A 115,343-nucleotide genomic window follows, 5' to 3' on the forward strand; every position below is an offset into this window, starting at 1 on the left:
TAACCTCGCGGCCCATCCCTCCGCAGCCCCAAATGACAAGCTTGCTATCCTTCATGTAAAAGCCCTCGCAAAATCTTTTGTACATGTCCTTGATCCATGTCTTCCCACAACGGCAAATTGATGATCCGCCTTCCAATTTGTTCGGTTATATGAAGAGATGTTCGAGGATAAGACTGAAAAGCAGTCTGTTTATGACAGGATGGGGTAAAATAAGTACGGGCTTGAATGCCATGTTTGGCTAGCTTTTCAACGAAATAGGTATTGCTTCTTTTTTCAGGGCATAACAAAGAAAAGAATGAATAAGCAACGCTCCCTCTCACTTCTTGCAGTTGCCAGCCAAGATCAAGGAGCCCCGTTTGCTCAAGCTCCTCTATATACCAGTCAAAAATTTGCTCGCGCTTTTGCTTTTTCTGATGAAATACATGGAGTGTGGCGAGTCCGATTGCAGCTGCGTATTCCGACACTTTCCCATTAAGACCCCTTTGCATAGATTCTCGATCTTCGTTAAACCCGAAGTTAGACGCTTGTCGTACCCTATTGATTATCTCTTTATCACTACTGTATATGAGACCGCCTTCCCCAATCCCAAAGCCCTTCGTTGCATGAAAGCTAAATACAACAGCACCTGAAAAGCCTTGACCAAAATGCTGATTCGTCCTAGAACCTATGCTTGCCGCAGCATCAATAACTACGGGGATATTACGTTCTTGCAGGGCTTCATAAAAGCTTGTATCCATATTCGTTCCAAAGGTCGCATAGGGGATCACAACAGCAACCTCATCCCCTAATTGTTGGATCACTTGCTGCAGCAGCTCTTCATTCATGCACCAATCTCGTTCGTTTACATCTATAAAGTAAGGCTCCAAGCCGCACCACATTGCTGCTAATGGTGTTGCTGCGAACGTGAAACTAGGCATCAGCGCATACTTACCTGGGCGTTTGATCTGGGAGATAGCTAGGATAAGTCCTGTTGTTGCGTTATTGACAGTTACGGCATACCCTTCGCCTTGAAATAAATCTTGAATTAATTGCTGTTCAAAGCTTGTATTCAAGGCTCCATAATTGGTATAGGATCTAGAATCATCAATCTGCTTCAAATAGTCCATATACTCTTCTTTCACTACAAGCTTGGGTCTTAGAAAAGGGATATCAAACATGAAGGTTCCCACCTTCCTTATAATGGTTGGTCAGGTACCAGGATTTCGATTTCGATTCAGCCAAATGATATTGATCATCCAAAATGGTCACTCTCCTTCAGGGTGGCTGGAAAACATACTGACTGCGTATCGACTGAATAATTTACATGGGATTATTATATGAAATATACAATTTCCAAGTATCAGCAGGTGTACTATGTATTACAAAAACCTCTACGATTGGATTTTTCTGGATTTTCTGACACAAGAAAGCCCCACCCCGAATTTTTTCAAACCAGTACATCAATGGGAGAAATAATAAAAGGGATATTCCAGATTTATCTAGAATAAATATTAATTTAACAAAAAAGAATCTGCTATGTGAGGAGAATGGTGAAGTGATCTATTTATACATAGTGATTCTAATAATCTTCTTCTTTTATATTAATTTTATCTTACCTACTCAATGGCTAAAAATTGAACGGGTTACATATCCTCTGGATTTAAATTTAAAAATTCTTCAGATTAGTGATTTGCATGTAGAGCGATTAAGAATAAGTCCTACAAAACTAACTACTATTATCAACATTGAAAAACCAAACCTTATATGTATTACAGGTGATTTTACCAAACATCGTAATAGTCTCTTCAAACTAGAGAAGTATCTAAGAGCTATGACTATTGGACATGTACCCATTTATTGTGTACTCGGCAACCATGATTATCAGCAAAAAAATGTCATGGATCTAATAAAACTATTAAGGAAATATGGCTTACATGTATTACGAAATGAATCGGTACATATAGATCAAATTGAACTTATTGGCATTGATGATTTTGATTCAGGCAAGAGCAACATAGAAAAATCCTTTCAAAATGTTGATCAAACTAGAACTAAAGTCATTATTACGCACGATCCAAACATCGTTCTAGATTTAAATAAGTCATACGACTATTTAATGGCTGGACATCTACATGGCAAACAGTTTAATCTTCCATTTTTCTTTAGAATAAAAGACGCAGGTAAATTGCCTCGCATGGGTATATATAAGGGTCTACATACAAATCAATATGGGGCTTACTACATATCTAAGGGAATTGGGCAGACAGGTATTAATGCAAGATTTTTAGTCAGAAGTGAGGTAACGATGCATTATTTATAGGGTGGAAGCGGGATGGAATAGAGATCACATAGAACACGATGTATGAGTCCACAAGTAAATGTCGAATGCCGCTAACTGCCAATCGTTCATCACGAACTAAAGGGCTCACCCCCATGATCCATACAAAAAAACACGATCCCAAAGGATCGTGTTTTCTATTACACACCTGACGGAAGAAATCTCTGGAAAAGACATATCCAAAATTGTTGGCCTATCTGATTATCATTTTAAAAGAAAGTTTTCATATATGGCTAGAATGTCGTTGAATGAGTACATCAAAAATAGGAGATTATCCGTTGCAAATGTTGAATTAATTAACGGAGAAAAAGTGACAGATATTTCCTATAAATATGGTTATCAGGCGCATAACCTCAAGGTTTACTCCTTCCAACACACAGCCGTCGCCGAAAGCTTTGAAATTGAATCCTTTTGTGAAAGAGTTTCAGCTCCCGCCGATTTTTCTCATGTTCACGCGCATCTTTTTAAATACATCGCCATTTTAGGGCTCGATAGCTACAAAAACACAGTGCTTCATGCGGTTTCAAGCGGCACGTAATGTGCTCCAAATTTCCGCTACACACCCGCGAAAAATGCCCTGCTCACAATCTATGATTCTAGCATCTACTATACTATTCCATTAAGAAAGGAGAATGCTATATGATCAGCAAAAAAGCTCTTGCAGTGATTAAAAGAGCACAACTCAAAACCGGCAAAAAATACACTGCCGCACGTACAGTTAACTACAGCATCAAAAACGCAATCAAAGCAACCGATTTAGGTAATGGATTCGGACGCTTCGTCATTTCAACTACAACCTTACCGCCAAACACTTTTCGGAGAATAGAAGTCTTCGGAAACAGCTTCAACATCATCAGTGGATCTTGGGTGTTTAGTGGCGACGAGCAAGGATACATGCTCGATAGCTACTCCAGTGCCGAAGACCATTGGTTCTTTACAGCGTGGAACCCAACTAACTCCACTCGTTTGGTAACAGTTACTGTTATTGCCAAACGTAAACCATAATACTGACAAGCCTATGTGCCCTCAGTGGCGCATTTTTTTTGTCGACGCAGAAACACTCGCGTGTTGCTTGCAGATTTTATGCTAGATAAAATAGCGGTAATTTCCCCGAAAAGAATCCAGAGTGTTTTCTGCGCGTCCCTCCGCCATCTTCGCACGATAAGAAATCTCGAATAAGGTATCGAGTTTATACGCGTTTCCTACTTCTATACCTCTCGCTGAGTTAATCGATTTTCCTTTACGCTTGTCCAATACAAAAACGCTCCTTTACCGCCTGAATTGAACGGAAGAGAAGCGTAGGATTCGAGATATCGGAATAAACGGGATGCACATCGCTGAAATGCGGTGGAGCGCATAACTGCGAAGTAGTCATCGTAACAGTCAACGTCTTGTCAACGAAAAAAGTCCGCTAAGATAGCGGACTTTTGAAAGCCCTTTTTATTAGCGCAAGGATTGCAGGGTTACATTACGCGATGAATCTTAATGAATATTGAAATACATGAGGAGGAAAAACATTGGGGGATTATTTTGAATGCCAATTGAAAATTCACAATGAAGCAGAGACTTCGGTGACTACTGTATGGTTGCGACTGTTCCCCCAGGCCAAGTTCATACTAGCACGTATCAAAATATCATCTTTTCAAATTCATTTGTATGTAACTGTTATTGTGGAGGTGCTCCTGGTGGATAGTAATATGGAGGGATTTTAATCCAACCACGCTCTCGCATCATAAATTTCATATTCGCTCCAAGCACCATTTTTTCTGCTTGAAATTGTGTGAATAATAGTGCAACATCAGTTCTTACTGATTGTGCTGAAGCCGTAGCAGCACTAATAATAAGTGATACTATCTTTACAGACAACATGTTAACTAGCTCATCATCTGTAAATTTAGCTCCAAGTGGTACAGCGTTAGCATCCGACTTGGGTTTTGATTCTGGAGCTGCTGGTAAGGGTACCCCCTCATTCAACATAAACGTTTGAAGTCGTTGAATTTGGGAGAGTCCAAGCTGATGATCTTCTTCAAGCGCATGTCTTAATTGGTTATCTACAGTTGTATTTAAAGCAGATTGGACAAAAGATTTTGCTTCTTGAAGTCCTCCTAAGTAAATCCAACAAGACATCACCTCTCCAACATGAAGCGGATCTTTGGGTTCATCAACGAATATCGATTTAATTGTATTAATAGCTGCTTCAATTACATTTTCCATTTTTTCAAATCCTCTATAATAGAATATTTTGGCTTTATTGTTTGTAGTTGCTTTATAGAGTATTCATGGAGTAGATCAGCACCAACTGAATATTGAGGAACGTGAGGTGAAAAAATGCCAATGTATGAGAGTCTTTATTCGTCAGAATCTTTACGGACGACTGTAATAAGTACTGAGGTTCGGTTATCCTCCTCCATCTGCTGAATAATCTCAAGTAAATAAATGGCAGAACTATAGTTTGCCCGATCAATGCATTCGCGGATGAGTTCAATAACGTCTTGCTTGGATGCTAAATAATATAGCTGCAAATGATCACTTCCTTGAATGAGTACTTGCATAATAATTTATGCAAAGCATTCATTACAAGTGAACACTGAGGATCTTAACTGAAAATTATTACCTCATATCTTCAATTAGTTGCTTGATTTCCTTTAATTCTCGCATAAATTTTCTGTAGGTCAGGTAGCCGATCAGTGATTTGCAAGCAAAGAATATAATTGCTGCAACAATAATTAGTATGTAATTATGGCTGATGATTCTAATCCAATTGTTGAGTTTTTCAAGGTGATCTATTTTATCCATCTCGGGCTCCTCGTTGTATAAAGCTTGGATTTTAGAATGCCCTGATTATTTCCAAATTATCTAAATGGAGGGGGAATATGATCGAAGTAATTCTGAACAGTAACCGAATACTACAGCATTGAGAAAGAAGCAGTTATCGAGATTGACGAATATACAACGATTATTACGCCAATCGGGAGGCAGTAGAGCGATATTTAGCGGAATATCGAATGTACCAAGCACATTGATTTTGAAGTTCGAGAGGCGACCATTACAGCATCGTACACGGCAACGGACAAACACTATAAGTGATCAAACCGCCAATATCGCGATTTACAATGTCGATGAACCGGCAAAGAGAAAGAAGCACTGTGAGAGGCTAGAAGCTGCTGTTCGTAAGTTGCCGAGGTTGGAAAGGCTCTTACTGGCTGACGAAGCGTAATCGACGAAGACTTTTAGCGGTGGATTCAGATGCCGTTTTCTTACCCCACAAAGTGAAGATAAGCGTTGAAGCAAATTCCGATTACTTTGCGGGGGCCCCTTATTACGCCTCCGGCTACATCCGCGCGGGCGAACCCTGAGGGGTTCTCACCCCATGATCCATACAAAAAACCACGATCCCAAGGATCGTGGTTTCTATTGTATGGAGCCTAGGGGGATCGAACCCCTGACCTCATCGCTGCCAGCGATGCGCTCTCCCAGCTGAGCTAAGGCCCCGTGATGTCACTTACAAACGTCGACTTTTTGTATTATACATGAATATATCGCGGCAGGCAATACCTGTCATTCAGGATTTTTCTAGCGAATGTGCATCTTAGATGCTGTATGTCGATTCTGTTGCAAAGCGGGGCCGAACGTTGTTTTCGTGCGTATGTTCATGCTAACCTAGTAATATAAACTAGTTGAACGTTTGGGAGTTGACGTAGAAGTGTCAAACGCAGTATTGTATTGGATTTACTTGGGTATCGCTTTCGTTGTGCCGTTTGTGATTGGTGTTCTTTTGATGCGAAAAACGAACCGTTTAGGATTCTCCTTTTGGATCACGACGGCGTTAAATATTGTGCTGACGGGTCTAGCAGCTTTGTGGTGGAAATCTGTCACGACTGATCAGTTTCAGGTGATGTTTGGGATGGCGTTTTATGGTGTATCCGCAGTAAATTTAATGGTTATTGAATTCTTCGCTTTATTCAGTATTCGCAAGAAAATGAATCCGTGAGTGAGAAAGGGGCCGTTATGCCGAAGTTAACACGATCGAAGACGGTATTCTACGTGTTCCTAGTAGCAGCCATTCTATGGATGGCTTTCATCTATATGAAGTCTGCCGAGCCATACCAGCAGCAGAGCTTGAAGCCATACTTGGAATCGAAATTTTCCACTGAAAAGTTGAAAGAACATATCCCCAAAGTGAAGTTTACCTATGATCAGCAAGTGATTTCATGGCAAGATCCCATTAATTTGATTGAATTCTTCATAAGAAAAGCAGGGCACGTTAGCGAATACGCTGTGCTTGCCCTGCTTTGGTCAATAGCTTTACTTGCAAAACCTGTCAGAATGAACATAGCTTTGATCAGCTCCTTCCTAATCTCATTGCTCTACGCAATGTCGGATGAATGGCATCAATCGTTCGTGAAGGACCGAACGGGGCACGGCATCGATGTAGTCGTCGACGGAGTTGGTATTCTGTGTGCGCTCATTCTGATTGTGTTGGTAGTTACGATACGGAATCGAATTAAATCCAGAAGAATAAGCTAGTTAGAAGCACGTAGACTTTTCTTTTTCTACCGGCTTGCCATTTCCAATGCTCACGGGACTGGCTTTCCAAATCGTGCTGTTGCCACTCCATTAATTTCTCTGATACATATAGGTCTGTTGGTTGCATACGAGGGTCACTTTCCTTTCTTTTCCTGATACGCTTAGTTTACGCTAGAATAAGGGGAACAAAAAGAGTATAATTCACTTCAATGATTTCCCCTTTTACCGAAAGGACGTTGAAGATGCAGTTACTTACTCATTTTCTGGAGCTACGCGCGGGTTTTGAACATGGTGTTGAGCATAAACCGCAGCCCATTACATTAGAAGAATTAGCGGAAAGATTATATTGCTCGACACGGAATGTAAAGATTTTATTGAAAAAGATGAGTGATCAGAATTGGATTTCCTGGAAACCCGGTCGGGGTAGAGGGAACATCTCAGAGCTTACTTTTTTGGTCTCATCGGAAGACATGATCTCGAAACAAGCGATGGCGCTTGCAAATCGAGGTGATTATTTAGGCACGATTGAGCTGATTCATCAACTAGGCAAGGGAGAAGCACTTCAGGACTCCTTTATCGAGTGGTTGTTCAGCTTTTTTGGCTACCGGACGGTTCAGCTTGAGGAGCGGTTTAAGGATACATTGCGTGTACCTGTTTACAAATGGTTGGTGACGCTAGATCCTGCGCACACTTTTTTTGCGTTTGATTTCCATCTAGTGAGTCAAATTTTCGATACCCTCATACGATATAATCCGCAGACAAGGGTGATCGAGCCGCACTTGGCCCATTACTGGGAAATCAGCGAGGATGGTTTGCATTATACGTTTTATTTGCGAAAAGGCGTGCTGTTCCATCATGGCAGAGAGATGACAGCGCATGATGTAAGTTACTCTTTGGCGCGACTAAAGAAGCTTGGCCAGGCTGCCACGCAAGGATGGATAACCGAAAGCATTGAGACGATTACAGTGTTGAATCGAAGTTCGATTGCAATTGAATTAAGCCAGCCGAATGTGCTGTTTCTTCAACAACTGGCACATACGTCTATGGCGATTGTCCCCGAGGAAATTTGCCGGGATAATGAATCGATTTTTGGGCGAATGCCCATTGGGACGGGGCCGTTCAGGCTAGAGCGGAACGATGATTATATTTGCAAGCTGCGAGCGTTTGATAGTTATTTCGGTGTGAGGCCGCATATGGATCTCATCGAATTTTGGCTGCTGCCCTCGGATCTGCAGGAATCAACACCAAGCTGGGATAAGATCCAAGTGTATCGTGGGCAATCGAATTCGAGTAAGCCGGTAGGCGTGATTGATAAAGATTCAGAATGGCATCAAATTGAACAAACCATTATGGGGTGCAGTTTATTAACATTTAATCGCAATAAGAGAGGGCCGCAGTGCCATCGTAACTTTCGTAAAGCGGTTGATTTGGTCATAGATCGTGAGCGTATGATTGGCGAGCTGGGTGGTTTTCGAGAAGCACCGGCAAGCAGTTTTATCCCGACAATGGAGCCGCTAGTGAGGTCAAGAACGGATTTTGCAGAAGCAAAGCGTTTGCTAAATGAAATGGGCTACAACGGCGAGACGTTACATATGTATGTCTATCGGAATAACAATGAGGATGCCATGTGGATTTGCCAGCAGTGTGCGCAGATTGGAATTCCGATCGAGATCACGATTCGGAGTGAGTCCGACATGACGCAGATGGACACCATTGATGAAGCCGATCTTATTTTTTATCACATTTGCATGGAAAGCAATTATGACCTTCATATCATCCAAACATTGAAACAAAGCAACAGTTATGTACGTGCACATTTGAATGAAGATCGGTTGGTGTGGGTGGATTCGAAAATGGAGGGGATTCTGAGTAATCCTAACCTGGATGAGCGTATTTGTGGATTACATCAATTGATTGCCGAGCTTCAAGAGGAGAAATCGTTTCTTTTCGTCCTGCATCGATCCCAACAAACGACGTATCATGACTCGATTAAAGGGGTAACAATCAACGATTTGGGCTGGATTGATTTCCGGGAAATTTGGTTTACACCAAGCGTTTGATAAACAAAAAAAACGACCTTACGGTCGTCTAGGAGCAGGTGGCTCAAAGTGGTGTTCCATCGCTACCCAGCGTCCATTTGCAACGAAGAACCCGATGAATGCGAATACGATTAGTCGAATAGGAATCCAAGCGGAATTAATGGATTGAAAGCTAATATATTCAAGCAAGGTCGTGAGGATCGCAGCGCAGATTCCCCAAGGTACAATCCCGAACATAATTAAATATCTAGAGCGGCCTAGTTTCTTTCTCTTAAGCCATATAGCCTTATGCGAATCTTTCATGTCAAAGCTCCCTTTTTTCTTTCTAGTATAGCACTGCTGGCGAAAAATCTCGAATGATAGAAGCTCCTTGCCTCTACGACTTTTTTTTCTTAGGGGAGGGGTAAACATAATCAGTATAATATGGTAGTATAAGGAAGTTGAAAAAGGGGGAGTACACCATGCTAATCAAAATATTACTATTTGGATTACTCTGGCGGATCGTTGGTAATCCGTTTCTAGCATTACTCATTTTACTCGTCATTCTGTATGTGCTGGACAGAAGGTACGTTGGGATCCTGCCAAATATTTGGAGGCCATTTCAGTTAAATCGAAGAGCATCACGTCTGCGAATTGACCTCCATGCGAACCCGCACAATACATCAGCAAAGCTAGAATTGGCGCGCATTCTGATTGAACGCAAAAAATTTCAAGAAGCGCTGCCCTACTTGGAACAAACACTACCGATTATGCAGGAATCTGCCGACGTTCATTACGAAATTGGACTGTGTCAATTGAAACTTGGCCGAATCGCCGAGGGCGAATCCTTTATGCTGAAAGCGATCGAACTCAATCCTCGTGTAAAATATGGCGAAGCCTACCTGCGCCTCGGTGAGGCTCTGGCTCCCCAGCTACCTAAGCGTGCGGCGCAGTTTATTGAACAATTCCGCGACCTGCACTCTTCCTCGGTCGAGGCTTACTACCGACTCGGCCAGCTGTATCAGCAGCTCGGCCGCCAGGAAGATGCCAAGCGCGCGTATCGCGAAGCGCTGGACATTTACCGCGGCTTGCCTCGCTACAGCCGCAGACAGCAGCGGCGCTGGGCATGGCTAGCGCGCATGAAATAGAAAGGTTCCGCTCATCTGCGAGCGGAACCTTTTTGGACTGCGCGAGCGTAGCCGCGCGTGAGCAGCAAAGCGCCCAGCAGCCCGATAAGTACGGCTGCTGCGGTGTGCACATCATAGAGCCATAGGCGCCCAGGCGCTGGCTCTGGCCTAACGCGATCCCACAGGGTGAGAATCGCGGGATGCACGAGATAGATGCCGAAGGAGGCTGCGCCTAAGGCAGATAAGAAGGCGCTGAAGCGTGAGCCGAACGCTAGCTGGTTGCGCGCCCACGGCACACAGACGAGTGGGATGGTCAGGCAGTAAACGAGCAGAGCTAGCTCGAACCAAGTATTTTCGATTACAGCAAGACCATATTGCTGAAGCAGGAGCATGCCGACATAAGCGCCACCGGCCACATAGACGGCGATCCATATCCACCTTTTGAAACGAATCACCCAAGTCACTAGCGTTGGATAATATATGCCCATAAAGGCACCGAAGCAGAACGTAGCCATATAGCTTAAGCACAAAGAGGCATATTCAGGCAGCGGGATTACCCAATGATGAAAGGTATAGGAAGCCGCTTGAATGCCGATACCTAGAGGAATCAGGCCGCGACGCAACCATGCGTAACGCTTGATCGCAGCCATCATCAAGGGGAACAGCACATAGAACTGAACGATAATGATAATGTAATAGAGATGATAGCTCGCATTGCCCGATAAGAGCAATTTAAATAGATGAAACGCATCGAGCTGTATCGTGCCATGAAACATGATTTGATTATACAAATAATAGAATATGGACCAAATGACATAGGGAATTAATATCTTTTGTAGTCTTTTTGTCCAAAAAACACGTGCCATCCCTGGCTCCCAACGGTCATAATACGAATAAAACAAGACGAGACCGCTAATCCAGATGAATAAAGGAACGGTAAACAAGCTAGCTTTGTTCAGGATGAAAAAGAAAGTCTGGGAGCCTGTTCCAACAGGCAGTTGAGTGGCGCCAGAGGTACCATGAATGAGTACAACGGCAAAGATAGCAAGCGCGCGTACGATGTCGATTTCTGACAGCTTGGGCTTAGATAACATCAGGCAAATTCTCCTTTTTTCTCTCGTTTCACTGTAACATGATCGCCATAGGAGGACAATGGTTATAGGAATGAAAGCCCGAGTAGCTTGACGCTCTCACCTACCCGAGATAAACTGTTGATAGCATGTAAAGAGATCAATCAAGAGGGTGAATGAACGTGAGTTATGAATATTTGATGCAGGCGGTTTTGCTCATATTTTTGGTTATTATCACTTTTTTTGCGATGTTAGTATGGACGAAATGGCGAAAAAGAGGACGGAGATAGACCATGTATTTTATTAACCATGATCAAATTGATGGGCGCATTCAGTTTTTATCGGTACTCGCTGAGGCGAGTCAGCAATTAGAGACAAAATGGGCAGAAGGTAAGAAGGATCTGACTTGGCAGCTTTCGCAAGAAAGAGTACTTCATTTGGCGATAGAAACCGTGACGGATATTGGGAGCTTGCTCATTGATGCTTTTATATTAAGAGATGCAAGCAGCTACGAAGACATTGTAGAAATCGTGCATGGAGAAGGGGCTTATTCAGAGTCTTTGACGGAGACGCTGCTGCAATTAGTGAAGCTGCGCAAGCCGCTAGTACAGGACTTTGTAGAATGGCAACGACAAGACTTGCATCCATTAATACCGAAACTCCCAGCGGCTTTTGAGGAATTCGCGGCATCGGTTCGTGCATTTATCAAAAGCGAATTGGCATAACATACATAAGTGTTTCATAATTTACTTATTGCCTGTGATGCTGTAAAATGAGACCTAAACGAGTTCCGAGGGCAGGTGAGAGCGTGAATCAAACACTAGAAACATCGACGCGTAAAGTGATTCTTTCTATGCTCAAAACGCAGGGACCGTTAAGTGTACAAGATATGGCTAAACAACTTGGGATTACAGAGATGGCCGTTAGACGACATATTCATTCGATGGAGAAGGATGATTTGCTTGAGGCTAAGCTCGTAAGGCAAGCTATGGGACGTCCTACAAGTGTGTATACCTTAGCACCAGAGGCTGACGAGTTATTTCCCAAGAAATATTCGCAGTTAACTTTGGATTTATTAGACGAATTATTAGAAGACGAAGGTCAAGATAAAATCGAACGGCTCTTTGAAGGTAGGCAGGGGAAGCTCGAAGCTCGCTATCAGTCAAGGATGCAAGCCAAAAGCTTAGAAGAGCGCGTGGCTGAACTAGCACACATTCAGAATGAGAATGGCTACATGGTTGACTGGTCCGCGCAAGGTGATGATGCTTATATCTTTAATGAGCATAACTGCCCCATTGCGAAGGTGGCCAATACCTTTCAGCAGGCATGTCAGTGTGAATTAGCACTGTTTCGCAATTTGCTTGATGCCCAAGTAGAACGTACAGAATGTCTCGCCAAAGGTGCTAATAAATGTGTGTATATCATACGTCAAAATAAATAGCTTTAAAGGAGATAAGCAGACAGTGTCTGCTTATCTTTTTTTTTGGAAATTTGAGTTCACGGTTTCTATACTCTATTTCAATCCACCGGACGTTCATAATCTATTATTTTCATATATTCGGTTTCATAGATTCAGGATTTGTTTATAAATACATATACAGGGAATATTTTGGTACAAATTTCCAAGATACGGACTGAAATGGAACCTAATCTATCGAAGTCTATACTACACAGGTAGTAGAGGAGGTGAATCAATAGATGATGACAAATAATCAGTTCGATTCAAGATCAAGTCAAATAGAGAGAAAAAGGAGTGCATTCAGAGTGAAATCAATGATGGGGAAAATATCTCATGCTTTGGCTCTATTCATGATCGTTTCTATTCTAGTACCCGTGATTGCCTTCGGGGCGACGCTGGGTATAAAGTCGTACACATACGACAAGACGACTGGCAATGTGACAGCAACTGTTTATAGCGACGTTTATGACAATGTATCTGGCGCCGTGTATCTGAATGTGTATGCTCCTGATAACAGTCTGTTGAAGAAAGCTTACATGTCTAATTACACGAACACGGAGACAGTAAATGGCATTACATACTACAATTTCACGTTCAATACAGGGATAACAGCTAATGTATATGACGCCGTATATTTAGCAGGCCAATATAATTCTACAGTATCTAGCCGCGTGTACGCGACTGATGCCAATCCTGATGTGCCAGGATGCACGAGTTACTGTGGCGGGGGGTATGGTGGAGGAGGTAGTTGGATACCACCAGTAACTGGGACTAGTATTAATGTTCCTACTAACGGTGAAGTTAACGAAGATAGCCTGAAAAATGCACTAGCTTCATATGCGTATATAGAACTCAAATTATCCGGTGACATCGCCCTTATTCCAGCTTCTGCTTTAGTTGATGCTGTAGGTAAAGCGGGCTCCACGATTACTGTACGTTCAGACAATGGAACTTATATACTTCCTCTTTCAATATTAGATCTGAATGCTCTAGCCAAATCGCTAGGTATTTCCATTAAGGATCTGAAGATCAAAATAAGTATTACGAAGCTAAGTGGTGATTCCGCTGCTGCGGTTACTTCTGCAGCCACTGCAATTGGTGCTAAAGCCATCACTGATGCCGTAGACTTTAATGTCATTGCGCTAGGTCCTGGAGACAAAACAACTTCGATTGATTTTGGCAAAACGTACGTTTCACGTTCGATTAACATCTCAAATGTTGTAGATACCAAGATGGTTACTGGCGTTCTCTACAATGAAACAACGAAGAAGTTAAGCTTTGTTCCTGCAATCTTTGAAGTTAAAGATGGCAAAACAGTTGCTACACTGAAACGTAACGGCAATAGCATCTACACGGTTGTCGAAATGAACAAAAACTTTACAGATACGATTTCCCACTGGTCTAAGGATGATGTAAGTCTCCTTGCCAATAAGCTCGTGATTGATGGCATGACAGATACAACATTCGCTCCTGACCTTCAAATTACACGTGCGGAATTTGCTGCTTTGGCTGTTCGTTCCTTAGGGTTAAACCTGGAAACAACACTATCGACATTCAGCGATGTCCAAGCTTCCGATTGGTACGCAGCGACAGTTGCAACTGCAGCTAAAGCAGGCATTATCGATGGATATGAAGACGGCACATTTAGGCCAAATGCTCAGATCACTCGAGAAGAGCTTGCGGCTATGATTGTACGAACAATGAACTATGCAGGATTGAAATCCAATCTTTCTGATGCTCAGCAACTCGCGTTATTAAGCAATTTCAGCGATTCTAACAAGATCGTGTGGGCACAGCAAGAAATTGCTAGGGCTATCGATGCTGGTATTATCAATGGTTTGACGGATACAACCATCGGCTCTAGCAACCAAGCAACTCGTGCAGAGGCTGCTACGATGCTGAAACGATTCCTAAGTAAAGCTGGATTCATTAATTAATATGTTTTGAAAAAAGACCTGATTCTGTGGACTAATATGTCCAGGATCAGGTTTTTTTATCCTTCCAACCCTTCAGCATACTTTCAGCTAGCATTCATACAGCTATCAGCCCAGTTTAAGTCTCACTTCAGGTTAGCGTTCTATACTTGTTCTATCAGCAAGACAACAAAATGATAGCAATCGAGAGGCGGTAATCGTATGAATGAAGATATGAACAATAAAGTAAACTTGAATGATATAAAAGTGGAGCGCAAACCAAACAACTCGAGAGTGAAGCCAATCTTTGCAGCTTTTATGGCGGGTGCGGTTGTCGTTGGCGGTTTGATGTTTACTTCGGACAAATTGAACCTTTTTGGCTATAATACGCAAACGGTGCAGTCCAGCGCAACCGCGGCAGCAGCAGCTAACTCAGCTGTAGCTGGTGTTCAAACGGCATCGTTGAACAATTTGGGAACCAATAGTATTTCGCAAATTACGAAAGCGTCGAGTCCAGCCATTGTCAAAATTGAAACGAAAGTCAAGCAAACAAGCACATCAGGCACACGCAGAAATTCGCAGCAGCAAGGAACGCAAAGTGGCGATACGATCGAGAATGGGATCGGCTCTGGCTTCATTTTTGAAGATAGCGGTTATATCTTAACGAACGAGCATGTCATTGACGGAGCAGATGAAATCGATGTTTACGTACAAGGTTATGATACCCCATTTAAGGCAACGCTACTTGGCAGCAGCTATGATTTAGACTTAGCTGTACTCAAAATTCAAGGAGACAAAGCTTTTCCAGCGCTGAAAATCGGAGATTCGGATGCAGCCGAAGTAGGCGAGTGGGTTGTTGCGATTGGGAACCCGTATGACTTCGATTATTCCGTTACAACAGGCGTGTTAAGCGCCAAAGAACGCGAAATCAGCATTGATGATGAGCAGGGGACACGTAATTACAAGCATTTGTTACAAACGGATACAGCTATAAACCCAGGCAACTCCGGTGGTCCATTATTGAATTTGAATGGTGAAGTCATTGGGATTAATACGGCTGTCAACGCCGAAGCACAGGGAATGGGCTTTGCCATTCCGGCAAGCACGATTAGCTCGGTTGTAGATAAATTGAAAAACAACGAAAGCATCCCGAAAGATCCAGCCCCTTACATTGGTGTAGCTTTGCAAAATATTACCGATGACATGCTGCAGGATTTGAAAATAAGCAGCACTAACGGAGTGGTGGTTGCTGAGGTACAGCAAGGTTCACCAGCTTTTAGAGCGGGAATTCGCCAGTTTGATGTCATAACAGAAGTGAATGGGAAAGGTATTGCGAATACAGAAGAATTGACCAAAGCGGTTCAATCCGCGGCAGTTGGTGATGCTTTGAAGGTGAAAATTTCGCGTGATGGTCAAACGAAGGACGTTTCCGTAGAAGTTGGAGATAAAAACGCAGTTGCCGCCTATCAGAGTTAAATAGTCCACGAAGATGCAAAAAACGGAGCAGCGATCATTCGCGTGCTCCGTTTTCTTATGCATCACAGTATTATGCACGCGACGCCGCGAGCAATTGAACTGCCTTATCCGTTATCCAGCCGAAATTGCCAGCTTCAATTTCCTTCAGGTTGATGAGTGAGCCGCCAATGCCTAGTCCATAGCAGCCGATGCTCAAAAATTGCTTGATATTGCCTTCGGTTACGCCTCCGACAGCCATCATTGGGATGTTATCCAAGGGTCCCATTAATTCCTTGATGTAGGGCAAGCCTAAGCTTGCACTTGGGAATATTTTAACGGCCGTAGCACCGGCTTTCCATGCTTTCACAACTTCGGTCGGCGTCATCGCACCAGGGAAGATCGGAATGCCCTCTTTCTTCGACCAGCGGATGACCTCCTCATCCAAATTCGGAGTGACCAGGAAAGCAGCTCCGGCAGCAACAGCTTGTTTAGCATCCTCCAGATCCAGCACAGTGCCGGCTCCGATGAACATGTGATCTCCCCATTGCTTTTGAAGGTTAGTGATCATGGTGAGCGCACCAGGAGTGTTTAGCGTTACTTCCATAACGGTGACCCCACCTTGGTGAAGTGCTTCAGCAACAGACAGTATGTGTGCCTCCTGCACGCCTCGGACGATTGCCACGATACGCGTACGCTCAATTTCTTGTAGGCCTTGTTCTCGGTTCATTTCTCGATCCCCCAACTCAAATACGACGCATTTGCTATTTATTATGACAGGTTCCAGAAATTTTTCCAATCCGTTTGTGTCAAAACAAGCCCTACCTACCTATACTGTAGTAATTCATAGGCATTCGTCTAGAAGCCTCATCAATCCTCACAGCTTTCAGCCAACAGGAGGTGACCTACATGACATGGAGTGAGATCAGTATCGTCAGCTTGGTAGCTGCGTGTTTAGTGCTCATTGTCTTTACAGTTCGCATGTTCATTACCGCTACGCGAACGCTTCGCTTGTTAGGGGATACGGTTATTGAAGTTAAGCAGCAAGTTGTCCACACAACAGAGCATGCGGAGAATCTAATGAAGCAATTAGGGCAGCTTACGGAAGAGGTACATTTGCAAGTCCTTGCCTTAGAACCAAGTATGCAATCGGTTGAAAAGGCAGGGAAGGCAGTTGGGGAAGTCGCTTCCACGCTGCGCAATGCCTCACGCATGATGAATGATTCCTTACTAGGTGCGGAAAAGGTCGTACATACGCACCAGAAGCGTATTCACGACATCATGGAATGGGCAACCACAGGGTATGAGCTATGGCAGAGATGGCAGGCGCAGCGGAGTGCGAAATCAGATCATTAAGGAGTGGATATCACATGTCCAATGGAAAAAAAGGAAAAGATCTTCTCATCGGTGCAGTCGTAGGCGGTTTAGTTGGGGCTGCAGCAGCGCTGCTGTTCGCACCGAAATCTGGTCGTGAACTACGAAGTGATATTGCAGAGGGAGCTACCGTAGTTAGCGACAAAACCGTGCAACTAGCCAGTACAGTTAGTCAAAAAACGCAAGCAGCTGCCAAAACAGTGAGTACGACAACTACGGATCTCGTGGGTAAAGCGAAGGAAACAGCAGCAAGTGTAGTCGAGACAGTTCGCTCGTGGAAGGATTCGCAATCTGAGGATGACATTCAAGACGAGATCGCGGCATCGGAAGCCGCTGAAGATTTGGTCATCGTAGGCCGATAGAATTCTAATGAAAGAAGCAGAGCGCTCCTTCTAGGAGTACTCTGCTTCTTTGTTGTTACCATTTGGAAGGATCAATTTTACTAATATCCAGCCCTTCCCAAACATTCTTGATATCAGCGGTTTCAGGATGATCGAAAAGCAACCATGCAGTAGGGAGATAGCGTTCTCCGTATTCACTAGAAGGTTTATTAATAATAGCATTATTGTGAACCAGCACGGTTGATGCGCCACCATCCAGGTTCGCCGCGGTAATTGCGCCATGCGCTAAGAAAATTTCCTGCACATCATAGAGCGTTGCACCTATACTGTGCGTTTGTCTGCCATCAATAATGGCGAATAGAATCGCTCCGTCCTTCGTTTGAGCCATGCACGTTCGCGGTGCGATACCCCAGCCATCTGCTTGACTTTTGACTTGGCCAACACCATTGACGATGAACCGAGGGCTGAAGGAGACGGCTTCTTGCACGCCCATTTCGAGCAGCTCAGATACTTTGTATTTTCCTGAAATCATTCGGCCTTGCTTATCAATCCCAACGATCTGTACAGTACCGTTCATACCCTTGTCATTGTAGAAGATTTTACCTCCTGAGATGACAACGCCTTCGGGTTGAAAGCCATTGCCTTCCCAGTTCGGGTCAATAAATCCACCGCCATTCACACCGAGGATCGCCCCGGTACGTTTGACCATGGAGGATACTTTCTCCCCTTTACCTGCTTTCTCTGGCACTGCTATGCGAAGCTTGGTAGGGTCTGAAATGGTTACAAGCTTACCTTTGAAATTGGGACCCGAAATATTCTCGATGGTGACTAAATCTTTTTTTACTGGGGCTACTACTTCGGTAGGTGTGTAGGATGGCAAAGGTGCGATTTCTACAAGTCCTAAATCCTTCTCTGTACCCATTTCGTCAAAGCTTTTCGTATATGCGGCTACACGTTTCTGCAACTCGGATGTGCCAATTAAATATTTGGCCCAATCCCGATGCTGTGTGGTGATGATGGTATCGGCCATCATGAAACGCAGGCTCGACCCTGAAGCAGTCAGGAAAAACCAGCTTAAACCTAATATTGCTAGAACGGTAATCGTAAGGACTGTATACGACAAAAAGCGTATTCCAGCAGAACGTTTGCGCTTTACGCGGGCTTGCAAAGTAGTCTGGGTGGTTGTTTGTTGAACAGCCATGCTTAGGCATCTATCCTCTCTAACACAAATCAAGTCCACACTGTCAACTAATAAGACGAAAAGAAAGGAGAATAAGTTTCAGAATTCCCTGAAATTATCTCCTTTTTTTGTAAAATGCTTAATTTTGTCGTTGAAGTGAAGCCAGTAGAGAGTCTTTACCCGTGCTTTTTTCAAATTGATATTCAAGATCGTTCCCTGCATGATAGGCGACACTGCGTAAAATAAGATCATGGTATTTCTTCTGGCGCAGGGCAGCAATCGTCACGCTCAGACTCACACCTAGCGGATCGAAATATAGTTTACCTGCTTGTGCATCATATTTCTTAACGTGAGATAAATTGACGAATAGATCCGTATCCATTTTCTTAAACCCTTGATCTTCTAGTTGGTCTAAGAAATGACTGAAATCTAATAGTGACTGCATGGGAATCGTGCGATTACCGATCCGTGTATGATACGTCATTTCGGTAGATCCAATTTCTATAAAAAGGATGTCTGCTAGGGGCAGTGTCAACGGTGCCGATTGACTATCTGGGATACCTTTTTCAAGATATCCAGCTTTCTCCATAAGATCTGTATACGAAAACTTATAGGCATCCGACAGTTTCTTTAATGTGACAGGGGATGGCTTAATCTTTTCATTCGTCGAACGGTTACGTTCTAATTCTAAATCTCGAATATAGGCATGGGACAGGCCACTCTTGTTGGCAGCTTCACGTAAGGACATCTTTCCACGTAAGCTCTCCAAAAATTTACCGAATCCTTCAAATTGCTTCATCATAGGAATCCCTCCATATGTTAATTGTAATTGAATTAGCTCAAAATAGAAACGTTTATAGCACTTATTGGTACTAATTACCTGAGTAGAATGTGAACATCTTATATGATTCGTAAGTAAATTGCGAATTTGGTAGGTCGCGAGAATCAATCCCGTGACTTCTTACTTCTATTTTTTTATAATAGGGGAGTAGAAAGGGGACGATTTCATTATGTTTAAAAAATGGTTGAGAGACAACGGCATGCATATATCATGGCTAGTTGCCTTAGTTGCGACACTAGGAAGCTTATATTTTTCGGAAATCTTGCATTTTGCACCATGCAAACTTTGCTGGTATCAGCGAATTCTTATGTATCCATTGGTCGTAATTCTTGGCATTGCAGCTGTTCGTAGAGATTACAAATTAACTATCTACGTGTTGCCGTTAACGATTTGGGGAGCATGCATCTCCATCTATCATGTTTTATTACAAATGGGTGTTTTCAAAGAAACGGGTACAGGTTGCGGTCCCATTGCTTGTGATACCGATTATTTAAACTGGCTTGGATTTATTACGATTCCGATGCTGGCAGGAACAGCGTTTATCCTACTTACCGTTCTACAATACTTGACTTATCGCGCTACAAAATAACCCCGAAAATCAATCGTTAGGCAGGTAATTTGTCATTCACTGTCGAATAGGGTGGAAGAAGAATCCATTCCCATCTCGAGGTGTATCTCATGATTAAACATACCCATAAAGCTGCACTGCTGATCGTACTGAGTGTTTCGTTGGTCGGTTGTGCAGATATAAGCCTAACTGCTCCTGTCGGCACGGAAGCGGCTTCCAAAGCCAGTCCAGTTATTTCTCCTAGATTTTCGCCAACACCTTCTCCCACACAAACCGTTAAACCATCACCAACAACGACACCTGCACCAACTCCACAGCCAACGACTGTGCCGAGTGCGTCACCAGCTACACCGACACCTAGTGCAACGCCTAAAGCCACAGCTGATCCTGCTAAAACGAAACCTTTGCCAGCAGATCGAACACCTTATTCCTGGTACTATATGAAGAAAAAAACAGGGCAAGTTCCTGATTTTCCGCATGAAACCAAATCCTTTACGAGTGACCAGAAAGCGGTCTGGGTTGGGACAGGGAAAAAGGTCTATTTAACCATTGATGCAGGAGGACCGCTCATTGAGGTTGATCTCATGCTGAAATCACTCAAAGAGAACAATGTGAAAGCGAACTTTTTTATCACAGGAAACAACATCAAGAAGAACCCGGACTATTTGAAAAGGATTGTGGCAGATGGTCATTATGTAGCGAACCACACCATGACACATACGGATTTTAATGACTTGACGGATGATCAGATACGCAAGGAAATTAAGGATTTTGAAGTCGTCTATAAGCAAATCACCGGTAAAGAGGTCGGGAACTATTTCCGTTTCCCTTACGGGCACTATAATGCTCATAATTTAAGTTTGGTTTCTGACATGGGCTATACTTCTGTGTTCTGGTCTACAGCCATGCGTGATTGGGAGCCTAGAGCGAATGGCGCTGAGGATCCGTACAACGATATTATGAATAATTTGCATGATGGTAACGTGATTTTGATGCATCAGGGTTCTATTGAGAACATGCAGGCGCTGGATCGGATTTGTAAAGAAATCAAAAAGAGAGGGTATGAATTCGGACTTGTAACCGAGCTTCAGCCGAAAAAGTAAGAAGATTAGGTCCAAATCTGTGTAGTACTCTTGGTACCTTTAAGCTTGGCCGCACATATCCTAACCATGTGGTTTATATCAATTCATCAACCGGCAAAGGAAGCGGATATGTGTGCAGCAAGCGATAGCCGTACTGGACTCCGGAGTCGGAGGGTTAACTGTTGTAAAAGAAATCATGAAACAGCTGCCGCATGAAAAGGTCATTTATTTTGGAGATACAGCCAGGAGCCCTTACGGCCCCCGACCTGCTAGTGAAGTTCGTCACTTTACTCGTCAAATTGTAGACTACTTACTTCAGTTTAATCCCAAAATGATTGTGATTGCCTGTAATACGGCAACTGCGGTTGCGATTGAAGACATACGTGCGCGTGTCTCTATTCCTGTCGTGGGCGTGATTTTACCAGGAGCTAGAGCAGCAATCAAAATGACTCGAAGCGGTATGATCGGTGTCATTGGCACAGATGGAACGATTCGCAGCCAAGCGTATGAAACGGCGTTGAGGCAGATTTCGACAGATATTCATGTATATAGTGAGGCGTGTCCTTTACTAGCTCCATTTGTTGAGAGAGGACTTTTTAGTAGTGATCGTGCTCATTCCATCGTGGAACAATCCCTGAGTCCTTTGAAAGATAAGCCGATTGATTGCTTAATTTTGGGATGTACCCATTACCCATTTCTGATGGAATCCATTTCTCAAGTTATGGGGCCTAAAGTGACATTAATTTCTTCGGCCGAAGAGACAGCCAGAGATATAAGTACGATCCTTTCTCAGAGAAGCATGCAAACGAAATCCAATGAAATACCGGTTCATCAGTTTTTCTGCAGTGGTACGCCAACTGTTTTCCGGCAGATTGCGGAGAATTGGCTCAAGGAATATATTTCTATTATGCCTGTCGTGTGGCAGGTGCCGACTATTATTTAAGTGAACGAAATAGACCCTTATGGGTCTATTTTTATTTCATCTCGCGAAACTGAGATACCGCATGATTCCTGCGATCAAGGCATAAGCATAGCCATATGAAAGAAGTAAAAAGGCAGGTGGTTGTGTGTTAGGATATGGCTATCAGACATTAGCCCAGGAGTTGAATCGTTTAGGCAAAATATATCCATTTTTGCAAACGGCGTGTATTGGCCAAAGTGCGATGGGGAGGGACATTCATGCGCTGCGTATCGGGCACGGTACGAAGGAAATCCATTTCAATGCAGCCATGCATGCGAATGAATGGATAACAGCCCCCTTGCTGATGCAATTTGTTGAAGACCTGGCATGTGCGTATGCAAGAGGGACGGCATGGCAGGGGCGTAATATTAGACGTATTTTGTCAGAGTATGCCTTGTGGGCCGTGCCTATGGTCAATCCAGACGGGGTTGAACTTGTTTTACATGGACTGCCCGAGGAACATCCGCATCGTGAAGCATTGTTGGCATGGAATAAAGGGTCTTTATCGTTTATAAATTGGAAAGCGAATATACGCGGTGTAGACCTCAATGATCAATTCCCTGCCCACTGGGAAGAAGAGAAGCTGCGAAGAGAACACGATGGACCCGGTGAACGTGATTATGGCGGTGAAGCTCCGCTATCTGAACCGGAAGCCGCGGCATTGGCCGAGTTCACCGAGTGTCATGACTTCGAGCTTGTCGTTGCCTTACATACACAGGGAAGAGAAATTTATTGGAATTACCGTGATTATGAACCAGCTGAAGCTGAAACACTTGCAGAGCGATTGGCATTAGCCAGTAATTATGAAGCTGTGAAGCTTACAGGCAGTGACGCAGGGTATAAAGATTGGTTCATTCAACAATTTCGGCGACCAGGCTTTACAGTCGAGGTAGGGTTAGGGGTAAATCCGCTGCCTGTGGAAACCTTTGCTTTACTTTATGAGGAAGTCGTTCCAATCTTATTGACGGCTTTGGAATTATAAACTCAAGACAAGTTTCTTCAACTTGCTTGCCTTCGCTACGAACCGACTTTGCCCAGACTTCATATACTGAGGAAAGGAAGCTGTTGGGGAGGCGTGAACATGGCACCACCTAAAGGTAAAGGCAAAGTTGTTAAGAAGAAAAAGGAACTTTCATCCCGTGCTCAATACACGATGAGGATAGTTGAATCTGCCACTTGTTCGGTGTGCAAAACACCTTGTGCAAGGGGCATGCGCTATCTGGATATGATGTCACAGCCTGGGGCTGTCGGCAGAGGTGTGCCGTGTATTTTGACACGTAGGAAAATCAACTAACCAGGATCCGCCCCTTGGAGGGGTGGATTTTTGTCTTTTAACTACTCTCAACAATCCGAACAAGCGCAACACCAGCACCTCGCGCAACACCCTCAGCACCCGCAACTCACGCAACTCACGCAACTCACGCAACACCCGCAACACCCGCAACACCCGCAGCACCCGCACCTCCCGAAACTCCGACAACTCCCTCGAACTCCTAGTAACCCGCCGACTGTCACGAATAGATGGATTTTATGTAGCTAATTCATTAGAATATCGGCCGGAATCACGTTTAGATGGATTATATACAGTTAAATAGCTGCGTTTTTGCAAATAGGATCGGATGAGGCCAAATTAACTACCTATTTTCCATCTAAATTGAATATTGAGGCAGATTTCTCTAGAATAGCTGTACAATTTCCAGTTAATTCATTTTGCAATGACCAGCGACTACGGGGGGCGAGGGGTAGAAGATTACCGTTGATGCCGATATTGCACTGTAGATCCCCCCAGAACATCAATAAAAAGCCCCACGAGATAATCTCGCGGGGCTCCATATGTGTATGAATTAATGGTTTGGTGTGAGTAATTTATCTGCTAAAGATTGTTTGAGCTTCTTCATTGCGTCTGTCTCAAGTTTGTTGCTTTGGGCAAATTTCGTTCCAGTTAGTGCAAGCGCTTCCTTAACTGTCATTTCAACACGAATAATTTCTTCGCCATGCGGAATTTGTAACATTTTTCATCACTCCTATGTCAGCTTTTAAAAGCGAAAACCTTGATTCTACGCACTTTTAATATAACACATCATGTAAGGTTAAACAAGAGCAAAGCGAGCCTATTTTTCAAATAATTAAGGGGGCTTGTCCGAGTGCCTTAACACCCATACGAGCAATCAAAGTGGGAGGACCAACATTCAAGTCAGCATAAAAAAACCGATCTCAACCATGAGGCACATGGCGATATCGGTTCTTTCATTCACTATTTTAACGATAACAACGTAATTCCACGATTTCTACATGCGCAGAGCCATTCGTTGACGCCACTACGACACGCAGACGGTTCGTTGATACAGCGCTGTCTAACACATGAACATGGTGCCGAGTATGATTGTTAGTCGCCTCAACAACCGCTGTCCATGATTCCCCAACCCAAGCTTGCACTTGATAATCTTTAACGAGCTCAGGGATGATTTCGAATTCGGTACGATGGTGATGCAAGTTAATTAGATCCTCGTTGACATCATCGTTGAACGTTACATGCACTTCCCTAATGCTATGAGTTTCCGTCCAGCTGGCTTCGAGCCATTCCTCAGCACCACTACCTCCAGCGGAAGACCACAGATGCGGGCTGCCGTAAGGCCGTTTATGTCCGTCTGCTGCTTTCTCAGCCGCGAAGGCGGAAGTAGGCGAGAGAAGTCGGAAGCAAATCGGCTTCCGAAGGAAGCCTCTTGGACTCCAGTCAATCACCGGTTGATGATGGTACATATCCCCGAAATCTACGGTATCCGCTGAAGTTGCATCATGCTTGAAGGATAGCACGCCAGACTGCGGACGACTCGACAGATGAACGGATACAGATGGATTACTTTTAAGAATGATGAAGGCATTCTGAGCATGCTCAGGTTCCCATTGCAAAGCAGCAGTGACCCATTGCTCAGATCCCTCACTAACGGGCACGACAACCGATGAAACCAAAGCATGTGGGACATAATTCTGCGGCTTCCCTGTGTTCCACAGCTCGACAGTAAGCTCTGTGGCAGCAGTAGCGTCGATGAATAACGCAATGCCATTTATAAATGGATCTACAGGCACTAGAAGCGCTACATGTGTGTTCAAAGGATAAAGACCTGCCGACTGCTCCAAAGCAAGCTCTGTCAGCGTACTAGAGGCCGTCAAAGCCGCACTGCGCACGAGATCTGCCTCATCCGTATTCGCTACACCGAGAATCGACGCATCCTGTCGCAGCAGCGTCTGCTGAAGCTCGCTCAAGTGCTCGCTATGCAGCTCGCGCGGCGAGATCCCTTTGGCTGCGCAAAGTGCGGCGCCAGTGCCCGCAGCTTCGCCAATAACCGCACATGTCGCCATGACACGTGTTGTACCGAAAGCAACGTGGGACGCGCTGATATTGCGTCCACCCATGAGCATATTCGACACGTTGGTCGAATAGAGGGAACGGAACGGGATATGGTAGGAGCCATCCATATGCATATGTTTAGAACCTTTGGCAGTGGCATACATGCCTTGCGGTGGATGCAAATCAATGGACCAGCCACCGAAGGCGACGCGATCCTCGAACAGTTCTTGGGCAATCACGTCATTTTGATTCAAGACGTAGTCCCCTACGAAGCGACGGTATTCCCGTTTCCCTGGAATCGAACCGATCCATTCCAAGGTTAGATTTGCGCTGTCAAATTTCCCAGAGTTTTTGATATAATCCCAAATCCCATAGATAACGGAGGAGAGTTCATCTCGAATTCGCTCATTATCATGGACGGTGTCATGCTCGCCGCCCCATTCAATCCACCAGTAAGCGCAACCATTATCGCCACTGCGGATGACACGTTTCATGGGAATTGAAGTTTGCGTGATATCTTTAGCAAAACTCGGTGCGATATATTTCACGGGACGACCGGCATCCTTGGTGTAAAAGAGAAGCGTGCTTCCTAGTGTGATATCATCTGGCACGAGTGGTGCCCATTCTTCGTTAAATTCATGTTGAGCTTCGCGGCCAATACGGAATTTAGCACCTGCTAGGAAGCCAACGAGGCCATCCCCCGTACAATCGAGGAAAACACGACTTTTGAAACGAATTCTTCGTTCCGAGCCCATCATCCAACCTGTGACGGCTTGAATGGTACGATGGTCGTCATCGCCTGACGCATCGACCTCATGCACATCTGTGTTGAGGAACAACGTAATATTGGGCTCAGCTTTTACTTTCTCAAGCACAACCAAATCCCAGATATAAGGGTTGCCATCGATATTGCGATATTGATTCTCGACAAATAGTTCACCCATAATACCGGTTTCCCGAGCGTTACGATGGACACCATGGGAAGTGGCACCACATACCCACACACGTATTTCACTGCTTGCATTTCCGCCAAGAACAGGCCGATTTTGGACTAGAGAAACAGTTTGACCTAATCGGGCTGCAGCAACTGCGGCGCAAACCCCAGCCAAGCCACCGCCAACGACGGTGATATCAGATGTAACGATTTCATGCTTCATTATGAGCACCTCACTAGTATTAGAATATCCATGATTTCATTTTAAAATAGGTGATATCCTTTTAACATACAGTGAGTTACAATTAGCATATACTTTATTTCGTTAGATGGAGAGTGAGACATGACCTATCGCGATCCAGCCTTGAAACTCTTATCTCATGTGTATTGGCATCAGAAAAAAGAGTTTATGTTTGAACGTGATGACTACCCATGCTGGACGTTATTTGCGGTGGAGGAGGGGAGCTTCTTTTATGAAATTCGTACGGAGCAAGGTGAGGCTAGATTCGGAGATCTGGTGCTTTGCCCCCCTCGAACCGTGTATCGTAGAAAAACGATCGAGCCGCTGACTTTTCATTTTATACAGTTTATAGGGGAGCCCCATATGGAACAAGAAGCTACTTGGACGGGAAAGCTTTCCGTACAAGATCTGCCGCGCTTGACATCCAGTTATCGCTATTTGCGAACTTTGCAAGGGTGGGATGAAGAGAGTACACAGCATAAACTGCACCTTGTGAATGATCTCTTCCGAATGGTACAAATGGAGAGGATGATCCAGGAGAGTCCCCCTGAGACCATCATGGATGAACAGATGGACCAAGCACGGAGCTTCCTTACCGATCATGCCTACGGCAATCTTTCGATGTTAAATTTGGCTCAGCAACTAGATTTGACGCCTGTTCAATTTACGCGTAGGTTTCGAAAAGCCTTTGCCCAAACACCAACAGAATTTATTAATGAATTGCGGTTAACACGAGCGAGGCATCTATTAGAAAGTACGACATTCACGTTGGACGTGATCGCGTCCCAATGCGGGTATGAGAATGGCTTTTATCTAAGTCGTGTGTTTACGAGCAAAATCGGCATGGCCCCCTCGATCTATCGCAGCATGCATCGGGTATAACGACTGGCGGCCAAAAGCAAAAGAGCTAAGCGATTGAACTCGCTTAGCTCCTCTTTCAATTGCCCGTATACGGCAGTTTTCCTTCGGTATATTCGTTCTCAGGCTTACGGATCCAACGCTGTAAATATCCTTGCGTATGTAAGGCTTTGATCAGAATGATCAGTACCGGCGAGAGAATCACTCCGGCTACTCCAAAGAGGGATAGGGAGATAATCATAAACGCTAAGGTTGTAAATGCGGATACCCCTAAGGATTCACCTGTGATTTTGGGTTCCATAATTTGTCTGACGAGAATCACGACGAGGAGCAGTGAACTTAGCCATATGGCCAGCGTCGTATTGCCAACGATGAACAAGTAGATAATCCACGGGATGAATAAAGTGGAAACACCGAGCAAGGGTAGGACATCGAAAATCGCTGACAACAACGCGATAGAAAATGCATTATTGACATTCAGTACGAGCAAGGCAATAAAAACAACGATGAACGTTAATGTGATGAGCTTGGCTTGTGCTTTTACGTAAGATACGATCCCCTTCACGACATTTTCTTTGAGAAAAAAGAAGGCGGACTTGAAGGTGTTCGGTGTTTGCTCACTTGCAATACGTTTCCAAGATTCAATTTCGATGCTTAAGAAGTATGCGAGAATAATGCCGACGATGAAATTGAACATGAACGTGGAGAAGGAGGTCAGGGAAGCGACCAAACCTGATAAAAAGGCGACGAGGAACGTAGACGCTTTGCCAGCAAATTGGCCAGCATAATCTTTGGCTTTGCCAGTCACATCCTCGGGCAGGGCTTGGAATCGATCATTTAACTCAGCAATCCGATGAATGATTTGCTCATTGAAAATCGCTGCGTAGTCATCGATTTTATCCACGAGGCTCATAATCTGACTGGTGAAGATGACGACTGCCCCAGCCAACGCACCTAGGATGATCAAGACGAAAACCAAGGTGGAAATGGCGGAGGCAAGCGATTTACGCATGCCTTTGCGATTCAAGAACCGAGCCAGGGGCTCGATCATCATGAAAATAATCAAGGCCAAGAAGATTGGCGTGGCGATGGCGTACAAATAACTGAATAACAACATGAATAAGTAGACGGTTAATACGATGAGCCCTATGTCGAATACCGTTCGCCAATATTTCTTGTAAAAAGAAAGCATCCCTTTTCCTCCAGATCGTTATTGTTCAGTTAAAATAATCGGTCCGTTACTTGTGATGGCAATCGTGTGCTCATATTGTGCAGAGAGGCTGCCATCGTACGTTCTAGCTGTCCATCCATCTTGGTCAACTTTGGAGTGATATTTACCAACATTCAACATCGGTTCAATGGTGAAAACCATGCCTTCCTTGATGCGCGGCCCTTTGCCAGCCGGTCCATAATGCGGAACTTGGGGCTCTTCATGCATCTCGGAGCCGATTCCGTGACCGATGAAGTCTCTAACAACGGAGAAGCCGTGCGATTCCGCGTAGACTTGAATAGCGTTGGCGACATCGCCGATCCGATTGCCGATGACAGCTTTTTCAATACCTTTATATAAGGAGTCCTTGGTAACTTGCAGGAGTTTCTCAGCAACAGGTGAAATCGTACCTACCGCGTAAGACCAAGCGGAATCTGCTAACCACCCATCGACCCGAACGACCATGTCAATCGTAACAATGTCACCATCATTGAGCGGCTCTTTCTTTGGGAAGCCATGACAAATAACGTCATTTACCGAAGCACAGGTTGCGTAGGGATAGCCGTGATACCCTTTTTGCTCAGGTGTAGCACCATGTTTGGCCAGAAAGCCTTCGACAAATTGATCGATTTCCCACGATGTAATGCCCGGGCGAATCATTTTCGCGATTTCTTTATGGCAATCGGCAAGGATTCGGCCTGCTTTCCCCATGGCTTCAATTTGTTCTTTTGTTTTAATAGTAATCATCAAGTTTCTCTCCTCTTCAGCTAGCTTCCCTAATTGTTCATTATGTCCATTTTGCTGACCAAAGCTTCATCTCTCTAATAATTTGATGCAGATCCTGCCCTTTTGGTGTCAAGGTATACTCAACTGTAACAGGAACTGTAGGGAACGCCATGCGCTCGAGAACCCCATGTTCTTCCAGATGGCGCAAAATATCCGTAAGGGATTTGGGACTGATGCCCGTAATTTGGCGCTGCAGCTCTCCGAAACGCTTCGTTCCACAGAATAATTCACGAAGTACAAGAAATGCCCATTTCCCGCCAATAACCTCCAAAGTTCGTTCGACGGAACACTCGATTTCTTTGGGGATTTTGGGAACATAGTTGCTAAGTGGAGCGACTTTTTCATTTTCAAGAGTGGACATGAGATCGCTTCCTTTCATCAAAATCGTGTAGGGTACTTACTTTTAGGTTAGTTAGTTAACATTTTGTAATAAGGGATTAATACTCATACTACTATGTATTTTAAAGTTCCTTATGGAATTTGGCAATAGAAGGGCAGAATAGGACAAGGTTGATTTCATGCGCTAGATTCTTTACAATAGAGTTAAAATTAAAATTTATTGTTTCAGGAGATGTGTACATATGAATGTCAAAATTTCTCGTAATGCAGCAAAAGTACTTCAATTGGAGCTCAATAAAGAAGAAAACCAAGGTTTGTTGGTTCGCGTACAAGTGACGCATAAGCATGGTGATCATGCTCACTATGGTTTGGGTCTTGATGATAAAACAGAAAATGATGTTGTGGTAAACACGGACAAAGGAATTGATGTTTTGTTAGATCAATCCGAGCCGCTTCTAGACGGTATCCGTATCGACTACTTCTACACACCAGAGGAAGGCTTCATGATTACTAACCCAAGTAAGGGGAATCACGGAGACCACTAATGCGGAATGATATTCGCATTTGTGATAAATGCAAACACATGAAGGTGAAATCGGCGCTTGCCAAAATAAGTGCCATTGCACCGGATACGGAAGTCAAAGTTGCGTGCAAATCGTACTGCGGTCCATGTTCGAGATTCGCATTCATCTTTATTAATGGCCGTTACATTACGGGCGCAACCGAAGACGAAGCCATCGAAAAAGCAAAAAAATACGTGAAATGATTAAAAAAGCATCCGTCCAATGGGACAGGATGCTTTTTTTTGCTTATATAAGCTGGCATTAGGCGTGAACTGCTGATTTCTCTAACAGCTTACGAATTTCACTATCGATCTTATGCGGCTTTGTAGTCGGAGAGAAGCGTTTAATCACATTACCATTTCCATCGACAAGGAATTTGGTGAAATTCCACTTGATGCCAGATCCGAATAGGCCAGATGCCTTGCTTTTCAAATAACGATACAAAGGATGAGCATCAGCGCCATTCACATCGATCTTGGCAAATAGCGGGAAATTAACACCGAAATTAAGCTGGCACGCCTGTTCAACTTGTTTATTATCGCCAGGCTCCTGATCCCGGAATTGATTGCAGGGGAATCCTAGGACACTAAAGCCTTGATTTTTATAGGTGTCGTGTAACTCTTGAAGTCCTTGGAATTGTGGAGCTAATCCACATTTCGTCGCGGTATTTACAATAAGCAGGACTTGGTTCTTGTAATCGCTAAGAGATTTGTCCTCACCGCGAATCGTCTTCACTTGAAATTGATGTACACTCATAGTGACACTACCTTCCGCAACTAATATTTCTCACAATTTAATTGTACACAATTTTAATTCGGAAGGGAAGTTATTTTTTTGCCAAATCTTCTAATGCACCTGCCAGCCAAGGAAAGCGCCACCTAAAACCATGCTCTTGCAATACACGAGGAATGACCTTCTGACCTTCTAGAAGCAGTACAGAAAGCTCGCCAAAAATCAACTTCATCATAAATGCCGGAACAGGGAAAAGATTGGGTCTTCGCATGGCAGTCGCAATCGCGCGTCCCAATTGCTTATTCGTAACCGGATTTGGAGCCGTGGCGTTAACCGGACCAACAATCGAGTCATTTTGAACGCAAAAATCAATTAGTCTCACCATATCATCGATGTGAATCCACGAATGCCACTGCCTGCCGCTGCCAACTGTTCCGCCTACTCCAAGCTTATAAGGAAGTGCCATCTTGGGGAACGCACCTTCTTTATTATCCAACACAAGTCCAACCCGCACCTTCACGATACGTGTTCCTTGGATAAGATCAGCCGCAGCTTCCCATTGCTTGACAACGCTGGCTAGGAAGTCCGTTTGTCGATAAGGACTCGTCTCGTCAAAAGTATCCGTTTCCGAAATGCCGTAATAGGACATGCCTGATGCATTCACAACGACCTTAGGCTTTGGGTCCATTGTCGCGACTAGCTTGGCTACATGCTCAGCCGCTTGCAATCGGGATTGTACAATTCGCGTCTTAGCAGCTTGCGTCCAACGTTGACTGATGGATTCACCCGCCAAATTGACAATGGCATCAAGACCTGCAAGGAGTTCCGTATTTCGCTCCAACTCGCCCCATGTTATCGTTCTAACACCTGGTACCTGCTTCGAAGATGAGCGTGATATATTAATAAGTTCGTGACCTTGTCCCAACCAGTAAGCGATTAATCGTTTTCCAATAAACCCGCTGCCACCTGTGATCGCTATTTTCATATGCAAGCACCTCCATATCGTTATTATAATTTTTCTACCCAATAAATACCATCTGTGAGATGGCGATAGAGAAAGGTAAACTTCCCTGTCTAAAATGACGACACAATTCGCTATTTTCGTGTATAATTGGAATTCGGTAATTAATTAACCATAGGGTAATTCGTGTGTCAGCGAGAGGAGTCATCGTCTATGAATCGTATGCGTCAATTTCTTCAAGCCTATCATCCAATCGTACATACGCTTATCTTAGGTACGGTCATGGCCCGGGCTGCTTCTTCCATGAGTTTACCGTTCCTAGCTATCTACTTGGCGAAGCATTCTGATATGAGTCCAGGGCTCATTGGTATTGTAATAGGAATGGGTGCATTAGCTGGAACGTTCGGCGGTTTTATCGGTGGTACTTTGTCAGACCGATTTGGTCGACGCGTGATCATGCTAGCGGCACTCTTTGGGTGGGGATTCGTATTCCTCGGCTTCGGTGTTGTTAAATTACCGGTCTTATTTATGCTGCTCAATATGCTGAATGGACTTTGCCGTTCCTTTTACGAACCCGTATCGCAAGCCTTAATGGCAGATCTAACAGAGCCCTCCAAAAGGCGACAAGTATTTTCTCTTCGGTACATGGCGATCAACGTGGGGGTAGCTGTCGGTCCTTTACTAGGTGCTTTCTTTGCCACCATGAACGGAGCCTTACCCTTTCTGCTCACAGGCATCATTTATTTAATCTATGGCATAACACTTTACGCCCTTCTCATTAAGTTCGGGATTAAGAAAATTGAAGGTGAGAAGAAATCAATCGTTACTTTCCGCTCTGCGGTAGGTGTTATTCGTAAGGACATCACTTTCCGTTTATACATTATCGGGGGGATTATCGGAGCCATTGGTTATTCACAGGTTATGGTGACATTGTCGCAGTACTTACAAAGGGATTTTGCTAATGGGGTCAAAATGTTTGCCATTCTCATGAGCGCCAATGCCATTGTCGTCATTGCGATGCAGGTGCCTTTGGGGAGATGGGCTGAAAAGTATTCACCTCTAACGGCTATCGTTGTTGGCAACTTTATGTTTGCATTAGGCGATATCGGATTTGCATATTCACACACTTTGACATGGCTGATTGTTTCGATGGGGATTTTCACGTTTGGTGAAATTCTGAATTATCCTGCCGCGAACATGTTGATAGATAAGCTAGCTCCTGAACATATGCGTGGAACCTACTATGGTGCTCAAACATTAACGAACATCGGTCACTTTATGGGGCCATGGATTGGTGGCTTTTTATTAGTTTCCTATGGCGGCAGCACGCTCTTTCTCGTGATAGCGATTTTGTCGATGATGGGCTCGATTTTCTATTGGAGAGGCACAAAACGTCGAAACGCTGCGAAAATATCGTCGAAAATGCAAATATTTTGATGGATTTCGTAAAAATAGTTCCTACGAACTATTCGATTTCAAATCGTCATCCCTTATCCTTGAGAGTATAGTAAGAATTATTTGTAGGATTCATCTAAAAAGATTGTGTACATCATCTCGACAAAGGCAAAGCTGGCGAAAGCCAGTGACGCAAAGCTACAGGGGCCTTACTTCTCCTGCAAAGGACAAGCAGCCAGCCAGCCGCCGAACGATTGGGAATTCACTTCAGAACCCCTCTAGTCGGTTCACTACGGTGGGGTTTTTTCTCTGTCATAGCGAAGCAAATGAAATCAAATGGAATGACACGTACAAAGGAGGCCCTAGCGGCATGAAATCGGAAGTAAAATTGCAGGATGAACAGGAAGCAACATCGTTATGCGGTAACCATGTTGCACGATTGGTGCCATCCACGGATGGACCTAAGCTTATGATTAACCGAGAAGAATATGCATTAAATGAAGCGTGTTGGGATGTTGAAATGTTTCACGGGAGAAACAATAGCATTCTGATTTTTTACTGGAAGGGCGAAGTAAAGCTTTCTGTGAAAATGCCTCCGATGGCTCAAATCGAAGGATTTGTCACAAGACTTTTGCAATGTCTATCATCCAAATTGAGAGTGGTTCAACCTATCTAGGTGAATCGCTCTTTTTTTTGTCACTGGAAGATCAAGCATCGGGTAATCTTGGTGATTTTCTCATTGTCACCTATCGACACTAGCTGATATAATATGACCATCACATTTCGTAGTTCTAAAGAACTATATTAAAGGAGATGCATGGCATGAGATTGATCACACGTTCCGATTTCGATGGTTTAGTATGCGCGATGCTCTTCAAACAATTAAATATGGTGGATGAAATGAAATTTGTCCATCCCAAAGATATGCAGGACGGCTTAATTGAGGTTACTGAGAATGATATTTTGGCTAATGTACCCTATGTCGCAGGCTGTGGTTTATGGTTCGATCATCACTCCAGCGAACTCACACGGATGGGGGAATCCGTAACGTTCAAAGGTGAAACGAGGCTTGCTCCAAGTGCTGCACGGGTTGTCTATGATTACTACGGTGGAAAAGAGACCTTCGGCGATATCGACGATATTATGCTTGGTGTAGATAAAGCGGACTCCGCACAATTTAGCAAAGAGGATATTTTGAATCCGAGCGGTTGGGATTTGCTTTCGTTTATCATGGACGCTCGAACGGGGTTAGGTCGTTATCGGGATTATCGCATCAGCAACTACCAGTTGATGGAGGATCTAGTTGAGCATTGTGCAACGAAATCCGTTGGCGAGATCATGGAGTTGCCCGATGTGAAAGAGCGTGTAGCTCGTTATTTTGAACTAGATGCGCTATACCGGGACATGTTGCAAACTTACACACGGGTTGAGAGAAATGTCGTCATTACGGATCTTCGCGATGTGGAGACGATCTATCCAGGGAATCGTTTCATGGTCTATGCCCTCTATCCGGAGCAAAACACCTCGATTTGGATTGTTGATGGACGAAATAAGCAGAACTGCGTATTCGCTTGTGGGCACAGCATTGTCAATCGCACTGCACAAACAAACATTGGAGATTTGATGCTTCAACAAGGCGGCGGTGGGCATCACGCTGCAGGGACTTGCCAAGTGGATTATGCGCAAGCCGATGAGGTTCTGCACAAAATCGTTGAAACGATGCAAGCAGCAGGTTAAAATAAAAGGACAAGCCGCAGCGGGGGAGCAGCCCAGCGTGCGGTTTTTCTTTGTTAGGAGGCCATATTCAATGGAATTAAAACAGATGCATCACGTTGCGATTATTTGTTCGAATTATGAGCAATCGAAGCATTTCTATGTTGATTTACTCGGACTCACTGTCATTCACGAAACCTATCGCGCTGAAAGAGACTCGTACAAATTGGATTTGCGCATCGGGGATACCGCACAAGAAATTGAATTGTTTTCTTTTCTGAATCCACCACTGCGTGTAAATCAACCAGAAGCTAGGGGACTACGTCATCTGGCCTTCGTTGTTGCAGATATGGAGCAAAGTGTACAAGAGTTAGAAGGCAAAGGAATTCAAGTTGAGCCAGTGCGAATTGATCCGATTACGGGGAATCTGTACACGTTTTTCGCGGATCCGGATGGACTGCCGTTGGAATTGGTGGAGATTGTTGGATAGGTGAAATTCTGAGCGGGCCAAAGTAGATCGGACAGCTGACTAAAAAATCGTAGATCGATTAGTCAGATTAATGGTTAGCGGACACCAGCGCCGTTATTGTTATGTAATTTGTTTCTTTTTGCGCGTAACGGACACCAGAGCTTTTATTTACTCATTTTCGGAATAAATTTCATTCTAAGATGACGAATAGAAGTGCTGGTGTCCGTTAGCATTCTGAATCGGCGATGTTTCGCCAAATAAGGGCTTCTGTGTCCGTTACATTGGCTAGGGAATGGGATGCCTCTTTATGAGTAAACCAAAAACAGCGACAGCAAAGACGTAAAGTCTCGCTGCCGCTGTTTTATTTATCTGTATGCTACGTCTCTTATCTGCGTGGAGGCAGAGGCCCTAGATACTGGAACAAATTACATTCGATCCGTCCGTTAAAAAGCTTACGCTTCTTATCAGCGCGGCGGTTCATATAATGCTCGAGCTGCGTGCTCGGGCTTAGGATGAACAGGCTCCACGACGGCATCGGCCGTGTTAATGCGCCGAGCTCGCGCAGCGCCAGCTCGACATCTGGTGCTTCACCAAGACGCTCGCCGTACGGCGGGTTGGTGATCAAGCAGCCATAGTCGCCACGCGGACGCGCCTTGGCGATGGGCTCAACCTTCAGCTGGAACTGCTTCGTCAGTCCAGCTGCTTTGGCGGCCGCCTCTGCCACTTCGATGGCAGCAGGATCAATATCACTGCCGACGATGTGCAGCGGCACGTTGTCTTTCACCGAGTCGAACGCTTCGTCGCGGGCTTTGTCCCACAGCTTGCGTGGAATGTTCCCCCAAGCTTCACTAGGGAAGCTGCGCCGCAGGCCTGGCGCGATGTTCCAGCCGATCATCGCCGCTTCGATCGGGATGGTTCCCGACCCGCAGAACGGGTCGTAGAGCGGCCGGTCGACGTTCCAGCGGCTTAACAGGATCAAAGCTGCCGCCATCGTTTCCTTCAGTGGCGCTTCGGTCACGAGCTTGCGGTAGCCGCGCTTATGAAGGCTGGGACCGGTCGTGTCGATCGTTAGCGTCGCGATATCGTTCAGAAGCGCAACTTCAATCACGTAGCGAGCTCCGTTCTCGGGGAACCATTCGGTGCCATAGCGCTGCTTAAGCTTCTCAACGACAGCTTTCTTGGCGATCCCTTGGCAAGCGGGAACGCTGGATAATTGTGACTTATGGGAACGTCCCTCGACAGGGAATTCGGCATCGTTCGGGATCCAGTCTGGCCAAGCGAGAGCTTTGGTGCCTTCGAAAAGCTCATCGAAGGTTGTTGCTTTGAATTGCCCCATTAGCACGAGGACACGATCGGCTGTTCGCAGCCAAAGATTCGTCCGACAGATGGCCAATTCATCACCAAAGAAACGGACGCGTCCATTCTCGACGGTCATTTCCTCATAACCGAGGTCACGGATTTCGCGGGCAACGATAGCCTCAAGTCCCATCGGACAAGTGGCGATTAGTTCAATTTTTTGTGGCATAGGTATAGTCCTTCCATCCGGGTTGTACAACGCTCAGAAAACTCATACAATTAACAAGTATAGGACAAATAGGTTACACTTACAAACGGGTATTGCAAAGTACCTATATACGATGCGAATTTAGGAGGACAAATACATGGAAACGATCTCTGCAGAAAGTTATATGGAAGGTTTATATGAAGAAGATGCCGTACTAACACGGGTGAAAGAGGTCATTGTTGCTCACAACATGCCTGAGATTTCTATCGCTCCAGGATATGGCAGATTGTTAACGATGCTGGTTACGATGATTAGTGCGAAGCGAGTGTTGGAAATTGGTGCGTTAGGCGGATACAGTGGCATTTGCTTAGCTAGAGGGTTGAAAGAGGGCGGCAAGCTCATTTCACTAGAGCTGAAACAAGATTTCGCGGATGTGGCGAAGCGCAACGTGACCGAAGCAGGTCTAGGCGAATTCGTCGAGTATCGGATTGGCGAAGCACTCGATCACTTGAATGAGCTGCTGGAGCGGGGCGAGCGCTTCGATTTCTTCTTTATTGATGCAGATAAAGTGAATTATCCGAACTACTTGGAGCTTGCGATCAAGCTTGCGAATCCAGGTGCAATCATTGCTGGAGATAACACGTTGATGCGCGGTAAAGTTGTTGATGAGAAGCAAACGAAGGCATCGGTTCAAGCGATGCGAACGTTTAATCAGCGGATTGCGACAGATGAGCGGCTGGAAAGTACGATATTACCGGCGTATGATGGTTTGGCTTTAGCTCGGGTGAAATAAATGAATTGAGAAAAAGAGCGATCAGCTGCTAGCAGCTGATCGCTCTTTCGTCTTGTTAGGAGGCTTTATCTTTCGTATGTAAATCAGAATCGATCATTTTCGGATCATTTATTTGTGGTTGAATTTGTGTTAATGGTGCCTGCGGTTGCTTGGCAGGTGCGAGGTGAGTCGTTGTACGTTGTTTCTTGAAGCTCATCGTGCTAAGGCTGTTCCAATACATAAACAAACATTCTGCACAAACGATAATCAGTATGATTTTACGCCAATTTAGCTTCATTCAGATAAGCCTCACTTTCCATCGTACACCTATATTAGCATATAGTGGAATTAATTTCCATGATTTTTCATCCAAGGGTAAAATCTTTCCCAATTCACAAGGCTTGTCGATTAAATGGAAAACTTCCAGCTAGTTTTCGGTATTTATGCTGAAAGTTTATCCGAAGAAATGATGGATTGAGTCAAAATTAGCTACTTAAAATCCAGTTATTTGAGCAAATAGGTGTTTGGAGCTGATAATAACGGGATATTTTCCATTTATCTTATTGGGTTGTGGAGAGTAAGTATAGGTGGGAGCATCAACTTAATCATCCAAATGCACCAATCCCGTCGTAATCTCCAATTCGTACCTTCGACTATCCGGCATTTTAACCTCATATGCCATCTGTACAGCTCGCTTAATATCATAAGGCACCCGCACAAATTGCAGCGAAACCCCTGCTTGAACCGCAGGATCTGTCTCCCCCTCGATCACGCAGTAGCACGCCTGAGGTATGCCGTCGTAGGGAACGCCCACACTGCCTACATTGAACAGCAGCAGCCCCTGGCGCTCCCCAAGACTCGCCCGCTGTGTCCCCGTACTCGTATTCTGTTCTGCCAGACTCACTGTCCCCAGGTCAGTACTCTGCTCCTCATCGCCCGCTTTTCGCGCCCTTAAGCCAGCACTCCGCTCGCCCAGGTTCTCAACCGGCGCCCCCGTACTCGCACCTCTCTCCGAAGGGTTGCTCAACGTCAACATATACGGGATATGGATATCCCCGTAACCAACGATATCCGGCTCCTGACCATCGTGAGGGATTCCGGTCATCTCCGTATTTTTAAACATCGCTAGCCGCTCATTCTTGGAAGCTTCCCGTTTCAATCGATGAAAGACGCTCTGAGCCGACGCATGGAACAAACGGATATGCTTCCCGCTGAGCATCACGTCGATCGAGAAGGGAATCTGCTTTAAATAGGCTAATCGTTCATCACCAAGCGATTGTTGCTGCCACAAGCCAGCAGGAAGCTCCTGCGGCATCGTAATGCCGAGATCCCAGTTGCCTTGCACAACGGCTTCACAAGTCAATCTAATAAGGTCAACAACCTCTGCAGAGCTTGGCCCCTTGCCAACAAGATCGCCTAAACAGAAGATACGTGTAAGGCCTCTACGCTCAATATCGTGAAGCACTGCTTCCAAAGCAGGTAGGTTTCCATGAATATCTGAAATAATGGCGATTTTCTCCAAGCGACCCGTGTCCTTTCTGTTCCTATGTATAGCTTCTGTTATACCACAAGGTTGGCATTCTGAAAATGTGAGTCTCTTCCTATTACCCAACGATGTCGACATCTGTTATAATTTGTAGGGGGAAAGGGGAATGTTTGAATTGGAATCTAGACAAGAACGTCACGGTAAATCGAAAAAAGAATCAAATCCGAGCAAAAAGCCTTCACTTAAAGTTTTAGGTGGCTTCACAGTTGCAGCGATTGCTTGTTTTGCCATTGGAATCGGGGCTTCTTATTTGTCCTCCAATTATAATAATGGGGAAGAAGAGGGGACGGCTTCAACACCTTTGGCTGTAATTTCACCCAAACCATCGGCCTCCACTACGAATGGAAATTCGACTGTGCAGGTAAGTCCCAAGGCTTCTACCGTCGTTACCCCGACACCAACACCATCAGCGAATGCAGCAGCGGTACAGCAAGTAGGAACTGGCGCACAAGTGAAATTAACTTTTGTGGGTGATGTGATTATGGCCTCCAAAGTGGAAGATATTCTTAAGCAAAAAGGCTATGATTACCCGTACACGAATGTAAAAGATTTCTTGACCAAAGCTGATTTTACAATTGCAAACTTGGAATCACCAATAACGACTAGAGGCAGCGTTCAGAGCAAAGAGTACGTGTATCGTTCTGCTCCTGAGGCATTGCCCCCACTTAAACAAGCAGGTGTTGACATTGTCAACCTAGCCAATAACCACATCATGGATTATGGATCTGAAGGCTTGCTAGATACGATGAAAGCGCTGGATCAAGAGGGCATTAAGCGAGTGGGAGCCGGCAATGATAATTCAGAAGCCTACCAGCCAACTATCGTGGAAAAAGATGGCATGAAGATTGCTGTCTTTGGTTTCAGCCGTGTTGTTCCAGAAGCTTCTTGGAAAGCTGCACCTGGTCATCCTGGCGTTGCCGAAACGTATAACTATAAGCCGCCTGTTGAAGCCATTGAGAAAGCCAAAGCAACAGCTGATCTTGTTGTAGTTGTGGCACATTGGGGCGTAGAGCGCGATGACAATCCGGATAAAAATCAGAAGGAGCTCGCACATCGTTACATTGATGCAGGGGCAGATCTTGTTATAGGCGGACATCCGCATGTCCTGCAAGGCTTTGAACAATATAAAGGCAAATGGATTGCCTATAGTTTAGGGAATTTCATCTTTACGACGAATGACACGCCTAAAACTTGGGAAACCGTCATCTTGGAAGCGGCTTGTACGAAGGACAAGTCCTGCAATATTCATCTGGTGCCGATTTTGACGAAATTAGCCTTGCCTACTCCAATGAATGAGGAAGATGGGGCGAAGCTATTTCAACGATTAAGCAAGATTTCAATAGGTGCTACGGTGGATGCACAAGGGAATGTGAATAAGAAATAGAAGAGGAGTTCATCTAACATGACAGCAATGATCCGAAATATATATTGCGTTGGACGGAACTATCGCGCACATGCGGCAGAACTTGGGAACGAAGTCCCTGATCAACCGATGATTTTCACGAAACCTACTCATGCATTAGTACATATGGATGGAGGCTCACTGTCTCTCCCCAAGGATCAAGGTGAGATTCACTATGAAACGGAACTCGTCTTACATATTTCAAAGCCGTACTCGGAAGGTATAAAAGTCGATGAGATCGTCGATCAATATGCACTGGGAATTGATTTTACACTTCGTGATGTACAGAACGTGATCAAGAAAAAGGGACAACCATGGCTGCCTGCCAAAGGGTTCCTGAAGTCAGCTCCAATCACAAGGTTCCGTCCGTTTCCTGGGGCGTCCGAATTGACGAAATCGAACTTCCAGCTTCGTCAGAATGGGCAAGTTGTTCAGGACGGGAACATTTCTCATATGATTTTCGATCTTCAAACCATCATCGATTACATTGCGAAGCATTATGGATTAGGTCCTGGTGACATCATTTTCACGGGGACGCCGGAAGGTGTAGGCCCTGTCCAAGACGGCGACCGCTTAGAGTTGCACTGGGGAGAAGAGCTATTTGGAGCTTTTTCCATTCATTTATAGCATAAAAGGGCAGTTCTTCAAGGTCACTGAGACCTCTGAGAACTGCCCTTTTCATTGGCATTCTATGTATTCGTTTCAATTTGATTAGCTAAAGCTGCATCCGAGTATTGCTCTCTTACACGGAGAATAGCAGGTAATTGCTTGAAGAAGGCATCAACCACATCAGGGTCAAAGTGCTCTCCGCGTTCCTCCTGAAACAATTGGAGAATACGATCGAGCTCCCAAGCTTTCTTGTAAACACGATCACTGCCAAGGGCATCGAAAACATCGGCAATAGCCGTTATGCGACCGTAAATATGGATCTCTTCACCTTTAATACCGCGAGGGTACCCTCGACCATTCCATTTCTCGTGATGCTCATAAGCAACGACCGCGGCGGTTTTGAGAATATAGCGGGTCGAATTTCGAAGCAGGTTATATCCGATCAGCGTATGATTTTGCATGAGTTTGAACTCGTCCTCGGTCAGCTTGCCCGGCTTATTGAGAACCGCATCAGGGATAGCTACCTTGCCGATATCATGCATGGGTGAAGCAATTTTCAATAACTCAGCTTCTTCTTGAGTCATACCCAACTCAAGCGCTAGCAAATAAGAATACTCGGCAACACGCTTCACGTGATTGCCCGTTTCCTTTGAACGACTTTCACCAATTTCCCCCATTCGGAAAATAATTTCTTTCTGTGTCTCCTCTATTTCCATCGTTAGGAGGGCAGATTCCAATGATTTTCCAGCATAAGAAGAGGCCAAAGTTAAATATTCCATATCTTTGTCGGAGAATTGCTCGCTCGCTGTAAGCTTATTAATGGCTTGATAAGCTCCCATAATCTCACCTTGACTATTCCGGAAGGGGATGACCATTAAGGCTTTTGTGCGATAACCCGTTTGTTGGTCTGTACGGATGGCGCCATTTTGCAAATAAGATTTGTATTCCTCATTGGTATAAGCATCATGTATGAAGACAGCTTGATCATTCGTCACGGCATAGCCGACAAGGCCAGCGGAGCTTGGGATCCGGATTTCATCAAGACCATGAGCCACTTTAGACCATAGCTCATTCTTGTGTGTATCGAGCAGCCAGACGGTACAACGATCGGAGACAATCATCTCACGCCCCATATCTGCCATCAGCATTAGTACGTTATCAAGAAGCCGTTCGTTCGCAATCTTGGAAGCATAGTCGAAAATGACACGCAGCATGTCTTCGGGTTCTAGGTCTCTTTTGAAAGTGGAATTGGTAGTGAAGTGATCTTGCTCCATGTCAGCCTCCTATCGCTTATCACTTTTATAGTATCATAAAATAGGCTATTTATGGTTAACATTTTGCAGAAATAACCGAAAATTGTCGAATTAATTTTACAAAACGCAACAAGGAAGAGACTTGGAAGAATATGATACAATATACATAATTAATGTGTGCTCAGAAATTGAAATGAACGGGGAGAAACGTATTTATGCTGTTTATGCCGGTAGTCTCTGGATTCATAGGAAGCGTAATAATTGCAGGTGCTGCCTATTGGAAGAAATCCTTATCTATAACTGGGCTGATAGCAGCGGTGCTGCTAGGAACTACGATGTATGCGTGTGGGAGTCTAGCGTGGTTCGGAACACTAATCGCCTTCTTCATCTCTTCTAGCTTGCTTTCGAAACTCAAACATCAGCGTAAGGCCGCAGCAGAAAGTGGCTATGCCAAAGGTGGACGACGAGATGCAGGTCAAGTTGCCGCCAATGGGGGACTTGGTTTGCTGCTTTGTATCGGAAATGCCATCTGGCCAGATCCTGTCTGGTGGTTTATGTATATAGGTGTTATGGCAACGGTGAATGCTGATACTTGGGCAACAGAAATTGGTGGGCTAAGTAAGTCGATCCCTCGGTCTATCGTGAATGGGAAGCGGGTTGTTGCAGGTACTTCAGGAGGAATTACAAGTTTAGGGATTGTAGCTTCCTTGCTTGGCGGAGCGTTTATCGGGCTTGTGGGGGGCATTTTCAACCAAATAGGGGAGACACAGGGGATAAGTAATTCAATCATGTTCTTAGTTGCGGTAGGTGCAATTGCCGGCTTAGGTGGATCTCTCATTGACTCTTGGCTCGGGGCGACGCTGCAGGTGATGTTTCATTGTGAGGTTTGCGGTAAAACAATTGAGAAGCAGGAACATTGTACTCAGAAAGCTAGGCAAATTCGAGGTATGAGATGGATGAGTAATGATGTGGTAAACGCAACTTCCTCATTAATAGGAGGGGTAATATGCTTCTACCTGAGCACCTTACCTCTCTGATGGTTGTTTTTGTCTATACACTTGGCTCATTCTGTTCTAGGTCGGAAACTGAGGAGGGTACGGTAGGTGGAAGTTGCGCTTCGTGAAGTTGTTTCTCTAACTGTTTAACTTTACGCTGCAGCTTATATTGACGAACCATGCCGAAGAGGCCAACAATTAGACCACCTAATAAGGTTGAGGTTAAAATGACGAGAATCAAAGGTGTGGACGTCGTGACGAACATGAAGTTTACTTGTACGGGCTCCACATTGACGACAGCAAAAACTGCGGTTATAAGTGCAAACACTAAAGCACTGATTAGAATCCATTGCATCTTCATATAGCCATCATCCTCTCTTGTTTGTGTGAAAACCTCTATCGAAGAAGCCATTCAATGATGAGCGACCGCGTTTAGTGGTAGGTTTTATCGCCAAATAGAAAGCTGTTTTCGGGAACCGAAAACTTATACTTTCTATTGTGGTGAAAAAGGTTGAAAGCCTCTGCTTTCAACCTTTTTCTTTGTTTGCTATCAGCCCACGAACTGCATGAAGAGGGCTTCCCATGTATCAATGAATCGTTTATTTCGTTAGCTCTTCCATCTGATCCAACAACGAGCTGAATACGCTCATTGCTTGCTTAATCGGCTCAGGTGTAGACATATCCACCCCAGCCTTCTTAAGAATGTTCAACGAGTAGTCGCTGCCGCCGCTTTTCAGGAAGCCGAGATAGCGGTCAACCGCTGGCTGGCCTTCGTCCAAAATCTGCTTCGCAAATGATGTAGCAGCAGAGAAGCCTGTCGCATATTTATAAACATAGAAGCTGTTATAGAAGTGAGGAATCCGAGCCCATTCCATCTCGATATCTTGATCTACAACCATATCATTGCCATGGTACAGCTTATTCAAGCCATAGTAGATTTCACTGAACTCTTGTGGTGTCAGGGATTCGCCTTCTTCTGCCTTCTCATGCGTGATCATTTCGAACTCAGCAAACATCGTTTGACGGAATACTGTCGTCCGGAATTGATCTGCATAGTACGTGAGCAAGTACATTTTTTCCTTCGGATCCGTTACACGTTTTAACAGGTAATCCATGAGAAGAGCCTCATTAAGTGTCGAAGCAACCTCTGCTAAGAAAATGGTGTATTGCGCATAACGATACTCTTGGTTCTCATCCGACAAATAGGAATGAATCGCGTGACCCATCTCATGTGTCAACGTAAACATGCTGTTTAAGTTGTCTTTATGGTTTAACAGGACGTAAGGATGCGTACCGTAAGCACCCCAGCTATAAGCACCATTACGTTTATTTTTGTTCTCGTATACATCGATCCAGTGGTTGTCGAAGCCGTCTTGAAGAATTTTCAAGTAATTTTCGCCTAGCGGTGCTAAGCTTTTCTTGATTTCTTCTTTAGCTTGCTGATAAGTAATATCCATCTTGAACTCTTCAACGAGCGGTGCAAACAGGTCATACATATGTAACTCATCGACCTTGAGCAGCTTTTTACGGAGTTTGAGATAGCGTTGCAGCTGTGGCAAGGATTCATGAATGGTGGAAATTAAGTTTGTATACACTTCTTTTTTGATATTGTCACCAAATAGCGTGGATTCAAGAACAGAAGGGTAGTGCCGCGCTTTGGCGTAGAAAATGTTTTTATTGATATTCGCGCTTAGTGTCGCACCAATCGTATTTCGATTATTGCGGTACGTTTCGTAAACCGCTTTGAATGCATTCTTCCGAACCTCAGGGTCACGGCTCTCTAGGAACTGAATGTAGCTTCCGTGGGTAAGCTCAACTTCCTCACCTTTTTCATTCTTCACCTTCGGGAATTTCAAGTCTGCATTGTTCAGCATTCCGAAAATCGTACTTGGCGCCCCTGCCATTGTGCCGGCTTGAGCAAGAAGTGCTTCTTGTTCTTTCGATAACGTATGTGGCTTCTGACGAATCATTTCTTCAAGCGTATCTTTATAAAAAGATAAGGAAGGATCGCTCACAAGCTGCTGAAGCTTTTCGTCCGAGAGGCTTAAAATTTCAGGAGAAATGAAGGAAGATGCTTCCCCAACTTCAACACTGAGTTTTTTTGCTTTTTCGGATAAAGCCTGATAAACAGGTTCAGCTGTATCTTCATGATGCTTCATGTTGGCGTAAACATATAATCTTTCCATTTTCACAGAAAGCTCATCTTCCAATTGGAAAATTTGCTTCACGGAAGCAGCATCGTTAAGTTTTCCTTGGAAGGCACTGACTTTGCTAAGCGAGCTTTTTACCTCTTGAAATTCTTGATCCCAAGCCTTCTGATTGGAAAATAAATCCTCCAATTGCCAACGGTGCTCGGCCGGTACTTGCTTGCGTTCCAATAATTGAGTCATCGGAGCCCTCCTGTCCTTGTTTTGAGATTTGGGTAAGCTGGTATCCTTTGCGTGTAAATCAGCTATGGGGATGGAGCTAAGAAGAATTCCCATTACAGCTGTTACATAAAGAAGGCGCATTGCGGTCACGCTCCCGGCATATTCCCATGAGGGATGTTCTAACTGAAATCCCAATCCATGGTTTTCACCTAGTATGACCGATTGCAAGTTTAATTATCATTATATGAAAAAGCTGGAAGGAAGTAAATTCAAGTTCCTGCTCGGAAGAAGCTAAGCAAGATCAGAACGAAGGATATGGAAACCATAACTATCGCAAGCAGAGCCAGATAGCGTTTCATTTGTGCCGGAAGGCTGTCTTTTTTCATAATTAAAATGATCGCAAGGCAAAAGGATACAATTACAAATGTGAGTATAGATCCAGAATCGGTCATCGAAAATCATCCTTTTTCCTATAGAGTATGATACTTGTTCCATATCATACTAATTTTCGCTACGCAGGGTCAAACTCCTTTTTCAACCGGCATGCTGCATGGAATCTTGGTTCGAATCATCGTCTTCCTCTTTCACCAAAATAAACTTGCCGCGAGAATCCATTTTAACTGTGAAACGATCCTCAGGGGAAATTTGTGCCTCTTCACTAAGCTCTTTGGGAAGTGTTAATTGCCCGCTATCCCCGACACTTACTTGATAGCCAATCATCTTTGCCCATTTACCGGCACCAAGCACAAGGACAATGAGTAATCCAATGAATAACCACTTACCTAACGGATTGGATTCGAAGAACGGGGCAAGGAACTTTTCTCCGGTAATCATCTTTCCAGCGGTAAGCGCCAGTACGCCTGCACCGATATAAATAATCGAAGGATACTTCTCGATCCATTTAATGAATAAGGTGCTACCCCAGACCACGATAGGAACACTGACAAGTAGACCAATAATGACGAGCAAGAAGTTACCATGTGCAGCACCAGCGACTGCGATGACATTATCTAATCCCATGACCGCATCCGCGATAATGATCGTTCGGATTGCTGCCCACATAGTGTCCTTCACTTTCATATCCTCGTGACTTTTCTTTTCGCTGAGAAGCTTATACGAAATCCATAGAAGTAAGATACCGCCGACTAACAGCAGCCCAGGTATTTTGAGCAACGTAACGACCACAAGCGTGGCCAAAGCTCGAATCACAATCGCGCCAACCGTGCCCCAGAGAATGACTTTCTTTTGTGTTTCCTTTTTCAAATTACGTGCCGCCATCCCAATTACAATCGCGTTATCACCAGCAAGCACCAGGTCAATCAGAATAATACTTAGCAAAGAGATGAAAAAGCCCGTTGATAACCAATCCATACGCGAACACACTCCTTCAAGGTTTTTTTGATGCAAAAAGAGCCCAGCACCGTTTGACCGGTGAAGGCTCTAATTCATCAAAAAAGACCTTCACCAATGAACATGGCAAAGGTCTTGCTAACAACGTTGTCGTTGCCAATAAAGCCGGGATCTGATGAGGATCCGAATTGACGACTTTACTGTATCAGCTACTCCCCTTTGGAGTGTTACTATGAGATTATACGTTTAGTATATGCGATGCGTTTCAAAATAGTCCGCTTTTTTTTACACGTTTTTAAAAGCATCCATAATAGCTTGCAATTCTTCTTCTGTACCATCGAAATTTTCTTTGGTAAAGCGCTCGTTAGCCCAGTGGAGCATGGCAGGTCGGCCAATAAAAGTATGACATTCTTCGCCCCATTGATCAGAGATTTCGGTTAGAACGATTTTGGTACCTTGAACCTCGACATTCAGCATGTTCCATTTATCTTTTTTATAAATCGTATGTCTTTTGAAGGGTTGATGCGACATGGCTTTTTTCCTCGTTTCTGTAATAAGCTTATAGATGTAAACAATCGTATCATAAATTGCCGCTATTTCCAAACAGGGGGATCGATTTTTTCGTTATTTTCTTGTTGCGCAGGGGAATCTCTCGTGATAGAATTCTCCTAATCCTTTCCAGAGGGAAGGGGTTAGGAGCCGAGTCGAGGAGAGATGAGCATGGAACAGAAGCGTGTTTATGAGCAAATTGGGGTCGCCATGACCTCAAGATCGTATGTCGAATACGAGAAAATGTTTATGTTGCAGAGGGTAGATTTGGTTGGAAAACGAGTGTTGGACGTCGCTGGTGGCGCATCTTCGTTTACATCTGAAGCAAGGCAGCTTGGGATCTACGCAGAGGCGGTTGATCCGTTGTATGCGAAGTCGCCAAGTGCTATCTCAGAGCATGGCATGCAAGAGATTGAGCTTGTCGCCATGAAGATGGCCAAGTTAGTTGACGTATACGACTGGACGTTTTACGGATCTGTTCAGCAACATCGGGCAGGACGTATTCAAGCCTTACAACGTTTTATAGAGGACTTCTCAAGCACGGAAGGATCAGCCAGATATCATATGGCTGCTTTACCTTCTTTACCATTCGAATCGGAGAGCTTTGATTTCGTGATGTGCAGTCATTTTCTTTTTCTGTATGAAGAGCAGTTCGATTATGCGTTTCATGTAGGGGCTGTTCGTGAGCTGCTTCGTGTTTGCAAGCCAGGCGGCGAGGTAAGAATATACCCGCTGATGAGTTTCCGCACAGAGGAATATTCGCGTCTACCTGATCTAATCAACGAGTTCGTGTTGGCTGGATGTACCGTTCAAAAACGAGAAGCTAGTCTACCTTTTCTACCGAATTCTCATCAATTTTTAAGCATAAAAAAGTAGCCCTATGCATAGTGGAAAACCTTGGTACATCAACAAATTTCAGCTTATCCACCTCGGAATTTCCGTTGATTTTTCACGACTCAAATGGTATAATTTCCTTATTCGCCATAGATGGCGATATTTTTAGGAGGTTGTTCATTTGAAGGGTACAGTGAAATGGTTTAACGCAGAAAAAGGGTACGGTTTTATTTCTGTTGATGGAGGCGACGATGTATTCGTTCACTTCTCCGCAATTCAGGGCGAAGGATTCAAAACATTAGAAGAAGGCCAATCCGTTGAGTTTGATATTACTCAAGGTAACCGTGGTCCTCAAGCAGCTAACGTCACCAAATTATAAGACTCTGGGATTCCCTACTTATAAATAGTGTCATAGCACAAGCAATAAAGACAGTTCTCGAGTTCGCTCGGGGCTGTCTTTTTTGTTTGCTCGAATATCACAACAAAGGATGCTTCCTAATCTGCTTTATCATTGTGGCGGGAATAAGCCATGCCATAGAATGTCGATAATTTGCGTAGCGGCTTCACCTTCATGAGGAAACATTTTATTCCCGTCGCCGTCCGTCGCATGGCCCATCATGAGAAGTGAAGTATATGCGCGTGCAATCACACGTGGATTGACTGGACCGATTTCCCCGGAGTCAATCGACTTCTGGAATTCGGATTCGAGCGCATCCAATATGCCTTGTTCGGATTTGCGCATGGCTTTCATTTGCTCCTCGGAAAGTGTGGCCTCCATCTTGCGCATGAACGAATGCAGGTCGAAATCGACGGCTTTCAGATGTCCCTCTGTAATGCCGAGCAGCCTTTCGCGAAGCGGAGCAGGCTCGCTTAAACGTTTAATGGTGACACGTCTTACGTTATCCATCAATTGAATCATGGAGGCAGTAAGAAGGTCGGACTTGGAAGGGAAATAGTAATACACCGATGCTTTCGTTACCTGGCATTCTTTAGCAATATCGTCCATAGAGACGGACTCGAAGCCCCGGGATAAGAACAACGGAATAGCCGTCATTAAAATTTTCTGATGGAGAGGCATGTCTCCCTGGGAGACGCGTGGTCTGCCGAGAGGCTTTGATTTTTTTTCCATAAGAGTCACTCCTGAGAGGATTTTAAATAAAAACTTGATTAATTAACTATATAGTATATATAATTAATTCTGTTACGAGATTAATTATAACACTATTTCATTTTTTAGGAGAGAGGCTACGTCATGCATGAAAATCCTTTTTTCAGTAAAATAGGCGGTATTGTCGCGGGTCGTCGCAGCAAATGGGTAACATTGGCCGTTTGGATTTTGCTTACAGGCATTTTATCTGTCTTTCTACCTAACGTCAATTCACAAGAAAATAATGCGGCTAGGCAACTGCCATCCGATTCCTGGTCGCTCGAAGCAGCAGCGTTGATGAAAGAACAATTCCCAAGTAATGAGGGTGTACCAGCGCTCGTTGTTTGGTATCGTGGATCTGGACTGACAGATCAAGATTTGGCAGCTGTTCAAAAGGTTACGAAGCAGCTCACGGATTCACCGTTAGCTGCTCAGAAGGGATTGCCCCCTTTGCATCAGATGCCTTCTCCTGCGCTAAAAGGCATGGTATCCAAGGATGGCAAGATACTCGTCCTGCCGATTTCGTTTAACGAAGGGACGGAAACGGAAATCCTCCAGGAAGGTATGAAGAAGCTGGAAGAGATGACCGTAAGTCAATTAGGCATTGACCCCTTTGAAGCTAAAATTGAGGAAGATGGTTTGCATGCGCGAATTACAGGCCCTGTAGGCATTCAGACGGATGCAACAGCGCTATTCAAAGGAGCAGATTTTACGCTGTTGTTAGCAACGGTGCTGCTTGTACTTGTTCTTCTCATTTTACTATATCGCTCCCCGATCCTGGCTATTATTCCACTGATTGGCGTAGGATTTGCTTATGGTGTTATTTCACCCATTCTTGGATCCATGGCCAAGCAAGGTTGGATCACGGTTGACGCGCAGTCAATCTCGATTATGACTGTCCTATTGTTCGGAGCAGGAACGGATTATTGCCTCTTCTTCGTGGCACGCTATCGACAAGCCTTATTGGCTGAGGAAAATAAATATACCGCACTTCGCGTTTCATTCGGTGGTTCAACAGGTGCGATTGGGATGAGTGGACTCACCGTAATTGTTTCATTACTGGGCTTACTATTTGCTCATTATGGCTCCAATCATCGGTTCGCGATTCCGTTTAGCGTAGCGATTTTCATTATGGCCGTTGCGAGTCTAACACTTGTTCCAGCGCTTCTTGCGATTATTGGACGTGTGTCTTTCTACCCATTCATTCCGTTGACAGCAGAAATGCGAGCAGAGAAAGAAGCGCGCAAAGGGAAACGCATTCGCGAGCAAAAGCCTGTTGGTGCCATGAATGCTGCCCTTGGGCGAGTGGTCACGGAAAGACCCAAAAGCGTGCTCGCAATTTCACTAATCATTCTTATTGCGTTAGCAGCTTTTGCCCCACAAATTAAGTTTACTTATAATATCTTGGAATCGTTCCCTTCCACAATGCCGTCACGAGAAGGCTTTAGCTTGTTATCAGAGCATGTTTCACCGGGATCACTGGCACCAGTTAAAGTGGTCGTTAATACGGAAGGGAAGACGGCAGATGTCCAAGGAGCGCTTGCTAAGTTAGCTTATGTGGAATCGGTGAGCAAACCAGAGGATAGTAAGAAGGACGCTAATTATGAGGCGTATGAGTTGATTTTTAAGCAAGATCCGTACGACTTAGATGTCATCAATCGAATTCCTGAGATTCGAAGCACATTGGAACAAAAGTTGATTGAGGCAGGTATACAGAACCCGCAGGTTTGGGTAGGTGGAGAGACTGCCACCCAATATGACACCAAAACCGTCGTAGAGCGGGATACGAAAATTGTAATCCCTGTGGTTATCACCGTAATAGCGATCCTATTACTCATATATTTACGTTCCATTGTTGCAACCGTCTATCTGATTGCAACGGTATTGCTTTCCTATTACTCGGCGTTAGGTGCCGGGTGGCTCATCTTGCATTATTTCATGGATACTGCCGCGATCCAAGGATTGATACCTCTGTATGCTTTCGTTTTCCTTGTAGCATTAGGCGAGGATTATAATATTTTCATGATTTCGAGCATTTGGCAGGAAAGAAATCGATTGAAGTTGAAGGATGCGATACGATTAGGCGTGAGCTCAACGAGCAGTGTTATCACTTCAGCAGGCTTGATTTTAGCAGGCACCTTTGCGGTTCTAGCTTCACTGCCGATTCAAGTGCTTGTGCAGTTCGGTGTCATTTGTGCCGTCGGTGTTATCTTGGATACTTTCATCGTTAGGCCGTTCCTTGTCCCTTCCATCACAATGCTGCTTGGAGACGCGGTGTTCTGGCCAAGTAAAGTGAAGCGGGCGCCACTCGCATCTGGTTCTAAGGATTAACTAATGAAAAGGAGCTATCCGCAATCGCGGACAGCTCCTTTTCATTAGTCGATGATTTCAAGAATATCGTCAATTTCTTTACGCGCCATTTTACCAGGTTTATCCTTCGGATAGCCAAGGGAAATGACCATGTTAATTTGATACTCTGCTGGGATCTCCAGGTAAGCTCGGATTTGATCCTGTGCTAACAGGACAGGGCCTGTCATAGGGCATGTCGCTAGCCCTCTAGCATGCGCAGCAAGCATAAGATTCTGCGAAGCTAGGCAAGAGCTCTTGATGCCTTCTTCGGCCCAAACATGATCATCGACCAATTGAATGGGGTCGAAGATGCGATCACGGAATTTGGATTCATAAGGTGTCGCCAAACAAATGATGAGAACAGGCGCGTCCGAGAAGGCTGTTGCGTAAGGACCGAAGGATCTCACCAGCATGCGTGCTTCTCTGGATAGCCCTTTCTCCTCAGCAGCCGCGGCACGGAGATGCAGCTGGTCCCAAGTCAATTGCTCGATATGTTTGATTTTTTCTGTATTTCGAATGGCGATAAATTTCCATGTTTGTGAGTTCGTATCGCTGGGAGCATAACGAGCACAATCGATGATTTCTCGAATATCTTCAACTGCGACTGCTTGCTCGGTGAAGTTGCGAATGCTGCGTCGTTCAAGAACGATGGTTTTGAAATCTTCATACATCATAATAAATGTGTACCTACCTTTGCTGCTCATAATATTCATCTTGGTTTATTACTTGGTACTAAGACTATATCCTTATTATAGGGGAGAACTACAAGGAGTACAACTGCTGTTACTCCCAATATGCTCAGGCTATAAGGAAGTAAGCATTCTCTTATCATCGACTAGGAAGGGCATCCTCATTCCTTTGAAACAGATACGTGCACAGAAAGCCTATGGCTGACGTTATCGATAAGCACGCTGCAATCATATAAACGGTACTTCCGCCAGCTTCATTATAGATCCAACCACCTGCGGTGCCGCTTATCAAACCAGCTATACTAGACCAAGCGACAGCGAAAATGGCTTGACCTGAGGACCGGTACTCATCCGGAATAATTTGACTCAAATAACGATTCGCGGTGAAGAGGAAAACACCAAAAGTTATGCTGTGTAGAAGCTGAATGCTGATAACCCAAATGGGATCATGTATGAAACTCATCATGACGAACCGGAAGGCGTAAATCACACCAGCAAAGGCAAGTAAGGGTAATTCCTTGAAGCGATGCCCGTGTTTGCTCAGATAGAAAAAGACCGGAATCTCGCTGAGTGCGGATGTCATCCACGCATATCCGATGAGTGAATCAGAAGCACCGAGTTGACGCATATACAGGGCTAAGAAGCCATCATTGAACCGATGTGATACTGACATGATGATCACAAGCGTAAGGAACCAAATGAATTTTTTGGAACGAATAATGTTCACCATACCGCCAAAAGCCATTTTTTTGCCGCCTTGACGCGTATCTTTCAGCAGAAAAAGAATGATTAATGTACAGCCTATCGTTATAAAAAGCAAGAGAGGTGTAAGTCCCGTTCCATATGCTCGTAGGATTAAACCGAAACCGCCAGCTGACACTGCGAAGCCAATAGAGCCATATACGCGGAAGGAGGCATAGCTTTTCCCACTCGATCGGATATGCAGCATAACTTGACTGTCATTTAAGGAGTTCACTGGCTGTTGGAAGAAGAAAAACGCTGCCAAACAAACATAGAGCAGGGAAAACCAGCCTGCGGTAGAAACCAAGATGGCTGTGACGAGCTGGCCGAGGATCAGAATAATCATGATTTTCTTGACGGTTTGAAACCGATCGCTCAGGAACCCCCATAATAGGTTGGTTGCAATGCCGATCAATGGTCCGATGGCGTAGAGTAAGCCGATTTGGATCTTAGAATATCCTTTATAATCGAAATAGAGCGGGAAAAAAGTCACAACAATCCCCATCGTCATAAAAAAAGAAAAAGTAAACATTTTAAGCAATCGATCATTTCTATCAATCGCATTTGAATTTGCCAAGCGTAATCATCACCATTTCATTACATATTTTCTTGTGGCTGACTGGGTTGTTGCACATCATTCGTTCGTTTGAGCACATAGATGACGACAAGTAGTTCTGCCAACATGCCCACCGATTGGGCTAGCGCGCCGATCACTCCATTCCAGCTAGGAACCGTTGCAATGGCAACGAATAAAGTGAGTACCGTAATAGTAGCATTCGCAGATTGCGAGAAAACCATGATTTTTGTTTGGCCGCGCAGCATAATAATCCCATTCATATAATCAAGCCATGGGAATACAATCGTCATGATCATGAAAATACGCATGGCACTTAGACTGGCTTGCCTCAGTTCCGCATTTACACCCATGACATGTGTCATAAACCAAGGGCCAATCGGCGTATAAGCCAGTATGGCTATTAGAGTTCCTGGAATGAAGCTAAGCAGGAGAATGAATTTTTTGACTCTTACAGCATCTTTGCGATAGAAATTTAAGACGATTTGATGTATGTATGAGAAGAAACTCATCACTAACTGTGTTAAGGATCCAGCGATCGCAAAAGAAGAGATGGCTAGATGGATATGTGTTGTTTTGCCTAACATAGCATTAATAGACGGTCCAATAATTACAGCGATAACAGATGAATATAAGAGCGGTTTGTAAAAGCTGAAAATTTGCTGTTTCGTCTCAATTGGATGATTGGGTGCTTTCTCCGGAATCACATGCTTGAGTAAGCTTGTCCCCTCCCAAATCGCAACAGTTGCTTCAATGACCATACCGACAAGGAAAATAATGGCACCTACTTTACCGCTGGAGACATTATCCGTTGTAATGAAATATAAAGATAAGAAATACATCGCGATAATCCGTACGCCCATGCCGATGGTGAGCCATTTGGTACGCATATTGAAAATGATAATTCCATGAAACAAACAACGCAGGCCAGAGAAGATGCTTACATACATAAGGATGCGGTAAACACTTAATGTGGCAGCAAGCATTTCACGTTCTACGCCGAAAAAATAAAGAAACACCCATTCTCCAACCGGTGTGTAACAGAGTATGAGGCCGAGCAGGATGATACAGGCAAAAACGTATGAGCTGACAACGCCCATGGCACGGAAGGAAATCCTGTCCCTGACAAGTGCCGAGCAGGCTTGTCGTAGCAATACAACGGGTCTTTCAGTCAGTCCTAGTAGACTTAGGGGAATGGCATAGCTGGCGATGACGACCTCGGGATTATCAGCCCTAGCCAAGGTGCTGTTAATAATAACATGCGAGAGGGTTACAAGCGTTGCAGAAAGTCCGAGGGGGAGGAAAAAGGAGATGAGCTGTTTCCATGTGATGGTTTCCTTTACTGTCTTAGCATTCATCCAAATCGCACTCCTTCGCGTTTTGCAAAACATTTCTTAAGTATATCAGAAAATGAAATCGGGATGACATACAATTTTAACTGGAAACCGAAGGTTTGAAGTGATACATTTAAAGGTAGAATGTTTCTTGAACAAGACTGCCAGTTTTGCCTGCAAGGAGGTATACATGAATGAACAGCTATTTTCAGTATGATGAAAGACTCGGCATTGAGATTCCCGTTTTGGAATTGGAGTGGGAAATGTATGATGCTGCTGTTCGCATAAATCTGTTATTACAGTGGGAACAAATTCGAGGCGTTATTCCGGATCGAATTATGAAATTGGAAGCACAAATCATTGAAAAGCAAAATAAACTCGATAAGGAAGACGATTTTGTAACCTCCTGCCGTTTGAATTCCGATATTGCTGACTTGGCTTCAATCATAAATGATCTTCATCTCTGGTTCCGAACTAATCAGGATTTAGAATCAAAAACCCACCATTAATGGTTGTCAATGAAGGGAGAATGACTGCATGCATAGCAATAAGGATGGGAATAACTGGCTAGGAACGATAGCGAAACCACTTCTGGAGCATCTCCCTGAGCTTTATCCAATTGAAGAGTGGGACGTCGCAATGGATGCACGGATCGAAGGACTCTCAACATCATTGATTACGGAAGGAAGTCCTGAGCAGCTCCCCTATGGGTTAGCTATTAAAGCAGGCTTGTTTCTTCTAAATGAAAGTCTAGATAAATCTCACGATATCTCGCAGGAAATTACGAATCCAACCGGAAGTTACTGGCATGCTCTTATGCATCGGATGGAAGGCGACTATAGTAATGCGAAATACTGGTTTAACGACGTTGGTCATCATCCTATTTTTTCTAATCTAATCCAATTTGTAAGAGATAATCTATCGCTCAAAGACTTCATGGAATTGGAAAATGAAGCACTTCGACATAAGCTTGAAGTACTTGTAACATCGCCAGTTTGGAATCCATACGTATTTATTGATGTGATTGAAATTCAGGTATCGCTTGTTCAGAATCCTACAGTTGATAGTTGGTTACGCCAAATACAGCGATCTGAAATGCAATTATTACTTCAATTCTGCTATGAACAAAGTTGTGGAGGAAGTTTACTTGAAGCAATTGGACAAAAGTAGAATAAGGAGCCATGCAAAGGTTCCGCAAGGGCCCATCCGATTAATGATCTGTGTATATCGCTATATTTTACCTGGTGTCGATGAGCAATTGAGCTTCTGGAAAAGTAGAGCTACGAGTATTCCCGATGAAGAGCTTCGTACTCAAGCACTAGCAAGCATTGCAACGAAGCAATTTCATTGTCAAGGAGGAGCTGTGTATGCAGCTGCTCATTTATCGATGCGCCACGTGCTTATTCCACTCATCGTCGCATTCCAGTCAATCAGTGACTACTTGGATAATTTATGTGATCGCAGCACCTCGCTGGACCCGAAGGACTTTCGACAATTGCATCAATCTATGCTAGATGCAGTTGATCCTGCAAAGCCTCTGCATGATTACTATGCGTTCAGAGATGAGAAAGAAGACGGCGGCTATCTGCAAGACCTTGTTCAGCAATGCCAGACTTCTATTAGCCAGATGCCTTCGTATTTGAAAGTGGCTGACCAAGTCAAAGAGTTTGTAGGCTTATACTGTGATTTGCAGGTGTACAAGCATATTCGTAAGGATTTACGCGAGCCACAGCTGCATCAATGGTGGGAAGATCATCACCATAAATATCGCCAGATTGATTGGAATGAGTTTGCTGCTGCAACGGGATCAACATTAGGTATGTTTATGCTATTTTTGGGTGCGTGTGATCCGGATCTGACGGACAAGCAGGTAGAATCCATCCGGGAAGCTTATTTTCCTTATGTGTGTGGACTTCATATTCTGCTTGATTATTTAATTGATCAGGAAGAAGATATTGTAGGTGGAGACTTGAATTTTTGTACCTACTACGATTCGTTAGATACAACCGTAGAGCGAATCGCTTTCATTGTCCAAGAGGCGAGAAGTAAAATTTTGTTCTTGGAACATCCGAGATTTCATCGTATGATAATCGAAGGTTTGCTTGCTCTCTATTTATCTGACCCTAAGGTCAACAGTCAACACCAAGTGAAAAAAATCTCAAAGCGTCTGATGAAAAATAGTCCTTTAACCAGGCTTTTTTTCTGGATAAATAGTATGTACATCCGTACGACATCATGAATGTCATTCACAAGAATTATGAAGGAGGAAATTTAATATGTCAGCAGTAAAATCAATTGCCGTTTTAACCAGTGGAGGAGATTCTCAAGGTATGAATGCAGCGGTTCGAGCGGTTGTTCGAAGTGCACTATACCATGGGCTCGAAGTGTATGCCGTTCAGCGTGGATATCAAGGACTTATTAACGATGATATTCGCAAAATGGACTTGCGTAGCGTAGGTGACATCATTCAGCGTGGAGGAACGATTCTCCAAACGGCTCGTTGTAAAGAATTTATGACACCTGAAGGACAGCAAATCGGTGCAGACAACTTGCGTAGACGCGGAATTGATGGCCTAGTTGTTATTGGTGGAGATGGTTCCTATCAAGGAGCGAACAAGCTTAGCAAATTGGGTATCAAAACGATGGGCCTACCGGGGACAATCGACAACGACATCCCATTCACTGATTTTACAATTGGATTCGATACAGCTGTAAGTATCGTTGTGGATGCCATTAATAAGCTGCGGGATACGATGACATCTCATGAACGTTCATCGGTTGTCGAAGTTATGGGACGTCATTGTGGTGAAATTGCCCTGTACGCGGGACTTGCCAGCGGTGCTGAAACCATTATTGTGCCAGAGGTTGATGTGGATGTTACAGAAGTTGCTAATCGGATGAAGGATAACTTCAACCATGGCAAACGTCACAGTATTATCCTAGTAGCTGAAGGAGCAGGAACTGGTGAAGGAATTGCGAAGCAGATCACGGAAACGAACGGGATTGAGCCTCGTGTGACCGTTCTTGGTCATATTCAACGTGGTGGTGCGCCAACGCATAATGACCGCATCTTAGCAAGTCGTCTAGGCGATTTTGCTGTTCGCAAACTGATGGAGGGTGATTCTTCTAAAGCTTGCGGTATTATCAAAGGTGAGCTTGTGGCAACGGATATCGATCTTGTTGTTAACACGAAACGTACCTTTAATATGGAACTTTATGAATTGGCTAGCCGTTTGTCTCAATAAGCCTAATTTTGCGAATAGGTGTTGATCTTCATTTGCATTTCGGCTATAATAGCGAACAATATATAAATCGACATCATGTCTATGAAGAGCATCCAACTCGGAGACGTTCATGATCGGAAGGACGCAAGATCCTTCTCTAAATAAACCGGCACCGCCCGTTATCGCGGAACCAAGCGGATGATGACCATTGATGTCATCATCAAGTTGGGTGGCACCGCGAGCAGAACGCTCCTCGTCCCAATCGGACTGAGGGCGTTTTTTGTCTTTTTCACCTATAAGAAGAGGAAGCGGTGACGGAACATGCTGGATATCAAATGGATTCGAAACAACCAAGATCAAGTGAAAGCAGCAGCTATTCGAAAAGGTGTAGAATGCCATGTGGAGGAACTGCTCGTAGTCGATGAGAAGAAAAGGGGATTGCTGGGCAAAGCCGATCTGCTGCGAGCAGATCGCAATCGCGCTTCGGAACAAATCGCTTCGTTAATGATGCAGAGGAAAATCGCCGAAGCAGAAGGCTTGAAGGAGCAAGTTCGCGGCTGGAATCAAAGCCTCGCGGCACTGGAAGCGGAATTGAACGAGTTTGAACTGAGGTTCAAAGAGCTCATGCTGCAAATACCGAATCTAGCATCGCCGGATACACCAATAGGTGAGAGCGATCAAGAGAATGTAGAGCTTAAGGTCGTTGGAGATAAGCCGACTTTTAACTTCGAGATGAAAGATCACCTTCAACTTGGTGAAGCGTTGAACATGATTGATGTTGGTAGGGGTGTGAAGATCGCTGGCACCCGCAATTATTATCTCAAAGGAATGGGGCTTTATTTGCACAGGGCTGTCCAACAGCTGGCCATTGACTTACTAACGGATCGTGGATTCACCGTCATGGATGTACCGCTTATGGTGCGGGAGGAAACACTGCTCAATGCGGCTTTCTTTCCAGCAGGTAAAGATCAAACGTATGAGCTTCCTGCGGACAACACATGGTTAGTTGGTACTTCGGAAGGTCCGTTGATTTCGTACTATGCGGGAGAGATCGTCGATCTATCGGAGGGGCCAATTCAGTTAGCGGCCGTGTCGAATTGTTTCCGGAAAGAAGCGGGCTCAGCGGGAAGAGATGTACGGGGATTATATCGTGTCCATCAATTTGCGAAGGTTGAGCAAGTGATCCTCTGCGAAAATAATGCGGATGAAGCAGATCGCATGCTGCAGTTGATCACACAAAATGCCGAGGATTTACTTGCATGTCTAGAACTGCCATACCGCGTTGTAGCGGTGTGTTCGGGGGACATGGGGGCCAAAAACTACAAGCAATTCGATATTGAAACATGGATGCCTAGCCGAGGGGCATACGGTGAAACGCATTCGTCGTCGAGCCTGCTGGATTTCCAAGCTAGACGCAGTAATTTGCGTTATCGAGATCAAGAAGGGGTGTTGCGTTATTGCTACACACTGAATAATACGGCCGTTGCATCGCCGCGGATCCTTATTCCATTGCTAGAAAATCATCAACAGGCAGATGGCTCGATCTACATCCCCCCTGCGTTGCGACCGTATATGCGAGGGCTGGAAGCCATTAACGTTTAATCATAGAAAGCCCCATATCCTAAGTGTTTCGGTAGGATAAGGGGCTTTTTGTTGAGAGGAGCGGATTTGCTTTGGCTAGGATTTTCTGTGCTTACTGGCTTCCGAGCTTCTGAGCTCCCGAATACTCGAACTCTCGAATCCCCGAACTCCCGAATACCTGAACTCTCTCGAATCCCCGAACTCCGCAAACTCCCGAATTCTTTTGCTCCAGCTCACCAACTTATCCGCTAACGGACATAGAGGACGCTATCTGGCTTAAATATGCCCATTTAAAACTCTAACGGTCACAGTGGATGCTATTCAGCAGAATTAACTCTTTTTCGAGTTGAAATGGCACAACAACGTCCATCATGTCCGTTAGATTAACAAACATCCTTTTTGAGTAGAAATAACGATCATCATGTCCGTTAGAGTTTGTAAGTGCATCTGCCTATCAAATTAATAACCCTCCGCCAAGTCCACAACGTTGATCATCTCTCCGCCATCCAGCATCGCGCGTAAATTGTGATAGAAAATGGTGGAAACACGATCCGTATAGTGTTCAGATGACCCAGCAATATGAGGGGTTAGGATGACATTCTTCATGTCCCAAAGGGGGGAAGCAGTAGGTAACGGTTCTTGCTCAAAGACATCTAACGCTGCGCCAGCAAGTTTGCCTTCCTGCAAGGCTTGAATCAAAGCATTTTCATCCAGCACATCGCCGCGAGCTAAATTAATGAAAAAGGCGCTCGGCTTCATAAGCGCTAGATGCTCTTTTTGCAAGAAGCCCCGTGTTTTCATTGTACTTGGAAGCAGAACGACAATGAAATCACTTTGAGATAGCAGCAGCTGAAGACCATCTTCCCCGTGAACGGTTGTATCAAAGGCGGCTTGTGGTGTCCCCGAACGATTCAGGCCGATGACCGACATATCGAATGCTTTGGCTTTGCGAGCAACAGCTTCGCCGATGGCACCAGCACCGATAATTCCAATCGTTTTACCGTGCAATTCGCCAAAGCGAACTTGATTGTCCCACACGTGCTGCTGCTGATTATCATGAAGTAAATTAGCTTTCCGAACCCATTGCAGCATGAGACTCAGTGCGAATTCACTCATTTGAATGGTGTGAACACCTCTAGCATTCGTAACAATCACTTGACGTTGATCGAGCTCTGCAAGAGGCAGTTTATCAACGCCTGCGGATAAGGTTTGCACCCACTTCAACTTAGGGGCACGACTGACGATGTCAGGGTGTAATCGACCTGCTGAGATGATCACATCAGCATCAGGGAGCATATCGCCAGCATCCTTGGAAGAGGAAAACCAATGAAACTGGATGCGTTCTTTCAAGTCTGGAGGGATTTGCTCTTGCATAGAAGTTAGATTCATGCCTGTTACTGCAACTATTTTCAGCATATCATCACATCCTTTTTGATTTTTGAAATGAATACTACCATGATAAATGAAATGGAAACCGAAAGTAAACTCGGGCCGCACGCAAAAATACCCCGAGAGCATAAATAGTCTCTCAGGGTACTCACAAATTTGATGATTAATAATTTACATTGGCCGTGTAATTATTGTTGGCATTCCATAGTAGATACTCATTAACACCGTTATCCTTCAAGGCTCGAATCTGCTCATCTAATTCATGCTTGCCGTATTTAATATAGCCTGGCACCCATGAAGCAGTAAAGTCTTGTATCCAAGGGCGGATAACCGGCTTCCAGCCTTTCTTATCAATAGCTTCTAGCTTCTTATTGGTATCCTTGGAAGCACCATTAATTGTTGCGTACGGTGCAGCATCAGGTACTTTGGAGCCGAACCAACCAGTACTGTAATGGCTTGGATAAATCATAGGAGCAATGACATCGACATTTTGTGAGATTTTCTCGAAATCTTGACCAATACCTTCAGCAGCCGGCACAGACGCTGCATATCCGAAAATGTCAACAGAGACGCGAACACCCAGTGGAGATAATTGCTCTCTCGCATATTTCACGAAAGAAGAGACCGCATCAATCCGTGAACGCTCATCTTTGGTATATTTGAGGATGTCTGCTCGTTTCTCGAAGCCTTCTGGGAAGCGAACGTAATCAAACTGAATTTCTTTGAAGCCTGCTTTGACTGCTTCTTTCGCAACAGCGATATTGTAGTCCCATACCTCTTTGCTGTACGGATTCACGAAGCTATCAGGAGGGTTTTTACCATTCCCCCACAATGTGCCATCTGGATTCACGAAAGATATTTCAGGTTTCTTTTTAGCAAGAACCGTGTCTTTGAAGACAACAATACGTGCGATTGGATAAATGTTATGTTCTTGGAGTGTTGTCATGAGACCTGGCATGTTGCCAATGATTTTCTGAGTGGTTCCCATTGCATCGAGCTCGGCATTACCAGTTTCCCAAGTGATGTAGCCCCAGTCATCTTTCACATCGATAACCATCGCATTCAAATCGGTATCATCAAGTAATTTGACAAGCGTATTGAGTCGTGAACCGCCAGCACTGTGAGCAGTAGCGTAGATCCCTTTAACAACAGGAGCATCTTTCTGTGGATCTACCTTGTTGACAGGTGCGAGTGGATCCGTTGCGTCCGTAGGTGTAGTAGGCGTGACGGGTTGAACGATAGCAACAGCGTTCTTCGCATCTAGCGAAGCTTGCACAAGCTGTTCAAAGCTTGCATCGGGGTTTGCGGCCGTAACATTACCCCAGATAAGGGCAAGCGAGGCGAGTAATATTTCCATGATGTATAAGTCCACTCCAATCCTTGTTTCTAGCTTTCATTATAAGCCAAGCGGTAAACTACGCACAGAGGAAATTTGTAGGCTTTTGTAGAAGCTTGTATGAGTCATTTGGCACATGAGGTACACAGTCTTAAGTAGGATTAAAAACAAAAACACCTAGAAGCTTGGCCTCCAGGTGCTTGGACTTACTTATTCGATTCGCTATTCGATACTTCAGGGTTAATTTCTTTCCGAGCAATCGTAGGTTGATCATCTGTTGATGAGTTGCTGCCGTTTCCATTTGTTGCATCTTTGAACTCTCGGAACATTTTGCCAAAACCTCGACCAAGTTCAGGCAGTTTATTAGGCCCAAATAAAAGCAGGGCAACGATCGCAACTAGTATGATGTGCCAAGGAGATAAAGCTCCCATTCCAGACACCTCCAGTAAAATTTATCTTAGCTATATTATATCATGGACTTATCATAACCCATATAGCCTATTTATTACAATTTTAATAACAGTATATGCCTAAGAGATCCAAAAAAAGACACCCTCAATGGTACAGGGTGTCCTTATGATGTTCCGAAATGCTAAATTGAATAATTTCCATGACATCTTCCGCTGCGAGTGCCTCTATACCGAACCGTAGCACGATCTCGGATTCCAACTCATTGCTGGTCAAAGAGGGATACAACTCGGGCGTTAATTTCATTACAATCCTGGATAATTTGACTGTCTCCACAAGCATCACCCTTCCAATCAGAAGATTAGAATAAGAACTACGCCTGAACCTACCATCGATGAAAACCAGAACTATATGAAATTATATTCATTATAACACAATTCAAAATGGAATAAAGGGGCAGTTGGCTTATTTCTCATTTGGGCTTTCGAAATTCCCCGACAACACCAACCGTTTCCACGATATTCACGAACGCTTTCGGGTCAATCTCTTTAATAATTCGCTTTAATTCCACGAGTTCATATCGCGTCGTAACCGTCATCAACATATCATGCTGCTGCTTCGTATAGGCACCTTCCGTTTTAATAAGTGTTACCCCTCTCGGGATCATGAGCAGCTTATTAATAATGGCATCCTTATGCTTCGTTACAATGAACGCGGTTACTTTAATATGGCGGATATGTATCATATCAACAGTTTTCCCACTAATGAAAATTGCTAACATTGAAAATAATGCAAGGTCCCAATTATCTTTGAAATAGCCGAGAGCGACGATAACAATCCCGTTCATTGAGGATAAAATGGTGCCAAGAGGAAAGTCGTATTTCCGTGTTAAAATCAGACCGACAATGTCAAACCCACCGCTGGATCCCCCAATGCGTAGTGTGATTCCGCTGCCAATACCAATGAGGACGCCACCAAAAACAGCACCTAACATGGAATCTTTGGCTACGAAGTTCATAGGAATGAGTTGCATCATCCAAGTGGTTAAGACGACAGAGGCAACGCTGATCATGATGAAACGTTTACCAATGGAGACGAGTCCCCAAATCATGAGTGGCATGTTAAACAATAAGTAAAGAAATCCGATATTGTAATCTGTAAAATAACCAATAATCATGGCAATTCCTGAAACGCCACCGCTAAGCAGCTGATGGGGAATGAGAAACATATTGAAGCCGACCGCGACAAGCAGTGCGCCAACTAGAATGATTAGAACATCTAGCGCCTTTTTCAAAACAAATCACCTCTAAAATAGTATGCAGCATATTGCAAGTATAATTCATTCTTATAAAACTGCAATCATTATTTAGACAGTGGACAATTAATTCGAATTGCATAAAAAAAGCTGTGTCCAAAAGATGGACAGCAGCTTGTGAATGAAATTTATCGGCGCTTGAAGGAGCCGGTTTTCTTGGTCGTACTTGGTTTGCTCGTACTCGGTTTACTAGTTGTTGGCTTCGTTACTTTATTAGGAGTTGAACCATCATTCTTACGCGCCGTTGAGGAGCTTCCAGAGCTTGGATTTGCTGCACCACTCGTGAAACCACCCGTTCGATCGGATGTAGTTGGCTTCGTCTCCTTGGTTGAACCTGTAGTCGGTGTTGTTGCCTTATAATTCGGCGTCTTTGTGTAGCCGCGGTAGTCATAAGAAGATCCTCTATTGTTATTCCAACCGCCACCAAATATAGATTGAAGCAGCGAGGCGGTTAAATAGCCTTGTAAGAAGGAGGAGTCATAATGGCTCTTGGCATATTCAATGCTATCGAGTTGGACTAATGTATTCTTACTATCACTTGGATCTTTCTGGATATTGATAACCTTGTCCTTATACACAAGGAACATCTGATCCTCAGATTCCTTACTCTTCTCTTTGGGGGTTTCTTTGGCAGCCAGTTCATTCGCAACTGTGGGTACATTCTTGCCTTCAACTGAGTAAACCTTAGACACCGTGGTTCCCTTGCCATCAACGCTTACTAACGGATATTCATCCTTAATATAACGTCCGGCATCTGCGCCACATGCGGTAAGAAGAGCGATAATAAGTATGAAGGAAAGCCATGAAGTCCATTTCTTCATTGTCTGGTAGTCCTCCTTTCAGGGTGTTTCCGAAACATGCTTCCATGATAACATAGCTATAACGTCATCAGTGTCGATATCAAAAATTTCTCAAAAATTTAATTTGATTGCCTGGTGTGCGCTCGCCTTCTAGGGCAACGAATTTACCATCCTGCCATTGAAGGAAAAAGAAGCGCTGGTCCGGTCCGAAATAACGCCAGAAGATGATATCATCGCCGCTGCGGAAATCAGTGTTTCCTTCTGTTCGTGAGACGTCGTTGCGATGAAATTCCAGATCGAAAGTGACATCTCCGTCCAACTCTAATCGAGTAGGCACATCATTGGGATCATCTAGAGCTCCCTCAATAAAACTACATAAGAAGCAATCATAGGTTCTGCCTTTTTCCACAATCAAGCACTGAATATTTTTACCGCTTTGTAGATAATAAGCATAGCGATGCGGCTCAAAGCCGCGGTCAAAATATATGACTTTACCGGAGATGACATATTCCTCTAAGTCTACATTGACAATATCGCCAACACGCGCGACTTCTAGCGGATTACCGACGGATGCGGCATTAGGTTGCTGCTCCTTGTTACTGCGAAGAATGTTGCTGACACGTTTAAATATGGACATAGAAACTCTCCTCTGTACGATTCCGTTTTATTGTTCTCCCCTTTAATACGAGTTGCTTATTCATTCGGTTTCGTTCGAGTCGTTAAAAGTAGCCACTGGCAATGTGTGTATCACCTGTGCTATAATATTTTAGATGTTCTTAAGGGCGGCCAGTTGGATCATGGAAGATGACGAATCGAAAGTGTATTCCACCAAGAAACTATAGAGACGGATAGGAAGTCGTACTTAAGGGTAAAAAAGATACAAGGCATTAGCCTGCCCTGTACAAAAGGAGATTGAATTTATTTGAAAACATTTCAGGAGTTTGGTTTAGACGCATCGGTACTACGTGCGATTACGGAAATGGGCTTTGAAGAGTCCACACCAATTCAAGAGAAAACAATACCATTGGCGATGGATGGCCGTGATTTGATCGGGCAAGCACAAACAGGAACTGGGAAAACGGCAGCATTCGGTATTCCGCTAGTTAACAAAATCAATGTAAAAGAAGAGCGCATTTCGGCTCTAATCATGTGTCCAACACGGGAACTTGCCATTCAGGTTGCGGAAGAGATTGAAAAACTCGGTCGTTTCAAAGGCATTCGTTCTTTGCCAATTTACGGTGGACAGGATATCGTTAAACAAATCCGCGCATTGAAAAAGAAACCACAAATCATTATCGGAACACCAGGACGTCTTCTTGACCATATTAACCGCAAAACAATCAAGCTTGATGATGTTCAAACAGTTATTTTGGATGAAGCGGATGAAATGCTTGATATGGGCTTCATGGATGATATCCAATCTATTCTTAAATTAGTTCCAGCAGAACGTCACACAATGTTGTTCTCTGCAACTATGCCGACTAACATTCAGAAATTGGCTCAACAATTCCTTACTAATCCAGAGCACGTTTCGGTAATCCCGAAACAAGTGAGCGCTCCTTTGATCGAGCAAGCTTACATTGAATTGCATGAGAAACAAAAGTTTGAAGCACTTAGCCGTTTGATCGACATGGAAGCACCAGACCTAGCAATTATTTTCGGACGCACGAAGCGTCGGGTAGATGAGTTGGCAGAAGCTCTTCAAAAAAGAGGTTATGCTGCTGAAGGACTTCATGGTGACTTGTCCCAAAATCAACGTGATAATGTTATGAGAAAATTCCGTGATGGCAGTATTGATGTTCTAGTAGCAACTGACGTTGCTGCACGTGGACTAGATGTATCTGGTGTTACTCACGTTATCAACTTTGACCTTCCGCAAGATCCAGAGAGCTACGTTCACCGTATCGGTCGTACAGGTCGTGCAGGTAAAGAAGGTACTGCTTGGACTTTCGTAACGCCACGAGAAATCGATCACCTTCACTTTATTGAGAAGGTTACACGCCATAAAATCAACAAAAAACCTTTGCCAAGCGTAGCAGAAGCGGTAGAAGGTAAGCAAAAAATGACAGCTGAGCGTATTTTGGATATGCTTCAAAAAGAAGAGCATTCCGAATTTAAAGGCCTAGCTATTCAAATGCTTGAGCAATACGATTCCGTTAACTTGCTTGCAGCAGCGATGAAGCTTCTTACAGGTGACAAGAAAGATCTAAATATCGAATTGACACCAGAAGATCCGATTCGTGCAAGAAAGAAAAAATTCGATGTTCGCAGCTCCGGTAGACGTGTTGGCGGTGGATACGGTTCAGGATCAGGTTCAAGCGATCGTCGTCAAGGTGGCGGCGGTTACGGTGGATCAGGTTCAGGATCAGGCAATTCCTCAAGCGGTGGCTCACGTTACCCGCGTAAGGATAGCAGAGATTACGGTTCAAACAGAGAAGGCGGAAGCAGCTCAACTTCGAGAAACCGCGAATACGGAAGCAACAACTCCGGAAATCGTGATCGTTCCAGAGCGCCGCGCAAAAGTGAAGATACACTTGTAAATAAATAAGTTACAGCACTAAAAAGGCGGAGATCCTAAGGATCTCCGCCTTTTTCAAGTTGTATATGGATTAAATAACAAATGAGCTAGTGATGATAACTAACAAAATGAAAAGCACCAAAATAGCACCTGCGGATGTTCCAACTGGATGAGACATGGTATCAACCTCCTGAATAATGATTGGTGGTACGATTAGACAATACTATATTATGTAAAAGAACCTATAACGACTAGACGGCTACCTATATGATGAAAAATAGGCTATAATTGAGTATATATACAATTAAGACATGCTATCATCATGTCAGCAGTTAACAACGTAGAAAGTTTCCTGAAGGAAACGCTAAGGAGGAAGCAGTTTTGGAGTTTAAGGGAGTTATGGGAGGACTGTACAGAATATCGGAGTGGATTATGCGGTTATCCGTTATCAATTTACTTTGGATGCTTTGTTCGATTCCGGTATTCTTTTTCCTCTTTATGGGGTTAGTGAGTCAAACGCCGGACGCTTTGAAAGCTACGCTGCCGATTCTTGCAATTTTGGCACCGTTTACTTTATTTCCTGCGACAACAGCTATGTTTGCGGTGGCTAGGAAATGGGTGACTGGAGAAGAAGATGTTCCGTTGTTAAAAACATTTTTCCGTGGATACAAAGAAAACTATTTGCAAAGTATGCTTGGCGGTATATTCTTTGTATTAATCTTCGTTATTATTGCTGTGAACTATTTCTTCTATTTGAAGCAAGGCAGCTCGTTGAAAGTGCTAGCCGTTCTTTTTATTGCTTTCACCGTGATCATGATTATTGCTTTGTTTAATTTCTTCTCCATTATCGTTCATTTGCACATGAAGATTTTTCAAATTGTTAAAAATTCAATTTTAATTACAATTGGCAATCCCATCAATTCGGTTGTATTGCTCATTTGTAATGGTGTTATTGTTTATATTTGCTTAACGAAGTTCAATTTCTTCTTAGTTGTGTTCTTCATGGGTGCAATTGTTGCAACGTTCTCCTTCTGGCAGTTTAACCGAAGCTTTACGAAGCTTCAGACGAAACAACAGGAGCTGGAAGAGAAGGAACAGCAGCGGCTTGCTGAAGCCGAAGCAGCTGAAGAAGGCAATGATGAAGCGAGTGAGAGCGAAGTTAATGAATCTCCGATTAGCTTGCATAAAAAAGATGAGAATGACAAGACTAAAGATTAATCCTTCCAGTTGATTATCAGCGAGGTAGGATCTATAATAAGAAAACAGAAGAAATCTGCGATGCTCGTAACGGTTTTAAGTTGTTTTAAACCAATGACTGTTTCTAGGGAGACCTATATTGAAGTGTGGCTGACATGCCCTCGAAAGGGGACCTCAAATACACGTCTGCGGACACCCACCTGCGAGAGCGGGTTTGAAGCACCAAAACCGGACGGCATAGGCGGGTTTCTTCGAATAAAAAAGAGGTTGAACAGGCATCATGCCTGCTCAACCTTTTTTTTATTGTTTCGAGAGGAGGGGGTTCAAGCTAAACGAGTCCGTCCAAGAAGGGCGGCTTAGTTGATTGTATCTGCTAAATCAGTCAATTGGTGGAACGTGCTTTGTAATGTAGGGTAAAGGCTGCGATACACTTTATAGTACGCTTCATATTTGAGTTGGTTAGCTGGATTAGGTTCTACACGATCAGTGACTTCAATCCAATCTTCGCATAATTTCGTAATATCAACTTGAAGTACGCCGGATGCAGCCATGATTGCTGCGCCATACGCAGGGCCATCCGTTGAATTGACCGTCACGACGGGAATTCCGAAAATGTCAGCGATCATTTGACGCCAGAAAGGACTTCTAGCTCCGCCCCCATTTACACGAAGCTCCGTAACTTCGATCCCGGATTCACGAATCAATTCCATAGAATCACGAAGTCCAAAGGTGATACCTTCAAGTACAGCGCGGGTCAAATGTGCTTTTTCATGTCTTAGATTAAGCCCGATGAAGGCACCGCGTGCTTTCGGATCTGGATGTGGCGTACGTTCCCCGGATAAATAAGGAAGGAACAACAAACCTTCACTACCAAGTGGTGCTGTAGCAGCTTCTGCTGTCAGAATTTCATACACATCTTTGCCTTCTTGCTCAGCGCGTGCAAGCTCTTCACTGGCAAAGTGATTGCGCCACCACTGGAATGAGCCGCCAGCCGCGAGCATAACGCCCATGCGGTGCCACTTGCCCGGCACGCCGTGACAGAAGGAATGAAGGCGGTACGCTTCATCAACTTGGTAGGTGTCGTCATGGACGAAGACGACACCAGAAGTGCCGAGCGCCACCGAGGCGATGCCTTGGCGGACGACGCCAACACCAACGGCGCCGCAAGCTTGGTCGCCACCGCCGACAACGATCGGCGTGCCTGGGGCTAAGCCGGTGAGCGCTGCTGCCTCTGGCAGCAGGTGCCCGGCAATGTCGCCGGACTCATAGAGCGGCGGCAGCCACTCGAGCGGGATCTCTAACCGCTCAGCGACGGTTTGAGACCAGCTGCGATTGGCTACATCGAGCAGCAGCGTGCCACTGGCGTCGGCCATATCCATGCCGAACGCACCCGTCAGGCGCAGCCTGACGTAGTCCTTCGGCAGCAACAGATGCCGAACGCGGGCGTAGTGCTCCGGCTCATGCTGCCGGAGCCAGAGGAGCTTGGGCGCGGTGAAGCCGGTCAGCGCCCGATTGCCTGTGAGGCGACCGAGCTCGGCTTCGCCGACGGTCGCCTCGATGTAAGCGCATTGCTCCGCGGTGCGCTGATCGCACCAGAGCAGCGCAGGCCGGATGACCTGCTGCGCCTCGTCGAGGAAGACCGACCCGTGCATCTGGCCGGAGAAGCCAATACCAGCTACAGCATCGCTCGACACGCCCGTGCTAGCCAAGAGCCCTTGTATGCCTGCAATCGTGGCATTCCACCAATCTTCAGGATGCTGCTCAGCCCAACCTGGATGTGGTTGTTGCAGCGGATATTGGGCAGAATGTGAGCCGATAACCGTACCAGCTTCATCCACTAGAATGCATTTAATGGCAGAAGTACCTAAATCTAAACCCATAAAATAAGCCATGATGAGATCATCCTTTTTATAATGAATTAGGGTCATTGCTTCGATATTCTTTGTTTGTTTATTGAATATACAAAGATAACTTATTCAATGTATTCGCCCATGCTTTCAAATATCCTTCTTTTCCAGTCGATTATTCCTATGAATTTTTGCTGAGCAGGGTATGCTTAAAAGAATGGTTCTACTCACACTTATAATGTGGAAAAACTTGTCTCAAAACTTTCCCTAGGGAAAAATAATTTCGGTGGAACATAAATGTTTACCTGTAGCATAAAATGGGGTTATGTAGTATACTACATATAAAAGTTTCCCTAGAACAACATTATTGGTCTTGCGAAAGAAGGGTTAAGCTATGGAAATTGCAATCAAAAAACCGGATCAAGAACCGAATGGATGGCGAAAAGATTCTTCTACGCCAAGTCTACCTGAAGTTCATCATAGTATGAAAGTCCCTAAAAAAGCTGGATTTTTCCGAAAGCTGCTTGCCTTCGTGGGGCCAGGATATCTGGTAGCTGTCGGTTATATGGACCCCGGAAACTGGGCGACTGACTTGGCAGGCGGTTCCCAATTTGGATATACACTGCTTTCGGTCATTTTAATTTCGAATCTAATGGCCATACTTTTGCAGGCTTTGTCTGGTCGATTGGGTATTGTAACAGGTCGAGATTTGGCGCAAGCTTGCCGTGATCATTATAGTAAGCCCGTTTCTTATGTGCTTTGGTTTCTATGTGAGCTTGCGATTGCTGCTTGTGATCTAGCTGAAGTCATCGGCGCCGCGATTGCTTTGCAGTTACTATTCGGGTTGCCGCTCATCTATGGGGTGATTCTGACGGCATTAGATGTCATTCTGGTGCTTATGCTGCAGAAGAAGGGCTTTCGTTATATTGAAGCGATGGTTATTAGCTTAATTGCTCTTATTATGGTTTGTTTTATTATGGAGCTTATTTTCTCCCGACCTGAATTTGCAGCTGTAGCTGCAGGGTTCATTCCAACAACTGAAATTGTAACGAATCCAGCCATGTTATATATTGCCCTAGGTATTCTAGGTGCGACGGTCATGCCTCATAATTTGTATTTGCACTCATCCATCGTTCAGACGCGTAAAATCGAACCTACGATTGAAGCTAAACGTGAAGCGATCAAATTCTCAACCATTGATACAACAGTTGCCCTGATGCTAGCGTTATTCGTAAACGCGGCGATTCTCATTCTTTCGGCCGCAGCTTTTCATTCAGCTGGGAAAGAAGTTGCGGAAATTCAAGATGCCTATCATCTCCTTGGACCTATGTTAGGTACAGGTGCAGCAAGTATATTGTTCGCCGTTGCACTCTTAGCATCCGGTCAGAACTCAACGCTTACCGGTACACTGGCCGGTCAGATCGTCATGGAAGGATTTCTGAATATTCGTCTAACACCTTGGCTGCGCCGGTTGATTACTAGGTTAATTGCCATTATACCTGCGGTCATCGTGATTGGTATTTATGGAGAAAGCGGAGCAACAGATTTACTCATTCTCAGTCAGGTTATTTTGTCCTTACAATTATCTTTTGCTGTGATCCCGCTCGTGACTTTTACTTCAGATCGTAAAAAGATGGGTGTGCTCGTGATCCCGAAATGGATGGCGGTATTGAGTTGGTTTGTGGCCATTTTAATCGCGGGATTAAACGCTTATTTGCTATATACGACATTTTTTGGATAAAGGAAGATATGCTAAGCTAAAATCGGGGGAGAAATCCCTCGATTTTTCATTTACCTCTTTTTCTAAAGCCTAATCAATGGTATTATAGAGAATAGTGTTGAAATGGCAAGTGGTCTACATGCACTTCATTGAAGGGGGAAAGGGCTTTTGCTAAAGAGAACTTTAATCGGATTAGTACGTAGTCATGAAACGACAGGGGAAAAAGCTAGAGATCCTTTACTTAAAACTAGATATTTTAAGCTGCCGAAGGAGCAAGTTTGGGAAGAGGTAACGGCTGTTTTAAAGAAAACACCAGGTTACAAGCTATTACATGAGGTCCCGAACGTAGGAGAAATCCTTGCTGAGCGCAAAACGGTTACTGGAAGAACCCAAGACGTAACATTGACCTTATTCGCGATTAATCCTGTGAAAACGGCTGTTGATATCTATTCGGCTTCACGTGGTTCAATGGGGGATCTTGGATCCAATTATCGTACAATATTAGATATTTATAAACAATTAGATCGTAAGCTTGCTTCATATAAAATTGATGGATAACAAAAACAGCAGGGAAGCTTGGCCTCCTTGCTGTTTTATTTGTGTGGATTAAACTAATTTTTTAACAGCTTCTACAGCTGCTTCATAGTTAGGGTGAGCTGTCATTTCGCCAAGGTACTCAACGTATTGAACAGTGTCATTAGCGTCGATTACGAAAATAGCGCGCATATCCAATTGAATTTCTTTGATCAATACGCCGTAAGCTTCACCAAAGGATTTTGTTTTGTAATCGGATAATGTGATTACTTTGTCGATACCTGCAGCGCCACACCAGCGAGCTTGTGCGAAAGGAAGATCTACGCTGATTGTAAGTACAGCAACATTGTCGCCTAGGCCAGCTGCTTCTTCATTGAAACGACGTGTTTGTGCATCACAAACGCCTGTATCTAAGGAAGGAACAACGGAGATCAATTTCACTTTACCTGCGTAATCAGCAAGTGATACTTGTGTCATCAAATCTTTGTTAACTTTGAAATCAGGTGCTTTGTCACCTACTTTAATTTCGGGTCCTACCAAAGTGATAGGATTGCTTTTCAGGGTAGCTACACCAGTACGTTCTTGTGCCATTGAATGATTTCCTCCTTTATTATCCATGCTAAATAACAACTCACTTATTATAAGCTTTTTGCAGATAAGTTGTCCAATCGTTACTATCGAGCTATAATCGGAGTCAAAGAACGAGATTCGTTTCTTCATCATGAAGTTAAGTCGGGGGATTTACTCACGTGGAATTAAGACAATTGCAATATTTTGTTAAGGTTGCTAGGAAGCAGCACGTGACACAGGCGGCGGAAGAGCTGCATGTAGCGCAGTCTGCAGTTAGTCGGCAAATTCATTTGCTGGAAGAGGAACTCGGGGTTGATTTATTTGTTCAAAAGGGGCGCAATTTACACCTGACCTCGGTGGGGCATTTATTTTTAAGTCGAGTAGAAGGTATTCTTACGGATTTAGAACGTGCGGTGGGCGAAATACATGAGTTTCTTGATCCAGAGGCTGGCGAGATTCGTATTGGATTTCCACATAGTCTAGTTATCAATTTACTACCTGCTGTAGTTGCGGCATTTAAAAAAAATCATCCGAATGTGAAGTTTAGACTGCGTCAAGGTACATACACATCATTAATTCGTGATGTTTCGAGAGGGGAGATTGATCTCGCTTTTATATCACCCTTTCCGGAATCCCACGAACACGTGACAGGTGAAATTTTATTGACAGAAGAGTTGTATGCTATCATTCCTTCCAATCATATTCTGGCAGACTATACGTCAATTCGCCTTGAGCAGTTGAAGAATGAACCTTTCGTAATGTTTAGTGAAGAGTATACGCTTCGAACGATCGTGATGGATGCGTGCCAGAAGGCAGGCTTTGTGCCTAAGATTGAGTTTGAAGGTGAGGAAACGGATACGATTCGCGGGCTTGTTGCCGCGGGTATGGGGGTAAGCTTACTTCCGGCGATGGCCTTATTGGAAAGTGGGCAAACACAGCCTGTCAAAATACGAGTAACAGATCCTCAAGTTACAAGGACAGTTGGTTTGATTTGTCGCAAGGATGTGAAGCTGCCTCTGGTGGCTGAAGTGTTTAGGCGTTTCTTATATGAGTATTTTAAATGAGAAAAGCTCTCCCAACAGGTCGTGAAGAACCTGAAGGGGGAGCTTTTTCTTTTATTAATCATCGTTATTGCGACCATTGAAAATCATAATGTACTTTAGAAGCTCGAGTACAGAGATCAATGCAGCGGCTACATAAGTAAGTGCGGCAGCATTCAAAACCTTAGCCACGCCACGTTCTTCTTCATTAGAGATGAAGCCTTGTGCCACCATTTCATTACGTGCTCGGTTACTCGCGTTAAATTCAACAGGTAACGTTACTAATTGAAAAGCAACGGCTACCGCGAAGAAGATAATTCCGATTTCCAATAACCAAGGGATACTTTGAAAAAAGAAACCCGCTAGGATCAGGATGGGAGCAACGCCAGAGGCGAAATTAACGACTGGGAACATCTTGTGTCTTGCGACGAGCATAGGGTAATGGACTTGGTGCTGAATAGCGTGACCTACTTCGTGACAGGCAACTGATACAGCTGAGATTGAGCTCTGGAAGTAAACAGGCTCCGACAGACGTACGGTTCGAGCCATTGGATCGTAGTGGTCTGTTAATGTCCCAGGTACAGCTTCGACGGGTACATCGTAAAGGCCATTAGCATCTAACATTCGTCTTGCGGCTTCGGCGCCAGTCATGCGTGAGTAGACAGGTACGTTAGACCATTTGTTAAAAGTTCCTCGCACTCGGAATGAAGCCCACATAGAGAGGCCGAATGCAATAATAATTAGGAAATCCATTGGGTGAAAAAACATAGGGCATTCCTCCGTATTTCAATTATGAGAACGGATTTTTACCTAAAAGGACAATAAGTGCTTCGATGCAGGCTGCGGTCGGTTGTGTCAGAATATGATACAGCTTTTTCAACTGCTTAGGCTTCAATTGCTGAACAAGTGGGCTGAGTTCTTTAGCTTCCTTCATTAATTGTTCGAGATGCAACTGAAGGGATGTAAGCTTATCTGTCACAGTATCATCGGAGGTCACTTTACTCCATTGCTGTAAGTTGACTTTGATTTCCTCTAAGGTATATTTCTCGTTCTTCATTGTTTCAATACGCCTCAGTCGGTGCAAAGTTTCATCACTGTACAGACGATAGTTCGTATCGGATCTTCTTTCAGGTTCGATTAAGCTCAGCTTGGTGTAGTAATCAATGGTTCGAGGGCTGACATCAGCAAGCTTGGCGAGCTCTCCGATTTTATAAAGCTTCTCATTCCCCATGTTAAATTCACCTCTACTCCAATGGTTTAAATTTCTTTCTTCTATATAAACATGATACCTGATATTAAACCGTACAGTCAAACGTGATGCTTCGGAAAGCTGACATTGGATATTGGTGTAAAAAAGGTGTTTTGTGAACACTTATGAGTCGAAACACGAATTATGCCTGTTTCATGTCAGGTTATTTTTCGCTTTTTTCAATATATTAACGAAAATCCTATTGTCAAACCCAAATATCCTGTATATAATGACATTAAGAGTTTCATTACATGTTACTTAATCTAACATTAAAGGAAGTGGTCGTATGGTTAAGAAATTGTTGTTAGCTTTCGGCGTTATGTCATTACTGTTCCCTACACTCGCATTTGCAGCGGATGAGGCGACAGCACCACAACTACAGAGTGCAATTGATGCAGTATGGGTAATGTTGGCAGCAATCTTAGTCATCTTCATGCAAGCTGGTTTTGCACTTTTAGAAGCGGGGTCAACTAGAATGAAAAATGCCGGTCACGTAGCCGGTAAAACGATTTTAACTTTCGGATTATGTGCCATTGCATTCTGGGCTGTAGGATTTGGTTTCGCCTTCGGTGATGGAAATGCATTCTTCGGAGAAACGGGCTTTTTCGTAACAGGTTTAGAAGATCAAGCTGCAGCAGCATTCGGATCTCTTTCCTTCTCTGATGTGCCAATCGGTATCAAATTCTTGTTCCAACTAGCATTCGCTGGTGTATCTCTTGCTATCGCATGGGGCGGATTTGCAGAGAGAGCGAAGCTTCCGGTTTACTTCATATTCGGAATTTTGTTCACAGTTGTTATCTATCCAATCGTAGCGCACTGGGTATGGGGCGGCGGCTGGTTGGCTAAATTGGGTATGCAAGATTTCGCGGGTTCAACCGTTGTTCACTTACAAGGTGCGACAGCTGCCTTAGTAGCAACTATCTTGCTTAAACCACGTATTGGCAAATATAATAAAGACAAAACACCTAACTTGATTCCAGGTCATAACCAAGTATTGTCTGTTCTTGGTGTAATCATCCTATGGATCGGCTGGTTCGGATTTAACCCTGGTAGTACGCTTAGCGCAATGAATGATGGTTTCTTTGGTTACATCGCATTGACAACGAATATGGCTGCTGCGGCAGGTGCTGTAGCTGCATTGATTATCTCTTGGATGTACTTCGGTAAAGCGGATATTCCTAGTATGTTGAATGGTGTTCTGGCTGCGCTTGTTGCTATCACTGCAGCATGTGCGTTCGTAGAAGCTTGGGCTGCAATCGTTATTGGTGCAGTAGCGGGTATCGTAACATTCTTCACTGCACAATGGTTCGAAAGAGCTGGAATCGACGATCCGATCTATGCCTTCTCTGTACACGGTATCGCTGGTATCTGGGGTACACTTTCCACTGGCTTGTTCGCAACGCCTGAGCTTTCGGCTAAAGTAGGTGTTGGTGGTGCAGGTTTATTCTACGGCGGTGGTTTCCACCAATTAGGAGTTCAAGCACTTGGTCTTGCTGGAGCTTTGGCATTCGTACTTGTTCTTTCCTTCATTATTCTTGGTATTCTTAAAGCTACAATTGGCCTTCGTGTTACTGAAGAAGAAGAAATCATTGGTCTGGATCTTTCCGAGCATGGTTCATACGGATATCCTGAACAAATGAAAAAAGCAGCTCAAAACGGCGTGTCCGTTTAACAACACATATACTTTCTACTAGAGCAAAGGGGATGCAACATGAATCATCTCTCAATGGAACGGATCCTGGAACGCATTTATCAGTCGGAGCAATTCGAAGAGATGCGAATAACCAGAGATCAGGTGCATGAGATGTTTCGGGAGCATCTCCTTTTTCCCTATACATCTGAATTGGGGCAGCAAATCAATCAAGTGCATGACGCGTTGATTCAAAGAACGACTCAGATTGCTGAACATTTGCTTGAGGATGAAGGGTACGGTAAGCCGCCTGTTGCGTATGCTTTTATCTTATTAGGCAGTGGTGGCAGAAGAGAACAGACGCTGTGGAGCGATCAGGACAACGGACTCATTTATGGTGATTGTGAAACGCATACGCAAGATGAATTAGATCTTTATTTCGATATGCTTGCCTCATATATCATTCGCGGTTTGGATGTGTTGGGTTATCCTCCTTGTGAAGGGAATGTCATATCGAGTAATCCGCAATGGCGTAAGTCGCTGCAAGGATATAAGAATATGATGAACGGCTGGTTTAAGGAACCTGATTGGGAAAATGTGCGCTATCTTCTCATTCTGGCGGATATGCGTTGTATCTATGGTTCAGAGCTATTAGTGACGAAGTTGAAACAATTGTTTCTTGATTATGTTCAGGAACATCCGGGACTTTTGAAATATTTGTTGTCGAACACGTTGCATCACAAAATTTCGTTGGGTATATTCAGTCATTTAATTACAGAACGTTACGGTGAAGATGCAGGCGGATTTGATATCAAATATGGTGCTTATATTCCGATTGTCAATGGGATTCGGCTGCTTGCTATTCAAGCAGGAATTTTGGCCACTTCTACGATAGAACGAATTAAGCAGTTAAAGGTGAAGGGGATTGTATCCGAAGAGCTAGCCAATGATTGGGAAATGGCTTTTTCTATTGCTTTAAAGTTAAGAGATAGCACGCCTTTCCAATTAGATGAAGAGAAATATACGACAAGAGGTAAACTTACGGCAGATCAACTTAACAAAGAGATTCGCATGCAATTAAAGCAATGTTTACGAACGGGAATACAGTTGCAGAAGTATGTCGGTAAATCCATAGGCTCACACATAGAGAGAGAAAAAGGTTAGAACTATCGGAATCGGAAATCACGTTTCATTGGCAGGGAGAGGTGACTCGCGTGAAGGATATGCGTCCGGCAGGTCGTATGTGGCATTTATATAAGATGGGTGGTTTAACGCCAGCTTTAACTTCGATGTTTGATGCGCAAAGTGCGCAACAAATGGCCTTTATTCGGTCGATGCTGAAAGAGCAACGAAAAGATTCTCTATTTGAAATTCCTCTGCACGCGATGGAGATCGTGGTGTTTGATCTTGAAACGACAGGCTTCTCTCCGTATAATGGTGACGAGATTATCTCGTTCGGCGCTGTCTCTGTTATTGGTGGTGAAGTGCAGACGCAAGATACCTTCTATAAAATGGTGAACCCCAAACGTAAAATTCCAGATGAAATCATAAAGTTAACGGGTATTACGAACGAAATGGCTGGCGACGCACCTGATTTAATCGGCGTTTTAAGTGATTTTTTAGAATTTGTTCAGCAAAAAATCTTAGTGGCTCATGCCATTGGACATGATAAAAGTTTTTTGAACTCGGCCTTGTGGCGTACGTCAAAAGTTAGCTTATCCCATCGGGTTTTAGATATTATGATGATCGCGAAATGGCTCATGCCCAAACGAAAAAATCTGGGTTTAGATTCTCTACTGCATGCTTACGACATCCCGGTTACCGTGAGACATCATGCTCTGGAAGATGCCCTTATGACAGCGCAATTATGGTCCAGATTTATGGAAGAAATAAGAGCGAGAGATGTAGACACATTAGGTGATTTATATGCTTTATTAAGCCATCATTGACCGATGACAAACGAAAGTTTGTGATATGCGGTAGTGGTGGTTTTTTTTAGGGAATAGACCTTGAGGTCAGGTTTCTCTTCGTGTTGCAGGGAAAGGATCCAGTAGGTTGGAATGGTGTGCCAGAGCGTTAAGAGGTCCTCGGCAGAGGGGGTTGATGCGGCTGTGGGGTGGGAATGAAAAATCCCGACGATCGTACGACGTTGATCAGTTAGGTAGGGGATCATGTCGATGGGATGGATGACAAATTGCTGTGTTGGATGCGCCGCGTGATTAGGAAGAGGGATAAATGTGTGGATATGTAACTCATCTGTCGATGAGAAAGAAGCTTCCTGTATAAGGATGCCACATGCTTCGTTAGGGAGTGAGCGTATGCTGTGTGAGATCATTTCGTCATATGATTTTTTTGATAAATGTATGCTCACTTGCGTTCACTCCCTCACATGGCATGGACATGAGGTTAGTATATCATGTTTGTTTTTGTAATTCTGCTTTGGGTTTGATGAAGAAAAACACCAAAGCTAACATAATAAGTGATAAAGAGGCAACAGTGATAAAGAGTGTTTTATGAGAGATACTCATGAGCCAACCAAATAGCGGAGGGCCGAAGGCGACTCCAATAAATCGTAAACTATTATAGAGGGAAGTAATCATCCCGCGTTGCTCACGCTCTACCGATCCGGTAATGAGTGTGTTTAGGCATGGGAGCAGGAGTCCTGTCCCTATCCCGCTGAGCGACAATAAGCCAATAAAGACATATAGGTTCCCGTTTAGAAATGTAGCCAAGGCAAGGGATACAACCATGGTTATAAGTCCGATATTCATGAGCCAGCGCATGAGCTTGCCATTTTGTTTGATTTTCGCCCCAGTGGTATAAGAGGTGATGACGAGGCAGAGCAACGGGATTGCAAGGATAAGACCTTTGCGTACGCCTTCGATGTTGTAGGGCTTTTCTTCCAAAATCTGTGAGAGGTAGAAAAGCACGCCAAATAGTATAAATAAGGTGATCGAACCTGCTATGAAGGCGGGAATTAGCCAATGACCTTTACTTTTTAGAATGGTTCTGATTTGCTTCAAATAGAGCTTAAGTGTTTCAGCTTCTTTCTCTTTGGCGGGTTCTTTGATCATGAATATAACTGCGAGCAGAGCGAGTAAACAAAAAAGTGGAAAAGCAAAAAAAGGCGCAAACCAAATAATTAGCGCTAATAGAGAACCTAGAATAGGACTCACAACTTTGCCGATTCCGTTGGAAGCTTCGATGAGTCCGAGGGCTTTGCTGGCCTTGGGTCCCTTGTAAATATCGGCAACAAGTGCCATGGCAATAGAGGCTGTACCCGCTGCTCCAAGGCCTTGTACGGTTCTGGAAGCTATAAGGATAGGGTAAGAGTTCCAGACGGCGCCAAGCCCTGCTAGAACCCCTGCAGCACCGTACACGATAAGTGAGGGGATAATAACAGATTTGCGAGTGAAACGATCAGATAAATAACCGGATATCGGAATGATAAGGCCCGCAGTCAATGAGAATAAGGTGATGATGAGTGAACTTTGGAAGCGTGAGATGTTCATTTTCTCTTGCAAATCTGGCAGAATCGGGACAAGCATGGAATTGCCAAGGACAAGCACCAAGGGAATGGAGGCAAGTGCGAGGTACTGCCAAACGCTTCCTTTCTCGTTCGTGTTTGTCTTTTTATTATTAGATGCGGCTTCTTCTTCATGCTCGTAAATTCTCATTTTATTTAGCGGATTTTTACCTCTCGTTTTCGCGGCAGCTTGTTTCATTTCACTAGTTCCTTTCATTGCAAAGAGTACGTTTACTTTTCCCTAATAGGGTGAAAGCATACTTCGGGATTGTGATGTTGGAATTTTCGCTAATTTGGAGATAATATAGAGGGAGTGGAGGTTGATACTGTGAAGAAGAATCTCATCGTGATCGCTTTCGTCGTGTTATTGGCGGGCTTTGCGATTTATCAAAATGTACGTAATGAAGATAAACAAACCCTGATGCCAAGTGAGCAAGCGGCAAAGGTGAATTTCTTAGCTCCATCATTTACCTTACAAGGGTTGGATGGGAAGGACTATTCGGTAGGCGGGCCTCGTGAAAAGCCAATGTTTGTCAACTTCTGGGCATCCTGGTGTGGTCCTTGTGAGGAAGAAGCGCCTGATCTTGTGAATTTGTATAAGAAATATGAGGGGAAATTCGATCTTTATGCGGTGAACGTGACGCCCGGGGATAAAATGGACAATATTAAAAAATTCGTGGACACTTATCAGTATCCATTTCCTGTGCTGCTCGATAAACAAGGAACGAATGCCGATACCTATAACGTTATCGCTATTCCTACAAGCTTTCTTATTGATAAAAATGGCGTTATCAGGGAAATTATTCATGTGCTTTCACCGAAGGAGCTCGACAAGAAGATGGCGAGTCTTCTGAAGGAAGAATGACAAAAAAAGCTGCAAGAGAGCACTTTCCGCTCTTGCAGCTTTTTCGTATAAAGATCAATGGTTGACTAGACCTAATCGTTCTTGTTGCTCTTTGTTAGCTGGCTCCACGCGTTTTCTGCTGATGAGGGCATAACGTAAGCTGTCAACAAGTGCATACCAACTAGCTTCTATAATGTTGCTGGAAACACCGAGTGTGTTCCATGTCGTGTTAAAGTCAGTGGATTCCATAAGCACGCGAACCTTGCCAGCTGTTGCATCTTTCTCATCCAATACACGTACTTTATAATCCGAAAGATGAACATTCTTGATGTCCGGATAGTATTGAATGAGTGCTTTCCGCAAGGCGTTATCAAGTGCATTGACAGGACCATTACCTTCAGCCGCGGTATAGATGGTTTCACCATGTACTTTCACTTTGACGATAGCTTCTGAGACAACAGAATGATTGGCTGTTTTCTCAACGAGCATCTTGAATGATTCTAAGGTGAAAATTTCCTCAAGACCTTCAAAGGCTTCACGCAACAGAAGCTCAAGCGTAGCATCTGCGCCTTCGAATTGATAGCCTTGATGTTCCATATCTTTAATTTTCTCGATGATCTCTTTGGTTTTTTGGTGTTCTTTGTTGAAATCTAATTTAAGCTCCTGAGCCTTGACCAATACGTTGCTTTGACCAGCAAGCTCGGAAACAAGCACGCGTTGTTTGTTTCCTACATACTCAGGTTTCGTATGCTCATACGTACTTGCATCCTTGAGGATCGCGGAGACATGGATGCCGCCTTTGTGTGCGAATGCTGCGTTACCAACATAAGGCTGGTTAACAGGCATATGCATGTTGGCGATTTCACTAATGTATCTCGAAACGGATGTGAGTGACTTCAATTGATCCGAAGAGATGACATCATAACCTAATTTCAATTGTAAGTTGGGGATAATTGAGCTTAGGTTAGCATTTCCACAACGCTCTCCGTAGCCATTGATAGTCCCTTGGACTTGTCTAGCGCCAGCTTGTACGGCAGCTAAAGAGTTTGCAACTCCTAATTCACAATCATTGTGAGCGTGTATGCCTACTGGAGTGGAGACATGTTGCGTAACTGTCGTCACGATAGCCGTAATTTCGTTAGGTAACGATCCACCATTTGTATCACAAAGCGTAATCCAATCCGCGCCAGCGTCTTGTGCCTTCTTAATTGTTTGCAGTGCATATTCTGGATTATTCTTGTAACCATCGAAGAAATGCTCGGCATCATAAATGACTTCCATGCCACTGCTTTTCAAAAAGAGAACGGAGTCATAAATCATGTTCAAATTCTCTTCTAGCGTTGTTTGAATAGCTGTCGTTACATGAAAGTCCCATGACTTACCGAAAATCGTGGCGACTTGCGCGCCGGATTCCACGAGTCTATTCAGGTTAATGTCATCTGCAGCAAGAGAATCTTTCCGTCTTGTGCTACCAAAAGCAGTAATTTTGGCATTTGTGAAAGTCATTGTACGTGCCCGCTCAAAGAATTCGATATCTTTGCTGTTGCTGCCTGGCCATCCGCCTTCAATATAATGAACCCCGAGCTCATCGAGCTTACGGGCAATTTTGATTTTATCCTCTACGGATAGGGAGATACCTTCTCCTTGGGTTCCGTCTCGTAGGGTGGTATCGAAGATTTTGACTGATGTTGGCATGGGTTCCTCCTTCAAAAGCTAGCAAAGTGACTTCGGTGAAATTGATGTGAGTAGTTTCGCTTGCTTTAAAGCGCTAATGTATAATTTACGATTATAACATAAATGTACAGCTAAAGACATCATAACGTAAAATGGCTTCAGCTTGAATGATTATTTTTTTGACATCTCAAGTTGGTTGTGTTTCACTCGAGTAGACGGCTCTGAAATCTGATTCAATCATACTGGGAGGAAGTGAATATGGTGTCCGTAGAGCATCATTATCCCAAGCAAGGCAGAGTCATTTTACATATTGATATGAATGCATTCTATTGTTCGGTTCATGAAGCTGTAGAGCCTGACTTATACAAGGGAAAGCCTCTTGCTGTTGCTGGTAGTGTAGAGCTGCGTAAGGGGATCGTCGTTACTTCATCATATGCAGCGCGCAAGCTAGGGATCAAGACGGGCATGCAAGTTAGGCAAGCGTTGAAGATATGTCCTGATCTCATTTTAATCAAACCTGACTTTGATCTCTATCGAAATTTCTCGAGGCGGTTTATGCAGATAGTCTATGGATATTCACCGATGGTAGAATCTATGTCTATTGATGAATGTTTTGTAGATATCACTGGTTCCAAACAATTTGGTACGCCACTAGACATTGCAAATAGTATTCAAGGAAGAATTCTGCAAGAATTGAAATTACCATGTTCGATTGGTGTCGCGCCGAATAAGCTGCTAGCCAAAATGGGATCTGATATGAAGAAGCCTAATGGGATTACGGTATTGCGGCTTCGTGATGTGCCGACCGTTTTCTGGGATAAGCCGTGCCAGTATTTATATGGAATTGGGAAGAAAACTGCGGAGAAGCTTACGAGGCTTGGCATCCTAACGTTAGGGCAATTGGCTATTGCGGATGATGCGCTGTTAAGCAAGCACTTTGGAGTCATGGGTGCGCACTTGAAGCGCTCGGCCAACGGGATTGATCCTTCTGTTGTCAATCCGGAGCAAGAGCAGAGTAAGTCCATTGGACACACGACGACTTTGCCGCGGGATTATACGGATCGTACCGAAATTCATCGTGTTCTGCTTAATTTAGCCGATCAAGTAGCGAGGAGGCTTCGTAAGCAGGAGCTCATGACTTCGACAATTCAGATTACGATCCGAGATCCTGATATGAGGACGATTACGAGATCACTTACCTTACCTACTCCGACGGAACATATGGATGATATTTATCGAACCTCCTGTCAATTGTATGATCATCAATGGGAAGACGGCAATCCTGTTAGGCTCCTCGGAATCACCTTGCAGAATCTGATTGCCAAGGAAGAATCCTACGTGCAACTTGATTTATTTGATTACGAGAAGCAGCCTCGCAGGGAGAATCTGAATCGTGTGATGGATGGTCTGCGTGATAAATTTGGAGAAGGTGTGATTCTTACGGCAGGAATGATGAGTGATGACCCATCTTCCTTAATTCGAAATCACAAAGTAAGGGGGACATCCTTGCAAATGGATCATTTGCGAAATAATCCTCTGCATACAGATACAGGAGAGTGAGGATCATGGCTCATTGTGTGGGCTTCGCGGGATTTTCCAATAGTGGGAAAACGACTCTAATAGCTAAACTTATTGTTGAAATTAAACATCGCGGTCATCAGATTGCTGTAATGAAACATGATGCCCATGGACACTATAAGGAAGCGCAAGGTGCTGATTCCACCATCTTTGTCGAGATGGGTGCCGACGTTGTGGTTACACTTTCTCCGAATGGGGTACACATTTATGAGAAGAGGGAAACACCGAGTTTGGAAGAGCAGTTAGTAGCGTACGCCCATCTTGATTATATTTTTATTGAAGGGTTCAAGAGGGAAAAGCATCCAAAGATTGGGGTTTATCGTACAATAGAACAAAAAGAATTGCTTAAAGGATTGGCAGCAAGCCTGATTGCAGTTGCGACAGACCTAACAATTCTAGAAGATGATTTCATGCTTCCACACTTCAATTTGAATGATATCCGTGGAATTGCAGACTTTATTGAGCAGTATTTCATGAATTGTCAATTTTAAGGTTTGAACTTTGTCCGTATTTATATTATATTTTACAATGAGGATAATTAGAGGAGGAGTAGAAAACATGGCTAAGTATACATTTGTTGATAAAGATACGTGCATCGCTTGCGGCGCTTGCGGAGCTACAGCTCCAGATATCTATGATTACGATGATGAAGGTTTGGCAGAAGTGATTTTTGAAGGTGATGGAAACAAAGGGGTTACTGAAATTCCTGATGATCTATATGATGATCTACAAGATGCTCAAGATGGCTGCCCAACAGACTCCATTAAAGTTGCCGATTCACCTTTTAGCTAATCATAATTACAAAATCGTTTTGCGGGAATACCGCAGAATGTCGAAAGAGCTCGTTTCCTGAGAAGGAACGGGCTCTTTTTTTGTTGAATAAATGTGAAATTTGTAACAATTTATTGCCAATTCGCAGCTAGCATCTTACAATGAAACTAGTAAACTCGGGGAGGATTATATGGGTAAGAAGAAATGGATTAAGACTTTAGTAGTAGGACTCTTATTAATGGTGTTTTCGACATATTTCTACACAGTGAACTCCAGCGGTTTATTTTATTTTGTCGAGGGTCCTCTCCAAGATATTTTGCGTGGTGCTAAGTCGGTGGATGAGCGTCAGCCGGATGATCGAATTAAGATTGTTAAAATTGATGAAAAATCCCTTTCTGCCATCGGGAAGTTTCCGTGGGATCGAAGTACATATGCGCAAGTCATAGAGAAATTAGAACAATCAGGTGCAGCTGCTATTGGGATCGACGTTGTACTTGCTGAGCCATCGAAGAATCCAGCAGACGATAAAGCGTTAGCTGACGTGCTAGCGAAGTATTCCAATATTATTTTGCCAGTTCAAATTAATTATCCCTCCAAACAACAGTCAGCAGGCGAACTAGTTCCTGAGCGAATTGATTATCCCTCCTCAACCCTAACTACCAAAAGAGATCAAATGGCCCATATCAATGTATTTGTTGATAAGGATGGCAAAGCTCGTAAACTTCCTGTCGGTTTGCCTGATGAGAAAGGTGCTTACATACCAGCATTCAGTGTCGCTCTTGCGAATTTAGTTTTGGATGAAAGTGAAAAGGTAAAGCGTGATTCAGCTACTGGAGAATGGAAACGTGGAAATGAAGTCGTACCAACGAACGATAGAAATCAAGTAACAACAGAGTTCTTCACACAACCAAGACAAAAGGTTGATGCGACGACAGGTTATGAGTTGCTATCCTTTGTTGATGTACTTAATAGTACAAAAGCACTGCCGCTGAAGGGCAGTATTGTGCTCGTGGGTCCTTTTGTTACGGCCATGCAGGATGAATACCCAACACCGATCTCCTCGGTCAAGATGTTCGGGATTGAAATTCATGCCAATATGATTCAAACCCTATTAGAAAGTGTTTTCTTTAAAGATGCTTCGAAATCGGCTGGTATCGCGATTATTCTACTTATTTCATTGTTGGCTATATTTCTATTTGAAAAGTTCAACGGGAAGACCGCACTATTTATTTTCATAGGCATCTTCGTGGTATATGGTCTTGTATGGTTAGGATTCTATAGTATTGGTTCTATGTTCTTACCATTGGTGTATCCTCAATTTGCACTAGTAACGATCTATGTTTGGTCATTAGTTAGCCATTATTTAGAAGAACGAAAAGAACGGAATCGGGTTACTGGTATCTTCGGTCGATTCGTTTCAAAAACCGTTGTGGATGAGCTTCTGCAGTCAGGTGAAGATGTGAAGCTTGGCGGAAGCCGTAAGGATATTTCATTGATATTCGTGGATATTCGCGGATTTACACCGATGTCGGAACGACTAGAGCCTGAGCAGGTTATTCAAGTGTTAAATGAATATTTAGATGTCTGTACGAAAGCAATCTTTAAGTTCAATGGTACGTTAGATAAATTCATTGGTGATGGCGTTATGGCGATGTTTGGTGCACCGATTGAATATGAGAATCATCCTGAAATGGCCGTACGTGCTGCGATTGAGATGAAGTCTCAAGCCGATATTCTCGAGCAGAAATTGATTAAGAATTATGGTATCGGTGTGAAATTCGGATTAGGTATTAATAGTGGTCCTGCGGTTGTTGGTAACATCGGATCTGAAGATCTGAGGTTGGACTATACGGCCATTGGAGACACGGTTAACTTATCAGCACGACTAGAATCTAATGCGAAGCCAGGGCAGATTTTAATTAGTGAACAGACGTATGAGCGTGTCAAAGGTCTTTTTGAGATCGAATCCATTGGTGAAATTAAAGTAAAAGGGAAAGAAAAACCGGTTGCTGTTTATGAAGTTATCGGACATTTGAAATAGAATTGCTGGGAGGCATGCGGAGTGGGAATGACCAAGAAATCATTTATATCAGTCTTATTAAGTTTTAGCTTAGTTTTTAGTTTAGTTTCTGTGCTGTTGGTAAGACCCGTGGATGCGAAAACAGTCCGGGTTGCCATTATTTCAGCGTTGTCTGGAGACGTCACGATTAAAAAAGGCGGCGGCTCCAAAACGTATGATGCATATGAGAGCATGAGCTTAAACCAAGGCGATACCGTTTATACAGGGGATAGCTCCTCGGTAACACTTAACTTAGCAAGTGGAGACGCTGATGTTACATTAGGTGACAATGCGGAGCTCAATGTATCTGACCTCAACTCTGCGAATGGAAATAAGAAGTCCAAGCTGAAAGTTTGGGCGGGTTCCATGTGGGTGAAAGTTAAATCATTGGCCGGCGCAGATGATGAATTTGAAGTTGAAACACCAACGGCGGTAATGGGGGTACGCGGAACGCAATTCTACGTTTCCGTTGATCCTGTTTCTGGTAAAACCAAAATGGCTGTTGGATCAGGAAGAGTATCCGCTTCGACGGTAACGTCCAATTCGGATGAGACACAAACTACAACGATTACATACGTGAACCCAACTCAAGAAATTTCCTTGGATTCAAGAGAGGAAACGAATGATCTGGATTTAAAAGTGGAATTCTTCGATTTAGAGGATTTTATTAAAAATGCTTCACCAGAAATTATTAAAGAATTAATCCTCAACAAAGCAGAAATAGATAAAGAAAACGATGAGTTTATTGCGAAAAAGCAAAAGGAAATTGCAGATGGAACGTTTACGAGTGATAAAAATACTTTGAGTATTAAAAATCAGTCTGATCTCGATAAAGTGAAACAAAACTTAGAGAATCTAATCGGTAACGTAGCTAAACAAGCTATTGCTGACAAGAAGCTAGATCAAAAAACGGTAGACGCGATTATTGCTGAGGTCAATAAAAAAATCGATTCAACGGACAAAAAGTTGGATTTATCTAAAGTTAAGCCGTTGGATAAAACGGCAGGTGTGGATCCGGAACTAGAGAAAAAGAAGCAAGAAGAGTTGAAGAAGCTTGAAGAAGCAAAGTTGAAAAGTAAGCTTGAAAAGGAAAAAGCGGAAGCGGCTGCTAAGCAAAAGCTTGCTGATGCTTTGAAGAAGCTAGAGGATGAAAAGAAAAAGCTTGCTGAAGAAAAGTTAGCTGCTGAAGCGAAGGCGAAAGCTGAGGCGGAAGCGAAATTGAAGGCTACTTTAACAGAGCAAGAGAAAAAGGCGTTCGATACCGCAAAAGAGGAAATTGCTAACGGGAAAAAACCTGAGGAAGAGCCTGCAAAGCCGTCGGTACCATCGGAACCATCAGGCCCATCAAATCCATCAGATCCTGACCCGCAACCAACTCCAGCGGCAATTACCTTGAGTACTGTGGCCTTTAATCCTGAAGGACAACCCGCTACGGATGGGCCGAATGTAGGTGCAGCTACGGTTCCATCGAATTTTTATTACTTGAACATCGACTTTACTGCAATTAAAGATATTTATGCTGTAGAGGTTCATTTGCTTTACGGTACACATACTTTTAATCTACCAGGCACACTAATGAACAAAGATATTTTCTTCAAAGCAAATGATACGACGAGTGCGGACTATATTCGAGAATATACATCGGAATCAGGGAAAGAGCTGGTATATGCTGTAACCAAATTCGGGGACGGTCCTAGTGTATCCGCAATTCAGAAAACATCGTTGGTAAGTATTCCGATGACAAGTCTTTTTGCTGATCAAATCCGTGTTGGTAAAATTGTGATCGTTAAGAAAAATGGTCAAATTATTGAGAAATTGAATCTAGATAACCTGACGATTGCACCTGTGAACATCGAAGGATCTATCATTCCGCAATAGTAAAGATCGCTAGATAAAAAGGAGATCCCCATGAAACCATTACAACAGATATTTGTTTCAAGTATAATCGTTGCTACTTTGCTTGGCGGCTCATCGGCTTGGGCAGCTGGTTTAAGTACTGATGCGTTGAAATCTAGCGAAGGTCAGATTCTATCGGATATATCGACCCTTACAGGAATCGGCGATTTTGAAAATCGTGATGGTGATGCGTTGCAGGCGGCATTTCGTGCCCCTAGCAGCGTGCTGCAGCTTGCAGATGGCAGCTTACTTATCGCGGATACACGCAACCATGTAATTCGTAAAGTGAAAGATGGTCAAGTGACCACATTTGCAGGCCCTGCTCTTGCCGTTCTGAAAAATGCACAAGGCTTTCCAACTGGAGGTCTTCTTGACGGGAAAGCTTCAGAAGCTTTCTTTAATGAGCCGACAGGACTAGCGCTTGATGCTAAAGGTAATGTCTACGTGGCAGATGCCGGCAATCATGCCATTCGTAAAATAGACGTTAATGGAATTGTCTCCACAGTAGCAGGGAATGGCGTGCCAGGAAATAAAGACGGTAAGGGTTCGGAAGCTACTTTCAATCACCCGAGTGATATTGCTATTAGTGCTGACGGCACCGTCTATGTGGCGGACTCACTTAATCATACCATTCGTAAAATCGCAGCAGATGGTCGCGTTACGACGCTCTCTGCGCCTGTCACACGAGTTATTCAAGTTCGTCCAGGTGAAGCATCCTTCGCGGGAGAATATCACGACGGAAGCCTTTCTACGGCGACATTCAATGAACCTTCTGGACTTGCACTAGATGGTAAAGGGAACCTTTACGTTAGTGATACAGGGAATCAGCGTATCCGATATATTGATTTTGCATCAGGAAATGTCTCGACAGTCGCTGGATCTACGCCAACAGTGGGTGCTTCGACGATCTATGGGAAGAATGAGTTATATGCAGCTGGTGATTATGCAGATGGTGAAGCTTTGAAAGCGAAGTTTGACTTCCCGAAGGGTCTGTCTGTGACCTCGGAGGGTGGGCTTCTCATCTCGGATAGCTTGAATCATTCGGTTCGATATCTGTTGAATGGACAAGTTACTACGGTAACTGGTACGCCTCAAACGGGGGAAGCGGACGGCGTTGAGCAATCCGCAGCGTTCTATAATCCTTCCGATGTACTGGTAACAACACAAGGTAATGTGGTTGTAGCGGATGCATCCAATAACAAAATTCGTAAGATTACACCCTATCAATTGCCAGAGACGGTTTCGAATGATGGACAAGTGAAGGTAGTTAGTGGTAACAAGCTCATTTCCTTTGATGCTCAACCTGAAATTCAAGATGGGCGTACCATGGTGCCAGTTCGTGCGATTAGTGAAACGTTTGGGTATAAGGTGACTTATGCTGAACGGGCTGGAAAATCAATTGTGCAGCTCTCCAAAGGTGAGTTGACGGTTGAGTTAACCATTGGCGAAACGGGGATCACTCGTAAGCAAACTGGTTTGCCAGATTTGAAAATAGATACAGATGTTGCTCCTTATGTGAAGCAAGATCGTACTTATGTGCCAATTCGCTTCTTTGCTGAACAGATTGGATTGGATGTGCAGTGGCAACCAGCGGTCCAAACGGCCATTTTACGTGTGAAAACATTTGTGAAATAGACTTGTAGTTAGAAAAGGTTTGGAAAGGGAGATTCCCTGACCAAGCCTTTTTCTCATTTGGACTTCAGCTTTGTGCCTCGATTGCCGATAAAAACGGAGAATAGTGGAAAGTGGACTGGAGGCATGAAAGCTTGAAGTCGAATAATCGAAACGATCAATTGACGAAATTCTTCCAACATAATCCGATCGAAGATACGCAATATCTCAAGAAATATGTCAAAGAGCATCCGGATCATAAAATGGCATGGTATTTACTAGGCAGGGAGTATACGGCTCAAGGGAAAGCTGGTAAAGCGGCATACTGCTTTGCGCAGGCTGGAGAAATATATGAAGCTTTCGAACAGCAAAAAATAGTGTTGGAAGAGCCGTTACCTCCCAATTTGACGGCAACGAAGCTAATCAAAGAAGAAGCAGCAGCTGGAGATCGTCAAGCCCAATCACGTGGTAGGCGGAAATGGATGCCATATCTTGTCATGTTCGTTTTACTTGCGCTGCCGGCGGGGATGGATCTAGCTAAATCGGATGGGATGGAGCGTGTTGTTGATGTAACAGAGCAAACTCAGGCGGGTAGCGCGGTTGCAACATTTGCTGACATTCAGGTGGATAATCAGGGATTAAAGTTGTATTTTTCTGATGGGGATTGGGGGAAGAAGCTGCAACAGATTTTACAACCCTCTGTTAGAGGAACGGGAGAATCCGTGATTATGGATGCGCCCTCTAGTAAAGATGGACATTGGAAAGAGTGGTATCGATCCGTTAGTCCCTTGCTTAGCGTGGAACATACAGCAACGGGTGGAAATCAAGCGGTGTTAAAGTATTATCAGGCACAAATTTGCTCTTGCCAGGTAGTAGACAGCTCAAAGCTAGTGCCCGTCATTCAGGCTTGGATGCATGATCGTGAAGAAGCCATTATTTTGCAAAGTGCGATTAAGGCCTATCAAAATAAGTCGGGTGGTTTACCAGATAAGCCACAACAATTAACGAAGCCGTATCCAGATAATCTACTGCCAGGACTTACACCGCAAATGAAGGAGTCTTTTCCTGTTGCCCTACAAAAAGTGGCTGAGCTCGCGAGTGTGAAAGCAACTCAGGCACCCGTTCTAACAGGAGGGGGTGCTACGGGAGAACACTCTCCGCAATCGAATGAGAAGGCATTGGCAGCGAGTAGTTCGCAGCCTGTTGCCTCGTCAGAGCCGTTTGCAGAGCCATTGAAGATTATCATTGATACCGAACAGCATCAACTGGCGGTTGTGAGTGGGGATTTCATCCTGAGGCGTTATCCCGTAGGTCTTGGTGGAGTGAAGACGCCGCAAGGTGAGTTTATAATTAGTGAAAAAGTAAGAAACCCGAATGGGCGATCGAATGGCGAGTTCGGGAGCCGCGGGATGACGTTGTCTAATACGCTTTATGCCATACATGGGACGAATAAACCAACGAGCATAGGCAAGGATGAGTCTCATGGGTGTATTCGTATGCTGCAGCAGGATGTGGAAGAACTGTATAACATGGTTCCTGGGCAAACAAAAGTGACGATTGGGAAGGGGATGTTACCTCTTTCTGAAGCTGGTGAAGGAATAGGCGCTGGTGGTGGAATACCTCAGCAAGCGATCAGTTTGCCTTTGGAGACGAAGGATAATAATCCAGGTAAAGTATATAAATGGTTGGATTGATAAAAGGAGGTGCAAGTTTGAAACTTGCCTCTCCTTTTTGGGTTAACACGCAATAAATTTTAGTATGTAGTTGCTGCAAGTTTTCTTCTTGACAATCATTCAGAAAGCGATTACAATTCAAAATGTGAAGTTTTCAATCACTTTAATGAAATCATTTGTTCAAAATGAGCAGTAAAGTCATCAGTACTATAACAACTAAGAAAATCGATCCTGTCCAGTAAATCGCTTTCATATTAACTTCGTTTTTCTGTCTGCGCGATGCGGTTACTGGTTTGCGTTTGGCCATAAGAATCACCTTTTCCATTAGGATTAAACGAGATGATTCTATCATATCATAAGAATGCGCTTTCAATGAACAATTAAAAATGAATGAATTCTTTTAAAAAAAAGTGTATTGACGTTCATGTCATTTTATTGTAAGATTTAATCACACAGAACACCTAAAACAATTGAATATGTCAGTTTTAATAACATGTTACCGCAAGGGCATTAGTTATTAGAAGAAATGTAAGTCTTCTTCTATAACTATGCCCTTTTTATTTTGCCAATTATGAATCATGAAAGGGGTTGATCGTGCAAACTAAGACGAAATTTTAACTATCGGGTACACGCTTCACCAATAAATAATTAGATGAATTAAAAAAGGGAGAAGATGATCACATGAACATGAAAAAATGGTCAACAATTGGTTTGGCAACGTCAATGGCACTCGTAGCTGCAGGTTGCGGTAAATCCACGCCGGTAGAAACAACAAAACCAGCAGCATCTGTGGCTCCAACAGCGGCAGCTTCCGCAGCTCCTACTGCAGCAGCTTCAACTAAACTTACTGGTGATTTTGAAATCCAATACTTTGTTGGCGGATACGGCGACAAATGGTGGAAAAAAGTTATTGCTGATTTCCAAGCGAAAAACCCTGATTTGAAAATTAAAGAAAGTGCGGGACCAAAAATCAACGAGCAAATGAAACCCCGTTGGATCGCTGGTAACCCACCTGATTTCGTATACATTGATGGACCTGAGTTGTTCGACCGCCAAATGGTTACAGACGGACAACTGGAAGATTTGACGGACTGGATCAAAGACGCTAAAAACGTGGATGGCGAGAAAATCATCGATTTGCTTGCACAAAAGCCACAACAATTTGACGGTAAAACGTACAACATTCCTTTCGTAATGAGCTCATGGGGTATTTTCTATGATAAAGCTCTTTTCAAAGACAAAGGTTGGGCTGAGCCGAAAGACTTCGAAGAGTTCTTGGCTGTAAGTGAGAAAATTAAAGGTGCTGGCATCAATCCATTCATCCACACTGGTAAATATCCGTACTACATCAACGGTGGCGTATTGCTTCCAGCGATCGTATCTGCGAACAACAATGACTACAAATTGCTGCAAGATATGTCCACAAACAATCTTGAGGCTTGGAAAAATCCTGCCATCATCAAAGGTCTAAACAAAATCGTTCAAATGCGTGATAAAGGCTACATCGACAAAGCATCCGTACAAATCAACCACACGGATTCCCAATCCTTGTTCCTACAACATAAAGACGCGTTCATTCCGAACGGTCTATGGTTACCAAACGAAATGGCGAAAGACGTTCCAGGCGGTTTTGACTTTGGATTCATTCCGTCCATCACACAAGATAAAGGTGGAAAAGTTGTAGCTAACACGTCCACAGCTACTTTCGGTATCGCGAAAAAAGCTAAAAACAAAGATGCTGCAAAAGCATTTATGCAATTCGTATTCTCTAAAACACAAGCTTCCCAATGGGCTGAGCTAAGTGGTGCTCCTTCCAACGTTAAAGGTGACATTTCTTCTTCCAAAGCTCCTAACTTCGTTAAGGATGCTGCGAAATTCTTGTCATCCCCTGATACTGTCGTAGTACCAACTGTTTCCTTTGCTGCTGACGTAGACAAAGCTATGCAAGATGCAACTGTTGCTTTGACAATCGGAACAATTACACCTGAACAATGGGTAACTCGTGTATCTGACGTTGTTGCCAAACAAAAGAAATAGGAACTGAATGAAGCAGTGCGGAGAACTTTCAAAGGCATAGTTGCCTAAGGCGTTCTCCGCCATTTTAATGATAGGACGGTGACGATAGAATGAAGACCAACGCGAAAAAGCTGAAACGGAATTTATTCATCGCTTCATTCATCATTCCGACTTTTCTATTCTTCTGCGTATTTACGATTTATCCCGTTATACAGGCTTTACAGAAGTCTTTCTATGATTGGTCAGGAATGTCTGAAAATAGTGAGTTTATTGGTTTTGATAACTTTGTTGAGCTTTTCAAAGATCCGATTGTACTTAGAGCTATTGGAAATGACTATTTCCTAGTGGTTGGTAAAGTAATTGGGATTATGATTCTGGCGACTTTCTTCGCCGTAGCGTTAACAAGATTTAACCTGAAGGGTTCCGGTTTCTTTCGAGCCATCTTCTTTATCCCGAATGTCATTTCAGTCGTTGTCATCGGCGTACTTTGGAATTTCATTTACAATCCGCAAATCGGTTTCTTGAATGCTTTCTTGTCTCTCTTTACTGAGAAAAAAGTTGATATTACTTGGCTAGGATTTCCTCAGCACACGATCTGGATGCTTCTACCCCCAACAATTTGGGCAGGTATCGGCTTCTACATGATCCTAATGATTGCTGCAATCGTGAATATTCCTGCTTCCTATTATGAGGCAGCTAATATAGACGGAGCTGGTCAAGGGGCGCAATTCCGCCATATCACCATGCCGCTCATCTGGGAGCAGATTAAGGTTTCCATCGTTAACATCGTTATTACTACACTCAACGGATCTTTCGTTATTGTTCAGCTCATGACCAATGGCGGGCAGCCCGATAATACGACGCAAGTTATGGGTTCTTATCTGTATCGGATGGCTTTTCAACAGTATCATTTCGGTTATGGAGCAGCCATTGGAGTCATGATTCTGATCGTGTCACTTATCACAACACTGATCTTGCAACGTATCATGCGCCAAGAAACCATCGAAATGCACTAAAGTCATCATAGACAAAGATACTGAGGGAGGGAACCATCGTATGGCTATCAAGAATCCATTAGCGAAAATGTTAGTTTGGATCATTCTGATCATATGGAGTGTAGCCGTGCTCTATCCACTGGTGTGGACATTGCTTGATGCGCTCAAAAATAATGAACAATTTTTCTTAAATGCCCCATGGGCATTGCCTAAATTCCCATTACTTTGGTCGAACTTCTCGTATGTATGGAGTAAATACAACTTCAGTACATACTTCTTGAACTCCATTGTGGTGACAGTAGGAAGTACGCTACTTGGGATGATCCTTGCAGCGATGACGGCATATATTCTGGCGAGATACGATTTTAAAGGGAACAAACTTCTTCTTACGATCTATATCTCTTCCATGATGATTCCGTTCGCACTTGCATTGATCCCGTTGTTCTTCTTGTTGAATGATTTGCACCTTATTAATACTTGGCTGGGGCTGATCCTTGTCTACGCGGCACTCAACTTGCCATTCGGGATTTTCTTGCTTGTTGGGTTCTACAAATCGCTGCCCAAAGAAATTGAAGAAGCTGCGATTATTGATGGAACTTCTCACTATGGTACGTTCTTCCGGGTTATGTTACCATTGTCACAGCCAGGTCTGATTACGGTGATGATTACGAACATGCTGAATAACTGGAATGAATACTTCCTAGGCGTTGTTCTTACGAACGAGCCTACTAAGTACACGCTTCCAATTGGTTTGGCTGTTATGCAAGCTGAGATGCAATATCGTGTAGAATGGGGTCCATTATTTGCCGGATTGCTGATCACTACATTACCGACTTTGATCGTATATATGATATATCAACGCCAGATTGCAAGTGGGATTACGGCAGGAGCTGTAAAATAACGGTATATGGCAATGCATAGAAAAAACACCTTAACCTAGAGGAATTTATCCTTTCGGGGGGGTGTTCTTTCTACTATAATGGGGATAGGTAAAAGCAAACAAGGAACGGCCAAACTTGTGGGCTATAGGTGAATCTGATGAGTGTAATGTATGCATTTCAGAAGATGGGGAGATCGCTGATGATCCCTATTGCGGTGCTGCCGGCAGCATCCATTCTTCTTCGAATTGGTAAAATGTCTTTTAATAATCCTTTCCTAGTGCATGTGGCTCAAATTTTCGAGCTAGGTGGAAGCGCAATTTTTGATAATTTGCCTCTTATTTTCGCAATTGGAATTGCGATTGGATTAACGTCTGGAGAGGGCATTGCTGCTTTAGCGGCTGCGGTAGGGTATTTGGTCTTTGATAACGTACTTAAGCATTTTCAAATGGTTTCAGGCAGCTCTGAGCCACTGGATACTGGCGTGCTCGGTGGGATGATGGTGGGGATGCTTTCTGCTACATTCTTCAATCGATTTAGTCATATTCAATTGCCAAAGTCGCTTGGATTCTTCGGCGGAAAACGGTTTGTTCCACTCGTGACATCCCTAGTTATGGTTTTCCTGGGTGTAGCAGTTGGGCTCATCTGGCCTCCCGTACAGCGAGGGATAAGTGAAATAGGATTATGGATTGTAGATAACGGAAATATTGGGGTTTTCATTTACGGCATCATGAATCGCTTACTCATTCCTACAGGTCTGCATCATGTCATTAATAATATCGCTTGGTTTCAAATAGGGGATTTCGTTACACCAGCAGGCAAAATGGTACATGGGGATATTTCACGCTTTTTCGCAGGGGATCCTACAGCAGGCATGTTTATGACAGGTTTTTATCCCGTTATTATGTTTGGCTTACCAGCAGCCGCGCTTGCTGTTGTGAGAAGCGCTTCTTCATCTACAAGGAAATTTGTAGCTCCTGTCATGTTAACTGCTGCACTGACAAGTTTCCTAACAGGCATTACAGAGCCAATCGAATTTGCGTTTATGTTCGTAGCCCCTGGTCTTTATGTGATTCATGCAGTTCTTACAGGTTTCTCAATGCTCATTATGAATATGCTTCAAGTGAAAATGGGTTTTGGTTTCTCTGCAGGCTTTATTGATTTCGTGTTGAACTGGCACTTGGCGACGAATCCATATTGGATATTACTCATTGGAGCCGTGTACTTCATTTTATATTTTATAACCTTTCGAGCTTATCTCCATTTCTTTCCGATGAAAGTTACAAGTAAGGATGACGCCCAGCAATATGATGAGGTAGAAGCCGCTGATGAGAAACCGTCTCTGCTAGATCGCCCAACACGTATTCTCAATCATATTGGCGGAGCTTCTAACATTATCTCCATTGATGCTTGTATTACACGACTGCGCCTTCTCGTTAAAGAAGAGGTGCTTGTAAAAGACAACGAGCTTAAGGAATTAGGTGCCATCGGTGTCATTCGGTTAGGAAAAGGCAACGTTCACGTTGTTTTTGGGACAGAATCAGAACAAATTCGTGAAAGCATTAAACCTTTGCTAGGTACAAAATGAGAAATAATCAGGACAAGCCTAAGAACGCGGAGGTGTCTTATGATTGATCGGACGATCATACATGTTCTATCCCATAACGTGGTGATGGCGCATTTAAGCTCAGGGAAAAATTCCATTGCATTTGGTAAGGGGATTGGATTTAAGAAAACACCAGGTATGATGATTGGTGAAGGTGAAATTACACAAGAGTTCCTTTTACATACATCAGAAGTACTGAAAAACTATGAACAAATTCTAAATGCCGTCGATGTGAAAATCATCGGGATCACCGAAGAGGTGATTGCTTACGCACAAAGCATGCTGGAAGGCGATTTCTCTGAAACGATCCATGCATCACTCGTAGATCATATTAACTTTGCGGTGGAGCGGCAGAAGCGTGGAATTTTCATAACGAATCCATTTGCCTATGAAATTGGATACATGTACCCTGAGGAATATAAGGTTGCTAAGAAAGCTGTTGAATTCTTGAATGAACATCTAGATGTGAAACTACCTGAGGATGAGGTTGCTTTCTTGACGATGCATTTCAACAGTGCGCGTAAGAAAGAGCAAGCATCTGATTCTCTTGCGGTTGTCAGAGTGGTCTCTCAAACGATCGAATCTGCAAAGGAACTTGGCTTTAATTTCGATGATTCGTTCTCCACACTTCGTTTTATCTCCCATTTAAAAGGTGTCATTGAACGGGTTAAATCAAAGAAAACTCTTCAAAACTCACTCCTTTCCAAAATTAAAGAAGAATACGGCGACACATACGTGAAGGCAAAGGTTTTATCGTTAATGTTAAGTGATTCACTTCAATTAGAAGTGCCTGACGATGAGACTGGATACTTAACGATGCATTTGGAGCGCTTGCTGCAACGTACAGAGGTTTAGGTGGAAATAAATATGTTAGAGCATTCCCTTGCAACCTTTGTGGAGCAGGGATTTTTTGTGTGAATACAAGGTTTAAGGTCTTAAGTGGATTGCATATTTCTACATTGTCAGCTAAACTGACTGTTAGAGTACTTAGAGAGAACGGAGTGCATAGGACATGCTGTATAAGAAATTAGCCAAACCTGTTTTGTTCCGAATGGATCCGGAAAAAGCGCATCATTTAACGATTGACGGTCTTAGTGTTGTTGGAAATTTACCAGGGGGCAAGCAGTTGCTTAAATCCATGTATGGGGTCCCGGAATCACCACAACTAACACAGGACCTATGGGGATTACACTTCGGTAACCCAGTCGGCCTTGCTGCAGGGCTAGATAAAAATGCAAAAGCGGTCAAAGGATTTTCACAATTGGGTTTTGGATTTATGGAAGTTGGTACGATTACACCCAAACCACAACCTGGAAATGAGCAGCCTCGTTTGTTCCGTCTTCCAGAAGATAGAGCACTCATTAACCGGATGGGTTTCAACAATGTTGGTACAGCTGAGATGGCACACAACCTAGAGAAAACGGGGAAACGTGTGATACCAGTAGCCGTAAACATAGGGAAAAATAAATCAACGCCAAACGAGCAGGCCGAAGAGGATTATCGTGCTTGCATTGGAGCGTTATATACATATGGAGATTTCTTTGTTGTTAACATAAGCTCACCAAACACACCTGATTTGCGTAATTTACAACATGGCGATGATTTGAAACGCTTGTTGTCTACGGTGCGGGATGAAATGCAAGTGCAGCATAAGAAGCATGGTGGCGCGGCGAAACCGGTACTTGTCAAAATAGCGCCAGATCTAACGGATGATGAGCTTGTGCTAACTGTACAGATCATTAAGGAAAGTGGCGTATCTGGGATCATCGCAACGAATACCACGCTAAGCAGAGAAGGATTACGACATGCTAATCGCGAGCAAGCGGGCGGTTTAAGTGGATTGCCATTAACGAAGCGCTCAACAGATGTTATTCGACGTGTGTATCAATTAACAGATGGTAAGCTCCCGATAATTGGGGCTGGTGGGATTTTCACTGCGCAAGATGCGTATGACAAAATCCGAGCTGGAGCAAGTCTTATTGAAGTATACACCGCATTAATTTATGAGGGACCAGGTCTACTTGGGCGTATAAATAAAGGGCTTCAAGAACTGTTAAAGAAAGATGGTTTCACACATATTTCCCAGGCAATAGGCGTAGATTCGCACTAACTTCATTCAGAATGGAGGATACATGGATGGATGGACGAGACTGGAAGAAATTTCTACTGCCCTATGAACAAGCGGTAGAGGAATTGAAAGTAAAGTTCAAAACATTACGTGGCGAACTCAAAAGTCGTGAAGAGTACGCACCGATCGAATTTGTAACGGGACGCGTTAAGAAAATTTCAAGTGTGCTGGAGAAAGCGAAGCGTTTGAGTGTGCCGATGGACCAGCTAGAATCAGGAATTGAAGATATTGCGGGCATTCGTATTATGTGCCAATTCGTAGAAGATACGGAAAGTCTAGCTGAGCTTATCCGCAGCAGACAAGATATGAGTGTTGTCTATGAGAAGGATTATATTACGAATAAAAAGCCAAGCGGATATCGCAGTTTTCATATTATTATTGAGTATCCCGTGCAAACCGCACTTGGTATGAAGAAAATTTTGGCAGAGGTGCAAATCAGAACTTTAGCCATGAATTTCTGGGCGACGATTGAGCATTCTTTGAATTATAAATATAAAGAGCAATTGCCAGTTGAGGTTCGGGCACGTTTAAGTAAAGCTGCAGAAGCTGCCTATCAGTTGGATCAAGAAATGTCGAGTATCCGAGGAGAAATTGTTGCCTCCCAAAGGATGTTTGAAGATAATTCTAATTTAATCAATCGTGTGCTGAATAATATTCAAGAGCTGTATTTCTACCATCGCGTACGAGAAGCTGCTCAGTTCCAATTGCGGTTCAATGAGATTTGGGAAACCGAAGAAGGACTAAGTGATTTATCTGCCGATATCGAGGCTGCCATCTCGCGAGCCAAAAAAGGAGATAATAGCTAACCCATGAGCGAATATGACCGATTGTATGTCGCTTTTCTGTACTATTTTAATGATCAGCGGGATTATTTCGAATGTCATGAAGTGATGGAGGAGCTTTGGCTGGAAGAAGGCCGAAATCCGCTATATCAAGGTCTGCTGCAAATTGCAGTAGGCCTTTATCATCATTTGAACGGAAATCCTAGCGGTTCCATTAAACTGTTTAGTGCGGGGTTAGACAAGCTGGCACCTTATCCTGCTGATACGCTAGGGATTGATCTAGGATTATTAGTGAAGGATAGTGAGGTTTATCTGGAGAAGCTGTTGAGATTGAAAGAGGAGCCGTTTCTTCCCTATGATTTGGATATTAGGATTCTGGATCAAGAGCTGGAGGATCTTCTGGATGATTTGAGGTTGGATCCACCAGTAGGTAGTGATCATGATTAAAATGAGAAAGGACTTCTCACCAACGGGTGAAGAAGTCCTTTTGTAGGTTTCGATATTTAATGGCATTAACCTTTATGCTTCTGGAAGAAGGATTTGAATACTTCAGGCGTATTGCCGACTGTGGATCCAGCCTCAGGAACCCCGCCAACAATGCGATCTACTTCTACACCATTTTTGTAATAAACTAAGGTAGGTGTGGATTCAATCTTGTACTTGTTCCATCCATCTTTGAACTCTTCCAAATTGAATTGCTTAACATCAAGATTAAGCTCTTTCTGTATTGGCACTAGAACTGGTGTTGTCACTTTGCAATGAGGGCAAGTTGACGCATAATAGTACTGGAAGAATGTCTCTTTGTTCTTCAATCTTGCATCTAAATCTGCAGGTAAAATCAAGTTCTGGTAGTTCGGATCGTTTAACTGTTTCACAGTCTCCGGATTGAGCTTGGATGCGGCAACACCATAGGGATTACCAGCATTCGCTTTATCCGAAGATTTGGTAGATTGCTGATTAACGAAGTATAAACCACCGAATAAAATAACAACTATGCCTAAATAAATAAGCAACTTCTTCATGTATGCACCTCTTTAGAATGTGTACTTTCTACTATCTTCTATAAAAAGTATAGCATATCCTGTAGGATTTCGTAAAAATATTGGCTGTTTCGTGACAACTCAGCTATAATACCGTTACACTGTACCATGGAAACACAAATTGTCGAATCATATGGGATTTTATATAGAAAGTGAAGATGACGAATGGCGAAGCAGCTACCACCCCTTTTTAGGGAGAAAATGATTGATTTACTGGGTAATGAGGAGTTTGAGCAGTTTTATGCTTCCTATGAGGAACCACGAGTATTCGGATTAAGGGTAAATACGGGGAAGGTGGCACGTGCTGAATTTTTGGAGAAGAGTCCATTTCATTTGACGCCTATACCTTGGGTTACGGATGGTTTTTATTATCAAGAAGGGGAACGGCCAGGTAAGCATCCGTATTACCATGCTGGACTTTACTATATCCAAGAGCCAAGTGCGATGGCACCCGTAGAACTGCTAGAGGTAAACCCAGGGGAGCGGGTTCTGGATTTGTGCGCAGCCCCAGGTGGGAAATCGACGCAAATCGCCGCGAAGCTGCAAGGTGAAGGCGTGTTAGTTGTTAACGATATTCATTCAGATCGGGTCAAAGCTTTGGTGAAAAATTTAGAGCTGCTCGGCGTGCGAAATGCCGTTGTTTTGAATGAAAAGCCGGAGCGGATGTTGACTGCTTTCCAAGGTTATTTTGATAAAATTTTGATTGATGCGCCCTGTTCAGGTGAAGGGATGTTCCGCAAGGAAGAAGAAATGATGGGACAATGGGAGCGTCACTCCGTACAGGAATTTGCTGCGATGCAGAGAGAACTTTTGGCGCAAGCTGCTGTCATGTTGGCGCCTGGAGGCAGGATCGTGTACTCGACCTGCACGTTCTCACCGGAGGAGAATGAGGCGCAGATTGCGGAGTTTCTGGACAAACATCCTGCGTTTGATGTCGTGCCTATTGAGGGATTCAGTCCAGGGCGGCCGGATTGGTTAAGAGAACCGTGGTGTGAGGCTGATGGATATAGTTCAAGGGCAAAGGATGCTGTGGCAGGGACGGCGAGGTTGTGGCCGCATAAGTTGCGGGGTGAGGGGCATTTTTTGGCGGTTTTGGGGTGTGTAGGTGGGGGAAGTGCGGGGGAAAGTGTGAGTGCAAGTGCGAGGGGAAGTGCGGGTGCTGGGGCAGGAGTAGATCCAGGAGCTGATCCAAGTTCGGGGGCTGCCGACTTTGTTTCGGCAGCTGGGAAGCGTAGCGGCCGTCAGGCGCTACGTGGGAAGGGCCGTGCTGAGGCACCGCCTAGCACGGGGGTGAGCTTGGAGCCGCTGGAGGCGTTCTCCGGTGAGCTGCTGCGCAGCGAGCCTTTCGCCCTGAGGCGGCTTGTCTGTTACGGCGAGCACGCGTATGCGTCGCCGTTGGGCTTGCCCGAGCTGCACGGACTGAAAGTCGTGCGGCCGGGTTGGTATATCGGCGCGTTGCACCGCGGCCGATTTGAACCGTCCCATGCGCTAGCCATGGGACTGCGTTTGCGCGAGGCCAAGCGAGCGCTGAGCTTGGCTTCGAGCGACGAGCGAGCCCTTCGGTACCTGAAGGGCGAGACGCTCGAAGTCGCGGAGAGCGAGATACTTCGCGACCCGGAAGTGACCAAGGCAGCCAAAGGCTACTGCCTGGTCTGCATTGATGACCATCCCGTCGGCTGGGGCAAATGGCTCGACGGGATGCTGAAGAACGAATATCCGCCCGGCTGGAGGTGGACCTAAACGGTCATGAAACAAACACAACGACTCGATAAAATACTCGCCCATGTGGGCGTTGGCACCCGTTCTGAACTTAAGCGCCTCGCCAAAGAAGGCGCAATTTACGTCAACGGCGTGAAGGTCAAAGACAGTGGTATGCAAGTGAATCCCGAAAAGGACATCATTACCGTGAATGGAGAGGCCGTCACTTATCGTGAGTTTGTTTATCTTATGATGAACAAACCTCAAGGTGTGGTCTCGGCAACCGAAGATAATCGGGATCGCACAGTCGTGGATCTTTTGGACGAAGAATATGCTCCGTTCGAGGTGTTCCCAGTAGGCCGATTGGACAAGGATACTGAGGGCTTCCTTTTGCTCACAAACGATGGCAAACTCGCCCATAACCTGCTCTCCCCGCGCAAACATGTTCCGAAAACCTACTACGCCAAAGTTGAGTGGGAAGTTAACGAAGCAGATCGCGAAGCTTTTAGCCAAGGTGTAACCTTAGATGATGGCTATGAGACGTTGCCAGGTGATTTGAAGATTTTACAAACCGGCAATGAAGCCGCTGGAATCCCTTCCGAAATCGAGCTAACAATTATGGAAGGCAAGTTCCATCAAGTGAAACGAATGTTCCAAGCCGTTGGGAAGCAAGTGGTTTTTCTGAAAAGAATGTCAATGGGGCCGCTTGGATTAGATCCCGAGTTGGCTCTAGGTCAAGTCAGAGAATTAAGTGTAGAAGAGCTCTCTGCTTTACGAAATGCCAACGAGAATCAAAATTAACTATACAAAAATACTAAATTATGGTATTTTCTTGTTAGTAGAATTTATTTGTGCGGAAGAACCGCCTAGTTATTGCTGATTTTTAGCAATGCTAGGCGGTTTTGCTGTTTTTAGTGGAAGTATGTCGGAAATAGGTAGACATTTACAATTATGAAATGAGATACTACCAATAATTGGGTTATTACAGACAGGGGAGATCTATTTGAAAAAAACATTTATTCTACTTTCAACTGTATTTTTATTCACTGCTTGTCAATCCTCAACCTCAGCCGCTGATTCACGATTACCATCTTCGAGCCCGGTCACTGCGATAAAATTAAAGGACGTTTCTGATCACTGGGCAATGTCTGCAATAGAAGGCGCTGTGAAAAAAGGTTATGTTGACGGATATGAGGACTCCACATTTAAGCCTGAAAATAATGTTTCCCGTGCTGAGTTTGTGAAAATGGTTGTAACGGCGATAAAGGAGCCTGTAAAAAGTGTATCATCAGGGTCGGATTGGTCTTCCCCTTATGTAACAGCTGCTATAAACAAAGGTATTCTTAGAGAATCGGATTTCTCGATAGATAAGTTAAATGAACCGATTTCCCGGTTGGATATGTCGCGTATTTCACTGCGAGCTACTGATGTGACTTTACAGAACAAAGCGATTCAAATTGATAATGATTCAGTCATGTATAACTCTGCTAAAACGGGATTAATTCAAGGAATGGAAAAAGGGGCATTAGAGCCAAATAGCTCAACTACACGAGCTCAATCAGTAACAATAATTGAGCGTATTCTCAAAGTGAATCATGGCGGTACGCTAGAAATTGATAAGTACGCTGTTGGAAATGCTGAACTGGAATTGAAACACACTAATATATTTACGGTTATGCCTCATATTTTCGGAGGGGAACAGATTGAAAAATGGAATTCGGAAAATCTTACACTTGAAACTGGCGATGGACTTTACAAGGGGACGATGGATCAGATTGTTGCTATAGATCTGGAAGATCCTAATGATCCAAATCTAGGACTCCTAGGAGATATTAGTAAGCTCAAATGGCATAACGGTATGTCGGCATCAACTAGCAGATATGTAAAAGATGGATATATGAATAGCTTCGTACTTTATTTTAAGGGGCATGTAGACTACAACAAAGAACCATCCATCTATAAAGACAATCCTCAGCCCACTTACAGTCTATACGCCTTTAAAAATGGAGATCCCCAAGCAATGATAGATGGAGAACTAAATGCTCCTACCCATTTATTTATTGATAAATTTGGAGATGTACCCGCAATGATTATTTCAAAAGATAAGAGTGAAACGAAAGCCTACGCCGAGCTATCTATAAGTGCCCCAGCGATACCGCCCGCACCAAATTATAATAAACAGATATTCTATGGTTTAGTACCAAAAAAATAAACCTTTAGAAAAGAAAATGGTGGTAGAAATGCGCTTTAGAGTAAAGCATATAAGCATACTCATGTTAATAGTGCTTACAATTCAGACACTCCCAATTCAGTACCTTGACTTTATTTGGCCTTCAGCAAATGCAGAAGCGGCTGATGAAAAAAGGGACATGACATACAACGGAAACTCACAAGCTGGTTATCAAGCAGTATACAGCGATGCTAAAAGTATAAATACAAACCCTTTTTCTGTATCTGCACCTGTAGGAAAAGTTATTAAGGAAATAGCCTTTTATATGAATGTGAATGGGGAGAAACAAGTCGTAAAGAAAATTGATGATGCTGTAGGTCTATCTAGTTGGAGTACATCAGGGATAAGTTTCACGGGAGACGCTGTAGTTGTTGAGTCCATCGGCAATGATTCTGCACAAGGATATTTCGCATGGTATCGTTATGCTCCTGAAACTCCGGGTAAAACTCTTGATTGGTATCAAGATGGTGCTCTAGGCTGTGCCGATCACTCAGGGCGTGATTATAGTGAGAATGTTAATGGTTCTTTAATGCCAAGCAGTCCAAATTGTACCGGCGCTGGACTATCACTTACAGCTGATCGAATTAAAGGATACTTTGTAAAAGATACTTCAACTTCTATCTCTTCAAATATAGTAAACGCCTCAGATATTACCGCTGAAGCTGAGATTATTAATACTAGCGTTCCCGGTCCCGCTGGAGTGCCTGATGGTTTTACTGTTGCAAATAAAACTCATTATGTTGAAGCGAAAGGTATAACATCAGATAGTTTCGAGGTATTCTATACTCAAGATTTAGACTACAAATCAGACTTCGATAAGCAGCTGGGACTTCCTGGTGCCAAGGTCATGGTTTACTACGCTGCTTTCAAGGTAAATCTAAAATCCAAAACATACAAATACCCAGACCACATAAAAATCACTTATGAAACTGCAACTGGCCCACCTAATCTGGGCAACATTATCCTTGATGAAGAAGGGCAATGTATTGAAGCAAACAAAGCAACAAACTATCACTTCTCCTTTACAAATACAGGAGGTACCGATGTTTCAACATCCTTCAACGTAAAAGTCTTAATCGACGGCATAGTGCTCCAGACTTTTAACTACACAGGTATCAACGCAGGTGAGAAAAAGACTGGCACTTTCACCAAATCCTTCACATCAACTTCCCCCTACGGAATATCTATCCTCATTGATCCTATAACAGGTGAATCGAACACCACCGACAACACCAAATCCATTACAATTACTCCTCAAACTACCTGCTCCATATCCCCTTCAACAGAACTAATTACAGCCAATTTTAAAATCGAAAAACCCTCAATTGAATTCGGGAGTTACAACGGTGTTATAGCCGATGGCATTTCTGTTACTGGTGGCAATGGTTGTGGTATTCAACAGGTTGCCTATACGGTTTCACAGAATGGAAACTCAAAGGTTTATTCTAATTCCAGTGCTTTTTCATTCAATGTTGGGGGACTACCACCAGACCCAGGTTGGATGACAATTGGAACTGTCAGTGTGTCACTTAAAGTCACGTCCACGTGTGGTGGAGAAGCTAATGCAGTGCCAAAAACATTCCAAGTTGTTTCTCCAGCATCTTGCGTAGGATCTAATAACCCACCAGTGGTACATGTCGGCTGGTTCCATGCATACGACAGCGCAAGCCTTACGCCAGAAAGTATGTTTGCTGTAGATGAACGTGTTTGGCTCAGAGTCATTCAAAAGCCTGCAATCAATCCGGGAGATCACGACGAACCTTATGATCCTGACGGAGATCCATACTTTTTAACTTGGGATTTCCCAGGGAGCTCGAGTTCATGGGTACGACAACTGAAAACCGATTACGATTTATGGGATCACGAACCTAATGGATGGACGTACAATTTCAATGCAAATATTCTTGGTACCCACAGTATCAAGGTAACCGCAACGGACAAGTGCGGTAATCAGTCACAAACTTCGGCAACGATGAGCGTTGTGCCTCCGAACCCAGTCCCTATCATTACACTACCGCCAAAGGTAGTTGAAGGTAGAACGTATACGCCAGATATTAGCTGTACCCATAGTTACAGTCCGTATAAATCTAGGACAATATCAAATTGTGATTGGCGCGGAACTAAGCTGCCTATTTTTCCAGCTTTCGGTGATTACGACATTCAATTAGACGTAACAGATAGCGCTGGATTGCAGTCCCTTAACACAACGCATTCTACTTTGAGCGTCTTAGAAGACTTACCACCTGTCGCACGACTTGATTACAATGATATTGGGATACGAAATGTTTCCATGTCTTTTCAAGACAAGTCTTTTAGCCCAGATAGTGATCCAATTTCGGATCACACAGTTACTTTAGCTTGCGACAACAATAATAATGGATCTTTAGCAGATGAAACATTAATTTCTATTACCCCCGATGGTGGTGGGAATTTTACCTATACACCAACTCAGGTGGCAAAAAATTGTAATGTTCACATTCATCTAAAAGAAAGTCTCGGTCTAAAGAAATCAACAGATAAAGATTTTCCATTCGAAGTGGTCAACCAAATGCCCGAAGTTGATTTTTCAGCTTTCGGTGTTCAACCTGAACCCGCTAATATAACGACTGTTACACCAACGGCTAATACAATCGTTAATTCGGCAACTTGGACTGCCTCTTCTCCATCAAGCGTATCCGCACCAAAACTGTATAATTATAATGCAGGCGATAACTCAATCAGTACGAGAAATGTAACAAATTACGAGCCGTACAAATCAATTACTAGTTCCAATGTAATAACAAAATGGTTTAGCACATACAAAGGTTATTGTGGTGATTGTGGTAATACAGGTAAATTAGATGGTTATTATGCTGCTTTTAACAAAGAGAATAGAATTGCTAAGCATCTTTGGAAATCAGCGCAAAATGGCGATGCCATCTACTTCTATAACGAAGACAATCCTCAAATGCCCTATGGATCGACGTACAGTGCCGCGAACCAAATTAATAACAATGGCGGTTGGGGAGAGCCAGTAATACCAAAACTCAATTGGGCTAACAAGACGGAATTTAATTCGGATATGATATTTCAAAGACAAGGTGGATATAACTCATACTGGCAAAATAGTACTTATAATGAGATTGTAACCAGAATTTCTGACATCTTGAATTTTACGAAGAACGATACCAACCAATTGGTAGCTCCCGCATATACGGGTACCAAAACGTTAACATGTGGATCTGCGTGGTCTGATTCTCCTATTTGTCCACCACCAGAACCAACTACATATCCAACCATGTTTACCGGCCCGAATCCTAATATTACAAATGCGGGGGGGCTCATGGACTCGGTGGATTACTGGTATGATTGGGACGGTTATATTGTTCCTCGCGGAACCACTCAGTTTAGCTCACCTTTCAATAGGGACTCGAGTGGCAATGTCTACAAGAATAAGTGTGACTACGGAACTTATGACAATTACGCACATTCGTGTAGCCTAGTAAAGTATAACAGCGGTGGCGTTGTCATTTGGGAATATACGCCTACCCTAGCATCTTGGACATATAATCGGACAGGCATCAGCATAGATTACTTTTCCGATAATGAGTCTAGGATGGTTATTAAATACGGCGCCGTAAGAGTAGTTTTAAATGCAAATACGGGTGCTGTTGCGCTAGATCTAGTAGGTGGTGGGAATCCCGCCGATCCCCACAATAATTTAATTTACTACTTAGGAGTTTTTAATAATCGAATCGCTTATATCAAACAAACGGTAGAGAGCGGTTATTACACCACTATTGGTAAGAATGGTTTTTGGGATTTGATGTTTTACGATCTAGGAACTGGTCAAACGACGACGATAGAGCGAGTGAAAACATACGGCTATTTAGTTCAATATTGGCCAGATGATGGCGACATGACATATAGAAGTCCTGTGCCAAAAGCTACAATATCCTCAGACGGAAAATTGATTATAGCTAACGGTGAAACGAACATATTGGCCTACGATATGGCTACAGGTGTCAAAGAAGTGGATATACCAACAGGAATGGCTTTTACGAATTTCTCTGATTCAGGAAATGGAACTCAAACAAGTGGTGTAAAAAGCATTAATTTGACAGAGGATGGCACAATTAAAGTTGTGTATCAAGGAAATTCAGATTACGGAAGTAGTCAGAGTAGGTATGAATGGATATTATCTGTGAAAACAGATGTAAACAACACAACTGGAAATAGTAGTTACGGTTTTCTTTCTAACAATGATGCTAGTTTGTATAACGGCGATATCAGTATGAGAACCAAATTTAATTTTAATACGTATAGCGATAGCGTCACAGCAGGCATCGGATTTAGAGTACAAAATAATAAAAACATGTACAGAGTAGAAATGACACCGAATCTTATCAAGCTGACCAAAATTGTTAATGGTATTTCATCTACTATTATGAGCAAAACTTACAATTCCAAGCTTGGGGTATACACAGAGATCAAAGCCAAGGTAAGGGCTAATCACATTATTGTCTACGCAGCTGGAATTCCAATCATCGATGTTTATGACGATACATTCGCAGTTGCAGGATCTTATGGCCTTTACTCGGAATCCCCGTATGTAGAGCTTCAAGGTTTCAATGCTATGATTTACGAGAGTGGTGATACGGCGGTTGCCAATCAAGCCATTGTTAATATGCCAATTACGTATAGCACAAGTTATTTTGATCCTGAGAACGACCCTGCTATTCCTAATCTAGCAAAATGGAAATTTACGAATATGGAACCTTATAAATTTCTTAATGCCGGGGATGGCGCTTCCGATCCTATAGGAACTAACAGCTATAATGGCGTCGTTATCCAAACGCCAAGTCCAAGTATATCCAAGGTAGGTGTATTCAAGGTTGAATTCCAAGAACCCGACGACCCTGCGCCAGCTGGATTCAAATATCCATCACCTGTCTTTGCCATGTTTCAGAAAATGTCAGACCCTGCAACTCATTCAATCTTGGTTCACAGAAGGCCAATAGAACAATTCACGATTGCTGAGAATCCAGATCATACGATTCAATGGACAGAAACAGGTTACGACCCGGATCGATGGCTAAGCGCGGGCAACTATTCAACTGAAGTGACGGGGAAAAATTATCAGAGCACAAGAGGTATTTTTAATAACAGATACAGCTATACAACGCCAAGTGGCGTAACCCAATTAGGAAAGCTTACGCGTCCTACTGAAACAGGCCTCTATACCGTTAGAGCAGCAGTCGCTGATGAATACGGCGCATGGTCCGATTGGGTAGAACAAACAATCAATATTACGATTCCATTGCCAAATCAACCGCCTGCAGCCGTACTTACATTCCCAAATGGTACACAAACAAGTCCTAGTTATGTGAATACACGCCAACCTACAATTACATGGAATCAAACCGATCCGGATGCTGGAACAACCTTTGCTGCTTTTCAAGTAGTGCTAAAAGATGAGGTTGGAAATGTCGTCGTTGACAGTGGTATCAAACCACAAGGAACTTCTGCAACTACACAAGAATGGATAACAACACAATTACTAGCGCAAGGACAAAAGTACCAAGTTCAAGTAAGGGTTTTCGATGGAATTGCTTGGTCGGCATGGTCGAACATAGGGTGGCTTATTACAAACCGTCCACCAACTGCAACCATGTTGGATCCCAATGGCACACAAGCTTCGCCAACTAGATTTAGTAACTTGCGGCCAACGCTGAAATGGAATCAAGTAGACCCGGATCCAGGTACAACATTTACGTATTTTCAAGTTCAAATCACGAATGAAGCAAACGATACAATAATTGTAGATTCAGGTCAGTATTATCAAGGCACATCTTCAACTTCCGGTAGCTGGACAGTAAATGCCGATCTACCGGCTGGTCAAAAATTAAGAGTTCGTGTTAGGGTGTTTGACGGCGTTATCTGGTCAGACTATTCACCACAAACTTGGTTGTACATCAATAGACCCCCAGTAGCTGATTTCGATTGGAATCCTAAGCCGGTCTGGGAAGGGGATGAAGTGCGGAGCACCAATACTTCGACAGATCCTGATGGCGATGTGCTCTCTTACTTATGGACCCTTCAGGGGCCAGATGGGGTTACTAAGACTTTTACAAGTATTAATTTTACGCAAAAGTTCACTGAGCCTGGAAATTACCTAGTTACACTCACCGCTACGGATGGGTATCTTACTACAACGGTAGTCAAAATGATCACCGCGTTGCCTTTGACCATAAGATCTGTTGTGACTTACACGGACAATTGGTTGATTTTGCATAATCAGAAAGGGCACCAAACACAAGAAAATCCAAAACAATTTTATTCTGGTGAGATATTTGTTGTGAAAAGTCAGAGCGCAGCTACCTCGGTTGATGAGGTCATCGCATGGATTGATACGATTGGCTTGGATGGTCAGACTTTATATGCTTTTGAAAAGCTAACACCACAATTAAATGATAATACTAAGTTTAGTGGTGAATTATTTGATAACCAATTCCAATCGCTGACGGAGGGACTGCCTCGAGGCGCACAGACGATTCATTTTCAGATTAGGTACAGTAATGGTGTTGTGAAAAAGGAAGATATTCCTATCGAAATCATTGGGAATGCTCAACAATCGGTTGGTGTTCATCGGGTGCAATAACGAAGAGTAGATCTTGAGAAATCGTTGTTGTTATTGTAAAAACGGTGAACTGATTTTGCACCTATGGTACAATTAGTCGATAAGAAAAGAGCGAGGAGAGAATACCTTGAACTATCGATTAATTGCTCTAGATGTAGATGGGACACTGCTTAACGATCATCACGAATTAACGGATCAAACGATTGAAACTATACAGGAGATTCATGATCAAGGCTGCCATATTGTTCTTTGTACGGGGAGAGCGCCGGTAAGTACGTTGCCGATACTAGAGCAATTAGGCTTGGAAGGAACGATGATCACGCATAATGGAGCAGTAACCGTTCATGCCGATGAGCGAGGACAGTCGTTGGTGAATGAGTTTTCTTTTGAAATTAGCGAAATTGAAAGTATGTTGGCCTATGCTCGCCGTGAAGGGATTCACTTCGATGTGTGTACAGCATTTAATATGTATATCGAACGAGTCGGTGAATATGAGAAGATGATGTACCAGAAGTTTCTCATTAATCCTAAACTTGTTACTTCTGTTTCAGAGCTCGGGGTGCCGATCGTTAAATTTACGCTTTTTGCTCAACCGGATGTGTTGGATCGTGTTCAATTGGAGTGGGAGGAGCAGAAGCTCTATGGGAATTTGAGGATGATTCGCAGTGGAGATTTGTTCATTGATGTGATGAATCCGACGGCCAATAAGGGTAATGCATTGAAGGCCTTGGCAGCTACTTTAGAGATAGAAGCCCCAGAAATTATGGCGATTGGCAACTACTATAATGATCTGGAAATGATGAGTTTTGCTGGTTTGGGGATTGCCGTTGAGAATTCACCAAATGATGTGAAAGAGGCAGCTGATGCCGTGACGTCTTCCAATAATAATGAAGGTGTACATGAAGCCATACGAAAGTACTGTTTTTAAATAGAAATCGGTCAAAAACCTCGTTTTTTGAGGTTTTTTGTCGTTTAAGGGGTTTTTAGTGCATATTTCGTATGATAGAATGAGAGAAAGACTAATAGATGATGGTGGTGTGAGAATGAAGAAAAGACTTATTTCGAAGAAGAAGTTGATAGGGACGCTTGCCAGTACAGTTGCTTTAGCTGCTCCATTGGTACTAGCTCCTTCACAGTTCAGTTATGCTTACGATGAAGGAGAACTTCCATCAGTATCTCTAGACAAAATACATACGATTGTTTTACCTAAGAATGGCTCGAAATATATTGATTTCAATGCTTTATACGATGCAACTTATTTTAATGTTGATATTGATTTTGAAGATGAACAAAGTACGGAATGGCCTGTTTCAGGGGTATTTACATTAGAGAATGAAGATTATGAAGGTTACGAAGGTTACGAAGGTAATGATTGGATATATGAAATAAAGGCTAATAATGTGGGTACAGCTACTTTTACAGTTACTGGCGAAAGGTACATTGGAGAAGTAGAATATATCACGATTTCTGATACTTTTAAAGTCATTGTCGTTGAGAATTCTGAGGATTCGGACGATTATAATTTCGAAATAACTAATGCTATTGATTTATTGAAACAACCGAA

At 43.8% G+C, this 115,343-nt stretch carries 114 protein-coding genes, 1 tRNA gene, 1 other RNA gene, 1 pseudogene and 1 riboswitch (2 of these 118 cut by a window edge); of the genes and pseudogenes, 69 read left to right on the forward strand and 48 right to left on the reverse strand.

Translation table 11 applies throughout. The annotated features are described in order from the left end of the window. Nucleotides 1-55: the 5' portion of an acetyltransferase gene (locus tag ACSQ8O_RS11960; protein WP_436241749.1), read on the reverse strand. The gene continues 587 nt to the left of window position 1, outside the view; 55 of the gene's 642 nt are visible here — the first part of the coding sequence; the start codon lies at nt 53-55; its stop codon lies off the left edge, out of view. Next, nucleotides 45-1,157, reverse strand: coding sequence for a DegT/DnrJ/EryC1/StrS family aminotransferase (locus ACSQ8O_RS11965; protein ID WP_436241750.1), 1,113 nt, complete (start codon nt 1,155-1,157; stop codon nt 45-47). Before ACSQ8O_RS11965 ends, ACSQ8O_RS11960 begins: the two co-directional genes overlap by 11 nt. A 377-nt stretch (nt 1,158-1,534) precedes the next feature. On the opposite strand from ACSQ8O_RS11965, the gene ACSQ8O_RS11970 reads away from it, so the two are divergent. The 3 genes from ACSQ8O_RS11970 to ACSQ8O_RS11980 all read left to right on the forward strand — a co-directional run bounded on the left by ACSQ8O_RS11970 (nt 1,535) and on the right by ACSQ8O_RS11980 (nt 3,322). After that, a complete protein-coding gene (locus ACSQ8O_RS11970; protein ID WP_436241751.1) occupies nt 1,535-2,299 on the forward strand; it encodes a metallophosphoesterase in 765 nt (254 codons plus the stop codon). Nucleotides 2,300-2,447: 148 nt separating this feature from the next. Beyond that, nucleotides 2,448-2,855: a helix-turn-helix domain-containing protein gene (locus ACSQ8O_RS11975; RefSeq protein WP_436241752.1), complete on the forward strand. Its 408-nt coding sequence runs from the start codon at nt 2,448-2,450 to the stop codon at nt 2,853-2,855. A gap of 101 nt (nt 2,856-2,956) precedes the next feature. Beyond that, a complete protein-coding gene (locus ACSQ8O_RS11980; protein ID WP_436241753.1) occupies nt 2,957-3,322 on the forward strand; it encodes a hypothetical protein in 366 nt (121 codons plus the stop codon). A gap of 660 nt (nt 3,323-3,982) precedes the next feature. On the opposite strand, the gene ACSQ8O_RS11985 is transcribed toward ACSQ8O_RS11980, so the two are convergent. From ACSQ8O_RS11985 to ACSQ8O_RS11995, 3 genes are all read right to left on the reverse strand, one after another. Then, complete coding sequence (locus ACSQ8O_RS11985; protein ID WP_436241754.1) at nt 3,983-4,531, reverse strand: DUF3231 family protein; 549 nt, start codon at nt 4,529-4,531, stop codon at nt 3,983-3,985. Nucleotides 4,532-4,665: 134 nt separating this feature from the next. Further along, nucleotides 4,666-4,839 (reverse strand): hypothetical protein, encoded by a 174-nt coding sequence (locus ACSQ8O_RS11990; RefSeq protein WP_157256940.1) that lies wholly within the window; start codon nt 4,837-4,839, stop codon nt 4,666-4,668. Nucleotides 4,840-4,927: 88 nt separating this feature from the next. Then, nucleotides 4,928-5,113 (reverse strand): hypothetical protein, encoded by a 186-nt coding sequence (locus ACSQ8O_RS11995; RefSeq protein ID WP_056616516.1) that lies wholly within the window; start codon nt 5,111-5,113, stop codon nt 4,928-4,930. A gap of 142 nt (nt 5,114-5,255) precedes the next feature. Here ACSQ8O_RS11995 and ACSQ8O_RS12000 point away from each other — a divergent pair, with 142 nt between their 5' ends. Then, entirely contained in the window at nt 5,256-5,534 is a 279-nt protein-coding gene (locus tag ACSQ8O_RS12000) for a hypothetical protein (protein WP_436241755.1), read from the forward strand. 202 nt (nt 5,535-5,736) lie between these two features. On the opposite strand, the gene ACSQ8O_RS12005 is transcribed toward ACSQ8O_RS12000, so the two are convergent. Next, nucleotides 5,737-5,809: transfer RNA gene (locus tag ACSQ8O_RS12005), tRNA-Ala, on the reverse strand. A gap of 211 nt (nt 5,810-6,020) precedes the next feature. Between ACSQ8O_RS12005 and ACSQ8O_RS12010 the strand changes: the two genes are divergently transcribed. Together ACSQ8O_RS12010 and ACSQ8O_RS12015 are read left to right on the forward strand one after the other, a co-directional pair. Next, the gene (locus ACSQ8O_RS12010; RefSeq protein ID WP_436241756.1) at nt 6,021-6,308 is read left to right on the forward strand and encodes a hypothetical protein; all 288 of its coding nucleotides are present in this window, start codon (nt 6,021-6,023) and stop codon (nt 6,306-6,308) included. A 17-nt stretch (nt 6,309-6,325) separates the two neighbouring features. After that, on the forward strand, nt 6,326-6,844 hold the full coding sequence (locus ACSQ8O_RS12015) for a VanZ family protein (protein ID WP_056616508.1): 519 nt from the start codon (nt 6,326-6,328) through the stop codon (nt 6,842-6,844). Here the strand turns inward: ACSQ8O_RS12015 and ACSQ8O_RS12020 are convergent. Further along, on the reverse strand, nt 6,822-6,971 hold the full coding sequence (locus ACSQ8O_RS12020) for a hypothetical protein (RefSeq protein ID WP_436241757.1): 150 nt from the start codon (nt 6,969-6,971) through the stop codon (nt 6,822-6,824). The genes ACSQ8O_RS12015 and ACSQ8O_RS12020 overlap by 23 nt on opposite strands. Nucleotides 6,972-7,086: 115 nt before the next feature. Between ACSQ8O_RS12020 and ACSQ8O_RS12025 the strand changes: the two genes are divergently transcribed. Next, nucleotides 7,087-8,904 (forward strand): ABC transporter substrate-binding protein, encoded by a 1,818-nt coding sequence (locus ACSQ8O_RS12025; RefSeq protein WP_436241758.1) that lies wholly within the window; start codon nt 7,087-7,089, stop codon nt 8,902-8,904. A gap of 18 nt (nt 8,905-8,922) precedes the next feature. Here the strand turns inward: ACSQ8O_RS12025 and ACSQ8O_RS12030 are convergent, their stop codons facing one another. After that, nucleotides 8,923-9,186 carry a hypothetical protein gene (locus ACSQ8O_RS12030; protein ID WP_436241759.1) on the reverse strand — a complete coding sequence of 88 codons (264 nt, stop codon included), beginning with the start codon at nt 9,184-9,186 and terminating at the stop codon, nt 8,923-8,925. Between the two features lie 158 nt (nt 9,187-9,344). Here ACSQ8O_RS12030 and ACSQ8O_RS12035 point away from each other — a divergent pair, with 158 nt between their 5' ends. Beyond that, nucleotides 9,345-10,010 (forward strand): tetratricopeptide repeat protein, encoded by a 666-nt coding sequence (locus ACSQ8O_RS12035; protein WP_436241760.1) that lies wholly within the window; start codon nt 9,345-9,347, stop codon nt 10,008-10,010. An 11-nt stretch (nt 10,011-10,021) separates the two neighbouring features. On the opposite strand, the gene ACSQ8O_RS12040 is transcribed toward ACSQ8O_RS12035, so the two are convergent. Further along, nucleotides 10,022-11,083, reverse strand: a complete 1,062-nt coding sequence (locus tag ACSQ8O_RS12040) for an acyltransferase (protein ID WP_436241761.1) — start codon at nt 11,081-11,083, stop codon at nt 10,022-10,024. Between the two features lie 269 nt (nt 11,084-11,352). On the opposite strand from ACSQ8O_RS12040, the gene ACSQ8O_RS12045 reads away from it, so the two are divergent. The 4 genes from ACSQ8O_RS12045 to ACSQ8O_RS12060 all read left to right on the forward strand — a co-directional run bounded on the left by ACSQ8O_RS12045 (nt 11,353) and on the right by ACSQ8O_RS12060 (nt 15,907). Beyond that, on the forward strand, nt 11,353-11,784 hold the full coding sequence (locus ACSQ8O_RS12045) for a DUF86 domain-containing protein (RefSeq protein WP_436241762.1): 432 nt from the start codon (nt 11,353-11,355) through the stop codon (nt 11,782-11,784). Nucleotides 11,785-11,867: 83 nt separating this feature from the next. Next, a complete protein-coding gene (locus ACSQ8O_RS12050; RefSeq protein WP_436241763.1) occupies nt 11,868-12,500 on the forward strand; it encodes a helix-turn-helix transcriptional regulator in 633 nt (210 codons plus the stop codon). A 332-nt stretch (nt 12,501-12,832) separates the two neighbouring features. Next, a complete protein-coding gene (locus ACSQ8O_RS12055) occupies nt 12,833-14,455 on the forward strand; it encodes an S-layer homology domain-containing protein (protein WP_436241999.1) in 1,623 nt (540 codons plus the stop codon). Between the two features lie 198 nt (nt 14,456-14,653). Then, the gene (locus tag ACSQ8O_RS12060) at nt 14,654-15,907 is read left to right on the forward strand and encodes a S1C family serine protease (protein WP_436241764.1); all 1,254 of its coding nucleotides are present in this window, start codon (nt 14,654-14,656) and stop codon (nt 15,905-15,907) included. A 70-nt stretch (nt 15,908-15,977) separates the two neighbouring features. Here the strand turns inward: ACSQ8O_RS12060 and ACSQ8O_RS12065 are convergent, their stop codons facing one another. Beyond that, nucleotides 15,978-16,613 (reverse strand): bifunctional 4-hydroxy-2-oxoglutarate aldolase/2-dehydro-3-deoxy-phosphogluconate aldolase, encoded by a 636-nt coding sequence (locus tag ACSQ8O_RS12065; RefSeq protein WP_436241765.1) that lies wholly within the window; start codon nt 16,611-16,613, stop codon nt 15,978-15,980. Nucleotides 16,614-16,792: 179 nt separating this feature from the next. Here ACSQ8O_RS12065 and ACSQ8O_RS12070 point away from each other — a divergent pair, with 179 nt between their 5' ends. Together ACSQ8O_RS12070 and ACSQ8O_RS12075 are read left to right on the forward strand one after the other, a co-directional pair. After that, nucleotides 16,793-17,239, forward strand: a complete 447-nt coding sequence (locus ACSQ8O_RS12070) for a DUF948 domain-containing protein (RefSeq protein WP_436241766.1) — start codon at nt 16,793-16,795, stop codon at nt 17,237-17,239. 14 nt (nt 17,240-17,253) lie between these two features. Next, nucleotides 17,254-17,619, forward strand: a complete 366-nt coding sequence (locus ACSQ8O_RS12075; protein WP_436241767.1) for a YtxH domain-containing protein — start codon at nt 17,254-17,256, stop codon at nt 17,617-17,619. Between the two features lie 55 nt (nt 17,620-17,674). On the opposite strand, the gene ACSQ8O_RS12080 is transcribed toward ACSQ8O_RS12075, so the two are convergent. Next, a complete protein-coding gene (locus ACSQ8O_RS12080; protein WP_056616459.1) occupies nt 17,675-18,799 on the reverse strand; it encodes a phosphodiester glycosidase family protein in 1,125 nt (374 codons plus the stop codon). Between the two features lie 118 nt (nt 18,800-18,917). Next, nucleotides 18,918-19,580 carry a helix-turn-helix domain-containing protein gene (locus ACSQ8O_RS12085; protein ID WP_436241768.1) on the reverse strand — a complete coding sequence of 221 codons (663 nt, stop codon included), beginning with the start codon at nt 19,578-19,580 and terminating at the stop codon, nt 18,918-18,920. Between the two features lie 205 nt (nt 19,581-19,785). Between ACSQ8O_RS12085 and ACSQ8O_RS12090 the strand changes: the two genes are divergently transcribed. The 5 genes from ACSQ8O_RS12090 to ACSQ8O_RS12110 all read left to right on the forward strand — a co-directional run bounded on the left by ACSQ8O_RS12090 (nt 19,786) and on the right by ACSQ8O_RS12110 (nt 23,524). Then, on the forward strand, nt 19,786-20,208 hold the full coding sequence (locus tag ACSQ8O_RS12090) for a disulfide oxidoreductase (protein ID WP_436242000.1): 423 nt from the start codon (nt 19,786-19,788) through the stop codon (nt 20,206-20,208). An 89-nt stretch (nt 20,209-20,297) separates the two neighbouring features. After that, nucleotides 20,298-21,290, forward strand: coding sequence for a polysaccharide deacetylase family protein (locus tag ACSQ8O_RS12095; RefSeq protein WP_436241769.1), 993 nt, complete (start codon nt 20,298-20,300; stop codon nt 21,288-21,290). 112 nt (nt 21,291-21,402) lie between these two features. Continuing rightward, nucleotides 21,403-22,212: a glutamate racemase gene (gene racE / locus ACSQ8O_RS12100; protein WP_436241770.1), complete on the forward strand. Its 810-nt coding sequence runs from the start codon at nt 21,403-21,405 to the stop codon at nt 22,210-22,212. A gap of 124 nt (nt 22,213-22,336) precedes the next feature. Further along, complete coding sequence (locus ACSQ8O_RS12105; protein WP_436241771.1) at nt 22,337-23,212, forward strand: M14 family metallopeptidase; 876 nt, start codon at nt 22,337-22,339, stop codon at nt 23,210-23,212. Between the two features lie 99 nt (nt 23,213-23,311). Beyond that, on the forward strand, nt 23,312-23,524 hold the full coding sequence (locus tag ACSQ8O_RS12110) for a hypothetical protein (protein WP_056616437.1): 213 nt from the start codon (nt 23,312-23,314) through the stop codon (nt 23,522-23,524). Between the two features lie 550 nt (nt 23,525-24,074). Here ACSQ8O_RS12110 and ACSQ8O_RS12115 read toward each other — a convergent pair. Together ACSQ8O_RS12115 and ACSQ8O_RS12120 are read right to left on the reverse strand one after the other, a co-directional pair. Then, complete coding sequence (locus ACSQ8O_RS12115; RefSeq protein ID WP_162261632.1) at nt 24,075-24,242, reverse strand: hypothetical protein; 168 nt, start codon at nt 24,240-24,242, stop codon at nt 24,075-24,077. Between the two features lie 247 nt (nt 24,243-24,489). Beyond that, nucleotides 24,490-26,736, reverse strand: a complete 2,247-nt coding sequence (locus ACSQ8O_RS12120) for an FAD-dependent oxidoreductase (RefSeq protein ID WP_436241772.1) — start codon at nt 26,734-26,736, stop codon at nt 24,490-24,492. Nucleotides 26,737-26,856: 120 nt separating this feature from the next. Here ACSQ8O_RS12120 and ACSQ8O_RS12125 point away from each other — a divergent pair, with 120 nt between their 5' ends. Next, the gene (locus tag ACSQ8O_RS12125) at nt 26,857-27,636 is read left to right on the forward strand and encodes a helix-turn-helix domain-containing protein (protein ID WP_436241773.1); all 780 of its coding nucleotides are present in this window, start codon (nt 26,857-26,859) and stop codon (nt 27,634-27,636) included. A 55-nt stretch (nt 27,637-27,691) separates the two neighbouring features. Here the strand turns inward: ACSQ8O_RS12125 and ytvI are convergent, their stop codons facing one another. Genes ytvI through ACSQ8O_RS12140 form a run of 3 tightly spaced genes read right to left on the reverse strand, consistent with a single transcriptional unit; the run spans nt 27,692 to nt 29,969 of the window. Then, nucleotides 27,692-28,804, reverse strand: coding sequence for a sporulation integral membrane protein YtvI (gene ytvI / locus ACSQ8O_RS12130; protein ID WP_056616428.1), 1,113 nt, complete (start codon nt 28,802-28,804; stop codon nt 27,692-27,694). A gap of 18 nt (nt 28,805-28,822) precedes the next feature. Further along, nucleotides 28,823-29,569 (reverse strand): type I methionyl aminopeptidase, encoded by a 747-nt coding sequence (map, locus tag ACSQ8O_RS12135; protein WP_056616425.1) that lies wholly within the window; start codon nt 29,567-29,569, stop codon nt 28,823-28,825. Nucleotides 29,570-29,609: 40 nt separating this feature from the next. Continuing rightward, nucleotides 29,610-29,969 carry a winged helix-turn-helix transcriptional regulator gene (locus ACSQ8O_RS12140; RefSeq protein ID WP_056616422.1) on the reverse strand — a complete coding sequence of 120 codons (360 nt, stop codon included), beginning with the start codon at nt 29,967-29,969 and terminating at the stop codon, nt 29,610-29,612. A 220-nt stretch (nt 29,970-30,189) separates the two neighbouring features. Between ACSQ8O_RS12140 and ACSQ8O_RS12145 the strand changes: the two genes are divergently transcribed. Both ACSQ8O_RS12145 and ACSQ8O_RS12150 read left to right on the forward strand, forming a co-directional pair. Further along, nucleotides 30,190-30,492, forward strand: a complete 303-nt coding sequence (locus ACSQ8O_RS12145; protein ID WP_056616419.1) for a HesB/IscA family protein — start codon at nt 30,190-30,192, stop codon at nt 30,490-30,492. Continuing rightward, nucleotides 30,492-30,713, forward strand: a complete 222-nt coding sequence (locus tag ACSQ8O_RS12150; protein ID WP_028556521.1) for a DUF1450 domain-containing protein — start codon at nt 30,492-30,494, stop codon at nt 30,711-30,713. The genes ACSQ8O_RS12145 and ACSQ8O_RS12150 overlap by 1 nt, the downstream gene beginning before the upstream one ends. 58 nt (nt 30,714-30,771) lie before the next feature. On the opposite strand, the gene ACSQ8O_RS12155 is transcribed toward ACSQ8O_RS12150, so the two are convergent. Together ACSQ8O_RS12155 and ACSQ8O_RS12160 are read right to left on the reverse strand one after the other, a co-directional pair. After that, nucleotides 30,772-31,266, reverse strand: coding sequence for a glutathione peroxidase (locus ACSQ8O_RS12155; protein ID WP_056616417.1), 495 nt, complete (start codon nt 31,264-31,266; stop codon nt 30,772-30,774). Nucleotides 31,267-31,336: 70 nt separating this feature from the next. Further along, on the reverse strand, nt 31,337-32,227 hold the full coding sequence (locus tag ACSQ8O_RS12160; protein WP_436241774.1) for a TIGR01777 family oxidoreductase: 891 nt from the start codon (nt 32,225-32,227) through the stop codon (nt 31,337-31,339). 189 nt (nt 32,228-32,416) lie between these two features. Between ACSQ8O_RS12160 and ACSQ8O_RS12165 the strand changes: the two genes are divergently transcribed. The 4 genes from ACSQ8O_RS12165 (at nt 32,417) to gloA2 (ending at nt 35,801) form a co-directional block, all read left to right on the forward strand. Beyond that, nucleotides 32,417-33,640 carry an MDR family MFS transporter gene (locus ACSQ8O_RS12165; protein ID WP_436241775.1) on the forward strand — a complete coding sequence of 408 codons (1,224 nt, stop codon included), beginning with the start codon at nt 32,417-32,419 and terminating at the stop codon, nt 33,638-33,640. Between the two features lie 115 nt (nt 33,641-33,755). Beyond that, nucleotides 33,756-33,849, forward strand: a riboswitch (cyclic di-GMP riboswitch). A gap of 119 nt (nt 33,850-33,968) precedes the next feature. After that, complete coding sequence (locus ACSQ8O_RS12170) at nt 33,969-34,274, forward strand: hypothetical protein (protein WP_056616410.1); 306 nt, start codon at nt 33,969-33,971, stop codon at nt 34,272-34,274. Nucleotides 34,275-34,420: 146 nt separating this feature from the next. Continuing rightward, nucleotides 34,421-35,335, forward strand: coding sequence for an exopolyphosphatase (locus ACSQ8O_RS12175; protein ID WP_436241776.1), 915 nt, complete (start codon nt 34,421-34,423; stop codon nt 35,333-35,335). Nucleotides 35,336-35,405: 70 nt separating this feature from the next. After that, nucleotides 35,406-35,801, forward strand: a complete 396-nt coding sequence (gene gloA2 / locus ACSQ8O_RS12180) for an SMU1112c/YaeR family gloxylase I-like metalloprotein (protein ID WP_436241777.1) — start codon at nt 35,406-35,408, stop codon at nt 35,799-35,801. Nucleotides 35,802-36,165: 364 nt separating this feature from the next. On the opposite strand, the gene ACSQ8O_RS12185 is transcribed toward gloA2, so the two are convergent. Beyond that, nucleotides 36,166-37,305: a THUMP domain-containing class I SAM-dependent RNA methyltransferase gene (locus ACSQ8O_RS12185; RefSeq protein ID WP_436241778.1), complete on the reverse strand. Its 1,140-nt coding sequence runs from the start codon at nt 37,303-37,305 to the stop codon at nt 36,166-36,168. A 136-nt stretch (nt 37,306-37,441) separates the two neighbouring features. Here ACSQ8O_RS12185 and ACSQ8O_RS12190 point away from each other — a divergent pair, with 136 nt between their 5' ends. After that, nucleotides 37,442-38,077 (forward strand): O-methyltransferase, encoded by a 636-nt coding sequence (locus ACSQ8O_RS12190; RefSeq protein WP_436241779.1) that lies wholly within the window; start codon nt 37,442-37,444, stop codon nt 38,075-38,077. Nucleotides 38,078-38,132: 55 nt separating this feature from the next. Here the strand turns inward: ACSQ8O_RS12190 and ACSQ8O_RS12195 are convergent, their stop codons facing one another. Together ACSQ8O_RS12195 and ACSQ8O_RS12200 are read right to left on the reverse strand one after the other, a co-directional pair. Further along, nucleotides 38,133-38,354 carry a hypothetical protein gene (locus tag ACSQ8O_RS12195; RefSeq protein WP_436241780.1) on the reverse strand — a complete coding sequence of 74 codons (222 nt, stop codon included), beginning with the start codon at nt 38,352-38,354 and terminating at the stop codon, nt 38,133-38,135. Between the two features lie 303 nt (nt 38,355-38,657). Continuing rightward, nucleotides 38,658-39,578: a metallophosphoesterase family protein gene (locus ACSQ8O_RS12200; protein WP_436241781.1), complete on the reverse strand. Its 921-nt coding sequence runs from the start codon at nt 39,576-39,578 to the stop codon at nt 38,658-38,660. A gap of 130 nt (nt 39,579-39,708) precedes the next feature. Here ACSQ8O_RS12200 and ACSQ8O_RS12205 point away from each other — a divergent pair, with 130 nt between their 5' ends. After that, nucleotides 39,709-40,986: a CapA family protein gene (locus tag ACSQ8O_RS12205; protein ID WP_436241782.1), complete on the forward strand. Its 1,278-nt coding sequence runs from the start codon at nt 39,709-39,711 to the stop codon at nt 40,984-40,986. 18 nt (nt 40,987-41,004) lie between these two features. Further along, complete coding sequence (locus tag ACSQ8O_RS12210; RefSeq protein WP_436241783.1) at nt 41,005-41,631, forward strand: fumarylacetoacetate hydrolase family protein; 627 nt, start codon at nt 41,005-41,007, stop codon at nt 41,629-41,631. Between the two features lie 62 nt (nt 41,632-41,693). Here the strand turns inward: ACSQ8O_RS12210 and ACSQ8O_RS12215 are convergent, their stop codons facing one another. Then, nucleotides 41,694-42,887, reverse strand: coding sequence for an HD domain-containing phosphohydrolase (locus tag ACSQ8O_RS12215; RefSeq protein ID WP_436241784.1), 1,194 nt, complete (start codon nt 42,885-42,887; stop codon nt 41,694-41,696). A gap of 203 nt (nt 42,888-43,090) precedes the next feature. On the opposite strand from ACSQ8O_RS12215, the gene ACSQ8O_RS12220 reads away from it, so the two are divergent. Next, nucleotides 43,091-43,903 (forward strand): DUF92 domain-containing protein, encoded by an 813-nt coding sequence (locus tag ACSQ8O_RS12220; RefSeq protein WP_436242001.1) that lies wholly within the window; start codon nt 43,091-43,093, stop codon nt 43,901-43,903. A 73-nt stretch (nt 43,904-43,976) separates the two neighbouring features. Here the strand turns inward: ACSQ8O_RS12220 and ACSQ8O_RS12225 are convergent. The 5 genes and pseudogenes from ACSQ8O_RS12225 to ACSQ8O_RS12245 all read right to left on the reverse strand — a co-directional run. Further along, nucleotides 43,977-44,222, reverse strand: a pseudogene (locus ACSQ8O_RS12225) (LapA family protein); the annotation flags it as partial. Between the two features lie 238 nt (nt 44,223-44,460). Next, a complete protein-coding gene (pepF, locus tag ACSQ8O_RS12230; protein WP_436241785.1) occupies nt 44,461-46,251 on the reverse strand; it encodes an oligoendopeptidase F in 1,791 nt (596 codons plus the stop codon). Nucleotides 46,252-46,499: 248 nt separating this feature from the next. Next, nucleotides 46,500-46,682 (reverse strand): hypothetical protein, encoded by a 183-nt coding sequence (locus ACSQ8O_RS12235; protein WP_028556538.1) that lies wholly within the window; start codon nt 46,680-46,682, stop codon nt 46,500-46,502. 82 nt (nt 46,683-46,764) lie between these two features. Beyond that, complete coding sequence (locus tag ACSQ8O_RS12240; RefSeq protein WP_436241786.1) at nt 46,765-47,601, reverse strand: TerC family protein; 837 nt, start codon at nt 47,599-47,601, stop codon at nt 46,765-46,767. A 264-nt stretch (nt 47,602-47,865) separates the two neighbouring features. Then, complete coding sequence (locus ACSQ8O_RS12245; RefSeq protein ID WP_056616367.1) at nt 47,866-48,111, reverse strand: hypothetical protein; 246 nt, start codon at nt 48,109-48,111, stop codon at nt 47,866-47,868. 189 nt (nt 48,112-48,300) lie between these two features. On the opposite strand from ACSQ8O_RS12245, the gene ACSQ8O_RS12250 reads away from it, so the two are divergent. Continuing rightward, entirely contained in the window at nt 48,301-49,005 is a 705-nt protein-coding gene (locus ACSQ8O_RS12250; RefSeq protein ID WP_436241787.1) for a methyltransferase domain-containing protein, read from the forward strand. 139 nt (nt 49,006-49,144) lie between these two features. Beyond that, the gene (locus ACSQ8O_RS12255) at nt 49,145-49,342 is read left to right on the forward strand and encodes a cold shock domain-containing protein (protein WP_028556542.1); all 198 of its coding nucleotides are present in this window, start codon (nt 49,145-49,147) and stop codon (nt 49,340-49,342) included. A 129-nt stretch (nt 49,343-49,471) separates the two neighbouring features. Here the strand turns inward: ACSQ8O_RS12255 and ACSQ8O_RS12260 are convergent, their stop codons facing one another. Further along, complete coding sequence (locus ACSQ8O_RS12260) at nt 49,472-50,092, reverse strand: TetR/AcrR family transcriptional regulator (RefSeq protein WP_436241788.1); 621 nt, start codon at nt 50,090-50,092, stop codon at nt 49,472-49,474. 123 nt (nt 50,093-50,215) lie between these two features. On the opposite strand from ACSQ8O_RS12260, the gene ACSQ8O_RS12265 reads away from it, so the two are divergent. Next, nucleotides 50,216-52,441, forward strand: a complete 2,226-nt coding sequence (locus ACSQ8O_RS12265) for an MMPL family transporter (RefSeq protein ID WP_436241789.1) — start codon at nt 50,216-50,218, stop codon at nt 52,439-52,441. A 44-nt stretch (nt 52,442-52,485) separates the two neighbouring features. On the opposite strand, the gene ACSQ8O_RS12270 is transcribed toward ACSQ8O_RS12265, so the two are convergent. From ACSQ8O_RS12270 to ACSQ8O_RS12280, 3 genes are all read right to left on the reverse strand, one after another. Next, nucleotides 52,486-53,133 carry a nitroreductase family protein gene (locus ACSQ8O_RS12270; protein WP_436242002.1) on the reverse strand — a complete coding sequence of 216 codons (648 nt, stop codon included), beginning with the start codon at nt 53,131-53,133 and terminating at the stop codon, nt 52,486-52,488. Between the two features lie 154 nt (nt 53,134-53,287). Then, nucleotides 53,288-54,466: an MFS transporter gene (locus ACSQ8O_RS12275; protein WP_436241790.1), complete on the reverse strand. Its 1,179-nt coding sequence runs from the start codon at nt 54,464-54,466 to the stop codon at nt 53,288-53,290. Between the two features lie 20 nt (nt 54,467-54,486). Beyond that, on the reverse strand, nt 54,487-55,821 hold the full coding sequence (locus ACSQ8O_RS12280) for a multi antimicrobial extrusion protein MatE (protein ID WP_436241791.1): 1,335 nt from the start codon (nt 55,819-55,821) through the stop codon (nt 54,487-54,489). A 170-nt stretch (nt 55,822-55,991) separates the two neighbouring features. On the opposite strand from ACSQ8O_RS12280, the gene ACSQ8O_RS12285 reads away from it, so the two are divergent. From ACSQ8O_RS12285 to serS, 5 genes are all read left to right on the forward strand, one after another. After that, nucleotides 55,992-56,306, forward strand: a complete 315-nt coding sequence (locus ACSQ8O_RS12285; protein WP_056616352.1) for a hypothetical protein — start codon at nt 55,992-55,994, stop codon at nt 56,304-56,306. 28 nt (nt 56,307-56,334) lie between these two features. After that, complete coding sequence (locus tag ACSQ8O_RS12290) at nt 56,335-56,967, forward strand: hypothetical protein (protein WP_436241792.1); 633 nt, start codon at nt 56,335-56,337, stop codon at nt 56,965-56,967. 43 nt (nt 56,968-57,010) lie between these two features. Continuing rightward, nucleotides 57,011-58,036, forward strand: coding sequence for a tetraprenyl-beta-curcumene synthase family protein (locus ACSQ8O_RS12295; RefSeq protein WP_436242003.1), 1,026 nt, complete (start codon nt 57,011-57,013; stop codon nt 58,034-58,036). A gap of 37 nt (nt 58,037-58,073) precedes the next feature. After that, entirely contained in the window at nt 58,074-59,042 is a 969-nt protein-coding gene (pfkA, locus tag ACSQ8O_RS12300) for a 6-phosphofructokinase (RefSeq protein WP_436241793.1), read from the forward strand. A 300-nt stretch (nt 59,043-59,342) separates the two neighbouring features. Continuing rightward, a complete protein-coding gene (gene serS / locus ACSQ8O_RS12305; protein ID WP_436241794.1) occupies nt 59,343-60,623 on the forward strand; it encodes a serine--tRNA ligase in 1,281 nt (426 codons plus the stop codon). 438 nt (nt 60,624-61,061) lie between these two features. On the opposite strand, the gene ACSQ8O_RS12310 is transcribed toward serS, so the two are convergent. The 7 genes from ACSQ8O_RS12310 to ACSQ8O_RS12340 form a co-directional block, all read right to left on the reverse strand. Next, entirely contained in the window at nt 61,062-62,018 is a 957-nt protein-coding gene (locus ACSQ8O_RS12310) for a D-2-hydroxyacid dehydrogenase (RefSeq protein ID WP_436241795.1), read from the reverse strand. Between the two features lie 136 nt (nt 62,019-62,154). Next, the gene (locus ACSQ8O_RS12315; protein ID WP_436241796.1) at nt 62,155-63,348 is read right to left on the reverse strand and encodes a putative glycoside hydrolase; all 1,194 of its coding nucleotides are present in this window, start codon (nt 63,346-63,348) and stop codon (nt 62,155-62,157) included. Between the two features lie 185 nt (nt 63,349-63,533). Further along, nucleotides 63,534-63,758, reverse strand: coding sequence for a Sec-independent protein translocase subunit TatA/TatB (locus tag ACSQ8O_RS12320; RefSeq protein ID WP_436241797.1), 225 nt, complete (start codon nt 63,756-63,758; stop codon nt 63,534-63,536). Between the two features lie 124 nt (nt 63,759-63,882). Continuing rightward, nucleotides 63,883-64,041, reverse strand: coding sequence for a hypothetical protein (locus ACSQ8O_RS12325; protein ID WP_397340150.1), 159 nt, complete (start codon nt 64,039-64,041; stop codon nt 63,883-63,885). 166 nt (nt 64,042-64,207) lie between these two features. Next, the gene (locus ACSQ8O_RS12330) at nt 64,208-65,029 is read right to left on the reverse strand and encodes a YitT family protein (RefSeq protein WP_056616324.1); all 822 of its coding nucleotides are present in this window, start codon (nt 65,027-65,029) and stop codon (nt 64,208-64,210) included. A gap of 149 nt (nt 65,030-65,178) precedes the next feature. Then, nucleotides 65,179-65,871, reverse strand: a complete 693-nt coding sequence (locus ACSQ8O_RS12335; RefSeq protein ID WP_436241798.1) for a DUF4247 domain-containing protein — start codon at nt 65,869-65,871, stop codon at nt 65,179-65,181. A 79-nt stretch (nt 65,872-65,950) separates the two neighbouring features. Beyond that, nucleotides 65,951-66,487, reverse strand: coding sequence for a DUF4178 domain-containing protein (locus ACSQ8O_RS12340; RefSeq protein ID WP_436241799.1), 537 nt, complete (start codon nt 66,485-66,487; stop codon nt 65,951-65,953). Nucleotides 66,488-66,772: 285 nt separating this feature from the next. Here ACSQ8O_RS12340 and ACSQ8O_RS12345 point away from each other — a divergent pair, with 285 nt between their 5' ends. From ACSQ8O_RS12345 to ssrS, 3 genes are all read left to right on the forward strand, one after another. Continuing rightward, on the forward strand, nt 66,773-68,398 hold the full coding sequence (locus ACSQ8O_RS12345) for a DEAD/DEAH box helicase (RefSeq protein ID WP_056616316.1): 1,626 nt from the start codon (nt 66,773-66,775) through the stop codon (nt 68,396-68,398). Between the two features lie 351 nt (nt 68,399-68,749). Further along, nucleotides 68,750-69,586, forward strand: a complete 837-nt coding sequence (locus ACSQ8O_RS12350; RefSeq protein ID WP_436241800.1) for a YesL family protein — start codon at nt 68,750-68,752, stop codon at nt 69,584-69,586. 49 nt (nt 69,587-69,635) lie between these two features. Next, nucleotides 69,636-69,817: non-coding RNA, 6S RNA (gene ssrS / locus ACSQ8O_RS12355), on the forward strand. A gap of 104 nt (nt 69,818-69,921) precedes the next feature. Here the strand turns inward: ssrS and xylB are convergent. Next, nucleotides 69,922-71,457, reverse strand: a complete 1,536-nt coding sequence (gene xylB, locus ACSQ8O_RS12360; RefSeq protein ID WP_436241801.1) for a xylulokinase — start codon at nt 71,455-71,457, stop codon at nt 69,922-69,924. Between the two features lie 349 nt (nt 71,458-71,806). Here xylB and ACSQ8O_RS12365 point away from each other — a divergent pair, with 349 nt between their 5' ends. Continuing rightward, the gene (locus ACSQ8O_RS12365) at nt 71,807-73,153 is read left to right on the forward strand and encodes an Nramp family divalent metal transporter (RefSeq protein WP_436241802.1); all 1,347 of its coding nucleotides are present in this window, start codon (nt 71,807-71,809) and stop codon (nt 73,151-73,153) included. Nucleotides 73,154-73,300: 147 nt separating this feature from the next. Then, the gene (locus tag ACSQ8O_RS12370) at nt 73,301-73,690 is read left to right on the forward strand and encodes a DUF1499 domain-containing protein (protein WP_056616306.1); all 390 of its coding nucleotides are present in this window, start codon (nt 73,301-73,303) and stop codon (nt 73,688-73,690) included. A 48-nt stretch (nt 73,691-73,738) separates the two neighbouring features. On the opposite strand, the gene tpx is transcribed toward ACSQ8O_RS12370, so the two are convergent. Then, nucleotides 73,739-74,257 (reverse strand): thiol peroxidase, encoded by a 519-nt coding sequence (gene tpx / locus ACSQ8O_RS12375; RefSeq protein ID WP_056616303.1) that lies wholly within the window; start codon nt 74,255-74,257, stop codon nt 73,739-73,741. 158 nt (nt 74,258-74,415) lie between these two features. On the opposite strand from tpx, the gene ACSQ8O_RS12380 reads away from it, so the two are divergent. Then, on the forward strand, nt 74,416-75,300 hold the full coding sequence (locus tag ACSQ8O_RS12380) for a LysR family transcriptional regulator (RefSeq protein WP_056616300.1): 885 nt from the start codon (nt 74,416-74,418) through the stop codon (nt 75,298-75,300). Nucleotides 75,301-75,354: 54 nt separating this feature from the next. Here the strand turns inward: ACSQ8O_RS12380 and ACSQ8O_RS12385 are convergent, their stop codons facing one another. After that, the gene (locus tag ACSQ8O_RS12385; RefSeq protein ID WP_436241803.1) at nt 75,355-76,044 is read right to left on the reverse strand and encodes a zinc metallopeptidase; all 690 of its coding nucleotides are present in this window, start codon (nt 76,042-76,044) and stop codon (nt 75,355-75,357) included. Nucleotides 76,045-76,066: 22 nt separating this feature from the next. Then, the gene (locus ACSQ8O_RS12390) at nt 76,067-76,507 is read right to left on the reverse strand and encodes a MerR family transcriptional regulator (RefSeq protein ID WP_171634032.1); all 441 of its coding nucleotides are present in this window, start codon (nt 76,505-76,507) and stop codon (nt 76,067-76,069) included. Between the two features lie 304 nt (nt 76,508-76,811). On the opposite strand from ACSQ8O_RS12390, the gene ACSQ8O_RS12395 reads away from it, so the two are divergent. The 3 genes from ACSQ8O_RS12395 to ACSQ8O_RS12405 are packed head-to-tail and all read left to right on the forward strand — an operon-like array spanning nt 76,812 to nt 80,104. Next, complete coding sequence (locus ACSQ8O_RS12395; protein WP_436241804.1) at nt 76,812-78,197, forward strand: ammonium transporter; 1,386 nt, start codon at nt 76,812-76,814, stop codon at nt 78,195-78,197. 39 nt (nt 78,198-78,236) lie between these two features. Next, the gene (locus tag ACSQ8O_RS12400; RefSeq protein ID WP_436241805.1) at nt 78,237-79,319 is read left to right on the forward strand and encodes a DUF294 nucleotidyltransferase-like domain-containing protein; all 1,083 of its coding nucleotides are present in this window, start codon (nt 78,237-78,239) and stop codon (nt 79,317-79,319) included. A gap of 50 nt (nt 79,320-79,369) precedes the next feature. Then, entirely contained in the window at nt 79,370-80,104 is a 735-nt protein-coding gene (locus ACSQ8O_RS12405; RefSeq protein WP_056616283.1) for an exonuclease domain-containing protein, read from the forward strand. On the opposite strand, the gene ACSQ8O_RS12410 is transcribed toward ACSQ8O_RS12405, so the two are convergent. After that, complete coding sequence (locus tag ACSQ8O_RS12410) at nt 80,098-80,526, reverse strand: Mov34/MPN/PAD-1 family protein (RefSeq protein ID WP_436241806.1); 429 nt, start codon at nt 80,524-80,526, stop codon at nt 80,098-80,100. The two genes, ACSQ8O_RS12405 and ACSQ8O_RS12410, sit on opposite strands and share 7 nt — an antisense overlap. Nucleotides 80,527-80,569: 43 nt before the next feature. Then, nucleotides 80,570-81,898 (reverse strand): MFS transporter, encoded by a 1,329-nt coding sequence (locus ACSQ8O_RS12415; protein WP_436241807.1) that lies wholly within the window; start codon nt 81,896-81,898, stop codon nt 80,570-80,572. Nucleotides 81,899-82,009: 111 nt separating this feature from the next. Here ACSQ8O_RS12415 and ACSQ8O_RS12420 point away from each other — a divergent pair, with 111 nt between their 5' ends. Beyond that, nucleotides 82,010-82,546 (forward strand): TlpA family protein disulfide reductase, encoded by a 537-nt coding sequence (locus ACSQ8O_RS12420; RefSeq protein ID WP_063795584.1) that lies wholly within the window; start codon nt 82,010-82,012, stop codon nt 82,544-82,546. Between the two features lie 54 nt (nt 82,547-82,600). Here the strand turns inward: ACSQ8O_RS12420 and cimA are convergent, their stop codons facing one another. Beyond that, nucleotides 82,601-84,220, reverse strand: coding sequence for a citramalate synthase (gene cimA / locus ACSQ8O_RS12425; protein ID WP_436241808.1), 1,620 nt, complete (start codon nt 84,218-84,220; stop codon nt 82,601-82,603). 237 nt (nt 84,221-84,457) lie between these two features. Between cimA and ACSQ8O_RS12430 the strand changes: the two genes are divergently transcribed. The 7 genes from ACSQ8O_RS12430 (at nt 84,458) to ACSQ8O_RS12460 (ending at nt 93,808) form a co-directional block, all read left to right on the forward strand. Further along, nucleotides 84,458-85,759 (forward strand): DNA polymerase IV, encoded by a 1,302-nt coding sequence (locus tag ACSQ8O_RS12430; RefSeq protein ID WP_436241809.1) that lies wholly within the window; start codon nt 84,458-84,460, stop codon nt 85,757-85,759. 5 nt (nt 85,760-85,764) lie between these two features. Beyond that, nucleotides 85,765-86,268, forward strand: a complete 504-nt coding sequence (gene mobB, locus ACSQ8O_RS12435) for a molybdopterin-guanine dinucleotide biosynthesis protein B (protein ID WP_436241810.1) — start codon at nt 85,765-85,767, stop codon at nt 86,266-86,268. A gap of 67 nt (nt 86,269-86,335) precedes the next feature. Further along, complete coding sequence (locus tag ACSQ8O_RS12440) at nt 86,336-86,569, forward strand: ferredoxin (RefSeq protein WP_056616262.1); 234 nt, start codon at nt 86,336-86,338, stop codon at nt 86,567-86,569. A 169-nt stretch (nt 86,570-86,738) separates the two neighbouring features. Continuing rightward, nucleotides 86,739-88,589 (forward strand): CHASE2 domain-containing protein, encoded by a 1,851-nt coding sequence (locus tag ACSQ8O_RS12445; protein ID WP_436241811.1) that lies wholly within the window; start codon nt 86,739-86,741, stop codon nt 88,587-88,589. A gap of 27 nt (nt 88,590-88,616) precedes the next feature. Continuing rightward, nucleotides 88,617-90,485, forward strand: coding sequence for a FecR family protein (locus ACSQ8O_RS12450; protein WP_436242004.1), 1,869 nt, complete (start codon nt 88,617-88,619; stop codon nt 90,483-90,485). A gap of 30 nt (nt 90,486-90,515) precedes the next feature. Beyond that, nucleotides 90,516-92,138 (forward strand): stalk domain-containing protein, encoded by a 1,623-nt coding sequence (locus ACSQ8O_RS12455; RefSeq protein ID WP_436241812.1) that lies wholly within the window; start codon nt 90,516-90,518, stop codon nt 92,136-92,138. Between the two features lie 239 nt (nt 92,139-92,377). Then, nucleotides 92,378-93,808: a L,D-transpeptidase gene (locus ACSQ8O_RS12460; RefSeq protein ID WP_436242005.1), complete on the forward strand. Its 1,431-nt coding sequence runs from the start codon at nt 92,378-92,380 to the stop codon at nt 93,806-93,808. 151 nt (nt 93,809-93,959) lie between these two features. Here ACSQ8O_RS12460 and ACSQ8O_RS12465 read toward each other — a convergent pair whose 3' ends face one another. Continuing rightward, on the reverse strand, nt 93,960-94,094 hold the full coding sequence (locus ACSQ8O_RS12465) for a hypothetical protein (protein WP_268796201.1): 135 nt from the start codon (nt 94,092-94,094) through the stop codon (nt 93,960-93,962). Between the two features lie 374 nt (nt 94,095-94,468). On the opposite strand from ACSQ8O_RS12465, the gene ACSQ8O_RS12470 reads away from it, so the two are divergent. The 8 genes from ACSQ8O_RS12470 to ACSQ8O_RS12505 all read left to right on the forward strand — a co-directional run bounded on the left by ACSQ8O_RS12470 (nt 94,469) and on the right by ACSQ8O_RS12505 (nt 102,639). Beyond that, the gene (locus ACSQ8O_RS12470; RefSeq protein WP_171634044.1) at nt 94,469-95,824 is read left to right on the forward strand and encodes an ABC transporter substrate-binding protein; all 1,356 of its coding nucleotides are present in this window, start codon (nt 94,469-94,471) and stop codon (nt 95,822-95,824) included. Nucleotides 95,825-95,913: 89 nt separating this feature from the next. Further along, nucleotides 95,914-96,819 carry a carbohydrate ABC transporter permease gene (locus ACSQ8O_RS12475; protein WP_056616242.1) on the forward strand — a complete coding sequence of 302 codons (906 nt, stop codon included), beginning with the start codon at nt 95,914-95,916 and terminating at the stop codon, nt 96,817-96,819. Between the two features lie 40 nt (nt 96,820-96,859). After that, a complete protein-coding gene (locus ACSQ8O_RS12480; protein ID WP_056616238.1) occupies nt 96,860-97,699 on the forward strand; it encodes a carbohydrate ABC transporter permease in 840 nt (279 codons plus the stop codon). Between the two features lie 146 nt (nt 97,700-97,845). Continuing rightward, nucleotides 97,846-99,264, forward strand: a complete 1,419-nt coding sequence (locus ACSQ8O_RS12485; protein ID WP_436242006.1) for a PTS transporter subunit EIIC — start codon at nt 97,846-97,848, stop codon at nt 99,262-99,264. A 39-nt stretch (nt 99,265-99,303) separates the two neighbouring features. Next, complete coding sequence (locus ACSQ8O_RS12490) at nt 99,304-100,137, forward strand: PRD domain-containing protein (protein ID WP_056616235.1); 834 nt, start codon at nt 99,304-99,306, stop codon at nt 100,135-100,137. A gap of 157 nt (nt 100,138-100,294) precedes the next feature. Continuing rightward, nucleotides 100,295-101,392: a quinone-dependent dihydroorotate dehydrogenase gene (locus ACSQ8O_RS12495; RefSeq protein ID WP_236285799.1), complete on the forward strand. Its 1,098-nt coding sequence runs from the start codon at nt 100,295-100,297 to the stop codon at nt 101,390-101,392. 26 nt (nt 101,393-101,418) lie between these two features. Further along, nucleotides 101,419-102,216: a GTP pyrophosphokinase gene (locus ACSQ8O_RS12500; protein ID WP_056616229.1), complete on the forward strand. Its 798-nt coding sequence runs from the start codon at nt 101,419-101,421 to the stop codon at nt 102,214-102,216. A gap of 3 nt (nt 102,217-102,219) precedes the next feature. After that, the gene (locus ACSQ8O_RS12505; RefSeq protein WP_436241814.1) at nt 102,220-102,639 is read left to right on the forward strand and encodes a DUF309 domain-containing protein; all 420 of its coding nucleotides are present in this window, start codon (nt 102,220-102,222) and stop codon (nt 102,637-102,639) included. A 65-nt stretch (nt 102,640-102,704) separates the two neighbouring features. Here the strand turns inward: ACSQ8O_RS12505 and ACSQ8O_RS12510 are convergent, their stop codons facing one another. Then, on the reverse strand, nt 102,705-103,214 hold the full coding sequence (locus ACSQ8O_RS12510; protein ID WP_436241815.1) for a thioredoxin family protein: 510 nt from the start codon (nt 103,212-103,214) through the stop codon (nt 102,705-102,707). A gap of 183 nt (nt 103,215-103,397) precedes the next feature. On the opposite strand from ACSQ8O_RS12510, the gene ACSQ8O_RS12515 reads away from it, so the two are divergent. The 6 genes from ACSQ8O_RS12515 to ACSQ8O_RS12540 all read left to right on the forward strand — a co-directional run. Continuing rightward, on the forward strand, nt 103,398-104,972 hold the full coding sequence (locus tag ACSQ8O_RS12515) for an RsmB/NOP family class I SAM-dependent RNA methyltransferase (RefSeq protein ID WP_436241816.1): 1,575 nt from the start codon (nt 103,398-103,400) through the stop codon (nt 104,970-104,972). Between the two features lie 6 nt (nt 104,973-104,978). Continuing rightward, on the forward strand, nt 104,979-105,731 hold the full coding sequence (locus tag ACSQ8O_RS12520; RefSeq protein ID WP_436241817.1) for a pseudouridine synthase: 753 nt from the start codon (nt 104,979-104,981) through the stop codon (nt 105,729-105,731). Nucleotides 105,732-105,933: 202 nt separating this feature from the next. Beyond that, nucleotides 105,934-107,142 carry an S-layer homology domain-containing protein gene (locus ACSQ8O_RS12525; protein WP_436241818.1) on the forward strand — a complete coding sequence of 403 codons (1,209 nt, stop codon included), beginning with the start codon at nt 105,934-105,936 and terminating at the stop codon, nt 107,140-107,142. Nucleotides 107,143-107,203: 61 nt separating this feature from the next. Further along, on the forward strand, nt 107,204-113,800 hold the full coding sequence (locus tag ACSQ8O_RS12530; RefSeq protein WP_436241820.1) for a PKD domain-containing protein: 6,597 nt from the start codon (nt 107,204-107,206) through the stop codon (nt 113,798-113,800). Nucleotides 113,801-113,906: 106 nt separating this feature from the next. After that, a complete protein-coding gene (locus ACSQ8O_RS12535; RefSeq protein WP_056616201.1) occupies nt 113,907-114,707 on the forward strand; it encodes a Cof-type HAD-IIB family hydrolase in 801 nt (266 codons plus the stop codon). Between the two features lie 115 nt (nt 114,708-114,822). Continuing rightward, a protein-coding gene (locus tag ACSQ8O_RS12540; RefSeq protein WP_436241822.1) for a hypothetical protein crosses the window boundary here: on the forward strand, nt 114,823-115,343 show its beginning. Its footprint extends 1,291 nt past the window's final position; the window shows 521 of its 1,812 coding nt (coding positions 1-521); it begins with the start codon at nt 114,823-114,825; the stop codon falls past the right edge of the window.

This window comes from Paenibacillus sp. LjRoot56, assembly GCF_964253335.1.
Lineage (GTDB): Bacteria > Bacillota > Bacilli > Paenibacillales > NBRC-103111 > Paenibacillus_E > Paenibacillus_E allorhizoplanae.

Excerpts from the sequence above, each read along its gene's own strand:
- ACSQ8O_RS11965 (WP_436241750.1), bottom strand. The coding sequence starts at position 1,157 with ATGTTTGATATCCCTTTTCTAAGACCCAAGCTTGTAGTGAAAGAAGAG.
- ACSQ8O_RS11980 (WP_436241753.1), top strand. The coding sequence starts at position 2,957 with ATGATCAGCAAAAAAGCTCTTGCAGTGATTAAAAGAGCACAACTCAAA.
- ACSQ8O_RS11985 (WP_436241754.1), bottom strand. The coding sequence starts at position 4,531 with ATGGAAAATGTAATTGAAGCAGCTATTAATACAATTAAATCGATATTC.
- ACSQ8O_RS11995 (WP_056616516.1), bottom strand. The coding sequence starts at position 5,113 with ATGGATAAAATAGATCACCTTGAAAAACTCAACAATTGGATTAGAATC.
- ACSQ8O_RS12015 (WP_056616508.1), top strand. The coding sequence starts at position 6,326 with ATGCCGAAGTTAACACGATCGAAGACGGTATTCTACGTGTTCCTAGTA.
- ACSQ8O_RS12020 (WP_436241757.1), bottom strand. The coding sequence starts at position 6,971 with ATGCAACCAACAGACCTATATGTATCAGAGAAATTAATGGAGTGGCAA.
- ACSQ8O_RS12025 (WP_436241758.1), top strand. The coding sequence starts at position 7,087 with ATGCAGTTACTTACTCATTTTCTGGAGCTACGCGCGGGTTTTGAACAT.
- ACSQ8O_RS12030 (WP_436241759.1), bottom strand. The coding sequence starts at position 9,186 with ATGAAAGATTCGCATAAGGCTATATGGCTTAAGAGAAAGAAACTAGGC.
- ACSQ8O_RS12035 (WP_436241760.1), top strand. The coding sequence starts at position 9,345 with ATGCTAATCAAAATATTACTATTTGGATTACTCTGGCGGATCGTTGGT.
- ACSQ8O_RS12040 (WP_436241761.1), bottom strand. The coding sequence starts at position 11,083 with ATGTTATCTAAGCCCAAGCTGTCAGAAATCGACATCGTACGCGCGCTT.
- ACSQ8O_RS12045 (WP_436241762.1), top strand. The coding sequence starts at position 11,353 with ATGTATTTTATTAACCATGATCAAATTGATGGGCGCATTCAGTTTTTA.
- ACSQ8O_RS12055 (WP_436241999.1), top strand. The coding sequence starts at position 12,833 with ATGATGGGGAAAATATCTCATGCTTTGGCTCTATTCATGATCGTTTCT.
- ACSQ8O_RS12060 (WP_436241764.1), top strand. The coding sequence starts at position 14,654 with ATGAATGAAGATATGAACAATAAAGTAAACTTGAATGATATAAAAGTG.
- ACSQ8O_RS12065 (WP_436241765.1), bottom strand. The coding sequence starts at position 16,613 with ATGAACCGAGAACAAGGCCTACAAGAAATTGAGCGTACGCGTATCGTG.
- ACSQ8O_RS12070 (WP_436241766.1), top strand. The coding sequence starts at position 16,793 with ATGACATGGAGTGAGATCAGTATCGTCAGCTTGGTAGCTGCGTGTTTA.
- ACSQ8O_RS12075 (WP_436241767.1), top strand. The coding sequence starts at position 17,254 with ATGTCCAATGGAAAAAAAGGAAAAGATCTTCTCATCGGTGCAGTCGTA.
- ACSQ8O_RS12080 (WP_056616459.1), bottom strand. The coding sequence starts at position 18,799 with ATGGCTGTTCAACAAACAACCACCCAGACTACTTTGCAAGCCCGCGTA.
- ACSQ8O_RS12085 (WP_436241768.1), bottom strand. The coding sequence starts at position 19,580 with ATGATGAAGCAATTTGAAGGATTCGGTAAATTTTTGGAGAGCTTACGT.
- ACSQ8O_RS12095 (WP_436241769.1), top strand. The coding sequence starts at position 20,298 with ATGATTAAACATACCCATAAAGCTGCACTGCTGATCGTACTGAGTGTT.
- ACSQ8O_RS12110 (WP_056616437.1), top strand. The coding sequence starts at position 23,312 with ATGGCACCACCTAAAGGTAAAGGCAAAGTTGTTAAGAAGAAAAAGGAA.
- ACSQ8O_RS12115 (WP_162261632.1), bottom strand. The coding sequence starts at position 24,242 with ATGTTACAAATTCCGCATGGCGAAGAAATTATTCGTGTTGAAATGACA.
- ACSQ8O_RS12120 (WP_436241772.1), bottom strand. The coding sequence starts at position 26,736 with ATGAAGCATGAAATCGTTACATCTGATATCACCGTCGTTGGCGGTGGC.
- ACSQ8O_RS12125 (WP_436241773.1), top strand. The coding sequence starts at position 26,857 with ATGACCTATCGCGATCCAGCCTTGAAACTCTTATCTCATGTGTATTGG.
- ytvI (WP_056616428.1), bottom strand. The coding sequence starts at position 28,804 with ATGCTTTCTTTTTACAAGAAATATTGGCGAACGGTATTCGACATAGGG.
- map (WP_056616425.1), bottom strand. The coding sequence starts at position 29,569 with ATGATTACTATTAAAACAAAAGAACAAATTGAAGCCATGGGGAAAGCA.
- ACSQ8O_RS12140 (WP_056616422.1), bottom strand. The coding sequence starts at position 29,969 with ATGTCCACTCTTGAAAATGAAAAAGTCGCTCCACTTAGCAACTATGTT.
- ACSQ8O_RS12145 (WP_056616419.1), top strand. The coding sequence starts at position 30,190 with ATGAATGTCAAAATTTCTCGTAATGCAGCAAAAGTACTTCAATTGGAG.
- ACSQ8O_RS12150 (WP_028556521.1), top strand. The coding sequence starts at position 30,492 with ATGCGGAATGATATTCGCATTTGTGATAAATGCAAACACATGAAGGTG.
- ACSQ8O_RS12155 (WP_056616417.1), bottom strand. The coding sequence starts at position 31,266 with ATGAGTGTACATCAATTTCAAGTGAAGACGATTCGCGGTGAGGACAAA.
- ACSQ8O_RS12160 (WP_436241774.1), bottom strand. The coding sequence starts at position 32,227 with ATGAAAATAGCGATCACAGGTGGCAGCGGGTTTATTGGAAAACGATTA.
- ACSQ8O_RS12165 (WP_436241775.1), top strand. The coding sequence starts at position 32,417 with ATGAATCGTATGCGTCAATTTCTTCAAGCCTATCATCCAATCGTACAT.
- ACSQ8O_RS12170 (WP_056616410.1), top strand. The coding sequence starts at position 33,969 with ATGAAATCGGAAGTAAAATTGCAGGATGAACAGGAAGCAACATCGTTA.
- ACSQ8O_RS12175 (WP_436241776.1), top strand. The coding sequence starts at position 34,421 with ATGAGATTGATCACACGTTCCGATTTCGATGGTTTAGTATGCGCGATG.
- gloA2 (WP_436241777.1), top strand. The coding sequence starts at position 35,406 with ATGGAATTAAAACAGATGCATCACGTTGCGATTATTTGTTCGAATTAT.
- ACSQ8O_RS12185 (WP_436241778.1), bottom strand. The coding sequence starts at position 37,305 with ATGCCACAAAAAATTGAACTAATCGCCACTTGTCCGATGGGACTTGAG.
- ACSQ8O_RS12190 (WP_436241779.1), top strand. The coding sequence starts at position 37,442 with ATGGAAACGATCTCTGCAGAAAGTTATATGGAAGGTTTATATGAAGAA.
- ACSQ8O_RS12195 (WP_436241780.1), bottom strand. The coding sequence starts at position 38,354 with ATGAAGCTAAATTGGCGTAAAATCATACTGATTATCGTTTGTGCAGAA.
- ACSQ8O_RS12205 (WP_436241782.1), top strand. The coding sequence starts at position 39,709 with ATGTTTGAATTGGAATCTAGACAAGAACGTCACGGTAAATCGAAAAAA.
- ACSQ8O_RS12210 (WP_436241783.1), top strand. The coding sequence starts at position 41,005 with ATGACAGCAATGATCCGAAATATATATTGCGTTGGACGGAACTATCGC.
- ACSQ8O_RS12215 (WP_436241784.1), bottom strand. The coding sequence starts at position 42,887 with ATGGAGCAAGATCACTTCACTACCAATTCCACTTTCAAAAGAGACCTA.
- ACSQ8O_RS12220 (WP_436242001.1), top strand. The coding sequence starts at position 43,091 with ATGCCGGTAGTCTCTGGATTCATAGGAAGCGTAATAATTGCAGGTGCT.
- pepF (WP_436241785.1), bottom strand. The coding sequence starts at position 46,251 with ATGACTCAATTATTGGAACGCAAGCAAGTACCGGCCGAGCACCGTTGG.
- ACSQ8O_RS12235 (WP_028556538.1), bottom strand. The coding sequence starts at position 46,682 with ATGACCGATTCTGGATCTATACTCACATTTGTAATTGTATCCTTTTGC.
- ACSQ8O_RS12240 (WP_436241786.1), bottom strand. The coding sequence starts at position 47,601 with ATGGATTGGTTATCAACGGGCTTTTTCATCTCTTTGCTAAGTATTATT.
- ACSQ8O_RS12245 (WP_056616367.1), bottom strand. The coding sequence starts at position 48,111 with ATGTCGCATCAACCCTTCAAAAGACATACGATTTATAAAAAAGATAAA.
- ACSQ8O_RS12250 (WP_436241787.1), top strand. The coding sequence starts at position 48,301 with ATGGAACAGAAGCGTGTTTATGAGCAAATTGGGGTCGCCATGACCTCA.
- ACSQ8O_RS12260 (WP_436241788.1), bottom strand. The coding sequence starts at position 50,092 with ATGGAAAAAAAATCAAAGCCTCTCGGCAGACCACGCGTCTCCCAGGGA.
- ACSQ8O_RS12265 (WP_436241789.1), top strand. The coding sequence starts at position 50,216 with ATGCATGAAAATCCTTTTTTCAGTAAAATAGGCGGTATTGTCGCGGGT.
- ACSQ8O_RS12270 (WP_436242002.1), bottom strand. The coding sequence starts at position 53,133 with ATGATGTATGAAGATTTCAAAACCATCGTTCTTGAACGACGCAGCATT.
- ACSQ8O_RS12280 (WP_436241791.1), bottom strand. The coding sequence starts at position 55,821 with ATGAATGCTAAGACAGTAAAGGAAACCATCACATGGAAACAGCTCATC.
- ACSQ8O_RS12285 (WP_056616352.1), top strand. The coding sequence starts at position 55,992 with ATGAACAGCTATTTTCAGTATGATGAAAGACTCGGCATTGAGATTCCC.
- ACSQ8O_RS12290 (WP_436241792.1), top strand. The coding sequence starts at position 56,335 with ATGCATAGCAATAAGGATGGGAATAACTGGCTAGGAACGATAGCGAAA.
- ACSQ8O_RS12295 (WP_436242003.1), top strand. The coding sequence starts at position 57,011 with ATGATCTGTGTATATCGCTATATTTTACCTGGTGTCGATGAGCAATTG.
- pfkA (WP_436241793.1), top strand. The coding sequence starts at position 58,074 with ATGTCAGCAGTAAAATCAATTGCCGTTTTAACCAGTGGAGGAGATTCT.
- serS (WP_436241794.1), top strand. The coding sequence starts at position 59,343 with ATGCTGGATATCAAATGGATTCGAAACAACCAAGATCAAGTGAAAGCA.
- ACSQ8O_RS12310 (WP_436241795.1), bottom strand. The coding sequence starts at position 62,018 with ATGCTGAAAATAGTTGCAGTAACAGGCATGAATCTAACTTCTATGCAA.
- ACSQ8O_RS12315 (WP_436241796.1), bottom strand. The coding sequence starts at position 63,348 with ATGGAAATATTACTCGCCTCGCTTGCCCTTATCTGGGGTAATGTTACG.
- ACSQ8O_RS12320 (WP_436241797.1), bottom strand. The coding sequence starts at position 63,758 with ATGGGAGCTTTATCTCCTTGGCACATCATACTAGTTGCGATCGTTGCC.
- ACSQ8O_RS12325 (WP_397340150.1), bottom strand. The coding sequence starts at position 64,041 with ATGAAATTAACGCCCGAGTTGTATCCCTCTTTGACCAGCAATGAGTTG.
- ACSQ8O_RS12335 (WP_436241798.1), bottom strand. The coding sequence starts at position 65,871 with ATGAAGAAATGGACTTCATGGCTTTCCTTCATACTTATTATCGCTCTT.
- ACSQ8O_RS12340 (WP_436241799.1), bottom strand. The coding sequence starts at position 66,487 with ATGTCCATATTTAAACGTGTCAGCAACATTCTTCGCAGTAACAAGGAG.
- xylB (WP_436241801.1), bottom strand. The coding sequence starts at position 71,457 with ATGGCTTATTTTATGGGTTTAGATTTAGGTACTTCTGCCATTAAATGC.
- ACSQ8O_RS12365 (WP_436241802.1), top strand. The coding sequence starts at position 71,807 with ATGGAAATTGCAATCAAAAAACCGGATCAAGAACCGAATGGATGGCGA.
- tpx (WP_056616303.1), bottom strand. The coding sequence starts at position 74,257 with ATGGCACAAGAACGTACTGGTGTAGCTACCCTGAAAAGCAATCCTATC.
- ACSQ8O_RS12385 (WP_436241803.1), bottom strand. The coding sequence starts at position 76,044 with ATGTTTTTTCACCCAATGGATTTCCTAATTATTATTGCATTCGGCCTC.
- ACSQ8O_RS12390 (WP_171634032.1), bottom strand. The coding sequence starts at position 76,507 with ATGGGGAATGAGAAGCTTTATAAAATCGGAGAGCTCGCCAAGCTTGCT.
- ACSQ8O_RS12395 (WP_436241804.1), top strand. The coding sequence starts at position 76,812 with ATGGTTAAGAAATTGTTGTTAGCTTTCGGCGTTATGTCATTACTGTTC.
- ACSQ8O_RS12400 (WP_436241805.1), top strand. The coding sequence starts at position 78,237 with ATGAATCATCTCTCAATGGAACGGATCCTGGAACGCATTTATCAGTCG.
- ACSQ8O_RS12415 (WP_436241807.1), bottom strand. The coding sequence starts at position 81,898 with ATGAAAGGAACTAGTGAAATGAAACAAGCTGCCGCGAAAACGAGAGGT.
- cimA (WP_436241808.1), bottom strand. The coding sequence starts at position 84,220 with ATGCCAACATCAGTCAAAATCTTCGATACCACCCTACGAGACGGAACC.
- ACSQ8O_RS12430 (WP_436241809.1), top strand. The coding sequence starts at position 84,458 with ATGGTGTCCGTAGAGCATCATTATCCCAAGCAAGGCAGAGTCATTTTA.
- mobB (WP_436241810.1), top strand. The coding sequence starts at position 85,765 with ATGGCTCATTGTGTGGGCTTCGCGGGATTTTCCAATAGTGGGAAAACG.
- ACSQ8O_RS12440 (WP_056616262.1), top strand. The coding sequence starts at position 86,336 with ATGGCTAAGTATACATTTGTTGATAAAGATACGTGCATCGCTTGCGGC.
- ACSQ8O_RS12445 (WP_436241811.1), top strand. The coding sequence starts at position 86,739 with ATGGGTAAGAAGAAATGGATTAAGACTTTAGTAGTAGGACTCTTATTA.
- ACSQ8O_RS12450 (WP_436242004.1), top strand. The coding sequence starts at position 88,617 with ATGACCAAGAAATCATTTATATCAGTCTTATTAAGTTTTAGCTTAGTT.
- ACSQ8O_RS12455 (WP_436241812.1), top strand. The coding sequence starts at position 90,516 with ATGAAACCATTACAACAGATATTTGTTTCAAGTATAATCGTTGCTACT.
- ACSQ8O_RS12460 (WP_436242005.1), top strand. The coding sequence starts at position 92,378 with ATGGCATGGTATTTACTAGGCAGGGAGTATACGGCTCAAGGGAAAGCT.
- ACSQ8O_RS12465 (WP_268796201.1), bottom strand. The coding sequence starts at position 94,094 with ATGGCCAAACGCAAACCAGTAACCGCATCGCGCAGACAGAAAAACGAA.
- ACSQ8O_RS12470 (WP_171634044.1), top strand. The coding sequence starts at position 94,469 with ATGAACATGAAAAAATGGTCAACAATTGGTTTGGCAACGTCAATGGCA.
- ACSQ8O_RS12475 (WP_056616242.1), top strand. The coding sequence starts at position 95,914 with ATGAAGACCAACGCGAAAAAGCTGAAACGGAATTTATTCATCGCTTCA.
- ACSQ8O_RS12480 (WP_056616238.1), top strand. The coding sequence starts at position 96,860 with ATGGCTATCAAGAATCCATTAGCGAAAATGTTAGTTTGGATCATTCTG.
- ACSQ8O_RS12485 (WP_436242006.1), top strand. The coding sequence starts at position 97,846 with ATGTATGCATTTCAGAAGATGGGGAGATCGCTGATGATCCCTATTGCG.
- ACSQ8O_RS12490 (WP_056616235.1), top strand. The coding sequence starts at position 99,304 with ATGATTGATCGGACGATCATACATGTTCTATCCCATAACGTGGTGATG.
- ACSQ8O_RS12495 (WP_236285799.1), top strand. The coding sequence starts at position 100,295 with ATGCTGTATAAGAAATTAGCCAAACCTGTTTTGTTCCGAATGGATCCG.
- ACSQ8O_RS12500 (WP_056616229.1), top strand. The coding sequence starts at position 101,419 with ATGGATGGACGAGACTGGAAGAAATTTCTACTGCCCTATGAACAAGCG.
- ACSQ8O_RS12505 (WP_436241814.1), top strand. The coding sequence starts at position 102,220 with ATGAGCGAATATGACCGATTGTATGTCGCTTTTCTGTACTATTTTAAT.
- ACSQ8O_RS12510 (WP_436241815.1), bottom strand. The coding sequence starts at position 103,214 with ATGAAGAAGTTGCTTATTTATTTAGGCATAGTTGTTATTTTATTCGGT.
- ACSQ8O_RS12515 (WP_436241816.1), top strand. The coding sequence starts at position 103,398 with ATGGCGAAGCAGCTACCACCCCTTTTTAGGGAGAAAATGATTGATTTA.
- ACSQ8O_RS12520 (WP_436241817.1), top strand. The coding sequence starts at position 104,979 with ATGAAACAAACACAACGACTCGATAAAATACTCGCCCATGTGGGCGTT.
- ACSQ8O_RS12530 (WP_436241820.1), top strand. The coding sequence starts at position 107,204 with ATGTTAATAGTGCTTACAATTCAGACACTCCCAATTCAGTACCTTGAC.